Below are 113,230 nucleotides of genomic sequence, written 5' to 3' on the forward strand. Positions count from 1 at the left end.
GCGCCGCCAGCGGACCGCCACTCAGGGCGTCGGGGAACGACTGCCCGCTGGCGAGGTAGGCGACCTTCGCCTCGGTGAAGGTCGAGTTCAGCGCCACCGAGGTGGCGAACCGGTCGGCCCCCGCGAACCGCTGGGTGAGCACGCGGCTCTTTAACGCCGCTTCGAGCGGCGCCGAGATCGAGGCCGTTCCCCCGGCCAGCAGCATCGTCGTGACGCGCAGTTCGGCGATGAGCGACTCCTCGGCCGCGGTGGGTGCCGCCTGCGCCCCGTCGACGAGCACCACTGGCGACTCGAGCTGTGCCGCCACCGGTGCCGAGCTGAGAGCATCCGGGTACTGCCGCCCGGTCGCCGCGATCAGCCACGGCGATCCGGGTGCCCCGACCGTCGCGTCGGACACCAGCTTCCGCGACACCTCATATCGATCGGCCCCGTCGATCCTCACGACCGTGGCCCCGGTCGCCGCGCGGGACAACTCGAGGGCCACCGCCTCCGACACCGCCACCTCCCCACCCACGATCACGACGGTCGTCGGAGTGAGCCGCACGATCTCCCGCCGCACCACCTCGGGGAGGCCGGCTCTCGGCGTCAGCAGCAGCGGCGCCCCGTTGATGCCCGCCACCGAGGCGGCGCTGAGGGCATCGGGGAAGTTCTCGCCACTCGCGACGTAGACGGTGTCGACGTGCCGGGCGGCCATGGCCTGCGACACGGCGACGGCGCCCTCGTACCGGTCGGCGCCGCTGAGCCTCGCGGGCCGCGGCAGCCCTGCGGTCAGCGCCTCAGCAGGCTCCGCCGCACCCGCAGGCTCCGCTGCACCCGCAGGCTCCACGGCACCCGCAGGCTCCGTGGTACCCGCGGGCTCCACTGCACCCGCAGGCTCCGCCGCACCTGCAGACTCCACGGCACCCGCAGGCTCCACGGCACCCGCAGGCTCCACCGCACTTGCAGCGGCGGTCGCCCTGCTCGGGGGTTGAGCCTGTGCCGCCGTCGGCATCACGACACTTCCGAGCACGGCGAGCGACAGCAGCAGTGCTACGGGGTTTCGACGGAACATGGCTGGCTCGATTCAGGTCTGAGTGCCCCCACCCTGACGCACCCGAGCCACACCCCGGCATGAGCAGTTACTGCTCACCGACACCCGACCGACGCTCAGGATTCAAGCGCGACGATCACGAGCACGCCACCGGCGCTGAGATGTCGAGAGCGAGCCCCAGCATGTGGCCGACTCTCGGCGTCGCCGGCTGGCGTGTGACCGACGCTCAGGCATCGCGTGCAAGCACGCGGGACCGACGATCAGGCGTCGAGTGGGAGCTCGAGCACGAAGTCGTCGTGCAGCTCGTCGCCCACGAGGAACCGCTTCTCGCCGACCTTCGCGAACCCGCTCTTCTCGTAGAAGCGGATGGCGCGGGAGTTCTGCTGGTTGACTCCCAGCCATACCCCGGCCGCGCCCGACTTGCGAGCCTCGGCGATCGATGCCTCCATCAGCGCGCGGGACACCCCTTGCCCGTGGAACTGCGCCCGCACGTAGCACTTGCTGATCTCGACGGTGGGGCGTCGCGTGACGACCGCGGCGACCCCCGCATCGGACGGCTCACCGGCGACGAGCATGGTGTACCCGGCGATCTGATTGTCGACGTCGCCGAGCAGTATCGTGTGGGCCCCGCTCGCAAGGTACCCGGCGAACCGCGCCTCGGACAGGTTCTCGGCTACGAACGCCGCGATGGCCTCGGACGACGTCGTCGGCGGACACGCCAGCTCGAACGTCTCGGCGGCGACGGCAGCGACGATCCCCACATCCTCCGGACGCGCTCGCCGAACCCTGACCGCCATGCCCCCAACCTACCCGGGTGCCTGCCTCCCGCCTCCCCCAACACGACGACACCTCAAAACCCCGAAGACCGAGGAAGCCTGAACTCCCCCGGCCTTCCCACCCCGCCTCAGTCCAGAGCGCAGGGAGTCAGGGTGTCGAGGGCGGGGCCCACCGCCTTGAGACCGCCGAGGATCGTCACGTCGACCGGCGCGAGGCGGCCGATCTCGAAGTAGACCTCAGGGCTGAGACACTCCGGCGTGGTGACGTAGAGCGGGTTGCTGCTGACACCAGCCGGCACACCCCCGGACAGCGCGTCGGGGAAGGTAGCGCCGCTGGCGATGAAGACGCGCGAGGCCGACTTGAAGACATCGTGATTCACGATCGCTCCGGTCGCGTAGCGGTCGGCACCGGCCAGACGCTCGGCCGCGAACCGGGTCGTGATGTCTTTCAGAAGCGCGTCGGACACGGTCAACGGCCCGCCCACGATCGTCGCCTCCCTCACTCCGAAGTTGTCGAGGGTACCGATCTCCGCCGATGAGAGCGTGGCGGCCCGACCGTTGACGAGCATGACCGGAGAGCCGTCTGTGAACGCGGCAGGCGTAGCGGTGAGCGCGTCGGGGAAATCGGTACCCGTCGCCAGGAAGATCGAGGACGTCTTGGGCATGCCGAACCGCGCGTCGGAAATCAGCGCCCGGGAGACCTCGTAGCGGTCGGCTCCTCCGATGCGGGTGACCTCGGCTCCCGAGCCGGACCGGAGTGCACGCTCGACGGCAGCGGACACGGCGTTGACCCCTCCGACGATCACCACGTCCTTCACCTTCAGCCGCTTCAACTCGTCGATCAGTCCGTTCGGCAGCGCTCCGCTGGGCGTGAGCAGCAGGGGCGCATGGTGCTGAGCGCCGACACTGCCGGCCGAAAGGGCGTCGGCGAACCGCTCGCCCGTGACCACATACGCGAGGTCGGCGGTGGGAAAGGCCGCCGCGGACAGGGCGATGGCCTGCGCGTAGCGATCGGCGCCCCCTATGCGGTTCACCTTCGGTGCCTGCTGCACCGTGATGGCGCAGTTCACCTCGGATGTGACGATCGCGCCAGTGGGGTCAGTGACGGTGAGCTGCAGGCGGAAGCGGTAGCGCCCTACGGCGCTCGGTTCTCCGAAGAGCACGGTACCGAGCGCGTTGAGCTGCACACCGGGAGGAAAGGCCCCTGCGGTTCGAGTGACGATACCGCCCGCTGTCGCCTCAAGCGGCTCGATCGGGAATCCCTGGGCGGCCACCGTCTGGGGGCAGCCGGCCGCGGCCAGTGTCACCGTGGCCGAGGCCGGAGCAGCGGCGGCCACACCTCCGGCCGCCGCGAGCAGCCCGGCGACGACAGTCGCCAGTACCGCCTTCCTCGCGTCGGTGAACCGGCGCGGTTGGATCGCTCGGGCGGTTCGGGCCGTTCGGATGGGACGGGTGAGACGGGTCGGGACAGACATGGGAAGCACCTTCGTAGGGAGCACGCGACCTTCGCGTTCCCTCGATGATGCGCCCGGCCGGCCCCGGATCCGTATGAGTAGTTCCTACCTACGCACAAAGGGCCCGCCGTGAGGCGGGCCCCTCTGGTAGGTGTGCTGCGGCGGTCGTCAGCCGTCGAGGCTGCAGGGCTTCAGGGTGTCGAGGTCGGCCCCGAGGGCGTTGAGGCCGCCCAGGATGAAGACCTTCTCCGGCGCGAGGCGGCCGATCTCCCGGTAGAGCTGCGAGCTGACGCAGCTCTGGGTCACGTAGAGCGGGTTGTGGGTGAGACCGGCCACGACACCGCCGCTGAGCGCGTCGGGGAAGGCAGAGCCGCTGGCCAGGAACATCGCGCGGGCCGTGGGGAACGACAGCGAGTTCGTGCGGATGCCGGTGTCGTAGCGGTCGCCTCCGGCGAAGCGCGTCACGGCCAGGGTCTTGGCGAGGCTCGTCTCGAGCGCGGCGCTGACGGACAGCGGGCCGCCCGAGATAACGGCCTCCTTCGCGCCGAGGCCGGTGACCACCGCCGTCTCCGCAGCGGACAGGGACGTCGACGCCCCGTTCACCAGAAGGACCGGCGCACCGGCGACGGCTGCGGGCGGCGACGCGGTGAGCGCATCGGGGAAGTTCGTTCCTGTGGCGATGTGGACGCGGTCGGACGACTTGATGCCGAAGACCGGATGCGTGATGAGGTTGCGCGACACCTCGAAGCGGTCGGCTCCGCCCACGCGGGTGATCGTGGCGGTCGAGGCGGCGTCGATCTGAGCGACCACCGCGTCGCTGATGGCCAGGGGGCCACCGACCACGACGACGTTCTTCGGGGCCACCTTCACGATCTCGGCGAGCACCTCGGCCGGCATCGAGGACGCCGTCGTGAGCAGCAGCGGGGCCTTGTCGGCGGCGGCGACGGCCGTCGCGCTCAGCGCATCGGGGAACTTCTCGCCGCTGGCGACGAAGACCGTGTCGGCGCTCTCGAAGAACGCCTCGGCGACGGCCACCGTCTGGGCGAAGCGATCGGCCCCGGCGATGCGCACGACCTTCGGCGCTGTCCGCACCTCGATCGTGCACGTCTTGTCGGTGGACATCGGAGCGCCGTCGGGACTGGCTGCGACTCCGTGAAGAGTGAACGTGGTCGTTCCGACCGAAGCGGGCTTGCCGGTGATGAAGGATCCTTCGGGCCCGTGACTCAGGAGGAGCCCGGCCGGCAGCGCCCCGACCGACACCGTCACGGTGACGCTGGATTCCGCGATGCGCGGGGTGTCGACTTCGTAGTCGACCACGCCCACCGAAGCGGGGCAGCCGACCACGGGCGGCTTCACCAGTTCACCGGCAGACGCGCTGCCAGCGGCTCCGGATGCGAGCAGGCCGAGAACGGCCGCAGTGGACAGGGCGGTGAGAATGGCGGGGCGCGCCAGGGCAGGATGAGTCGTCATGGGGGTCTTCCGGGATCGCAGGAATGGGTCAGGCGATCTTGACGCGAGAAGGACCTCGGGTGTTATGAGCAATCTCTACTCACCGGCAGACGCAGAAGCTCCGCGGCAAACGCAGAAAGGGCCCGCCGTGAGGCGGGCCCTTCCAGGAATGCAGCGACCTAGATCGCGTTGACGTCGAGCGGGATGCCCGGGCCGAAGGTCGTCGAGACGGCGCCCTTCTGGATGTAGCGGCCCTTCGAGGAGCTCGGCTTCAGACGAACGACCTCTTCGAGCGCCGCGGCGATGTTCTCGTCGAGCTGCTCGGGGGTGAACGCGGCCTTGCCGACGACGAAGTGCACGTTGGCGTGCTTGTCGACGCGGAACTCGATCTTTCCACCCTTGATCTCGTTGACGGCCTTCGCGACGTCGGGCGTCACGGTGCCGGTCTTCGGGTTGGGCATGAGGCCACGCGGGCCGAGCACCTTACCGAGACGACCGACCTTGCCCATGAGCTCGGGGGTCGAGACGGCGGAGTCGAACGAGGTGTAGCCGCCGGCCACCTTCTCGATCAGCTCGTCGCCACCGACCTCGTCGGCGCCCGCGGCGATCGCGGCCTCAGCGGCCGGACCCGTCGCGAACACGATGACGCGGGCGGTCTTGCCGGTGCCGTGGGGCAGGATGACGGTGCCGCGCACCATCTGGTCCGCCTTGCGGGGGTCGACGCCGAGCTTCAGCGCGACCTCGACGGTGCTGTCGAACTTCGACGAACCCGTCTCGCGGGCCAGGTTCACGGCCTCGCTGGGGGTGTAGTACTTGCCGGCCTCGATCTTCTCGGCCGCGGCCCGGTAGGCCTTTGACTTCTGTGCCATTTCCCGCCTCCTCCTTATGCCTCGACCGTGATGCCCATGGAACGGGCGGTGCCGGCGATGATCTTCTCTGCCGCTTCGACGTCGTTCGCGTTCAGGTCGGCCTGCTTCTGCTCGGCGATCTGACGCACCTGCTCACGGGTGAGCTTCGCGACCTTGACGGTGTGCGGGGTGGAGGAGCCCTTGGCGACTCCGGCCGCCTTCTTGATGAGCTCCGCCGCCGGCGGGGTCTTCAGGATGAAGGTGAACGAGCGGTCTTCGTAGACCGTGATCTCGACGGGGATGACGTTGCCGCGCTGCGACTCGGTCGCCGCGTTGTACGCCTTGCAGAACTCCATGATGTTCACGCCGTGCTGACCCAGCGCCGGCCCGATGGGCGGTGCGGGGTTGGCGGCGCCGGCGTTGATCTGAAGCTTGATCAGACCTGTGACCTTCTTCTTCGGTGCCATTTCTTCTCTTCTCTGTCGAGCCGCCTGGCAGGCGGCGCTCCCACCACGGGCCTTCTGCCCGCAGTGGTGGTTCCGGATGCCCGTGAGGGCAACCTCGAAATCTTAGCCGATCAGCCTGAGAGGCTCTACAGCTTCGTGACCTGGTCGAACGAGAGCTCGACCGGGGTCTCGCGCTCGAACAGGGAGACGAGCACGGTGAGCTTGCCGCTCTCGGGCTTGATCTCGCTGATCGAACCGGGAAGGCCGGCGAACGAGCCCTCCTTGATGGTGATGGTCTCGCCGATCTCGAAGTCGACCTCGGCCGGGATGGAACGGCTGACGGCCTTGCCGCCCTTGCCACCGGCGCTCTTCGCGGCCGGCACGTCCTTGACCTCGACGAGGCTCTTCAGCATGTTGAAGGCCTCCTCGAAGCGCAGTGGCGTCGGGTTGTGCGAGTTGCCGACGAAGCCGGTGACGCCCGGCGTGTGACGCACGACGGACCAGCTGTCCTCGTTCAGGAACATGCGCACCAGCACGTAGCCGGGGATGCGCACGCGGGTGACCAGCTTGCGCTGGCCGTTCTTGATCTCGACGACGTCCTCCATCGGGACCTCGACCTGGAAGACGAAGTCCTCCATGCCCATCGAGGTCTTGCGGCTCTCGATGTTCGACTTCACGCGCTTCTCGAAGCCCGCGTAGGAGTGGATGACGTACCACTTGCCCGGCAGCGAGCGCAGCTCGGCACGGAAGGCCTCGTACGGGTCGACCTCGGTCTCGTCGTCCGAAGCCTCATCGTCGGAAGCGGAAGCCGAGTCGGACGACGCAGGCGCAGAAGCGACAGCGGCCAGAGCCACCTCACCCTCCACGTCCTCGCCCTCGATGGGATCCCCGGCCTCGTCGGCCTCGGAGTCCTCCAGCACGTCGAGCACCGCGGCGGCCTCGTCGAAGGAGTCGATGTTCAGTGCGTCGTCGACCACCGCATCGGCTTCAGGGTCGGCCGGCGCGTCGATCGCCTCGAGGAGGGCATCGAGGTCGGCCGGGACTCCGGCTTCTTCGGGCTTTGAGTCTGTCACGGGTGACGGTTCCACTTCTTGTCGATGAGGCCGACGGCGACGAGCGCACAGCCGGCACGGGCATCCGGAGTTCTTAGGCCGGGTCTCCGAAGACGATGATCGCCAGCCAGCCGAACAGCTGGTCGAGGCCGACCACGATCGCCATCATGATGACCACGAAGACCAGCACGACGAGCGTGTAGTTCAGCAGCTCGCGCCGGGTCGGCGTGACGACCTTCTTCAGTTCGGTGAGAACCTGCTTGATGAACAGGATGATGCGGGCGAAGGGGTTGCGTCGAGCAGCCCGCTCCTTCTTGGCGTTCTCGACGACGTCCTCGGAGGGCTCGTCGATTACTTTTCGTGCCACCGTTTCACCTTTGTTTCATTTTTCTCGACGACAGCAACAACCCTCGTCGAGCCGGTGCAGGGCGGACAGGACTCGAACCTGCAACCTGCGGTTTTGGAGACCGCTGCTCTACCAATTGAGCCACCGCCCTAAGTGTCGAAGTGCGTCGGCTTCGCTACGCTGGCCCCGAGGCCACCTGGGTGACCTCGAAAAAAGGCATAGAAAAGCTTGGCAGATTTCGACTACCGACAGTAAGTGTAGGTCAGATCGAGCGGCCATGCAAAGGCGAGCGGACGGGGCACGCATGCACGGCAACGCATTCAGAATCGGCTTCGTGGCGACCCTGGGCGGGCTGATGGCGATCGCGGTCGGCTTCGCGTTCACTCAGCTCTCGACGGTGGTGATCTGCATCGTCGGCGCGCTGTTCCTCGCGCTCGGCCTCGATCCGCTGGTGCGCTGGCTGACCCGTCGGGGCATCCCGCGGGGTCTGTCCATCCTGATCGTCTTCGTGCTGGTGATTGCGTTCGCGGCCACCGTGTTCCTCCTCGTCATCCCGGCGGTCGTCGACCAGGTCGTCGAACTGGTGCAGAACCTGCCCGGTGCGATCGCCGCGGTGACGAAGGAGCCCTGGTTCATCAGGGTGTTCGGCGACACCGCCGGCAGCCAGCAGCTCGAGAAGGACCTCGCCTCCTACCTCTCCGACCCGGTGAACCTGCTGTCGCTCGGCGGCGGGGTGCTGAAGGTCGGCACCGCCGTCGCCAACGGCATCTCGGGGGGCATCCTCGTGGTGGTGCTCACCCTGTTCTTCCTGGGCTCGCTCGACGCCGTGAAGAACAGCTTCTATGTGCTCGTCCCGATGTCGACCCGGGCCTCGGTGGTCGACATCACCGATCAGATCGTCGTGTCGATCGGCAGGTACGTCAGCGGTCAGGTGCTGCTGGCCGGCACCAACGGCCTGTTCGGTTTCGTCGCGATGGTGCTGGCGGGTGTGCCCTACGCCGGTGCGCTGGCGGTCGTGGCGTTCCTGCTAGCGCTGATCCCGCTGGTCGGCACCGTGATCAGCGCGGTGCTCGTCACCTTCGTGGCACTCACCGTCTCGCCGGCCACCGCGCTGGTCATCGGCATCTACTTCCTGGTCTACATGCAGGTCGAGGCCTACGTGCTGAGCCCGCGGGTGATGAACAAGGCGGTGGATGTTCCGGGCATCCTCGTGGTGATCGGCGCTCTGGTGGGGGGAACGCTGCTCGGGATCCTCGGGGCGCTGATCGCCGTGCCGGTCGTCGCGTCGGTGCTGATCGTGGTGAAGCAGGTCGTCGTGCCGCGCCAGGCGTTGAAGTAGCGGGAGGCGGGGGCGGGGTCGTCGCGCCGGGGACGCGCGGCACGAGCATCCGCTCGCCGGCCGTGTACTGAGGATGTGTCGGCGGATAGGCTGATGCCGTGACACGCATCTCGAACCGCATCGCATCCATCGCCGAATCGGCGACCCTCAAGGTCGACGCCAAGGCGAAGAGCCTCCAGGCCGCCGGCCGGCCCGTGATCAGCTACGCCGCCGGCGAGCCCGACTTCCCGACGCCCGAGCACATCGTCGAGGCGGCCGCGGCGGCGGTGCGCGATCCGAAGAACCACCGCTACACCCCCGCGGCCGGCCTGCCCGAGCTGCGCGAGGCGATCGCCGAGAAGACCCTCCGCGACAGCGGCCTCGAGGTCTCGCCGTCGCAGGTCATCGTCACCAACGGTGGCAAGCAGGCCGTCTACGAGGCGTTCGCCACCCTGCTCGACCCGGGCGACGAGGTGCTCGTGCCGACCCCGTTCTGGACCACCTACCCCGAAGCGATCGCCCTCGCCGGCGGCGTGCCCGTCGAGGTGTTCGCGGGCAGCTCGCAGAACTACCTCGTCACCGTCGAGCAGCTCGAGGCCGCGCGCACCCCGCGCACGAAGGTGCTGCTTTTCGTCTCGCCCTCGAACCCCACCGGCGCCGTCTACTCCCCCGCGCAGACGAAGGAGATCGGCGAGTGGGCCGAGGCCAACGGTCTCTGGGTGATCAGCGACGAGATCTACCAGAACCTGGTCTACGACGGTGTCACCGCGTCGTCGATCGTGGCCGAGGTGCCCGCGCTCGCCGACCGCACGCTTCTGGTCAACGGTGTGGCGAAGACCTACGCGATGACCGGATGGCGGGTCGGGTGGATGGTCGGCCCCGCCGACGCCGTCAAGGCCGCCGGCAACCTGCAGTCGCACCTGTCGTCGAACGTGGCGAACATCTCGCAGCGCGCGGCGATCGCCGCCCTCACCGGCCCGCAGGACGCCGTCAAGACGATGCGCACCACCTACGAGCGCAGGCGTCGCACGATCGTCGATGCGCTCAACGAGATCCCGGGCGTGATCACGCCGATGCCGCAGGGCGCGTTCTACGTGTACCCCGACGTGTCGGGGCTGCTCGGGCGCGAGTGGGGCGGCGTGACGCCGACGAGCTCGCTGGAGCTGGCCGACCTGATCCTGTCGCAGGTCGAGGTCGCGACCGTTCCCGGTGAGGCGTTCGGGCCGAGCGGGTTCCTGCGGCTGTCGTACGCGCTCGGGGACGAGGCGCTGGTGGAGGGCGTGACTCGGCTGCAGAGGCTGTTCGGCTGATCAGCTGATCGGCTGATCGGTTGATCGTCTGACCGGCGTCATCCGCCTCTGGCTCAGTGTCGGGGGTCGGATGTAGAGTTTCGCTCATGAAGTATCGAGCGATCCTCAGGGCGGCCGTGCTTGGCGTGCTTGCGCTCGTTCTGGTTGCGCCGGCCGCCTCTGCTCTGGGTGCTCCGCTCGATCTCATCGTGACCACGGCGCCTCCGCCCGGGAGTGTGCTCGTGGCCTCTTCGTCGGGTGCACTTGTCGCGGGGCCTGTCACACTGGGCGGCACCGCGACGCACGACGCCTCCGTCTCCGTCGCCGCATCCTCGGGTGGGGACGCGCTCTGCACGACCACCGCGCTGGCCGACGGGAGCTGGACCTGCTCTCTCGGCTCGGCGCCCGATCTGGTCGGGCCCGTCGCGGTCTCGAGCGCGGGCGAGACGGTGCTGCTCGACTTCTCGGTGCTCGGGCCGCCGGCGCTCCGCACCGATCCTCCGGGCACGGTCGTGTCTAGTGTCACGGCCGACGAGGCTAGTCAGCCCGTCTCGGGCACCGGGGCGCCCGGGGCGATCGTTTCGGTGGTGATCTCCGACGTCGACGGGGCGGGCGACGGATGCTCGGCCGCCGTCGCGGCGGACGGCAGCTGGTCGTGCACCGTGCCCGCGCCACCCCCGGGGGCGGGGCCGTACTCGGTGGGGGTGTCGCAGGCGTACCCGTGGGCTCCGGGGGTGGTCGTCGAGGGCGACGGCGCGGCGTACGACTACGAGGCGCCGGGGGTCGTGGGGCCCGGGGTGGGGTCGGGGGACGGGTCGGGTGATCCGGGGGGAGGTGAGCCTGGGGCGGGCGGGCCTGGTGACGGCGGGGCTGAGCCGCCTGATGGGGGAGGTGTGCCCGGCGGTTCGGGCGGCGGCGCTGGCGCGGGCGGCGGTGTTCCTGATGTCGGGGGCAGTGGCACTCCATCTCAGACGCCGGAGGTGGTGCTCGATGCGTCGGAGTCCTCTCCGCCTGGCGGCGACACCGACGAGTCCGTCAGCCCGATCGACGTGGCGGCGATCGAATCCGGGGCCGAGTCTACGAAATCGGACCCACAGTCAGGCACACTGGCCACGCCAGTGCCACACGAACGGTCTGAGGCGAGCGGCACCCCAGGCACCGGGAACAACTCGGACGCCGGAGACGCGGCGGAGACGGATGGCAGCACCGAGGCGGGCGATGATTTTCTCGCCGGGGCACCGGCGCTCGGCGGGGGTGGCGTCTCGGCGTTCAGCGGGAGTCTTCGCACGGTCGGGGAAGTCGCGTCGATCGGGGTGGTCGGGGTCGTTCAGCTGGGGCTGCTGGTCGCGGGGATGCTGCTGCTCGTGATGGTGCCGGGCGGCATCCTCGAGTCGACGGTGCACGACAACTGGCCGCGGATCGAGCGGGCCTGGCCCATCACCTGGTTCTCCGCGCTGCGGGAGCGCCGCCGGAGCCACGCGGGTTCGCGCGCCTCGGTCTCGGCCTGGGTCTGGGCCGGCGGCACGATCGCGGTCGGCGCGGTGGCGTCGGTGTTCGTCGCGCCCGGATCCGAGGGTGGGGCCTGGCCCGAGCTGCTCGCATTGCTGGGATCGTTCGCGATCGCACTGTCAGTGGCCAACGCCGTTCCGTTGGCGGCGACGAGCGGGTACGCGTGGGCTCGCCTGCGGCGGCGGGCACGCCTGCTGGTGCGCCCGTCGACGCTGCTGCTGACCGCCGGCACCGTGCTGCTGTCGAGGGCGGCGGGCCTGGAGCCGGGGTTCGTGTTCGGGGCGTCGATCGGGCTGGTGTTCGCGATCGCGCTCGAACGCGCATCCGGAGCCCGCGCCGTCGTGGTGGGCACCCTCGCCTCGCTGCTGCTCGGCCTCGGCACGTGGACGGCCGCGAGCGCTCTGCGGAGCTCCCCCGGTGCCGGCGCCGGGGACGCACTCCTGCTCGACACCCTGACCGCGATCACCGTCTGCACCCTGAGCGGGCCCGTCGTGGCGCTCCTCCCGCTGCGCTTCCTCGACGGCCATCGCCTGTTCGCCGTCTCGCGCGGCGCGTGGGCCGGCCTCTACGCCGTTTCGCTCGCGGCCTTCGCGGTCGTGCTGCTGCCGCTGGCCGACGCCTGGTCGTCGGTCACGACCGACCTCGGCTGGTGGCTCGCCTGCCTGGCGGCGTCCTCGGCGATCACGGCGGCGGTCTGGCTCTACTTCCGGTACGTCCCCGCGCCCCGCCATCTCACGCAGCCGACAGCGGCGTCCGAGGATGCCGCGCCCCTCCCGTCCCGGTCGGCACGCACTTCGGCTCGATCTCCCGCCGACTGACCCGCCGCCCGGTCGCGTCGACGGGCCAGAGCAAGTGGACCACTGGGCCGCCGCGGCGGTGTGGCGGTGTGGAGCGGGTCTGTGGAGGCCGAGAGCCCGGGGCCCGCCGCGGCAGGGCGCGGGTCAGCGGAGGCGGAGAGCGACGGGGCCGCCACAGCAGCAGGGCGCGGGTCGCTGGAGGCGGATGGCCACAGTGCCGCCGCGGCGGCGGGCGCGGGTTAGCGGACGCAGAAAGCTACGGGGCCGCGGCGGTAGGGCGCGGGTCAGTGGAGGAGGTGGGCCAAGGCGCCGCCGCGGCGGTGGGCGTGGTCAGCGGAGGAGGCGGGCCACCTCGCGGGCGAGGGGTGGGCGGAGGAAGTGGTCGCTGCGCGGGACCTCGTGCAGGGTCACGTGGTGCATGGTGGCGAGCGCCTCGAGGGCCGCCGGCACGATGACCTGGTCGCGGGAACCCCAGACGACATCGATCGGCACCGCCACCTGGGCGATGTCGGTGGTTGTGGTCTGCGACTCGATGCAGTTCTGCATCGTCTTCGAGAAGGCCTCCCAGGCGCGGTCGTCGACGGCGGTGGCGACCCCGGGCATCCACCGCGAGAGCCGGCCGGCGTTGCCCACGATCGTGAGGCGGTTGTCGCGCACGAAGCGGTAGAACCAGAGGTAGCCGCCGACACGCATCCGGTGCCCGAGGGCGTCGATGTAGCGACGGTGCCCGTAGATGGGCGGCGCCACGAGCACGAGGTGGGACACCTCGCGACGGTGCACCGCGGCGTAGCGGCTGCCGATGAGCGCGCCCAGGCTGTGGCCGATGAGCGTGTAGCGGCGGCGCAGACGCAGCGAGCGCAGGGTGCGGTGCAGCGCCTGCACATGCTCGTCGAGGGTGAACGAGCTGCCGGCCGGCGCGTGCGAGCCGCCGAACCCGAGCACGTCGATCGCGATCACCCGGTAGAGCGGCGACAGCAGCGGCACCAGCTGCCGCCAGCTCGCCGACGACGACGCGATGCCGTGCAGCAGCACGACCACCGGACCCTCACCGACGTCGACCGCCACGTTCAGCAACGGCGCCTCCTGCGTGCGCCGCACCCGCTCCAGCATGCTCATCCCGACTCCCCTGGGTCCATAGTCGAGAATACATCAGCTATGGAAACCAGGGGAAGAGTTCAGCCCGGTGGGCGCGGCCTCTGGTGCTCGTCACCCCCTGGCCCCCACGATGGAGCCATGACCCTCTCCCCCGCCGTGCGCGTGCAAGAGCTGCGCAAGAGCTACGGACATTTCACCGCCGTCGACGGCGTCAGCTTCGAGATCGAGCGCGGCGAGACCTTCGCCCTGCTCGGGCCGAACGGAGCGGGCAAGAGCACGACCGTCGAGATCCTCGAGGGCTACCGCGAGCGCAGCGGGGGCGAGGTCGAGGTGCTCGGCGCCGATCCCCGGCACGCGACCCTCGAGTGGAAGGCGCGCATCGGCATCGTGCTGCAGCAGACCGGGGAGAGCGGCAACGTCACCGTGCGCGAGCAGCTGACGCACTTCGCCGCGCTGTACCCGAACCCGCGCCCGGTCGACGAGGTGCTGTCGGCCGTCGGCCTCGACGACAAGGCGAAGACGCGCATCAAGGCGCTGTCCGGCGGGCAGCGGCGGCGGGTGGATGTGGCGCTCGGCGTGATCGGGCGGCCCGAGCTGCTCTTCCTCGACGAGCCGACCACGGGCTTCGACCCCGAGGCGCGGCGGCAGTTCTGGGAGCTCATCCGCTCGCTCTCGCGAGAGGGCACGACCATCGTGCTCACAACCCACTACCTCGACGAGGCCGCACAGCTCAGCGATCGCGCCGCGGTCATCGCGGGCGGGCGGCTGATCGACATCGGCCCCGTCGGCGAGCTCGGCACAGCGGATGCGCGTGTGCCCATCGTGCGGTGGCGCGACTCCGGCGGCCCGCGTCAGGAGCGCACCACGGAGCCCGGCCGGTTCGTCGCCGACCTCGTGGCGCGGGAGGGCGAGGTGGCGGAGCTCGAGGTGATCCGCCCGTCGCTCGAGGACATCTACCTCGGCCTCGTCGAGGCCGCGGAGACCGCGGCCGGGGAGACTCGGGGGCCCGCAGGGAAGCCCGACGATCCCATCGACGCCATCTCCACGAAGGGAGCCCGCTCATGAGCGCCGCCACCTCCACCGCGCCGGCCGCCCGCCCGGCCCGGTTCGGGCTGGGGCGCACCCTGCGGCTCGGGGCCGCGCGGGTCGTGTACGAGACGCGGGTGTACTTCCGGGCCGGCGACACGGTGTTCTTCACCTTCCTGTTCCCGGTGGTGCTGCTCGGGATCTTCTCGGTGGCGTTCCAGGGGATGGGCAACGTCGGGGCGAACCCCGACGGGAGCGGCGGCATCAGTCAGGCGTCGTACTACCTGCCCGGGATGATCGCGGCGGGCATCCTGCTCAGCGGCATGCAGAACCTCGGCGTCGACATCGCGATGGAACGCGGCGACGGAACACTCAAGCGCCTGGCCGGCACCCCGCTTCCGGTGATGTCGTACTTCATCGGGAAGATGGGGCAGGTTCTGGTGACGTCGGTGGCGCAGGTGATCATCCTGATGCTGCTCGCGAAGCTCGCCTTCGGGGTCGAGCTGCCGAGCGAGCCGGAGAAGTGGCTGACGTTCCTGTGGGTCTACCTGCTGGGGATCGTGACGGCCGCGGTGCTCGGCATCGCGATCTCGCGGCTGCCGCGCAGTGGGAAGAGCGCGGCGGCGGTGATCATCCCGCCGCTGCTGATCCTGCAGTTCATCTCGGGGGTGTACCTGTCGTTCAGCCTGCTGCCGGAGTGGCTGCAGACGGTGGCGAGCGTGTTCCCGCTGAAGTGGATCGCGCAGGGGATGCGCGCGGCGCTGCTGCCCGACTCGTTCGCCTCGGCGGAGGCGGGCGGCACGTGGGACCTCGCGGGCGTGGCGATCGTGCTCGGCATCTGGCTCGTGGTGGGGCTCGTGGTCTGCCGCCTCACGTTCCGCTGGATCCGCAAGGACAGCTGACCCACCGACGCGCCGACCATCTGGCCGCGTGGCTCGTCACCCGTGGCCGCCGACCGCCCGGCCGGCCGGCCGCGCAGCTGGCCCGCCGACGCCGCGGCCGCCCGGCCGCACGGCAGGCCGGCGGCCTGGCGGCCCTACGCGTTCTCCTTGCGGAACGTCCGCGTGCCCACCCACAGCCCCGCGGCGAACAGCACCAGCGTCCACAGCACACCCCAGAACACCGTGATCGTGAAGAAGTCACCAGTGAACAGCTCGCGGATGGCGTTCACAATGTACTTCGTCGGGATGAAGTCGCTGACGATCTGCAGCCACTGCGGCCCGATCGTCATCGGCAGCAGGATGCCCGACAGCAGCAGCACCGGCAGGGCGACGCTGTTGATCAGCGGGGCCATGACGTCCTCGCTCTTCGTGGTGAGCGCCAGCGCGTTCGACGCGGCGGCGCAGGCGGCGCCCAGCAGCACTGTGAGCAGCAGCCCGAGGAACATGCCGGCGATCGACCCCGTCAGCCCGAAGAAGAACGCCAGCCCGATGAGCACGGCGCCCTGCACGACCAGCTGCAGCACGTCGCGCAGGATGCGCCCGAGCAGCAGCGCGGTGCGGCTGGCGGGCGTCACCCGCTCCGCCTCGATCACACCCGCCCGCCACTCGGCGATCAGGCCGAAACCGGCGAACAGGGCGCCGAAGAGGCCGAGCTGCACGAGCAGGCCGGGCACGAACAGCGTGTACGCGTTCTGCGCTCCGAGCTGCCCGGCGATGGGCTCGAGCAGCGGGCCGAAGAGCACGAGGTAGAGGATCGGCTGGATCAGCCCGATGATCACCCACGCGGGATTGCGCAGCGCCAGCCGCAGCTGCCGCCGGAACACGATGAAGGTCTCGCGCCAGAACATCAGGCGTCCTCTCGGAGGGATCGGCCGGTGAGGGTGAGGAATACGTCGTCGAGGGTCGGCCGCCGCACCTCGAGCGACTCCAGCGCGATGCCCGCGGCGTCGAGCGAGCGGATGAGCCCGGCCACCTCGTGGCCGGCGCCCCGCACGCGCGCGCTGACCGTGGCGCCGGAGACGGTGAGGTCGTCGTCGGCCACGCGCGACAGCACGGTGGCCGCCTCGCCGGAGCGCGACGCGTCGGCGAGCACCAGCTCGACGAGGTCTCCCGAGACCTGCCGCTTCAGGGCATCGGGGGTGTCGCTCGCGACGATGGTGCCGTGGTCGATCACGAGGATGCGGTCGCAGAGCGCGTCGGCCTCGTCGAGGTAGTGCGTGGTGAGGAAGATGGTGGCGCCGCGGCGGGAGCGGAGGTCGCTGATGTGCGTCCAGAGATTGGCGCGCGCCTGCGGGTCGAGGCCGGTGGTGGGCTCGTCGAGGAACACCAGCGTCGGGTCGTGCACGAGGCCCATCGCGATGTCGAGGCGACGGCGCTGGCCGCCCGACATCGCCTTGGGCTCGCGCGTCCACAGCCCGTCGAGGTCGAGCTGCTCGAACAGCTCCCGGCCGCGAGCGGTGGCCTGCGCCTTGCTGATGCCGTAGAGCATGCCATGGTCGACGATCTCCTCGCCGGCCCGCGCCTCGGGCGACGTCGACCCGCTCTGCGAGACGTAGCCGATGCTGCGCCGCACCTTCTGCGACTCGGTCACGACGTCGTAGCCGGCCACCGTGGCCGTGCCCGCCGTGGGCGTGAGCAGGGTGGTGAGCATGCGGAGCGTGGTGGTCTTGCCCGCCCCGTTCGGCCCGAGGAAGCCGACGATCTCCCCCTCGTCGACGTCGATGTCGACGCCCGCGACGGCCTTCACCTCGACCTTCTCGGCCCCCTTTCCGCGCCCCGCGAAGGTGCGCGCGAGACCTCGCGCGTGAATCATCGGCTCTCCCTGCATCTATGTGAACGGCGTACACATTGCCCTAGTGCGGGCCGACACGCAAGGCCCGGGCGAGAACCCGTGCTGAGAAGGGCGGATGTGCACACCGGCCTCACCCCTCCAGCAGCCGCTTCAGCGTCAGCAGATCAGCCGCGATCGCCTCCGCGTCGGCCGCCAGATCGGCATCCGTCACCCCGGGCCGCCGGAACAGCGTGAACACGACCTCGCTGCCCAGGTCGTTCGCGAGCACCCGCAGCGGGTTGTGCACCGTCTCGCCCGCCTCGGGCACCACGTCGTGGTCGAGCACCCCCGCCTCGACGGGCCCCGTGAAGCGGATCTCGATGGTTCCCCCGTCGAGGTCGGCGAACCACCGCTCCCCCTCCGACCGCAGCCCCGAGCCGAGCCCCGCCGCCCACAGCGGCAGGTTCGCGGGGTCGCCCGCGAACGCCGCCACATCGGCGGGCGAACGGTCGATCGAGACGGAGAGGTGCGTGGCGGGCCAGGTCATGCTCAGACCCTAGAGCGCACCGCCGACATCGGGAGGAAGGCCTCAGAACCCCACGTACACCGGCTCCGGCTGCAGCTGCACCCCGAACTCCGCGAGCACGCGCTGCTGCACGAACCGCGCGAGCTCGGCGACGTCGGACGCCCGCCCCGCCGCCCCGGCCCGGTTCACCAGCGCCAGCGTGTGCTTCGACGAGATCGCCGCTGTCGACCCGGGCAGCGCGAAACCCCGCCGGATGCCCGAGTGCTCGATCAGCCACGCCGCACTGAGCTTCACGTGGTACTCGGCCGGAGCCGGCCCGCGCGAGTACACCCCGGTGCCGGCGTCGGCCCCGTCCTGCGCGAGCGCCGCGGGATCGAGCGGGACCACCACGTCGGGCGCCTCCGGCTCGACCTGCCACCGGGGCGCCGACGACGGCAGCGACCGCGCGGCCCGCTCCGTGACGATCGGGTTGGTGAAGAACGACCCGGCACTCACCGAGTCGGGGTCGGCGGGGTCGAGCACCATCCCTTTGGAGGACCGCAGCCGGAGCACCGTGTCGCGCACCTGCTGCAGCGGCATCCGCTCGCCCACCTCGACGCCGAGCGCCGTCGCGAGCTGCCCGTAGGCTACGGGCGAGCTGAGCCTGGAGGAAGCGGACGAAGAAGAAGACGGCGCCCCCAGCGCGAACGTCACCGACAGCACCACCCCCCGCAGCCCCCGCTTGAACACCGAGGTACGGTACCCGAGCCCGAGCTCGGCCACGGGCATCCGCCTGACCACCCCGGCCGAGACGTCGTAGAAGTCGAGCGACTCGATCGACGCCCCCACCTCCTGGCCGTAGGCGCCGATGTTCTGGATGGGCGCCGCCCCGGTCGACCCCGGGATGCCCGAGAGCGCCTCGATGCCGCTGAAGCCCTCGGCCACCGTATGGGCGACGAGCTCGTCCCACGGATGCCCGGCCTGCACCCGCAGCCGCACCGACCCCGCGGGCGCCGGAAGCTGCACGATGCCGCGGGTGGCTACCCGCACGACCGTCCCGTCGAAGCCCTCGTCGGAGACCAGCACGTTGGAGCCGCCCCCGAGCACCAGCCACTCGTCGTCGGGGTCGAGCCCCTCAGCGAGCGCGAGCAGCTCGGGTTCGGTGCTCGCGGTCTCGAGAGCAGCCGCGGAGCCGCCGACCTGCAGGGTGGTGAAGCGCGCCAGGGTCATGGCAGGGTGACGCTCACCTGCGCCTTGCCGAGCACCGTCTGTCCGTCGACGGTGACGGTCAGGTCGATGCGGGCGGTGCCGGCCTCCTCGTCGAGGGTGCCGATCTTCGCGACGACCTCGATCTGCGCGCCGGAGGAGGGGTCGACGACCACGGGGCGCGTGAAGCGCACCTGGTAGGCGCCGACGCGGGCCGGGTCGCCGACCCAGTCGACGACGGGCTGCACCGCGAGCCCCATGGTGAGCATGCCGTGCGCGAGCACACCCGGCAGCCCGACCTCGGCGGCCACGTCGTCGCGGTAGTGGATGGCGTTGAAGTCACCCGAGGCGCCCGCGTACCGCACGAGCGACTCGCGGGTGATGGGGTACGTGGCGCGAGCGACCTCGTCGCCCTTCTCGTAGCGGTGCACGATCTCGGCGCTCATGCGTCTCCCCTCACCACGAGGGTGGAGACCGCGGTGACCACGTGCTCCCCCGCCGCGTCCTGGATGGTGGTCTCGGCCACGACCATGGCGTTGCCGCCCAGCGTCTTGACGCTCGTGACCTGCAGCTGCGCGGTCAGCTCGTCGCCCGCGACGATGGGGCGGGCGTAGTCGAAGCGCTGCTCGCCGTGCACCACGTGGGTGAGCTCGATGCCGGCGTCCTCCTCGGCGAGCAGCTGCGCGAGCGTGAGCTCCTGCACCACGATCGCGAAGGTCGGCGGCGCGACGACGTCGGCGTAGCCCGCCGTCTGCGCAGCCTCGACGCTGAAGTTGAGGGGGTTCGTCGAGAAGACGGCGCGGGCGAACTCGCGCACCTTCTCACGGCCCACCAGGTACGACGCGGTCACGGGGAACGCGCGCTCGGTCAGGGCTGGGTTCACTGGCACACGCCCAGTCTACGGGCGGGGCGCTCGGCGGGCCGGGTAGGGCGGCGCGGGGCCGGGCGGGGCGCTCTGTCGTCCGGCCAAGCGCGGGCGGGCATCCGGATGCTCGTGCCGCAGGCCGCCCGGCACACCTCGCCGACTCCACTACAGTCGGGATGTGCGACTCGGAGTGCTCGATGTGGGATCCAACACCGTCCACCTGATCGTCGTGGACGCGCATCCGGGTGCCCGCCCCGTGCCGCAGGCCTCGCACAAGTCGGTGCTGCGGCTCATGCGCTACCTCGAACCCGACGGCTCGATCAGCGGCGAGGGTGTGGAGGCCATCGTCGCCGCCATCGCCTCGGCCATGGAGGTCGCGCGCCGCGAGGGCATCGAGGAGCTGCTGCCGATGGCGACCTCAGCCCTGCGCGAGGCGCGGAACGGCGAGGAGGTGCTGGCGCGCATCCAGGCCGCCACCGGTGTCGCGCTGCGGGTGCTCAGCGGGGAGGACGAGGGGCGGCTGACCTTCCTCGCCATCCGGCGCTGGTACGGCTGGTCGTCGGGCAACATCCTGCTCTTCGACATCGGCGGCGGGTCGCTCGAGATCGCGGCCGGCAGCGACGAGTACCCCGAGGTCGCGGTGTCGCTGCCGCTCGGGGCCGGGCGCACGACCGTGCAGTTCTTCCCCGCCGACCCGCCGACGCCGTCGCAGATGCTCGAGCTGCGGGCGCACTCGCGTCAGGTGATGAGGGCGGATGCTCTGCCCCTCTTCGCCGGACAGCCCGCCTTCGACCACGTCGTCGGCTCGTCGAAGACGATCCGCTCGCTCGCACGCCTCGCGGGCTCGACCCGCGCCGGAGCGACCGGCGACATCGTCACACTTCGGCGCTCCGAGCTGAAGGACTGGATCCCGCGCCTCGGCCAGCTCCCCGCGGAGGCCCGCCAGGCGCTGCCCGGGATCACACCCGACCGCACCTTCCAGATCGTGGCCGGAGCCATCGTGCTGCACTCGGTGATGAAGCTCTACGACGTCGACGAGCTCGAGGTCTCCCCCTGGGCGCTCCGCGAGGGCATCCTGCTCCGCTACCTCGACGGCCTCGGCGCGTAGATCGAGTTTCCCCTTTCCGCCCTAAAACAGCGTTTTTGGGGCGGAAAGGGGCAACTCGATCAGGGGTGCGTCAGCGGGAGACCGCCCAGAGGGCCACTGCGCTGGCCGCGGCCACGTTGAGGGAGTCGATGCCGTGCAGCATCGGGATCTGCACCACCGTGTCGGCCGCCGTGAGAGCCTCGGGCGTGAGGCCCTCGCCCTCCGCGCCGAGCACGACGGCCACCCGCTCGGGCACCGCGCGCTCGAAGTCCCGCAGGCTCACCGCGTCGGGCGTCAGCGCGAGCGCCGCGATGTGGAACCCGAGCCCGTGCAGCTGGGGCCCCAGCGTGCTCCACTCCCCCGCGCGCGTCCACGGCACCTGTAGCACGGTGCCCATGCTCACGCGGATCGCGCGCCGGTAGAACGGATCCGAGCAGCGCGGCGACACCAGCACCGCATCGGCGCCGATCGCCCCCGCCGAGCGGAAGATCGCGCCCACGTTCGTCGGGTCGACGACGTTCTCGATCACGACGACGCAGCGCGCATCCGCCAGCAGGGCCGCCGGCTCGGGCAGCGGCGGCCTCGCCATCGACGCGACGAGGCCGCGATGCAGCAGGTAGCCGGTGAGCTCGGCGAGCAGTTCGCCGGGGCCCACGAAGACGGGGGTGTCCGGATGCCCGGCGGCGGCCAGCGCGGCCACGGCCTCCTCGGCGCTGCCGCCGAGCGCGAGCACCGAGCGCGGCACATGCCCGGCGGCGAGCGCCCGCTCCAGAATTAGCAGCGACTCGGCGAGGTACAGTCCGTGCTCGCGACCGCGCTGGTCGCGGCGGGAGTTCTTCAGGGCGACGTCGGTGGTGTGGGCGTAGTCGGTGAGGCGGGGGTCGGCGAGGTCGGCTACGGGGACGACGGGCATGGAGGGGAGTCTAGAGGGGGACGGGGCCGGTCGCGGCGGGCGTCAGCCCCGGCGCGGCCGGCCGGCGCGGCGCGTTCAGCGGCCGCGCCAGACGTCGGAGGCCGAGCAGGACGGCTGCGCCGAGGAGTGCGCCCAGAGTGTTCGTGATCACGTCGTTGACGTCGGCCGTTCGACCGAGATCGGTGACGTACTGCGTCACCTCGATGGTCAGCGTGCTCGCCAGCGCCACCAGCAGCACGGTGCCGAACCGCGCTCCCGCGAGCACCATCAGCATCCCGAGCGGCAGGAACACGAAGGTGTTCAGCACCGCGTCGATCGCGCTGGCCGGGCCGTCGAACTGCAGGGGAAGCAGGTTCAGGCGCACGCCGAGTCCCGTGCCGGGGCGGAGCGTCATGAATCCGACCGCCGCCGCCCAGACCAGCGTCAGCAGCACCACGGGCAGCGGCCGCACCGGCGCCGGGACCACCGCCCGCACCAGCGCCACGATGGTCAGCGTCGCGAGCACCGCGGCGAAGAGCAGGTTGAGGGCGAGGCCGAACATGCGCCCACCCTGCCAGGGGTGCCGCAGAGCATCCTGAGCACCCCCTGACGGAACGCCGGGCAGCGTGCGCCTGCGGCGCAGTGCCAGGGTGGGCACATGCCCGTCATCGAATCGCGCCTGGTCGTGCCCGTCAGCCCCGAGGTCGCCTTCGCCGTGTCGCAGACGACGGGTGAGATCCGGATGCGCTGGGACACGTTCATCCGACGGCAGCACCTGCTCGACGGCGCGACGACGCCGGCCAAGGGCGTGCGCACCTTCACCGAGCAGCGCTTCGGGCTGCGGATGATCAGCGAGTACGTCTCGTACAACCCGCCCTCGAACGTCGGCATGCGGATGACGAAGGGCTCCTGGTTCTTCGAACGGCTCGCCGGCGGCTGGCGCTTCTCGGCCGTCGACGGCGACCCGGGCAGCACCCTCGCCATCTGGCGCTACAACTTCACCTGCCGCCCCCGCCTGATCGCGCCGATCGCCGAACGCATCGGCGCGGTGCTGCTGCAACGCGACATCGACCGCCGCCTCCGCGGCTTCGCCCGCGGCTGCGCCGACCCCGTGGTGCTCGCCCACGTCGGCGCGTAGAGCCGAGCAGACGGCCCGCGCCCGGATACGGAAAAACCCCCAAGATGGCGAGATCTTGGGGGTTTTCGTAGCGGGAGCGGGACTTGAACCCGCGACCCCACGATTATGAGCCGTGTGCTCTAACCAACTGAGCTACCCCGCCGCGGCTTCCGGAGAACCAGCCTCCGGGAAGCGGAGCCCCCTGTGGGAATCGGACCCACTACCTCTTCCTTACCAAGGAAGTGCTCTACCAATGAGCTAAGGGGGCGCGCAATGCAGCCCGGAACCCCGGGCGCTTTTGGCACCAGTAGAGAATAGCATCCCCGCGGGCCAGGTTTCGCCGCGCGTCGTCGAGGGCCTGCGGCAGCGCTCGGCGGGCCCGATCATGCACCCGCCGGGGCTCGTGTGCAAACGGTTCCAGCCGGATCGGCCCAACGGTTAGAGTTCTCCCCATGACTATCGAGACCTCGCCCGAGCCCGGCGCCACCGCTGCCGACGAGCCGGAAATCGAGACCACGACCGCCCTCGTCGGAACGGGGGGTGAATGGTGGCGATCGGCCGTGATCTACCAGATCTACCCGCGCTCCTTCGCCGACTCCGACGGCGACGGCATCGGCGACCTGCCCGGCATCACCGCCCGCCTCGACTCGCTGGCCGCGCTCGGCGTCGACGCCGTGTGGCTGTCCCCGTTCATGACCTCGCCCCAGCACGACGCCGGCTACGACGTCGCCGACTACTGCGACGTCGACCCCATCTTCGGCACCCTCGCCGACTTCGACCGGATGCTCGGCCGAGCGCACGAGCTCGGCATCCGCGTCATCGTCGACCTGGTGCCCAACCACACCTCCTGGAACCACGTCTGGTTCAGGGAGGCCCTCGCCTCCCCCGAGGGAAGCCCGGAGCGCGCGCGCTACATGTTCCGCGACGGCAAGGGCCCGAACGGCGACGAGGCCCCCAACAACTGGGAATCGGTGTTCGGCGGGCCCGCCTGGGAGCGCATCACGAACCCCGACGGCACCCCCGGCCAGTGGTACCTGCACCTGTTCGACCGCAGCCAGCCCGACCTCGACTGGGACAACCCGTGGGTACGGCAGCAGTTCCTCGACATCCTGCGGTTCTGGCTCGACCGCGGGGTCGACGGCTTCCGCGTCGACGTCGCGCACGGCCTGATCAAGGAGGCCGGGCTGCCCGACTACACCCCGCCCGAGGGCGGCGGCAGCATGGGCGGCGGGGTCGTGGGTCTCGAGCCCGAGATCCTCGCCGACGCCTCGCTCGACCCGGCGACCCCGCCCTACTGGGCGCAGGACGGTGTGCACGAGATCTACCGCAGCTGGCACGACGTGCTCGAGGAGTACGAGGGCGACCGCGTGCTCTGCGCCGAGGCCTGGGTGGAGCCGCTCACCAAGCTCGCGCGCTGGGTGCGTCCCGACGAGATGCAGCAGGCCTTCAACTTCACCTACCTCGAGGCCGGCTGGTCGGCCGCGCAGCTGCGCAGCGTGATCGACACCTCGATCTCGGCGTTCGCCACCGTCGGCGCGCCCTCGACGTGGGTGCTGTCGAACCACGACGTGGTGCGCCACGCCACCCGGCTCGCGCTCACGGCCGAGAACCCACAGGGCGACGGCCTCGGGCCCAACTCCCCCGGGCTCCCCGACCGGGCCGCCGGTCTCCGCCGCGCGCGGGCCGCGACCGCCGTGATGCTCGCGCTGCCCGGCAGCGCCTACGTCTACCAGGGCGAGGAGCTCGGGCTGCCCGAGGTCATCGACCTGCCCGACGACGCCCGGCAGGATCCGACCTGGTTCCGCACGCACGGCGCCCGCTTCGGCCGCGACGGCTGCCGGGTGCCGATCCCGTGGCAGGCCGGGGCGACCACCTACGGCTTCGGGCCCGAGGGCTCGACCGCGAGCTGGCTGCCGCAGCCCGGCGACTGGGACTCGTACGCCCGCGACCAGCAGGAGGGCGTGCCCGGGTCGACCCTGACGCTCTACACCGCGCTCCTCGCGCTGCGGTCGCAGTACGCGCTCGGCACCGGCACGCTCGAGTGGCTGCCGGGGTACGGGCCCGACGTGATCGCATTCCGCAACAACGGGGTCGTCGTCATCGCGAACGCGGGCACGACGCCGGTCGAGCTCCCGGCCGAGGCGCCGGGGCAGGTGCTGGCGTCGAGCGAGGCTCTCGGCGAGGCGGCGCTGGCGCCCGACACGGCCGTCTGGCTGGTGGGGTAAGTGCGTTGTGCGGTGGTGGCGTTTCGGCGCCACCACCGCCGCGTGACGCGGGCGGCGCCTCGGCATCGGGCGGCACCCTGGGCGTGTGGCGGGCATCCACCACCACCCGCGGCGAGGGTGCCACCACCCGCCGCGTGACGCAGACGGCGCCTCGGCATCGGGCGGCACCCTGGGCGTGTGGCGGGCATCCACCACCACCCGCGGTGAGGGTGCGGGCGCGCATCCGTCGCCCTGGGGAGTGGCCCGCATCTGTCGCCGTCGCCCAGGGTGCGGGTGCGCATCCGTCACCCCGACCGGTGCGGGTCAGGCGTTGTGCTGCGTGAGCCAGGCGAAGGGGTCGACCGGGGTGACACCGTCGAGGCGGATCTCGAGGTGCAGGTGCGCCCCCGTCGACGTGCCCGTGTTGCCGACGCGGCCGACGGTCTGACCGACCTTCACGAGCTGGCCTTCGGTGACGGCGGCGGACCCGGGCAGCAGGTGACCGTAGGTGCTCGAGACCGCCTGCCCGTCGACGACGTGATCGATGACGACGTAGACGCCGAGGCCGCCGCCATCGCTCGGCACGACCGTGCGCACCACGCCGTCGGCCACCGACTGGATGCTCGTGCCCTGGCCGGGCGTGAAGTCCACACCCTTGTGGTCGGTGCTGCCGATGCCGCCGGGTGACTCACGGGGGCCGAAACCGTCGCTGATCGGCACGCCCACCGGGAACGGCCACTGCACGGGGCGGTTCGGGTTGTTCGTGAAGGTGTCGGCGACGCGCATGCCCGCGGCGCGCAGGGCGGCGACGTCACGCACCCCGTAACCGTCGCGGGTGACGCCGACGCCGGCCAGCTCGGCGCTCGTCGTGAGCTGCTGCGCGGCGAGGGCGGGGTCGATCGGGGCGACGTCGGCGAGCAGCTGCTGCGCGGGAACGCCGCCCGCCGCGTGCAGGGCCGAGGCGGGCATCGTGGTGGCGACGGCGATGCCGGCGGCGAAGAGCAGGGCGGCGACGCTGAAGGCGCCCTTGGCGAAGCCAGTGCCCGGGCGGCCGGTGTCGTCTCCGTCGGACGTGCCGGTGCTGCGTCGACGACGCCGGCGGCCGGCCGAGGCGGCGGAGGCGGTGCGCGAGTCGGCGCCGCTCGGCGTCTCGGGCGCGGGCTGCGGCTCAGCCTTGGTCCCGGGCTGTTCGCCCGCGGGCGGTGCGGCGGGTCGGCGCTCGCCCGACCTCGCCCGGCGAGACCCGGCGGTCGAGCCGGTCGATCGGGCGGCTCCGTGGGTTCCGGATGCGCCGCTGCTGGTGCTCTCACTGCCGTCCGCCACGGCGCGGAGCGTGCGTCGCGAAACGGCCTTCGTGACGGGGGCGATCGTGGGCACGGCAGCGGTCTCGGGGCCGGATCCGCCCTCATGGGTCCCGACCTCGATGTCCACCGCGATGGACGGCGCCGCACGTCCGGCCGACGCCGCCTGATCGGCCTTCTCGGCCTGCTTGGCCTGCTCGGCCTGATGGGCCTGCTCGGCCTGCTCGGCTTCCACTGTCGCCGGGATCTCGACGGTCGTCGGCACGCTGACGCGCGCCCGGCGTCCGGTGGCGGGGCGCTCGATGCTGTCCGAGAATGCCGAGGCCGCCCGGCGCCCGCTACCGGCAGCACGCTGGGGAGTGGCGGCCGGCGGAGCAGGCAGCAGCTCGGTGCTCGCGGCCACCACTCCGGTCGGTTCGCCGGGCGCGTCCGGCGCAGCGGCGACGGTGTCCCGGCCGGCGGCGGGGTTCGGTGGGGTGGGGTGGGTGACGACCGGGATGGACTCGGTCGCGGGTGCCCCGTCGCCGGTGGCCGGTCCGGAGGCTCGGCGGGCGCGGCGGGGTCCGCCGCCGTCGGGGCGCGATGCCCGCGTCGGCTCGTCGGTCGGTGCCGTCGACGCGCGGCGTCCGCGCCGGACGGACGGCGGGGTCGGCGAAACGCCCGCGTCGGTCGCCCGGGTGACGACGGGGAGCGACGTCGTCTCGACCGTGATGTCGACCACCACGGGACGGTCGGCGTCGGCGGTGACGACCTCGGAGCTCGCCCGGCGGGCCTCGCGGCGGGTGCGCGGTGGGGTCGCGCCGTCGGGGAGGGCCGGACCCGGCTCACCGTCGGCAGCGGAAGGCACCGGTGGGCGGAGCGACCGGCGTGACGGGAAGGAGCGACCGGGGTCGGCGGATCCTGTGGTCGCCGGGTCGCCGCCGCCGCGGGTAGGCGTGGGTGTGCGGGCGGATCCGGCGGACGGGTCGTCATCCGGGCTGGGGTTCGTGCGTGCCAAAGTTCGGTGTCTCCGGGTGGGCGGGAGGGAGGGGTCTCGTCGGGTCGAGAAGATCCGTCAAGGGTAACGAGCGGTCATGTGAAACACCATTGAGCCCCTGCACCGCGCACGGCGAGACCCGCACACCGCCCGGCCAGACCACCCCGCTCGGCCAGACCTGCGCTGCTCCCTACTCGAGCGGCAGACCCGCGTCGCGGTGCAGCGAGAGCAGCAGCGGCTCGAGCGCCTCGAGCAGCGCCGGCGACCCCGCGAGGGTCATCACGGTCGACTCCGCGGCGTCGCCGAAGCCGCCGACGCGGGCGCCGGCCTCGCGGGCGATGAGGGCGGCGGCCGCGTGGTCCCACGGGTTCAGCCCGCGCTCGGCGTAGGCGTCGAGGCGACCGGCGGCGACCGAGCAGAGGTCGAGGGCGGCCGATCCGGCGCGGCGGATGTCACGCACCTTCTCGACCAGCCCCGTGATGAAGCGGCCCTGCTTCACCCGGGTCTCGGCGCTGTAGGAGAAGCCCGTGCCGACCAGGGCGCGGGCCAGGTCGACGTCGGTGTTGACGGCGAGGCGGCGGGCAGGCGCATCCGGAGCCTGCACGAGGTCGAGGAACGCGCCGCCGCCGGCCGTCGCCGAGAAGACCTCGCCGAGCACGGGGTTGACGACGATGCCGGCGAGAGCGGTCCAGCGGGCGGCGTCGGCGACACCGTCGGAGACCTGCACGGCCGCGATGCTGACGGCGTAGGCGGGGATGTCGTAGAGGTAGTTGACCGTGCCGTCGATGGGGTCGACGACCCAGACGACGCCCGAGGTGCCGGGCGTGGGGGTACCGGCCGACTCCTCGCCGAGGAAGCCGTCGTCGGGGCGGGCGGCGGCGAGCCGGGCGCGGATGAGGTCTTCGGACTCGCGGTCGGCGAAGGTGACGACGTCGGCGATCGACGACTTGGTGGCGGCGACCTCGACGCCCTCGGCGCGGCGGCGGCGCACGAGCTCACCGGCCTCGAGGGCGATCTCGCGGGCGATCGCCAGCAGCTCGGCCGGATCGGCGACGAAGGAGGCGGGAGAAGTGGCGGTCATCGCAGTGCTCCGTGTTCTGGTGGCGAGTGAGGGATTCGAACCCCCGAATGCTGAGCAGTCTGATTTACAGTCAGATCCCTTTGGCCGCTTGGGTAACTCGCCAGGCGCACCCGACCACGTTCATCACACAACCGAAGGCGCTGATCAAGGATACCCAGCAAGCCGCGTTCGGCGAAATCGGGGCGGATGCGCGGCCTCAGCCCGCGCTACCGAGCGCGTCGGCGGCCTCTGTCGCGTAGCGGTTCGCGTGGTCGAGCACCTCGTCGAGGTAGGCCGGGGACTCGTTGTAGCCCGCGATCGCGGCGCGCCAGCCGGCCTCGGTGCCGAGGTCGCCGGGAGCGTCGGACGCGTCGGAAGACCCCGACGAGCCCGACGGAGCGCCCCCACCCCGCCCCGCCGAGAAGCACAGGTACTCGGCCGCCGACAGCGACGCGTCGTCGACGTTGTTGATGTCGGGCACCCCGTCCCCGTTCGCCTCGGTCGCCCACGCCGCCCAGGTCGCGGGCACGAACTGCATCGGCCCCACCGCCCTGTCCCACTCGGTGTCGCCGTCGACGGCCCCCGCGTCGGTGTCGGGGATCTCCTGGAACCCGTCGCCGTCGAGCGGCACCCCGATGATCGGCGCGCTGGTCACCCCGCTGTCGAGGATGCTCCCGCCGAAGATCGTGCCGTGGTGCGACTCGACCCAGCCGATGCCGGCGAGGGTGTTCCAGCCGAGCCGGCACTCGGGCCGCACCTCGTTGCTCGCGATCGCCGCACCGGCGTAACCCTGCAGCGCCCGCCGCGGGATGCCCGTCGCCGCGGCCACCGTGTCGAGCCACGCGGGGTCGGGCAGCTCGGCGGTCGGGGTTCCGTCGCGGTAGCTGCCGGCTCCGGATGCCCGCACCTCCGCCTGGGCCGCGTACGTCGCCCCGGGGTCGACGGCCGCGCCGCCCGAACCGCCGCCCGAGCATCCGCTCATCGCCCCGCCCACCACCACCACCACCACCACCGCGGTCGCCGCCACCACCGCGCGGACGACGGACCGGACTCGAAGGCGCATGCCCCCACTCAACCAGACGCCCCTGACAGTCGCGCCTCAGACGACCTCGATCGAGAGCCCTCCGGCCGCGGCTGCCAGGCGACGGTCGTACGTCCAGAACGCGTCGCAGACGTGGAACTGCGCGGTGGCGAGGTGGATGGCATCGATGGTCGAGAAGCCGTGGGCGGCCCTGAGCGCTGCGGCATCGCGGTAGACCGCCGGTTCGATCTCGAGCATCGTCATGCCGGCGATCAGCTGCTCGTAGCGGCGGGCGAGCAGGGTGTCACCTCGGCGGAGCGGTGCGACCCGGCACTCCATCGCGACCAGAGGGCTGACGGCGACAGGCGCGGACGCCTCGGCGAATCGCTGCCTGACCGCCTCGCCTCGCTCGCCCTGGTCTTCGAGAAGGTGGACGAGCACGGTCGAGTCGGCGAAGATCATCAGTCTTCGCGCCCGGCGAGGATCTCGGCGATGGTCTCGTCGATCTCCTCCGGAGTCTTCTGCTGCGAGTCGGGCAGCGGGTTCTCGCGCAGCCAGGCGACGATCTCCTTGCCGCTCCAGAACTTCTCGGCCTCTGGCTCGATGGGCACGAGCCGCGCCACGGGCCGCCCCCGGCGCGAGATCTCGATCTCCTCACCGGCCTCGACGCGGCTGATCAGCCTCGACAGGTTGTTGCGGGTGTACAGCACGTCATGTCGCTCCATGGTCATCTCCCACCTGGCTAGCAACTCTAGCCAGGTCGAGGCATCGTCACAATGGCCGGGCGGCGTAAAATGAGCGGCATGGCAGATTCATCGTTTGACGTGGTCAGCAAGGTCGACAAGATGGAGGCGGACAACGCCCTCAACCAGGCTCAGAAAGAGGTCGCCCAGCGCTACGACTTCAAGAACATCGGCGCCTCCATCGAGTGGAGCGGCGAGAAGGTGCTGATGAAGGCCAACTCCGAGGAGCGCGTCAAGGCGATCCTCGAGGTGTTCGAGTCGAAGCTCATCAAGCGCGGCATCTCGCTGCGCTCGCTCGACGCCGGCGAGCCCTTTGCGAGCGGCAAGGAGTACCGCCTCGAGGCCTCCATGAAGGAGGGCATCGCGCAGGACGACGCGAAGAAGATCAACAAGCTGATCCGCGACGAGGCTCCGAAGAGCGTCAAGTCGCAGATCCAGGGCGACGAGCTCCGCGTGAGCTCCAAGAGCCGCGACGACCTGCAGGCCACCATGGCGCTGCTCAAGGGCGCCGACCTCGACGTGGCGCTGCAGTTCATCAACTTCCGGTGAGCGGCGCGGGTGACGGGCGAGCGGATGCACGGGCATCCGTCGCCCCCTCGGAACCCACGGGCGTGCCGGGCGTCGACGTGCCCGACCGCCGCGGCCGCACCGGGCTGCACCTCACCGGGCGCGAGCTGACGGGCAACCCGCGCGTGCGGGTGCGCGACGTGCGGCTGCTCAGCTCGAACTGGTACGTCACCCGCACCACCCAGATCGAGTTCCAGCACCGCGACGGGCACTGGTCGGTGGAGGAGCGCGAGACGTACGACCGGGGCAACGGCGCCACGATCCTGCTGTTCGACGCGGTGCGGCGCACGGTGCTGCTGATCAGGCAGTTCCGGTACCCGGCCTACGTGAACGGGCATCCCGACGGCATGCTGCTCGAGCTGCCCGCGGGGCTGCTCGACGAGGACGACCCCGAGACCGCCATCCGCCGCGAGGCCCGCGAGGAGACCGGGTACGCGATCGGCGAGGTCACCCGCGTCTTCGACGCCTACATGAGCCCGGGGTCGATCACCGAGAAGCTGTTCTTCTTCGCCGCCTCCTACGACGCCGCCGACCGGGCGGATGCGGGCGGCGGGCTCGCCGACGAGGGCGAGGACATCGAGCTGGTCGAGCTGGGCATCGACGAGGCGCTCGGGCGCATCGGCGACGACATCGTCGACGCGAAGACGATCATGCTGCTGCAGTGGGCGGCGCTCAGCGGGCCGTTCGCGCGCTGACGCCGGTGGCTCGCGCGCGCCAGACGCCCGCCGAGCCCGCGAGAGGCTCGGCCGGCGCCACGAGTGCACGAAGCGTCACGGCAGCAGCCGCGCCATGACCCGCACCGCCTCTCCGAAGCGCGACGGGTCGGGCCCCGAGTAGTTCAGCCGCACGAAGGTCCCCGTCGGCTCCGCCGGGAACCACTCCTCGCCGGGCGAGATCAGCACCCCCGCCGCCGCGCAGGCCGCCACGAACGGCGCCGACTCCACCCCGGGCGGCAGCTGCAGCCAGAGGTTGAGCCCGCCGCGCGGCAGAGCGGTGAGCGTGCCCGCCGGCAGCAGCTCGGTCACGAGGGACGCCAGGGCGTCGCGGCGGCGGCGGAGCTGGTCGCGCATCCGATGCAGGTGCGACTGCCACCCGGGCGAGGTGACGACCTCGAGCGCCGCCGTCTGCAGCACGCCGCTGACGTACAGGCCGTCGACCACGCGGTCGGTGTGGATGCGCGACCGCGCGGGCCCGCGGGCGACCACGGCGGCGACTCGGATGCTCGGCGACACGCTCTTCGTCAGCGACCGCACGGCGACGACGTGCCCGTCGGGGTCCGACGCCGCGAGCGGACGCACGGGGGCGTCGAGGGCGAAGTCGTGCGCCCAGTCGTCCTCGACGAGGAACGCGCCGTTGGTGCGCACGACGTCGAGGATCGCGCGGGCCGACGCCTTGGACCAGGTCGACCCGGTGGGGTTGGCGAAGTGCGGCATCGCGTAGAACAGCCGGGCGCGGGTGCGCTCGAAGGCCTCGGCGAGCACCACCGGGTCGACCGCGTCGCCGTCGCGCGGCACCGGCACCACGACGAGCCCGGCCTGACGGGCGGCGGCGATCGCGCCCCAGTAGCCGGGCGACTCCATCACGATCGCGTCGCCGGGGCGGCCGAGCGCGCGGAAGACCGACGACAGCGCGCTCTGGCCGCCGGGCATCACGAGCACGTCGGCCGCGGTGGGCGCCGAACCGTCGATGGGGGCCGAGGACGCCAGGTCGGTCGCGAACCACGCGCGCAGCTCGGGCAGGCCGGCGGCAGGCGGACGGTCGATCGCCGCGCGGGCACGGGCCGCGCGGGCGAGCGCGGTCTGCACCGCACGCACCGGCAGCAGGTCGTCGACCGGGTAGCCGCTGTGAAGCGCGATCACGTCGTCTCCCGGGGTCTGCAGCGTCGAGCCGACGAAGCCGCCGTCGGCTCGGGCGGGGCCGAGCGCGGCGGTCTGCCAGGAGTGGTCGGCGCGCGGGGCGGGGCGGGCGGGGCGCACGAAGGTGCCGTCGCCGGGGCGTGACTCGACGAGGCCCTCGCGCACGAGCATCCGCACCGCCTGCTGCACGGTGACGGGGCTCGCGGCGAAGCGGGCCGTGAGCGCGCGGGTCGAGGGCAGGCGGGCGCCGGCGCGCAGGGCGCCGACCTCGGCGCGCAGGGCTGCGGCGATGCGGGCCGAACTGCTACTGTCGCTCATGAAGGCTGATGATAGCGCTACTCCCCCGCCCGTGACGCTGCTACCGGATGCGCGTTCCGCCCACCAGGCGCCGGCTGCGCCTCCGGGCCCCGCCGCCCAGGCCCCGCGCCGGGGTGGCCCGCTCTCCGCCGGGCTCGTCTGGGGCTTCGTCGGCGTGCTCGCGTTCTCGTTCACGCTCCCGTTCACCCGCGTCGCGGTGGCCGAGCTCGATCCGTTGTTCGTGGGGGCCGGGCGCGCCGTCGTCGCGGCGCTGCTCGCGGGGGCGGTGCTGCTCGTCACCCGCACGCGGCCCCCGGCGCGCCGGCTCTGGCCGCGGATCGCGGTGGTGGCGGGCGGCGTCGTAGTCGGCTTCCCGTTCCTGACGTCGTTCGCCCTGCAGAACGCGCCGGCGGCGCACGGCGCGGTGGTGATCGGGCTGCTGCCGGCCGCCACCGCGGCGGTGGCCGTGCTGCGCGGGCGGGAGCGGCCGAGCCGGGTGTTCTGGGTCGCGTCGATCGCCGGGGCGGTGGCCGTGGTGGGATTCACCGTGCTCGAGGAGGGCGGCTTCGGCGGGCTGCAGCTGAGCGACCTGCTGCTGCTCGGGGCGGTGCTCGCCGCGTCGGTCGGCTATGCGGAGGGCGGGCTGCTCGCGCGGGAGATCGGGTCGTGGCAGGTGATCTGCTGGGCGCTGGTGATCGCGGCACCGGTGCTGGCGGTGCTGACGGGGGTGTCGCTGGTCGCGCATCCGCTGCACGTCGACGACGTCGGGCCCGGGGCCTGGCTCGCCTTCGCCTACGTCAGCGCGATCAGCATGTTCCTGGGCTTCTTCGCCTGGTACCGCGGGCTCGGCATCGGGCCCATCGCATCGGTGAGCCAGATGCAGCTGGTGCAGCCGGTGCTCACGATCGCCTGGGCGGCGCTGCTGCTCGGCGAGCCGCTGACGCCGCTCACGCTGGTGGGCGCCCTGGCCGTGGTGGCGTGCGCGGCGCTGGCCGTGCGGTCCCGGGTGGGCCGAGCATCCGCCCCGCCCACGAGGTGACCGGGTGGGCCGAAGTGCCGAGCATCCGCCCCGCCCACGAGGTGACCGGGTGGGCCGAAGTGCCGAGCATCCGCCCCGCCCACGAGGTGACCGGGTGGGCCGAAGTGCCGAGCATCCGCCCCGCCCACGAGGTGACCGGGTGGGCCGAAGTGCCGAGCATCCGCCCCGCCCACGAGGTGACGGTGACGGCGACGGCCGGAGCCCCTACGCCCGCGAGATCCGCACCATCTCGTCGCGCGGCACGACCTTCACGCGCAGGCGAGGGTGCGCATCCGACGCCCCGAGCGCCAGCTCGTGCTCGTCGAGCCGGTGCCACCCGTCGAGGTCGGTGTACTCGACCCCGCGCGACGCCAGCAGCGCCGGAATGGCCTCCTCGGCGGGCTCGGCGGGCGACCACCAGTTGGCCTGGTCGCGCACGAGGTGCGACAGCGTCTCCATCGCGTCGGACTTGGTGTGGCCGATCAGGCCGACCGGTCCGCGCTTGATCCAACCGGTGGCGTAGACGCCCGGCACGATCTCGTTGTGCGCGTCGAGCACCTGGCCCTCGTGGTTCGGGATGACGCCGTGCTGCTCGTCGAACGGGATCTCGTCGAGCGGCGAGCCGAAGTACCCGACCGCACGGTAGAGCGCCTGGATCGGGATCTCGCGGATCTCGCCGGTGCCGACCACGCCGCCGGCCCCGTCAGGACGCGTGCGCTCGTAGCGGATGGCAGCCACCCGGCCGGCCCCGTCGGACTCGATCGACAGCGGCTTCGCCCAGAAGTGCAGGTGCAGCCGGCGCGAGGCCTGGCCGACCTCGCGGGTGCGCCACTGGTTCAGCACCTTGTTGATCACGAAGACCTGCTTGTTCGTCTCGATGGCGGCCTTCGACGCCTCGTCGAGCTCGAAGTCCTCGTCGTGCACGATCATGTCGACGTCGTTCATCTCGCCGAGCTCGCGCAGCTCCAGCGGGGTGAACTTCACCTGCGCCGGGCCGCGGCGGCCGAACACGTGCACGTCGGTCACGGGTGAGGCCTTGAGGCCCTCGTAGACGTTGGTCGGGATCTCGGTGACGAGCAGGTCGTCGGCGTGCTTGGCGAGGATGCGCGAGACGTCGAGCGCCACGTTGCCGTTGCCGATCACGGCGACCGACTGCGCCTCGAGCGGCCAGGTGCGGGGCACGTCGGGGTGCCCGTCGAACCAGCTCACGAAGTCGGCCGCCCCGTAGGAGCCCTCGAGGTCGATGCCGGGGATCTCGAGGGAGGCGTCGCGGATGGCGCCCGTGGAGAAGATGACGGCGTTGTAGTGCTTCTTCAGGTCGTCGAGCGTGATGTCGACGCCGTAGCGCACGTTGCCGAAGAAGCGGATGACACCCGAGTCGAGCACCTCGCGGAGCGCATTGATGATGCCCTTGATGCGCGGGTGGTCGGGGGCGACGCCGTAGCGCACGAGGCCGTAGGGGGCGGGCAGCTGCTCGAACAGGTCGATCGAGACGTCGAAGTGACGCTCGGCCTTCACGAGGAGGTCGGCGGCGTAGATGCCGGCGGGGCCGGCGCCGACGATGGCCAAACGGAGCTTGGTCACGGTGGGGTTCCTATCGGTGGTCGGGCGGCGGGGCCGGCCGGGTGTGCAGGTGTGTCAGGTCGAGACGGATGCTCGCAGCTCAGCTCGTGCGCTCGACGACGGTCTCGGCGAACCGCACGAGGGTCTTCTTCACGGTGCCGGAGGGCAGCGGGTCGAGCGCCTCGATGGCCTCGCGGGCGTAGCGTCGGGCTTCGTCGACGGTGCGCCGGGTGACCGGATGCTCGCGCAGCAGCCGGATCGCCTCGTCAGAGTCGTCGGGCGCGGCGCTGGCGAGCTCGTCGGGCTGGATGCGCGCCAGCAGCGCGGCGGCCTCGGCATCGGACGCGGCGAGCTGCCGCAGGTAGAGCACCGGCAGAGTGGCGACCCCGGCCCGGATGTCGGTGCCCGGCGTCTTGCCCGTGTCGTCGGCCGACGGGGCGATGTCGAGCACGTCGTCGACGAGCTGGAAGGCAATGCCGACCTTCTCGCCGAACACCCGCACCGGCTCCTCGAAGGCGCTGGGCGCGTTGGAGAAGATGATGCCGAGCTGGGCCGAGGCCGCGATCAGCGAGCCCGTCTTGTCGGCGAGCACCGCGATGTAGTGCTCGACCTGGTCCTCGCCGTCGGCGGGGCCGATGGTCTCCTTGAGCTGGCCGAGGCACAGGCGCTCGAAGGTGTCGGCCTGCAGTCGGATGGCCCGCTCGCCGAGCAGGGCGAGCAGGGCGCTGGCCCGCGCGAAGAGCAGGTCGCCGGTGAGGATGGCGATGGAGTTGCCCCAGACGTACTGGGCGCTCGGCACCCCGCGGCGCTGGTCGGCGTCGTCCATCACGTCGTCGTGGTAGAGCGAGGCGAGGTGGGTGAGCTCGATCGAGGCGGCGGCCGTGATGACCTCGTCGGTGATGCCGTCGCCGAGCTGGGCGGTGAGGAACGCCAGGATGGGGCGCACGCGCTTTCCGCCCGCGTCGAGCAGATACCGCGAGACCACGTCGACCAGGCCGCCCGAGAAGTGCGTCTCGGAGCCCAGGCGCACCTCGAGCGTCTCGATGGCCTCTTCGATCACGCGCGCGGTGCGACGGTCTTCGCCTGTGGAGAAGAGTCGATCGGCGAGCGAGAGCGGGGTCGACCGGCCGGTGGCGCGGCGAAGACTGGAGGTCACGGACACAGCCTACTTATTTCCGGGTAGCGGCTTGGTGCCGCGGTGCAGCGCGACGATGCCCGCGCTGAGGTCGCGGTACCGCACGTCGACGAAGCCCGTCTCGCGCAGCCAGCCCGCGAGCGTCTTCTGGTCGGGCCAGTTGGCGATCGACTCGAAGAGGTAGTCGTAGGCGGCGTCGTTCGACGAGACCGCCTTGGCGACGGCGGGCATCACGTTCTTCAGGTACCAGTAGTAGGCGCCGCGCAGCGGCTTCACCGGGCGCGAGAACTCGCAGACGACGATGCGACCGCCGGGGGCCGTGACCCGGTACAGCTCGGCGAGCGCCACCCTCGGGTCGACGATGTTGCGCAGCCCGAAGGAGATGGTGACGGCGTCGAAGGAGTCGTCTTCGAACGGCAGGTCCATGCCGTCGGCCACGACGAAGTCGATGTTCGGAACGCCGGCCTGCCTGCGCTTTCCGACCTCGATCATGCCCGGCGAGAAGTCGGCGGCGGTCACGTGGGCACCGCTCGCGGCCAGCGAGGCACTGGAGGTGCCGGTGCCGGCGGCGAGGTCGAGGATGCGCTCACCCGGCCGCGGGTTGACGGCCCGGGTGGTCGCCACCCGCCAGAGGGCCGCGTTGCCGACCGAGAGCACGGTGTTGCTGCGGTCGTACCCGGCCGCGACCTGGTCGAACATGGCGGAGACCTGCTCGGGTCGCTTGGTGAGGTCTGCCTTAGTCACGCTCCCAGTCTAGATTCAGTTGGCTGTGAGCGACCGCCGAGCGGGCAATTGCCAGTTGTACTGTTGAAGCGTGAGCGATTCCGCACCCCCGACCGTTCCGCGCCTGGTCGTCGAGACCCACCCGGTCGACGACGTCAAGCTGCTCATCCCCCTGATCGACCCTCGTCATCCGCTCGTCTGGCTGCGCAAGGGCCAGGGCATGGCCGGCATCGGCGAGGCGCTGCGCCTCGAGTTCGGCGGGGCGGGGCGGATGCTCGACGCCTGCGCCGCGTGGAAGGACGTCGTGGCGGCCGCACGGGTCACCGACCCCGTGAAGCTGCCCGGGTCGGGGCTGATCGCGTTCGGCACCTTCGCCTTCGCCGACGACTCCGCCGCCACCAGCACCCTGATCGTGCCGCGGGTGATCATCGGCAAGCGCGAGGGCCGGTTCTGGGTCACGAAAGTGCGCGTCGAGGGCTCCGACGAGCCGATGCCCACCGCGATCTCCCGGCCCCTCGGCCCGGAGTACCGCCTGACGCTGCTGCCGGGCGAGGTCTCGGCCGACGGCTTCCGCGCCTCGGTCGACGCCGCCGTCGACCGCATCAGCGCGCAGGAGCTCGACAAGGTCGTGCTCGCCCGCGACCTCGTGGGGCACCTGCCGGCCGGAGCCGACCTGCGCCGCCCCCTCACCGACCTCGCCCTCGGCTACCCCGACTGCTGGACCTACGCGGTCGACGGCTTCGTCGGCTCGAGCCCCGAGACACTGGTTCGCGTCTCCCACGGCACCGTCAGCGCCCGCGTGCTCGCCGGCACCACGGCCAGAGGGGCGGATGCACAGGCCGACCACGATCAGGCGGTGGCCCTCGCGACCTCCCCCAAAGACCTCGACGAGCACGGCTTCGCGGTCACCAGCGTGCTCGCGGCCCTGCGTCCGCACAGCCGCAGCCTCACCACGAGCGAGGTGCCGTTCACGCTGAAGCTGCCGAACCTCTGGCATCTGGCGAGCGACGTGGAGGGCGTGCTCTCCGACGGCTCGACCTCGCTCGACCTGATCGCGGCGCTGCACCCCACCGCCGCCGTGGCCGGTACGCCGACCGAGACCGCGCTGCGGGTCATCCGCGAGCTGGAGCCCTTCGATCGCGGCCGTTACGCCGGCCCGGTGGGCTGGGTCGGTGCCGACGGCGACGGCGAGTGGGCCGTGGCGCTGCGCTCGGCGCAGGTCGACGAGGCGGGCGACATCACCGCTTACGCCGGGTGCGGCATCGTGGCCGACTCGGATGCGGAGCGGGAGTACCTCGAGACGAAGATGAAGTTCCGCCCGATCGTCGAGGCCTTCGGTTAGACCATCGTCACGGCGAGCGCCGCGGAGGCGGGGCTGTAGACGACCCGGCCCTGGAAGTCGGCCGGGGTCACGACGACCGAACCGGTGGTCGATCCCTCGTCGATCGTGACACCCGTGACGGCGAAGGTGCCGATGGACGCCGCCGTCCCGGTGCCCGGTGTCCAGGAGACGGCTGCCGACTCCGGTCCCGTGACACCGGCGGAGTAGGACAGCTGCACATCGGGGAGCAGCGAGCCGCGGGTGCTGATCGATCCGGTCAGCGCGGGAAGCGTGCGGCTCGTCACGGTCACGCCATCGCTCGACCAGGTGATGCTCCCGGTGTCCTGACCGCCTGTCTGGACGGTGACCACCAGAGTGCCGGCGCCGAGCCCGGCCGCCGTGGCGGTGACGACGCCGGTCGCCGAACCGACGGGGCAGCGGAGCCGCAGAGCGAAGGCGCCGTCGGTGACGTCGACCTCGGACGGTCCGCCGAACCCCGCCGGGTAGACGAGGGCGACCCGCGAGGCGCCCGGCGCGGTTCCGGAGGCGGTGAAGGCCTGCGCGCCCGACGGAGCGAGGACCACCGGCCGGGAGAAGGCGATCTCGTCGCCTGAGGCGGCCTGGGCCGGCGTCGCAACGGCCAGGGCGATGACGGGAACCGACCAGGCGGCAACTCCCACCACGGTTCGACGACTGATCTCCGAGGGCATACCCGACGGTAACCCGCCCCGTCATCCCGCGGAGGCGCGGGCCTCCACCCCCTTGTGGTGCCCCTCGTCCGGGGCAGCCCGCAAAAGTTTTTCGCACCGAGACCAATCCGGCTTCGAGGCGCTTCCGAAGACCCCTTGAAGGCACGGACCGCTGAAAACCAAGGTCAGCGCCCGTTTTTTCCCATTCCTCAAAGGAGAACAGTCATGCGTATCACCAAGCGTTCCTCGCTCGCCGCACTCGCGATCGCCGCCGTCGCCACCCTCGGCCTCGCCGGTTGTTCGGGCGGCTCGAGCACCACCGCCACCACCGACGAGACCAGCGCCCCGTCGTCCGCCGCGTCCACCCCGTCGCCCTCCATGGAGTCGATGGACCCCGCAGCGAACCTGGTCGGCTCCGGCTGCGCCGCCTACGCCGAGGCCGTTCCGGACGGCGCCGGCTCGGTCGAGGGCATGTCGCTCGACCCCGTGGCCACCGCCGCGTCGAACAACCCGCTCCTCAAGACCCTCACCGCCGCGGTGTCGGGTGGAGTGAACCCCGACGTCAACCTGGTCGATACGCTCAACAGCGGTGAGTTCACCGTCTTCGCCCCCGTCGACGACGCGTTCGCCAAGATCGACGCCGCGACCCTCGACTCGCTGAAGACCCCCGAGGGTGCCGCGACGCTGACCTCGATCCTCACGTACCACGTGATCCCCGGCCAGCTCACCCCTGACGAGATCATCGGAACCCACAAGACCGTCCAGGGTGGCGAGGTCACCGTGGCCGGCAGCGGCGACGCGCTGACCGTCAACGGCTCGACCAACGTCATCTGCGGTGGCGTCCAGACCGCCAACGCGACCGTGTACCTGATCGACTCGGTGCTGATGCCCCCCATGTAATCCCCTCTTCGGATACGCCGGATGCCCGGTCGCCTCGTGCGGCCGGGCATCCGGCGTTCCTGCGTGCGGCGCGGGGGCGGGCATCCGGATGCCCGACCGCCCTCGTAGGGTGGGAGCACCATGATCTCCGCCACGCTCGGCCTGCTCGGCGCCATCGTCTACGGCGGTGCCGACTTCCTCGGCGGCCTCGCGGCTCGCCGGCTGGGTGCCGTGCGGGTGACCGCGCTCTCGGCCGTCGCCGGCCTCGCCCTGATCGCGCTGGCGCTGCCGCTGGTCGGCGGGGCGTTCTCGGCCGACGCGGTGCGACTGGGCATCCTGTCGGGGGTGACCGGGGCGATCGCGCTCTCGCTGCTGTACGGCTGCCTCGCGATCGGGCCGATGAGCATCCTGTCGCCGCTGACCGCCGTGGTCTCGGCGCTGGTGCCGTTCTCGGTGGGGCTGATCGCCGGCGAGCGGCTGTCGGTACTCGGCTGGATCGCGATCGGGATCGCGCTGGTGGCGGTGGTGCTCGTGGGCTTCGTGCCCGAGAAGGGGGCGGCGCGGCCACGGGTGCTCGGGCTCGCGATGGCGGTGGGGGCCGGGGCGATGATCGGGCTGTTCCTCGTGATCATCGACCGCACGCCCGACGACTCGGGGGTGGTGCCACTGCTGCTGAACCGCGCGACGAGTGCGGTGATCATGGTGGGGGCGGCGGTGGTGCTCGTGGTCGGGGCGCGGGTGCGGGGTGCGCGCCGGGGCGCCGTTCGGCCGCGCGACAGGGATGCGCAGGCGCGGCTGCCCGGGTGGGCCGAGCGGGCGGTGCTGCTGGCGATCGCGTGCGGGGTCGTCGACGCGATCGCCAACGTGCTGCTGCTGCTCGCGCTGCGGGCCGGGGAGCTGACGGTGGTGTCGGTGCTGACGGCGCTCTATCCGGCCGGGACGGTGGTGCTGGCCGCGGTGTTGCTGCGGGAGCGGGTGGCGCCGGTGCAGGTGGTGGGGCTGGTGCTGGCGTTCGTGGCGGCGGGGATGCTCGCACTGGCCTGAGGCGGCACGGGTGCCGCGGATGCGCGGGCGGCGCCGGTGCACGGGCGGCACGGGCATCCCGGACGTTAGAGTTCGAGGGTGAGCGAGGCGAGCGGTGACCCCGCAGGCGACGAACGGCGGCCGCGGGCCGTGTACGGCGTCGGAAGCGACCCCGACGTGCGGTTCAGCCTCGCGAACGAGCGCACGGCCCTCGCCTGGGTTCGCACCGGGCTGTCGCTCGTCGCCGGCGGGGTGGCGCTGACCACTCTGGCGTCGTTCGCCGACCTGCCCTGGGTGATCGACCTCATCGCGCTGATCGCGTGTCTCGCCGGAGGCGCCCTCGCGGTCTCGGCCCTGTTCTCCTGGCGCCGGGCCGAGCGGGCGCTGCGCCTCGACCTGCCGCTGCCCGCTCCGGCCGCCCTGCCGTGGCTCGTGATCGGGGTCGCAGTGCTCGCACTGGTGCTCGCCGGCTACGCCGTGCTCGAGCTGGCGGGCGATCTGTGATGGCCCGCGACCCCGGCCTCCAGCCCGAACGCACCGCTCTGTCGTGGCAGCGCACCGCCCTGTCGACCGCTCTGGTCTCGCTGCTGCTGGCGTTCGCCTGTCTGAAAGGCGGCTTCCCGATCGGCACCGCCGTCGCCGGTCTCGTCGCGGTGGGCGCCGTGGTGGTGCTGTTCGGCTCCCGCGGTCGCGCGGCCCGCCGCGAGGGCGTCTCGCCCTGGACGCCGCTCACCCGCATCTCGCTGCTGATCGGCGCCACCGCGGTGCTCGGCGGGGTGCTGGCGCTGCTGATCCTGTTCTGAGGACGGGACGCCGGCGAGGGCCATGTCAGCCGATGCGCGAGATCTGCACCGAGATCGTGTCGACGTCGCCGCCCTCGGGCAGCGCCGCCACCGCGTCGGCGACCACGGCGTAGACGTCGCGGCAGGTCGCGGCGGCGGGGCGCTCCTCGCTGACGGCGATCTTCACGGTGACGCTGAGCCCGGCCGCGCCGCGCGAGACGGCGATCGGCGACGACGGCGTGAGAGGCACGGGCTTCACCAGCGGGAGCCCGGCGCCGAGGCCGGTGCGCAGGGCGCTGGCGGCATCCGCCACCACCGCCGCCACCACCGGGCGGGCGTCGTAGGTCTGCAGCACGCCGGGCACGCCGAGCACCGCGATCGCGAGGCTGCGCGCGAGCTCGTCGTCGGCTGAAGGCACGACCGGCTCGCCGGCGGCCGTGGTGACGTCGTCGTCGGTCATCGTGCGCTCCCGTCTCCGTCGCCGGGCGCGATCCCGTCGCCGTCGCCGGGCGCGATCCCGTCGCCGTCGGCCGGCGCCAGGCCGTCCCCGTCGACCGGCGCCTGGCGGCGCAGGTGCACGTCGGTGACCGTCACGTCGATCGACTCCACCGTGAGCTCCGTGTGCTCGAGCAGCGTGTGGGCGATCGCCGCGCGCAGCGCCTCCGCGCGATCGGGGATGTTCTCGCCCCAGAAAACGCTCGCCTCCACGCGCACCCGCACGGGCGCGCCGGGCTGCTCGACGTCGCCGTCGAGCACGCAGCGCCCGATCAGCACGCCGTCGACCGAGTCGCCCGCCGCCCGCACCAGCCCGAGCACGGCCGCCTCGGTCACGGTGAGCCTGGCGCGCGGCGACGGGTGCGTCAGCGGGATCGACCGCCCCGACCGCACCTCCCGCTGCACGTTGGCCAGGATGCTCTCGACCCAGCCCGAGGCCAGCGGATTCTCGGCCGCCTCGGCCTCGAGGTCGACGAGCGACCCGGCCGCATCCCGCACCCGAAGCAGGGCGGCCCAGGCGAGCTGGTTCTCGGCGCTCGCCTCGATCAGCTCGGCCGGGGGCTGCTCGCCGCGGTCGAGGTAGTCGCCGTAGACGTCGAGGATGTCGTCGTGGCGGTCGTCGCCCGTGATGTCGGTCATCGCCACTCCTCCATCTCTCTGATCAGTGTCTTGCGCGCCCGGGCCAGCAGTCCTCGCACGGTCGACGGCGGAACGCCGAGCTCCTCGGAGATCTCCTCGTAGGAGAAGCCTCCTACCTCCTTCATCACCCAGCACTGCTTCTGCGCCTCGGGCAGCCGGTCGAGGGCACCCTTCAGCTGCTCGCGCTGCGACTGCGCCTCGGCCTGCTTCTCGGGGCCCTGCTCCGGCGGGGTCTCGTCGTCCCAGTCGAGCAGCGGGCGGTCGTCGTGCCGGGCCCGGATGCGGTCGATCGCCTTGCGGTTGACGATGCGCATCAGCCACGACTTCACCACCGACAGGTCGTCGAGCGTCGGCAGCTTCTTCCACGCCGTGATGAACGTCTCCTGCACGACGTCGTCGACCTCGGAGTTCGAGCCGAGCACCCGGGCCGCGTAGGCCCGCATCAGCGGACCGTGCCGCCGCACCAGCACCTCGAACGCCCGCAGGTCGCCGTCGGCCGCGCGACCGGCGAGGATGCGGTCGGACGCCTCGGCGAGCGTCCGTCCTCCGTGGTCGTGGCAGGGGCCGTGGTCGTGGCAGGGCCGTGGTCGTGGCAGGGGCTCGGCGCCCACTGACGACTATTCCACATCGGGGCACGAGAGAGCGGATGCTCGTGCCGCACCCGACCCACCACCGAGGTAAGTGCACCCTAAGCTGGACGCGGAGGTGCCATGAGGAACACGAGCACGCGACTGCTGCTGAGCTGCGCCGCGATCGGCGTGGTGGGCGGGATCGTCTTCATCGTCAACTCCTATCTCGGCGGCACGCTGAACGCGGTGGCGCCGATGCTCTACGGCCTCACCCTCGGGGTGTACTTCGTTCCGGGAGCCCTCGCCCAGCGGCTCTTCCGGCGCGGCGGTGTGGCCCTGCTCGTGGCCGTGCTCTCGGGGCTCGTGGCCGCGGCGTTCAACCCGCTCGGCTTCGGCGCCGCCCTCATCTCGGTGGGGATCGGCGCTCTGCAGGAGCTGCCGTTCCTCGTGACGCGCTACCGGCGCTGGGGTGTCGGCGTCTTCGTCGTGGGCGCGGTGCTCTCGGGAGCGGTGCTTGCAGCGGGCATGTACCGCCTCGTCGGAGCCCGCGACCTCGACCCGGCGGGCGCCCTGGTGCTCGTGGCGGGCTCGCTGCTCTCGCCCGTGGTCTTCACCCTGCTCGCCCTGGCGCTGGCCCGCCCACTGGCGGCCACCGGAGTGACCCGCGGCCTGGCCCCGCGCCGCTGACCCGCGCCGACCCGCGCGCTATTGCGCGAGGAGCAGAGGGGCGTCGGTGACCGGGACGTCGACGTGCATGTGGGTGCAGGAGTCGTCGAACTCGGTCCAGTTGGTGAGATTCACCTTGACCCCGGCGGAGGCGCGGCAGCCGGCCTGACCGACGCGGGCGCCGACCGGCATGACCGGGTCGAGGATGCTGATGAGCTTGAGCGTTCCCGCATCCGCCCCGTTGAGGCTCTTGTTGTCGAGGAGGTAGAAGTCGACAGCGTGGCCGCCGCCGTCGATGTAGTGCGAGGAGCTGGTGCCCGCGCCCTCGATCTGGCCGGTGCACTTGCGGTTGATGTCGCTGACGCCGACCTGGTCGAAGTTGCGAACCGCGATGGCGATGATCTCGAGGATGCGGTAGTCGACACCGCAGTCGGGCACCGTGACGCCCTGGGCGATCCAGCGGATCTCCTTCATGTGGTCGGGCACCGATCCCACGAGCTTGCCGGAGTCCATCGCGTCGACGAGCTCCTGAGCGAGCGAACGCCCGACGAGCATCTGGGCGCTGGAGTAGCCGGCGGCCTGCAGCTCACCGGCGTCGGAGACCGAGTAGCCGTCGCGGTCGACGACCTCGGCGGTCGAGCCGTTCGCGGTGATCAGCTGCTGGGTCTCGGCGGTCGACTTGGCCGACAGGCTGAGATTGACCAGGTTCGAGTCGACCGGGCTCGCCGAGACGGTGGTGGGGATGGCCGTGACGGCGGTCATGCCGACGACGAAGGCCATGGCGATGGCCGAGAGCCCGGCCTTGGCCCAGCCGCGGCGACGAGCGGATGCGCTGCGTGCGCGCGAGGGCCGGGTGACCGAAGGGCGCGGCTCGGCGACGCGACGGCCCGCACCGCGGCCCGTGGCGACGGCGCGGCCGGTGGAGCCGCGGCGGTTCGACGCACCCTTCGCGGGCACGGCGGCCTCGCGGGCGGCACGGCGGGAGACGACGGCGATGGGGCCGGTGGTGACGAGCGCGGCCGCGGCCGCGAGCTCCTCGAGCCCGGCGCGGTCGGCGGACGCGTCGACGCGACCCGCACCGACCGGGACCGGAACGACGACGGCGATCGAGCCGGTCGCCACGATCTCGGTGCGCGGGGCCTCGGCGGCACGGCGGGCCCGGCGGGAGGCGGGGGCGTGCAGCGGCACCTCGGCGCCGTCGACATCGGAGGAATCGGCGGTGGTCAGCCGGCTAACCGGCTCGAGGGCCAGTTCGACGTCGGGTTCGAGCGCTCCGGAGCCGAGGGGCGCGACCTCGAGGTCGGCGATCTCGGCGTCGCGCAGCTCGGCCTCGCGGCGCTCGTCGGCGGACGGGGCCGCTTCACGACGCTCCGACGCCTCGAGCGCGCGGCGGCTGCGGCGCGAGGTCAGGGCTTCAGGCACGACGGGCACACTCGCCTCGACCGCGGCGGGCGCGATCGCCTGCTGCTCGAGCTCGCGCAGCTGACGCCGGGTGAGAGGAGGGGTCTGATCGTTCCCAGAGGTCGCGGTGGTCGGCGCAGAAGCGCGTGGACGCGAGTCGGGATTCGGCAAACGTGAGGTCTTTCGGATGGAGCGGGAGGCGATGCGGCTTCGGGGCCGTCACGACCAGGGCTAGTCCACGATAGCGTCCGCAGCTGGAAAAACCCAGAGCGACCGGCATCCCCGACCTAGGCTGGGGTCGTGACCGTCCCCGCGCTCGAGCTCCGCGGCGTGCGCATTCGGCACGAGGGCGCCCAGCGCTTCACCCCCGACGGGGTCGATCTCCTCGTTCATCCGGGCGAGTCGGTGCTCGTGCTCGGCCCCTCGGGGAGCGGCAAGTCGACGCTCGCGCTCGCACTGAACGGGCTCGTGCCGCAGGAGGTGCCGGCCGAGCTGCAGGGCACCGTGCGCGTGCGCGGCCGTTCGACCGCGGGCACTCCGGTTGCCCGGTTGAGCGAGCACGTGGCGATGGTCTTCCAGGACCCCGACGCCCAGATCGTGACCGCCACCGTGCTCGACGAGGTCTGCTTCGGCCCCGAGAACCTGCTCGTGCCGGTCGACGAAGTGCTCGAGCGGGCCGAGTACGCCCTTCGCCGAGTGGGACTCTGGGAGCGGCGGCACGAGAACCCCGACCAGCTCTCGGGCGGCGGACGGCAGCGTCTCGCCATCGCCTGCGCGCTCGCGCTGCGCTCCCCCGTGATCGTGCTCGACGAGCCGACGGCCAACCTCGATCCGCGGGGTGCGGACGAGGTCTACGCGGTGCTCGGGGAGCTCGGCGCCGACCGCACCCTCGTGCTGATCGAGCACGCGCTCGACGCGGCCCTCGACGTCGTCGATCGCGTGGTGGTGCTCGACCGCTCCGGCCGCCTCGCCCACGACGGCCCCGTCGAGCTGCTGCGCGAGCGCGCCGACGAACTGCTCGCCCTCGGCGTCTGGCTGCCGAGCGCCCTGCTCGCCGGCCTGCGCCTGCGCGACCGGGGTTTCCCGGTGCCCGAGGCCCCGCTTACGCCGGCCGCCCTCACGACGCTCCTCGATTCGCTCCCGGCCCCGGCTGCGGCGAAGGCGACGGGCGCGTCGGCGACGGTGACTCCGGATGCCCACCCGGCCGCCCCTCGTCCCGGGTCGTCGCCCGCGCCGCCCGCCCGCGTCGCGGTCTCCGCCCGTGGCCTCTCGGTCTCGCGCGGCCGAACCCGGGTGCTGCACGCCCTCGACCTGGACGTGACCGCCGGCTCCTTCACCGCCGTCGTCGGCGTGAACGGCGCCGGCAAGACGACCCTGCTGCAGGCGCTCGCGGGGGTGGCGCCGCCGCCGCGCGGCACGGTCGACGTACTCGGCCTCGACCCCGCCCGGGCCGACGCCCGCCGCCTCGCCCGCACCATCGGGTTCGTCTTCCAGAACCCCGAGCACCAGTTCATCCGCAGCACGGTCGCCGACGAGCTGGCGCACACCCTCGAGCTGCAGCGTCTCCCCCGACCGGCGATCGACGAGCAGGTCGAGCGGATGCTCGTACGCTTCGGTCTCGTCGAGCAGCGCGCCGTGCATCCGTTCCTCCTCTCCGGCGGCCAGAAGCGACGGCTGTCGGTCGGAACCGCCCTGCTCGCCGGAGCCCCCGTGCTCGCGCTCGACGAGCCCACCTTCGGGCAGGACCGCGCCCGCGCGCGCGAGCTGCTCGACCTGCTCTCGGAGCTCAACCGCGGCGGGACCACCGTGCTCGCGGTCACCCACGACCTGCAGCTCGTGGCCGACCACGCCTCGCACGTGCTCGTGCTCGAGGGCGGCCGCGTCGCCGCCCACGGCCCGACCGCCGAGGTGCTGGCCTCCGACGCGCTCGAGACGGCGGGGCTCACCGCTTCCCCGCTGACGCGTGCGTTCCGCGCCGCGGCCGACCCCGCGTGGCACGGCGTCACCCGCCTCGCCGACCTCGATGCGCTGCACCCCTCCGACGCATGACGACAGCGCCCGGCCCCGACCCCTTCGCCGCCGCTCCCCCGCCGCGCGGCCGTTTCCTGCACGCCCTGAACCCCCTCGCGAAGATCGCCGGCCCGCTGCCCGCGATCGTCGCGGTGCTGTTCGCACACACCTGGGCACTGCCGGCGCTCCTGGCGACGGGGTCCCTGATCCTCGTGCTCGTGGGCGCCCGGCTCTCCGGTCGCGCCCTGCTCGGGCTGCTCGTCGTGCTCCCGCTCGCCACCGCCGTGCTGACGCTCAGCTTCGCCTTCTGGAGCGACGGCGGCCGAGCATCCGCCACCCCGCTGCTCGTCGAGCTGGGGCCGGTGCGGCTGCACGAGGGCGCTCTGCTCGCGGGCGGGGCGACCGCGCTCCGGCTGGCCGCGATCCTGCTGCTGTCGCTCGTCGGCGGACTGAGCACCACCGGCCCCGACCTCGCGCGCTCGCTCGTGCAACAGCTGCGGGTACCGTACCGGGTCGGTTACACGGCGCTGGCCGCCTACCGCTTCGTCCCGCGCTTCGGGCACGAGCTCGACGTCATCCGGCAGGCCCACCGGGTGCGCGGGATGGCGCCGGGCCGCGGACCGCTCCCCGCCCTCCGGCGCCGAGCGGGCTACCTCGTCCCGCTCCTCGCGGGCGCCCTCCGGCACGCCGAGCGCGTCGCCCTCGCCATGGACTCGCGCGCCTTCGGCGCCCACCCCACCCGCACCGAGCGCCACCTCGTCCCGTGGCGCCGCCGGGACACCGTCTTCGTGCTGCTCGCGTGGCTCGCGACGGCCCTGGCGATCGCCCTGGCGATCGCCCCCGCCGACCTCATTGCGCAAAAGGTGTGATGTATGATCTACTGAAATCGCTCGCCGTCCGGCAGCGCAAGTCGTCAACGACGTCGACCAGAAAAGGACATGGCTCATGGTTCAGACCCCCGAGCACACGCACTCCCCCCGCCGCCGGTTCCGTTCGCTCGCGCTCCTCTCCGGCGCCGCCGCCATCGCCCTGCTGGCCGCCGGATGCGCCGGCGGCTCCTCCTCGGCCTCGAACGGCGAGTTCGGCTTCCCCGAGACCGAGCAGCAGGCTGACAGCACCATCACGGTCTGGGTCGACAACACCCGCGTCGCCGCCGCCGACGCCTTCAAGGCAGCCAATCCCGACGTGCCGATCGACGTCGTGACGTACGATGGCAGCGCTAACGGCAGCAACAGCTTCCAGACGAAGATCCAGCTGTTCGACAAGGCGAAGAAGGGGTGGCCCGACGTGGTCTGGTCGACGCAGACGAACGACGCGGCCTGGGCGAGCCAGTCCACCCCCGGGTCGCAGCCGTTCGCGGCCCAGCTCGACGGCGGCCTCGTCGAGTCCGACCTGATCAGCGGATTCTCGGCCGGAGCCCTCGACCCCTGCACGATCGACGGCAAGGTGTACTGCCTCCGCAACGACCTCGCGCAGAACGTGCTCTGGTACGACAAGACCCTGTTCGACCAGTTCGGCTACACGATCCCCACCACGTGGGAGGAGTACCAGGAGCTCGGCGAGAAGGTCGCGACCGAGCATCCGGGGTACATCATCGGCGCCGCCGGTGACGCGTGGACCCCCGAGATCTACATGTGGGCCTCGAAGTGCCAGGCGGGCGACGTGACCGCCGTGCGCGAGATCACCGTCGACACCACGAGCGAGGAGTGCCAGCGGATGGCCGACCTGCTCGACACCTCGATCGGCAACGGCTCGATCACCACCGAGAGCGTGTTCAGCCCCTCGTTCGTGCAGAAGTACGCCGGCAAGGTGCTCGCGATGCCCGGCCCGGTCTGGTACTCGGGAGCCATCTTCAACAGCCCCGACTCGCTCAACGTGCCCGCCGGCCAGATCGGCGCCGCGACCCCGCTCACCTGGGACGGCGAGGACGTCGTGACCGGCAACGTCGGTGGCGGCACCTGGTACATCTCCAGCCACTCGGCCAACCTCGACGCGGCCAAGAAGTTCGTCGAATTCGTCGCGACCAGCGACGAGTACCAAGTCGAGCTCAACCCCGGTCTGCCGGCCTTCGCCGCCGCCGGTGAGAAGTGGGTGGCCAAGCAGTCCGAGAGCGGCTACTTCGCCGGCGACCTGAGCGCCCTCACCGACTCGGCCTCCCTCGTCTGGTCGGGCTGGGGCTCGCCGACCTTCAGCCAGGAGGCCGTCTGGGCCAAGACGGTGACCCCGGTGATCACCTCGGGGGGCACCATCTCCGACACCCTCGAGGAGTGGGGTCAGGCCATCAAGGACCAGGCCCAGGTCAACGGCTACAAGGTCGGCTGATGACCGCCACCGTTCCGGACGTCGAGGCGACCATCGCGGCGGGGGTCACCCCCCACCTCGGCCGGTCGCCTCGGCGGTCGGGCCGCGCATCCGTTCGGCGGAGCCCGGTGAAGAACCGCATGGGCTACGTGTTCGTGTCGGGGTACACGGTGCTCATGCTGGTGTTCGGCGTCTTCCCGGCGCTGTACGCCCTGGTGCTCTCGGTCACCACGATCGACGGCTCGTTCGCGGGCTTCGACAACTTCGCGAAGGTGCTGGGCGACTACCGGTTCCTGCCGGCCGTCGGCCACGTGGCCGTCTACCTCGCGATCTGGCTGGTCAGCCTGCTCGTGCTGGTGGTGCTGCTCGCCCTCATCGTGCACGCGATCCGCATCCGCTGGCTCTCGACCGCGTCGCGCTTCGTCTTCTACATCCCGGGCGCCCTCGCCGGCGCCTCGAGCGTGATGCTCTGGCTGTTCGTGCTCGACCCCTCGGTCAGCCCCGTGGGGCCGCTGCTGGAGGCCTTCGGCTTCGAGTCGTTCGTGCAGACGATCAACCCGGCGAACCTGCCGGTGGTCTTCACCGTGATCGCCTTCTGGACGGGGGCGGGCGGCTGGATCGTCATCATGTACGGCGCGCTCAACAACATCCCCGAGGAGGTGATGGAGGCGGCGAAGATCGACGGGGCCAACGCCGTGCAGACGGCGGTGCGCATCCAGCTGCCGATGATGCGGAAGTGGATCGCCTACATGGGCATCATGTCGCTGGCCGCCGGCACCCAGCTCTTCGTGGAGCCGCAGCTGCTCTCGCAGGCCTCGAACGCCGTGGTCGCCAACGACTACTCGCTGAACCAGCTCGCCTACCTCTACGCGTTCCAGCAGAACGATTTCAACGGCTCGGCCGCGATCTCGATCCTCCTGCTCGTGATCGCCCTCGCGCTCTCCGCATTCTTCGTCGCCCGCGGCGGACTCTTCGAGAAGGACTGACGATGACCGCGCTCTCGACCGCCCCCGGCCACGTCGCCGACCGTGCCGCCGCCCGTCCGGCCCGGCGCTCCCCCGCCCTCCGCGGCACTCCCGGCCAGTGGTCGGGCCGCTTCGTCGTCGCCCTCGTGCTGCTGGCCTTCGGGCTGTTCTTCGCCATCCCGATCGTCTGGCTGCTGCTGGCCACCACGAAGTCGCCGACCGACCTGATCCAGAACAACCCGTTCTCGTTCGGCTCGCTCGACGGGTTCGCCGTGAACTGGAACGCGCTGTTCGCTTTCCAGGACGGCGCCGTCGTCGGCTGGCTCGGCAACTCGGCGCTCTACTCGGTGCTGGCGCTCGTCATCACGCTCGTGGTGAGTGTGCCGGCCGGCTACGCACTGGCGCTGACCGAGTTCCGGCTGCGCCGGGCGCTGCTCGTGACGACGCTCGTGGTGATGCTCATCCCGAACACGGCGCTCGTGCTGCCCGTCTTCCTGGAGCTGAACTCGGTGGGGCTGATCGGCTCGCCGCTCGCCGTCATCCTGCCGTTCTCGTTCTTCCCGTTCGGCGTGTATCTCACGTACATCTACTTCAACACGAGCATCCCGCGTGACCTGCTGGCCGCCGCGCGCATCGACGGCTGCACCGAGTTCGGGGTCTTCACGCGCATCGCGCTGCCGCTCGCGACCCCCGTGGTGGCGCTCGTGGCGTTCTTCAGCTTCGTGCAGAACTGGAACAACTATTTCCTGCCCTTCGTGATGCTGCCGGCCAGCGACCAGTACCCGATGCAGGTCGGGCTCACCTCGCTGCTCGCCTCCACGCCCGCCTTCAACCCCTCCTCGGCGGGGGCCGCGTCGGTGCAGCTGCCGACGCTCGCGCTCGCCACGATCATGTCGGTGCTGCCGGTGCTCATCGTGTTCCTGTTCTCGCAGCGCTTCCTCGTCTCGGGGATGACCGCGGGCGGCACGAAGGAGTAGCGGATGGCCGGCCCTCGGCGGCTCGTGGATGCGCACGCGCACGTCTGGCGGCGGTCGACTCCCGGGCTCGAATGGCTCGCCGAGGTGCCGGAGGTGGACGGGGACCGCACCCTCGAGGGGCTGCGGGAGGCAACACCCGCGGTCGTCGACGGGTTCGTGCTGGTGCAGGCGGTGAACCTGGCCGAGGAGTCGGTGTGGCTGCTGGAGCAGGCATCCGGTGCTGCCGAGGTGGTCGCGGTCGTCGGATGGGTCGACCTCGCCGCACGCGACACGGCCGGGCAGCTCGCGGCACTCGCGGCGTCGCCGGGCGGGGAGCGGCTGGCGGGCATCCGTCACCTGGCGCACCTCGAGGCCGACCCCGAATGGCTCGTGCGGGAGGACGTCTCGCGCGGGCTCTCCGCCGTGCAGCGCGCCGATCTTGCCTTCGACCTGGTGCTGCGGCCGTGGCAGCTCGAGACGGCGACGCAGGTGGCGGATGCGCATCCCGAGCTGCTGTTCGTGCTGGATCACCTCGGGCAGCCTCCCACCGACGCCGACGCGCTCGTGGTCTGGGAACGCGACGTGCGCTCGCTCGCTCGGCGGTCGAACGTGGTCGCGAAGGTGTCTGGGGTGGCCTCGCGTGCTGAGCCGGAGGCGGAACGGGCACGCCTCGACCGGCTGCTCGGGGTGGCGTTGGAGGCCTTCGGCCCCCGCCGGCTGATGGTGGGGACGGACTGGCCGCTGGTCGATCTCGCCGACGGTGCGTCCGCCTGGGTGGAGAGCTATCTCGCGGCGACCGCCGGGCTCTCGGCCGAGGAGCGGCGGTGGATCGACAGGGACACGGCGCTCGCGAGCTACGGGCGGGGCGCCTCGACGTGAGGCCGGCTGCGCTCAGGCTTTGAGGAAGACGTCGTCGAGCGTCACGGTGCGGAGCCCCCGCTCGGCCACGAGGGCCGTCAGCTGCGGGAAGACGTTCGTGACCGGCAGGTAGTTGAGGTGCCCGATCACGATGTGCTGGGGCAGGAACCACTGGGTCGCGAAGTCCACGACCTGCTGCTCGGTGATGAGCCCGGAGTCGGAGAGCGAGCCGTACCAGAGCACCGGGCAGGTGTAGCCGATGCTCGCCGCGAGGGCGTCGGTGCGCGCATCCCGGTAGCCGTAGGGCGGGCGGTAGTAGGGGCGCGCGTCGACGCCGTAGGTGCTGAGGATGAAGTCGTGGTTCTTCTGCAGCTGCGCGACGACCTGGGAGTCGGAGAGGCTCGTGAGGTCGACGTGGTCGAAGGTGTGGTTGCCGAGCTGCACCTGGCCCGAGGCGACGAGGGGGCGCAGGAGGTCGGCGTTGGCGGTCCAGCCGTCGTAGCAGCCGTTGAGGAAGAAGGTCAGGCGGGTTCCGGTGGCGGCCGCGAACTCGGTGTAGAGCCGGATGACGTCGGCGTTCGAGCCGTCGTCGACCGTCCAGGCGAGCAGGGCGCCGTCGCCCGGGAGGCCGGTGATGGCGCCCGACGGGAGGGGCAGCTTCTGGATGGCAGGTTCGGCGACCGGTTCGGGCGTGGGGGTGGGCGTTGGGGTGGGCTCGGGCTCGGCGGCGACGGGCTGGGCGGTGGCCGTCGGGGCGGGGGTGGAGGTGGGGGGCGTGCCCGGGGTGCGCGTCGCGGCTCCGGTGGACCCGGCGCCGGCCGCGAGCGGCGGCTGGGCGGCACCCGTGAGCGCGACGATGCCCGAGACCCCGGCGACGGCGCCCACCCCGAGCACCCCGAGGAACACGCGTCGGTCGATGGCGCCGGTCGTCGCCGTCGGGGCCCGGTGCGGGGGGCGGCCGAGCGCATGGCGCGGAGCCGGGGCGCCCCCGCGCCACTGCCCGTGCCTGCCGGCCACCCGCGCCTCCCTGATCGACGCCGGTCGATCAGTCGAACGGCACGGTACCGAAGCCTAGAAAGGGCGGGTCGCCGGCCGCTACCACTCGTTCGGGGTACGGGCGGCTCCGGTCTCAGTCTCGCCCGCGCACCGGCAGGCGGCGGCGGCTCCACGAGCCGTCGATGTGCGCCCGCATCGCCCGCTCGGCCGCATCGGGAGCGCCGGACGCGATGGCGTCGAGCACGGCGGTGTGCTCGTCGAGGGTCAGCTCGAAGGCGTGCTCGGGGTCGCGGCCGTGGTAGCGACTGCTCTCCAGCGCGCGGTCGAAGAGCGTGCGGGCGAGGCTCGAGGCGAGCCGCGACTTCGACAGACGCATCACCAGGTGGTGGAAGTCGATGTCGGCCTGCCGGAACGCGGGAGCGTCGTCGATGACGTCCTTCATGTGCTGCAGCGACGCCCGCAGCTGCTCGATCGCGTCGGCGTCAGCCACCCGGGCCGCGTCGGCCGCCATCGTCGACTCGAGGCCCGAGCGCACGCTGCTCAGCTCGTCGAGGATGCCCAGGGCGTCGTCGTGCTCGATCATCGCGGTCAGCACCACCGGGTCGAGCAGGTTCCACTCCGAGGTCGGATTGACCTGCGTGCCCCGTCCCTGGGCGACGGTCACCAGGCCCTTCTCCTCGAGCCGCTTGACCGACTCGCGGATGACCGTGCGGCTCACGCCGAACTGCGCCGTCAGCGGCCCCTCGGGCGGCAGCAGGTCCCCGGGCTTGAGTGCGCCTGTAACGATCACGTCGACGAGCTGCTGCACGACGGCCACCCCGAGCCGGGCGGCGGGGGCGCGCACCCCGACGGTGGGCAGCACAGGCGCGACGGCGGTGTCGGCAGCGGCGGAGTCGATGCTCATGCCCCGATTCTAGGTGCGAGCATCCGCCACTCGTCATACGTCTGTCGGGTTGCCCTTTGCGTCTGTCGGGTTGCCTCTCGGCAAAACATATGATGTATGCTGTTCACACGCTCTCGCAGGAGGCGTCGTGCGGTTCACCGGAGAAAAGCAGGACACGATGAGAATCACAGGCTTCACGAGTCTGACCACCGTGCACGACTGGGGCCGCCCCGTCGGTGACGTCAACGGCGTGGTGGCCGGTGGCGTCACCGAGGTGCCCCTGCTGCTGCTCCACACCGACGGCGGCCTCACCGGCATCGGCCTCGGGGCGCACACCGACATCGCGCGCGTCTTCCCGGCGATCGAGAACGAAGACCCTCGGGCGGTCGTCGCCCTCTACGACCGGATGCTCGCCCACGTCTTCAAGACGGGCCATGCCGGCGCCACCTTCGGCACGATCGGCGCTGTCGACATGGCCCTGTGGGACCTCAAAGCGAAGATGGCGGGCGAGCCGCTCTGGCGCACGCTCGGCGCTCGCGACCGCTTCGTGCCGGGATACGCGTCCGGCCTGGACATCGCGCTCGGCGACGACGAGCTCGTCGCCCTGTACTCCCGCTACGCCGACCGGGGCTTCGCCAGCGCGAAACTCAAGGGCGGGCGCGACAGCGACACCGACGTGGCGCGTCTGCGGGCCGTCGCCGACACGCTGCGCCGCAACTCCCCCCGCCCCGCGCTGATGCTCGACGCGAACGAGTCGTGGAACGTCAAGCAGGCCGTGCGCTACATCGCCGAGGTCGAGGCGCAGGTTCCGCTGACCTGGATCGAGGAGCCGGTGCGCCGCTGGGACGCCGCCGGCAACGCCGCCGTGAGCCGCGCCGTCAAGGCCGCGGTCGCGACCGGCGAGAACCTCGTGGGCCTGGAGCAGTACGGGCCGCTGCTCGACGCACGCGGCGTCGACGTGGTGCAGGCCGGGATGGTCTGGGGCATCACGCACTTCCTGCGGGTCGCGGCGATCGCCCATGCGCGGGACCTTCCAGTGAGCCCGGTGGCGTACAACGCGAACCCGATCGCGCACGCCGCGGCCGCTGTGCCGAACCACTTCACAACCGAAGTGCAAGACCTCGGGATGCCCGTCGGGCTGACGGTCGATCAGACGATCGACGACGGGGGGATCCGACTCGGGGACGAGCCTGGGCTGGGGATCACGCTCGACGAGGCGGCCATCGCGGCGATCGGCGGGGTGGAGGGGTGGCGCATTCCGGCCGGGCCCCACGTGCGGCCGGCACGGGCGGGACTGCGTCTCGTCCCGGAGGCCTGAGAGCCAGAAGATACGAGCATTCATCAGGCGTTTCTGATAGAATCTCAGTATGCTTCCCGCCGATCTCCCCACCGTGAGCGACGTCGCGTTGCTCGAGGAGATCGCGGCTAGCGAGGCCCAGTTGCGGGTGGTCCAGGCGTGGGTGATCCGGCTTGCCGGCGAGGCGGGGGTGCGGTCGCGGCCCGAGCTCGGTGACGAGGGGCTGAGCCGGTCGCAGAACTTCACCTCGCCGGTCGCGCTGCTCGCGAACGTCACCGGCGCATCGGCGAAAGAGTGCAAGGCCCGGCTCGAATTGGGGAAGCGGCTGCGGGGCGAAGTGCTGCTCGGTGGCGGCGAGGGGCCGGCGCCGTTCCCCCTGGTCTCTGAGGCGCTCGACTCGGGCGACCTGCCCATCGAGGCGGCCACCACGATCGTCAAGCGCTGCACCGAACTCGCCGACCGCGGATGCGCGCCCGACGTCGTCGCCGGCGCCGAAGAGACCCTGGTCGACAAGACCCTCTCCTGCCACTTCTCGGCCGATGAGACCGCGAGAATGGCGATCCACCTCCGGGACGTGCTCGACCCCGACGGCGCCGAACCTCGGGACGAGGTGCACCAGCAACTCCGCTTCCTCACCATCGGTCAATCGCCGGACGGGATGATCCGCGGGAAGTTCGCCCTCATGCCCGAGCAGGGCGGCATCTGGATGTCGAGCCTGCAAGCGATGCAGAGCCCCCGCGTGAGCGGCCCGCGCTTCATGGAGGAGGGCGACTACGTCACCGCCGACGATCGCACCTCGGCGCAGAAGAACGCCGACACCATCACCGAACTCATCGCCCGCGCGGCCGGAGCCGAGGACATGCCCCGGATCAACGGGGCCACCACCACCCTGAACGTGCACGTGACGCTCGCCGATCTCGAGGCCGGGCGCGGGGTCGGATACATCGACGGGCTCGACGAACCCGTCCCCGCATCGACCGTGGCGCAGCTGCGGTGCAGCTCACCCATGGCAGTGACGCTGTTCGGTGACCGGGGCGAGGTGCTGTTCCACGGCAAGACGAAGCGGCTGTTCACCGCAGCGCAGAACCGGGCACTCGCCGCCAGGGACGGCGGATGCGTGTGGCCCAACTGCGACCGCCCGCCCTCGTACTGCGAGACGCACCACGTCGACGAATGGGTTTCGGATGATCATCCGCCGGGGAGGACCGATATCGACAACGGGGTTCTGCTGTGCCATTTCCACCACTCCCACCTGCACAAAGCGGACTGGAAACTGGTCATGCAGGGCGGAGTACCGCATCTGATCCCACCCCGGTGGAATGACCCCGAACAGGCCCCCATCCCGACCACACGCCGACGCACCATCACGCGCCCGGCTGCGTGACAACGCGCCCACCTACACAACCCGGCCACGGCAACCGAGGGCAAGCGCGAAGCGCGCGGCAGCCCCTCAAGGCGGGACGATAGGCGCCGGCCGCCGACGGGCTGCCGCGCGCTCCGCGCTTGCCCTCGATGATCATGGCTGGGTCATCGAGGCTCCGCATTGCGCGGGGGCGGAAGAGGTCCGTCGGTTGGAGAACGCGGTCGGTTCGGACCCCCGCGTGATGCTGCTAGAGCCGCGGGCGCGAGGGGAGCGAGACGATCAGGACGGCGGCGATGACGAGGGCCGCGGCGATCGGGGTGGTCCAGTCGACGCCGTGGCCGGCGCCCGGGGCGATCAGGTCGATGGCGATGGAGCCGAGGAGCTGGCCCGAGATGGAGCACAGGCCGAGCAGCAGGACGCCGGTGCTGCGCACGGCGGTCGCCAGTCCGAAGATGAAGGTGACACCGAGCGGTCCGCCGAGGTAGAGCCACCATTCGGGCGGGAAGGAGGTCGGCAGCCCGCCGACCATCAGCGCGTGCACGAGAGCGATCACCACGAGCAGCGCGGTGCCGGCGATGAAGTTGAACAGCGTCGAGCTCACGGCCGAGCCGGCCGCAGCGGCCACCCGACCGTTCGCCGCCTGCTGCACCGCCTGGGCGATACCCGCGGCGAAGGGCAGGAGCAGCAGCCAGAACGGGATGGCCGGATCGATGTGCGCGGCGACCGACCACACGACAACCCCGAACGCGATGCCCGCACCGAGCACGCGGCGGAGGGTGAGGTAGCGTCGGCCGCCCGGTCCGATGCCGACCCGGTCGACGACGAGGCCGCTCACGGTCTGGCCGCCGATGAAGGCGACGGTGAACAGCGAGACACCCACCAGGGCGGACGCCAGGCCCTGCGTCAGCACGAAGATGCCGCCCCCGACGCCGGCGAAGAGCATCCAGAACGGAAGCCGGCCGCCGCGCACCTCGCCGACCGCGCGACGCGCGCCCACCCGGGCCGACGGCATCACGGCCACGATCGCCAGCACGATGAGCAGGCCGACCCCGAAGCTGATCGCCGCGCCGGAGTACGGGTCGCCGAGGCGGCGGCCGAACTCGCCGTTGATGCGCGACTGGGTCGCCATCAGCACCCCGCACACGACGGCGACGCCGACCGCCACCCCGAGGGGCAGACGGCCGGCGTGCGGCGGTGGGGCGAGGGTCACGCGGCGACTAGCGGGGCGCGACCGGGGTGTCGGCGGCGAGCTCGCCGAGCAGGGCGTCGCCGGGGAAGGCGTCGACCATCTCGGCCTCGATCTCGGCGCGGTCGAGAAGCTCGTCCATGCGGCGGCGACGGGCGCGCGGGATCAGGGTGACCACGGTGCCCTTCTTGCCGGCGCGGCCGGTGCGGCCGGCGCGGTGCAGGTACGTCTTGTACTCGTCGGGCGCGTCGGCCTGGATGACCAGGTCGATGTCGTCGACGTGGATGCCGCGGGCCGCCACGTCGGTCGCCACGAGCACGTTGACCCGCCCGCTGGTGAGCTGCTGCAGGTTGCGCGTGCGGCGCGACTGGTTGAGGTCGCCGTGGAGGCTCGTGGCGGGGAAGCCGGCGTCCTCAAGCTGCTCGGCGAGCATCTCGGCGTAGGCACGGGTGCGCGAGAAGATCAGCGTCTTGCCCTCGCGGTCGGCCAGCTGACGGATGATCTCGCTCTTGTCGCGGCTCTCGACGACGAGCACGCGGTGATCGATGGTGCTCGACGCCTGGTCCTCGCCGGCGACCTCGTGCACGCTCGGGTTCACGAGGAACTCCTCGACCAGGGTGGCGACACCCTTGTCGAGGGTGGCGGAGAAGAGCAGCTTCTGGCCGCCGTCCTTGGTGTGACGCAGGATGCGCTGCACGGGCTCGAGGAAGCCCAGGTCGCACATGTGGTCGGCCTCGTCGAGCACGGTGATCGTGACCTCGCTGAGGTCGAGTCGACGCTGCTCGATCAGGTCCTCGATGCGGCCGGGGGTGCCGATGATGATGTCGACGCCGCGCTGCAGCGCACCCACCTGGCGCGCCTGGGGCACACCGCCGTAGATCTGGGTGGTGAAGAGGCCGACGGCGCGGGCGATGGGCTGCACGGTGCGGTCGATCTGCAGGGCCAGCTCGCGGGTGGGGGCCAGGATGAGCGCCCGGGGCTTGCGGCCCGGCTTGCGGTTCGCGCCGCCGCCGTTCTCCATCAGGCGCTCGACGAGCGGGGCGCCGAAGGCGATGGTCTTGCCGGAGCCGGTGCGGCCTCGGCCGAGCACGTCGCGACCCTCGAGCACCACGGGGATGGTGGCCGCCTGGATCGGGAACGGGCTCTCGGCGCCGAGCTCCTTGAGCACGCGGGTGATGTTGCCACCGATGCCGAGGTCGGCGAAGGTCACGCCGTCGACGTCTCCGGCGAGGGTGGCCTGCGCCTCGAGGCGCTCGAGCACGACGTCGTCGACCTGGTTGAAGGCCGGCTTGGTGTCGCGGTTCGGGTAGAAGTCGCTGCCGCGCTCATTGCTACGGGCGGGGCGGGTGTCGCGGTCGAAGGACCGCTTCGGGCGGTCGTCGAAGCTGCGCGCCGGGCGCTCGTTGTACGCGGGGCGCTCGGTGCGGGCCGGACGGTCATCGCGGTCGAACGAGCGCTTGGGGCGATCGTCGAAGCTCCGGGCCGGGCGGTCGTTGTACGCGGGGCGCTCGGTGCGGGCCGGGCGGTCGTTGTACGCGGGGCGCTCGGTGCGCGCCGGGCGGTCGTCGCGGTCGAACGAGCGCTTGGGACGGTCGTCGAAGCTGCGCGCCGGGCGCTCGGTGCGGTCGAAGGAACGCTTCGGGCGCTCTTCCCACGTCCGCTTCGGAGCGTCCTCGCGGGCCTTGACGGCCTCGGCACGGCGCTCCTCGTTGCGGGCGTCGTTCCACTTCTGGCGGTCAGTGCGCTGCGGCACGCGACGCTCGTCACGGTCGTAGGAGGGGCGCTCCTCGCGGTTGTACGCCGGGCGCTCGTCGCGACCGTACGAGGGGCGCTCGCTGCGGCCGGTTCCGGTGCCGGACTTGTTGAAGCCGTTCTCGCGGCTCGGGCGCTGGTTGCCACCGCGCTCAGGACGGTCACCGTACGAAGGACGCTCGGACCGCTCACCGCGTTTGTGTCCACCGCGCTCAGGGCGGTCGCCGTAAGCGGGGCGGTCGCCGTAAGCGGGGCGCTCCCCGCGCGAGCTCGGGGCGGCGCCGCGGGCGCTGCGGTCGTCGGCGTTCCAGCGCTGCTTGCGCGGCGCCGTCTCGTCGGCGGCCTTAAAGCCGCGGTGACCGGGGCTGCGGCTGCCGGCCTTGGGGCCACCCTTGCCGGGCGTGCGGGGCTCGTAGTTCTTGGCGGGCTTGAAGCCGCCGGACTTGTTGGATTTGGGCATGATTCTTCCTGGGTTATCTCGAAATGCGCACACCTCAACACCGAACGTGTTGGCAGTGCTAACTAGATCCCCGGGAGTAGCGGGGGCCGTGTCGTACGCGACATTCACCAGTGACCAGCGCATCCATGCACTGACTGGGAAACCGGCCCACCAGACTTACAAACCCAACCGCGGAAAATCCCACGGTGTCCAGAGCCGACCAACCGACACTACACGATCGGCCGACCCCTGTCGAGCGCCGAAAGCGACCGACGCCCGACCGCCTCAGATGTCGGTGACGACCGTGCGCGTCAGCACCGGCGGGGCCGCCAGCAGCGACCCCAGGTCGGACACACCCTCGGGCGTCGACCGCCACTCGCGGTACGCGTCGTCGGCCTCCATCGACTCCCACTTCTCGACCACGATGAAGTGCTCGCGGTCGTCGGCGTCGACCGCGACCTCGACGCCGAGGCTGCCCTCGCGGGCGCGGGTGGCGGCGAGCACCGAGTGGATCACCTCGGGCGCGGATTCGAGCAGGTCGGGCTTGATGCGGAGGTCGAGCAGCGAGATCACGGTCATGCGCCCACAGTACGCCCGCCCGCCGACACCGCCCGCCGGCCGCCCCCACCGCCCACCACCCCTCCCCACCTTGCCCCGTTCGCAAGAACCGCCGATCTTTCCGCCAAGCCGCCCGGAATGAGCATCCGGATTCTGACATCGTGACGAAGGTGACCCCGAACGACCGCCCGAACGACCGCCCGAACGACCGCATCACCCTCCGCTTCCTGGCCGCCCCGCAGGACGCGGCCGCCGACGGCCGAACGGTCGCCGCCGGCCGCGTGCTCGAGTGGATCGACAAGGCCGGCTACGCCTGCGCCGTCGGCTGGAGCGGCGCCTACTGCGTCACCGCCTACGTCGGCAACGTGCACTTCACCCGCCGCGTGCAGCCGGGCGAGCTGATCGAGGCGCGGGCGCGCATCATCCACACGGGCCGCACGAGCATGCAGGTGCTCGTGCAGATCGGGTCGGCGGATGCCCGGAGCCGCCGCTTCACCCCCGCCACCCACTGCCTGCTCGTCTTCGTCGCGGTCGACGCGGCCGGCGCACCGCAGCCGGTGCCGAGCTGGGTGCCGAGCGACGACGACGAGCGGATGCTCCACGAACGCGCCGCCGAGCGGCTCGCCCCGAGGCGTGCCATCCGCGACGCGATGCTCGCCCAGGACTTCACCGCCGAGGGCACCACCCCACGCACCGTGTTCCGCTTCCTCTCCGCGCCGCAGGACGCGAACTTCGGCGGCAACGCTCACGGAGGAACCGTGCTGCGCTGGATCGACGAGGCGGCCTACGCCTGCGCCGCCTCGTGGACCTCGGAGCAGGCGGTCGCGGTGTACTCGGGCGGCATCCACTTCTTCAGCCCGATCCGCATCGGCGACCTCGTGGAGGTGGAGGCACGGCTGATCCACACCGGCGGGCGGAGCCTGCACATCGCCGTGCACGTGCGGGCGGCGTCGCCGCGCACACCCCGGGAGTTGCGGCTGACCACGCACTGCATGACGATCTTCGTCGACCTCGGCCCCGACGGCCGGGCCAGGGCGGTCGAGCCGCTGCCGGCGCTCTCCGACGAGGATCGGCGGCTCGCGGTGCACGCCACCGAACTGGCGCGGCTGCGCGACTCGCTCGAGGCGCTGCCGGTCTGAGCGGCGGACGGCCCGGCTCGGCCAGCTAGGCCCGACTAGGCCAGCTGCGGCACGATCTCCCGCGCGATGAAGTCCAGGTGGTCGAGGTCGCTCAGGTCGAGCACCTGCAGGTACACCCGCGTGATCCCGTTCTCGCGCAGGGCGCCGAGCTTGTCGACGACCTCGGCGGCCGACCCGGCCAGCCCGTTCGTGCGCAGCTCGGCGGGCTCGCGCCCGATCGCTGCGGCCCGCGCCTGGAAGGACTCCTCGGATGCCCCGGTAGCCACCACGAGCGCCGCCGAGTAGACCAGCGAGTCGGGGTCGCGCCCGATCGACTCGCAGGCTGAGCGCACGCCCGCGATGAGCCCCGGGGTCGTGCCCGGGTCGGGGAACGGCACGTTGAACTCGGTCGCGAAGCGGGCGGCGAGCAGCGGCGTGCGCTTCGCGCCCTTGCCGCCGACGATCACCGGCACCGGCGATTGCACGGGCTTCGGCAGGGCCGGCGACTCGGTCAGCGTGTAGTGCGCGCCCTCGAACGAATACGTCGAGCCGACCGGCGTCGACCAGAGCCCGGTCACGATCTCGAGCTGCTCCTCGAGCAGGTCGAAGCGCTTCGGCGGGAACGGGATGCCGTAGGCGCGGTGCTCCTCCTCGAACCAGCCGGTGCCGAGCCCGAGCTCCGCGCGCCCGCCCGACATCTGGTCGACCTGCGCCACCTGGATCGCGAGGATGCCCGGGTACCGGTACGTCACGCTCGACACCAGCGTGCCGAGCCGGATGCGACTGGTCTCGCGGGCGAGGCCGGCCAGCGTCGTCCACGCGTCGGTGGGCCCGTAGCCGGGGTCGCCGTCGCCCATCCGGAGGTAGTGGTCGGAGCGGAAGAACGCGTCGAAGCCGAGCTCCTCCGTCGCCTGGGCGACGGCCAGCAGCTCGTCGTAGCTCGCACCCTGCTGCGGTTCGGTGAAGATCCTGAAGTCCACGCCTCCACCCTAAACGCGCATCCGCTCGCCCCCACCCCGGAAGCCCGCACCCGGGTCGCGCAAATGCACTCGGCGCGGACCCCGAAGGCGCTTTTGCGCGACCCGGAGGGGTGGAGGTGGGGGCGCGCGGGATGGGGGCGCGCGGGGTGAAGCGGGCGCGCGGGATGGGGGCGCGCGGGGTCAGGGGTGCGCGCGGGCGCGGCGCGAGCGCGGGCCCGTGGCGCGGAGGGCCCCCGCGAGGCCCGCGGTCGCGAAGACCAGCGTCGCCACGAGCACCACGCCGATCGGCAGGGTCCAGGCGCCCGTGGCGTCGTGCACCGCCCCGACGAGGGCCGGCGCCGTCGCTCCGAGCGCGTAGCCGACGCCCTGCACCATCGCCGAGAGCCGCCGGGCGTGGGTGCCGGTCAGCGAGAGCTGCACGACGAGCATGAACACGATCGTGATGCCGCCGCCCTGCGCGACGCCGCCGAGGAAGCCCCAGGCGAGCCACGCGTCCGGCGCCAGCATCAGCCCGAGCGGGAAGGTGACCCAGAGCACCGCCACCCCGACGAAGGTGCGCGGGATGCCCAGCCGCTGGGCGAGCAGCGGAACGCCGAGCGCCCCCACGACCGCGGCAATCTGGAAGATCGACGAGCTGGAACCCGCGGCGGTGGCCGAGTATCCGACCTCCTGCTGCAGGATGCTCGGGAACCATGCGGTGAGCCCGTAGTACGAGAAGGCCTGACCGGCGAAGGCCAGCGCGAGCAGCACGGCCGAGAGGTTGCGCCAGGTGCGCGGCTCGGCCGGCGCCACCGGGATGCCACGGGTGTCGACCGCGACCGTGTCGACCGCCCCGGTCTCGACCGCGGGCTTGATCGGCCCCCACTTCACGGCGGCCCGCGGGCCGACGGCCACCAGCCAGAACACGGCGGCGAGCACGACGAAGCCCGTCCACGCGAACAGCGCGCCGCGCCAGCCGAACGCGGCCGACAGCGGCACGGTGGCGAGCGAGGTGATCATCGAGCTGACGTTCATCGCCGAGGTGTACGCGCCGGTGACGATCCCGACCCGCTCGGTCGGCACGTCGCGGCGGATCAGCACCGGGATCACCACGTTCCCGATCGTGATGAAGGCGCCCATGATGATCGTGCCGGTGAAGGTCGCCTCGGCACCGCCGGCCGAGCGCACGATCGAGCCGATCCCGACCCCCAGGATGGCGACCGTGGTCGCGAGGTTCGCCCCCGCGCGGCCGATGAAGATCGACGCGAACGGCGTGACGAGGGCGAAGCAGAGCACCGGCAGGCTGGTCAGCAGCCCCGCCTGGGCCGCGTTCAGGGCGAGGTCGCCGCTGATCTCGGGCGTGATCGGGGCGACGGCCACGATGGGCCCGCGCAGGATGAACCCGATCGCCACGATCCCGGTGACGAGCAGCCACGGGAAGCCGGAGCGCACTGAACGGGTCATCCGCACCATGCTACGCGCGCTGTGCAGGGCGTCGGCCCGCGCGCGGTGGGGGCGCCGACCCGCGCGCGCGGGGCGTCGGCCCGCCCGCCAGGGCACCGGGCCGGGGCGGGCGAGCGGATGCGCGGCCCGGCGCTACGCGGAAGCCGCCCGAGTGCGCGGCGGAACGGTCCAGCCGATCGTGTCGGGTCGCCGACGCCGCGCGAGGGCCGCCTGCGACAGCGCGAGGCTGACCAGCAGCAGCACGACCATCACGACCGCCGCCGACAGCACCGTGCTCGCCGCCCCTCCCGTGAGGATGGCCTGGATACCCGCCACCGCGTAGCTCAACGGCGTGACGGCGCTGAGCGCCCGGAACGGACCCGAGAGGATCTCCACCGGGTACAGCCCGCCCGTCGACGCCAGCTGCAGGGCCAGCAGCACGAGCGAGATCACCGAGCCGATGCGCCCGAACGCGGTGCTCAGCAGCTGGTGGAAGGCGGTGAACGCCAGCGCCACGAGCAGCGAGAACGCGAGGGTGGCCGGGAACGACGACCACGCGACACCGAGGGCGAGGTGCACGAACAGCACCACGATCAGCGTCTGCGCCGCAGCGAGCCCGCCCGCGATCGCGAAGGTGCGCCGTGTCAGCCGCCCGGTCGGCACCGCCGACGCCAGCACCTGCCGCGAGAACGGCCGCAGCCAGAGGAACAGGGCGAGCGCCCCGATCCACAGCGCGGTCGGCAGCAGGATGGTCGACACGACCTGCCCGATGCTGTTCACCTGGTTCGCGGTCGACACGTCGACGGTCACGGGTGTGGCCGCGACCTTCGCGGCCGCCTCCGAGTCGCTCGGAGCCTGCGCGTTCAGCTTCGTCGCGCCCTCGCTCAGCCCGCTCGAGAGCGTCTCGGCTCCATCCCCGAGCTGCGTCGCACCACCTGCGAGCTGCTCGGCCCCCGGTACCGTCTGCGCCAGACCGGACGACAACTGCTCGACCCCGCTGGCGAGCTGCCCTGCGCCCGGCGCGGTCTGCGCGAGCCCGTCCGCCAGGGTGCCGAGACCGCCGGAGAGCTGCACGACTCCGTCGGAGGCGGCCGCCAGGTTCGGCGCGATGCTGGCGAGTCCGTCGCTCAGCTGGGTGGCGCCGGGGGCGAGCTGGCCGAGACCCTGCGAGAGCTGGGTGGCGCCGTCACGAAGGGGCTGGCTGCCGGCGGTCAGCTGAGGCCCGGCCGTGACCAGCCCGTCGATGCCGTCGGCGACCGGCGCGAGCTGAGCGGCTCCCTCGGACAGCGCCGTGCCGCCCTCAGACAGGGAGGCGAGCCCGGCGGCGAGGGAGGCCGCCGCGTCCTTCAGCTCCGCGGGCGCGGTCGGGTCGGCCGCGATGGCGTCCGACAGCTCCTGGGCGCCGCCGGCCGACTGGGTCACGCCAGCGGTGTACTGGGGCAGGGCCGCCGAGAGCTGCCGGATCCCGTCGGCCGCCGGGGCGAGCTGCCCCACACCGGCGGCGAACTGGTCGACCCCGTTCGTGTACTGATCGACACCGCCCGAGAGCTGGGTCGCACCCGTCGCGAGCCCGTTCACACCCGCCGACAGCTGCGCGGCACCGGCGGCCGACTGCGAGACCCCGTCGCTCAGCTGCGGAAGCCCCGTCGCGAGCTGGGCCGCGCCCGTCGAGGCCGTCGAGGCCCCCGTCGAGAGCTGGGTCAGCCCGTCGGCCAGTTGGGAGGCGCCCGGAACGGCCGCGGCGGCTCCGGTCGAGAGCTGCGATAGCCCGTCGGCGAGCTGGGTCGCGCCCGAGGCGAGGCCGTCGGCGCCCGTGCCGAGCTGCGAGGCGCCCGAGGCCGCGTCGGACAGGCTCGTGCCCAGCGTGCCGAAGCTCGTGTAGACGCCGTTGACGACCTGCGCCGTGATGGTCTGGCCGAAGCCCGCCTGCACCGCCGAGGCGACCGTCGAGGCGAGGATGCCCGAGAGGTAGCCGTGCGAGTCGTCGGTCTGGATGTCGATCAGCCCCGCCTTGGGGTCGGGCGTCGCGAGCGTATTGATCGTGGCCGAGAAGTCCTCGGGGATGGTAAGCACCGCGTAGTAGGTGCCGTTCTTCAGCCCCTCCTCCGCCTGCTCCGAGTTCGTCAGCTCCCAGCCGAAGCCGCTCTCACCGGGCCCTGTGAGCTCGGTGACGAGCCCGCGGCCGGCGAAGTTCACCGACTGGGTGCCGTCGGCGGCCGTCGTGGTGACGAGCTGGTCGTTGTTCACGATCGCCGCGGGCACCTGGGTGAGGTTCGTGTCGGCGTTCGAGAGCGCGCCCGCGAACAGCCCGTTGACGGCGAGCGGGGTGAGCGCCACCGCGATCGCGGCCAGCACGATCAGGGCGATGCGGGTGCGGCGCCGCGCGCGCGGCGTCGGGGCGGAGGGCGCCGAGGTGGCGGAGTGCGAGGTGCTCATCGCGAGAGTCCTTTCGCGGCCGAGGCCGGGTTCGCGGAGGCGGTGTCGAGGGAGGAGGGGGAGGGTGGCGAGCCCAGGTCGATGCGGCCGAGCATCCGGTCGCCGAGGGCCGTGCCCACACTCGAGGCGTGCGCGGCCGGTGCCGCCGAGACGCCGAGCAGCACGGTCGCACCCGGGTCGGCGATGCCGGCGACAGCCGCCACGAAGCCGGCCGACGGATGCGCGAACTCGCCGTCCCCCGCGTCGACGACCACGATCGGCGCACCGTCGGCGACGCCGAGGGCGACGGTCACGAGCGCGAGCGCGAGCGGCGACAGCTCGCCGAGGGTGCGGTGCACGTCGATCGGCACCTCGCCCGAGGCCAAGCCCGCGCCCGAGGCTGAGCCGGCCGCGGCGAGCGCCGAATTCACCCGCCCCACGAGCCGCGACGCCGCGTGCCGGTCGCGCCGGAACCACGGCGAACCCAGCGCCAGTCGCTCGTTCAGCGCGTCACCGACGCTCACGGTGGAGTCGAGCCGCCGCGAGTCGAGGTCGACCAAGGTCACCCGACGCGCGACGTCGCCGCTCTCGGAGGGCAGGCCGTGCCCGAGCACCTGCAGGCGCCCGCCGTCGGGGCTGATCCGCCCGGCGACGGCCGCGCCGACGAGGCGCCGCGCCGCCGTGTCACCCGTGACCACGGCGAGGCTGCCGGCCGGCACCGAGAAGGTGTGCGGGCCACCGGCCCCGGCGATCACGAGCTCCGACGCGTCGACGGCCGCCGACCGCGTCGACGCCCACGACGCCTCGTCGAGGTGCTCGCGGAGGCTCTCGCCCTCGACGTCGACGTTCGGCAGGATGCGGCCGAGCCACTTCGGCAGGTACCAGGCGTGCCGACCGAGCAGGGTCATCACGGCAGGGACCAGCGTCATGCGCACGAGGAACGCGTCGACGAACACGCCCACGGCGAGCGCGAGGGCGATGGCCTTGATCGGCCCCTCCCCCTCGGGCACGAATGCGAAGAAGACGAAGAACATGATCAGCGCCGCCGCCGTCACGACGCGCGCGCCGTTCTGGAAGCCGATGCGCACCGCCCGCCGGGCGTCGCCGGTCTTGACGAACTCCTCGCGCATGCCCGAGACGAGGAAGACCTCGTAGTCCATGGCGAGCCCGAACAGGATGGCCATCAGGAGGATCGGCAGGAAGCTGATGATCGGCCCCGTCGTGTGCACATTCAGCAGATCGGCGGCCACGCCGTCCTGGAACACCGCGACCGTGACGCCGAACGACGCCCCGACGGTGAGCAGGAAGCCGAGCGCCGCCTTGATCGGCACCGCGATCGAGCGGAACACCATGGCGAGCAGGATGATCGACAGCCCCACCACGAGCACCCCGAACGGCAGCAGCGCGTTCGTCAGCTGCGTCGAGACGTCGATGGCGACGGCGGTCTGGCCGCTCACCGTGATCGGCACGTCGTACTGCGACTGGATCTCGCCCTTGAGGTCGCGCAGCCGGTTCACCAGCTCCTTGGTCTCGGGCGAGTCGGGCGCGGTCGTCGGCACCACCTGGAAGATCGCGGTGTCGAGCGTCTGGTCGGGCAGGCCCTGGCCCACCGAGGCGACGCCGTCGACGGCCTCGAGGTCGGAGCGGATGCCCGCGAGGTCGTTCTGGATGTCGGTCGTCTGCGTGATGTCGGCCACCACGACGACCGTGCCGTTGCTGCCCTCGCCGAATTTGTCGGCGATGGTGTCGTAGGCGGTGCGGGTCGTCGACCCCTCGGGCTGCGACGCCGCGGTGGGCAGGTTGAGGTCGAGGCCCGCGGCCGGGATGGCCGCCGCCCCGAGCAGACCCACGACGAGCACGATGAACACGATCGGCGCCTTCATCACCAGCGCCACCCAGCGCCCGCCGAGCGACGGCTTGACGCGCTTCGCCGTGGGGGCCGTGGAGGCCGTGGGGGCCGGGGCCGGGGCGTCGCCCGAGCTGTTCGAGGCCGGTGCGGCGGATGCGCGTTCCTCCGGGTGCTCGGTAGCGGCGATCGCCCGGCGGGCCGCCCGCGATCCCGCCTTCGGCACCAGCTTGCCCCGGGCGATGCCCATGATCGCCGGGAGCAGCGTCATGGCGATGCACACCGCCGCGAGCACCGCGAACGCCGCCGCCACGCCCATCACCGACAGGAACGGGATGCCCACGACGAGCAGGCCGAGCAGCGCGATGATCACGGTCAGGCCGGCGAACACCACGGCGGCACCGGCGGTGGCGACCGAGCGCGCCGCCGACTCCTCGGGGTCCATCCCGAGCGCCAGCTGCGTGCGGTGCCGCGACAGGATGAATAGGGCGTAGTCGATGCCGACCGCCAGCCCGATCATCACCGCCAGCGTCGGCGCGGTGCTCGAGACGGTGGTGAAGGCGGCCGCGAGCGTGATGCCGCCCATGGCGACACCCACGCCGATCACGGCCGAAAGCAGCGGCAGGCCGGCGGTGAGCAGCGAACCGAAGGTGACCAGCAGCACGACGAAGGCAAACACGACGCCGAAGACCTCGGTGATGGTGAGCCCGAAACCGGTCGACTGGAAGACCTCGCCGGTGTACGAGACGCTCATGCCCTCGTCGACGAGCTTCTGGCCCGCGTCCTCCAGGGCCGTGAGCGAGGAGTCCTTCACGTCGGTGGCGGGGCCGTCGAACTGCACCTTGATGAGCGCGGTCGTGCCGTCGTCGGAGATGGCGTCGGTGGCGTACTCGGAGTACGGCGACACCACGCTCGCGACCTGGGGGAGGTCGGCGATGCCGTCGGCGACGTCGGAGAGCTCCTGCTTCACCGGGTCGGTATTGATGTTCTGACCGTCGGGCGCCGACACCACCATCGTCGCGCCGGCGCCGGCCGCCTGCGGGAAGAGGCTGTCGAGCTTGTCGATCGCCTGCTGCGACTCGGTGCCCGGGATGGTGAAGCTCTCCTGGGTCTGCCCGCCGAGGGCGAGGCCGCCGCCGAGGATCGCGCCGAGCACGAGCACCCAGCCGATCACGACGTACCAGGCGCGCCGGTAGGCGAAGCGGCCGATGCGGTAGAGCAGTGTTGCCACGGGAGGGCTCCTCGGGTCAGCGGTGCGGCGGGTTCAGGGGTGCAGCGGATGCAGGGGTGCGGTCAGCGGGACAGCGGGGTGATCAGCTCGGAGACGACGTCGACGAGGGCCTCCCTGACCTCGTCGAGATCCTCGACCTCGACGGCGCTCGGCCGCGAGGCGACCATCACGTAGGCGGCGCCGGCGAGGGCGACACCGAGACGGATGCGCATGGCCGGCGTGGGCAGGCCCGCCATGAACGACTCGCCGATGCGGTCGATCAGGCCGCGCGCCTCGTCCATCACCGGGATGTCGGACAGCGTCTGGCCTTGATTGATGACGATGTGGGCGGCCAGCCGGTTCTCCAGCAGCAGGTCGATGAACTGCACGACGACGGCGTCGCGCTCGGTGTCGGCCGTGAGCTTCTCGACGATCGAGTCGAGGAACACGGTGAGCTTCTCGACCGCCGGCGTGATGGCCGAGGTGAACAGCTGCTCCTTCGACCCGAAGTGGTAGAGCACGCTCGACTTGGAGTAGCCCGCCGCGTCGGCGATCTGCTGCAGGCTCGTGCCGGCGTAGCCGTTCTCGGCGAACATCTCCAGCGCGATGGCGCGCAGTTCTGCCCCGACGTCGTTCTGGGGGCGCGTGATGGGCTGGATCGGCACGTCGTCGAGCGTAGTCTGACCGATCGGTCAGCGCCTGGCCGATCGGTCAGATTCGCGGCCTTCTCGCAGATTGAGCGGCGGTGGGGCATCCGGAAACCGCCGGATCGCACTAGCGTCGGCGCATGAGCAATGAGCGTTTCGCCGACGAGCAGGCGGGGTACCATAAGTCGCTGAAGCCGAGACAGCTCCAGATGATCGCCATCGGTGGCGCGATCGGCACCGGTCTCTTCCTCGGCGCCGGCGGACGGCTGCACGAGGCGGGCCCGCTGCTCGTGATCGACTACGCCGTCTGCGGCTTCTTCGCCTTCCTCATCCTGCGGGCGCTCGGCGAGCTAGTGCTGCACCGGCCGTCGTCGGGCTCGTTCGTCAGCTACGCCCGCGAGTTCTACGGCGAGAAGGCCGCCTACGTCTCGGGCTGGCTCTACTTCCTGAACTGGGCGATGACGGCGATCGTGGACTCCACCGCCGTGGCCGTTTACGTGCAGTACTGGAGCCTGTTCACCGACGTGCCGCAGTGGCTGCTCGCCCTGATCGCGCTCGCGGTCGTGCTGGGCGCGAACATGATCTCGGTCAAGGTGTTCGGCGAGATGGAGTTCTGGTTCGCGCTGATCAAGGTCGCGGCTCTCGTGGCGTTCCTGATCATCGGCGTCGTGTTCCTCGCCTTCGCGTTCCCCACCGATCAGGGCGTGACGGGCATCCCGATGGTCGTCGCCGAGGGCGGACTGTTCCCCGACGGCATCAACACCCTGGTGGTGGCGGTCGTGATGATCCAGGGCGTGGTGTTCGCCTACGCGGGAGTGGAGCTCGTGGGCACGGCGGCCGGTGAGACCGCGAACCCCGAGAAGATCATGCCTCGGGCGATCAACAGCGTCGTCTTCCGCATCGCGGTCTTCTACTGCGGTTCGGTGCTGCTGCTCGCGCTGCTGCTGCCGGCGGCGAGCTACTCGGCCACCGAGAGCCCGTTCGTCACGTTCTTCTCCAGCATCGGCAATCCGACGGTGGCGGCGATCGCCGGATCGGCGATGAACTTCGTGGTGCTCACGGCCGCCCTGTCGAGCCTGAACGCCGGCCTGTACTCCACCGGGCGCATCCTGCACTCGATGTCGACGGCGGGCGCCGCCCCGCGGTTCACCGGCCGGATCAGCAAGCGCGGGGTGCCGTTCGGCGGCATCCTGCTCACCACCGCGGTGGCGCTGCTCGGCGTGGGCTTGAACTTCGTGGTGCCCGCCCAGGCCTTCGAGATCGTGTTGAACGTCTCGGCGCTCGGCATCGTGTCGAGTTGGGGCACCATCGTGCTCTGCCAGATGAAGTTCAAGAAGCTGGCCGATCAGGGGCTCTACACGAGGCCGAAGTTCCGGCTGTTCGGGGCGCCGTTCACCTCGTACCTCACGCTGGTGTTCCTCGTCTCGGTGCTCGTGCTGATGGCGTTCGACTACCCCGCGGGCACCTTCACGATCGCGTCGCTCGTGATCATCGTGCCGCTCCTGATCGTGGGCTGGTACGTGTACCGCGATCGGATCCTCGCGATCGCGAAGGAGCGGGACGGCTACACCGGCGCCTACCCGACCGTGGCGAACCGGCCGAAGGGCGACTGAGCCCCGGCCGGTCGCGGGTGGCGGCTCCCGGCCCGATCAGACGTGGTCGCGCCAGGAGTGCTTCGGCTGGAACCAGAGCATCCGCCGCGCCTTGTCGATGCCGAGCAGCGTCTCGGTGCCCGCCACCTCCCGGGTGAACGGCACCTCGGGGAAGAAGCGCTGCGCGAGCTCGGCCGACGGCGTGGTCATCACGGTGTCGGCGGCGGCGATGATGAAGGCCTCGAAACCGGTGAGGGTGCTCTCCAGCGCGAGGCGCACCGCCTGCGCGCCGTCCCGCGCGTCGATGTAGCCCCAGGAGTTCCAGGCGCGGCTCTCGGGAGCGTCCTCGAAGGCGGGGAAAGCGGCGTAGTCCTCGACGTCCATCACGTTGGAGAAGCGCAGGCCGATCAGCTTGAGGTTCGGATTCCAGCGCGTGAAGTGGCGGGCCATCTCCTCCTCCACCGCTTTGCCGAGCGAGTACGTCGTCGACGGGCGCACGGGGTACTCCTCGTCGACCGGGAAGGAGGGCGGCGGGTTCTCCAGGAACGGCAGCCCGAGCACCGTCTCGCTCGAGGCCCAGACGACGTTGTCGATTCCTGCGGCCTTCGCCGCCGCGAAGACGTTGTAGCTCGCCGGCACGTTGTTGGCGAACGTCGCCGAGTTGGGCCGGAGCCCCGGCGCCGGGATCGCGGCGAGGTGCACGAGCGCATCCACCCCGTCGTAGCGGTCGTCGACGCTGGTGAGGCACTGCAGCACCTGACCGTAGTCGGTGAGGTCGGTCTGCACGAACAGCGCCCGCGCGTCGCTGCCCGGGCGCTGGTCGAGGTTCACGACCTCGTAGCCGCTGTCGAGCAGGTGGGTGACGACGGCGCGGCCGAGCTTGCCGCTGCCTCCGGTGACGACGACTCGGGTCATGTTCTCTCCTTCGTGAGCAGACGGATGCCGGATCCAACCCTAAGCTGACCGCATGGCCGTCGTCGCATCCGTCTTCCTCGTCCTCGCCGGACTCGTCCACGTCTACATCTTCGTGCTGGAGAGCCTGCGCTGGCGGCACCCGAACACCTGGAAGATCTTCGGTGTCGCCTCGCAGGCCGACGCCGACACCACCGCGCCGCTGGCGTACAACCAGGGCTTCTACAACCTCTTCCTCGCGGTGGGGGTCGTACTCGGCGTCATCCTCTACTGGGCGGGAGCGGTTCCCGCCGGGGCGGCGATCGCGCTGTTCGCCGGGCTGTCGATGGTGCTGGCCGCGGCCGTGCTCGTCTCGACGGGCCGCCGCAACCTGCGGCCCGCGAGCATCCAGGGCGTCGCACCGCTGATCGGCGTGGTGACGCTGATCATCGCCCTCGCGGCCTAGCCCGCCGCGCCGCCGGAACCCGCCCGCCTAGGGCTTCCGCGCCCGGCTGCGGTTCGCGAGCCGCTGCTGCAGCATCACCGCCGCCACGATGATGGCGCCCTTGGCGATCGCCTGCACCGACGTCGACAGGTTGTTCTGTGTGAACACGTTCGTCAGCGTCGAGAAGATCAGCACGCCGAGCACGGTGCCCATGATCGTGCCACGCCCTCCGACGAGCAGGGTGCCGCCGACCACGACCGCTGCGATGGCGTCGAGCTCGTAAAGGGTTCCGTGCGTCGAGGTGCCGGCGGTGGTGCGGGCCAGCATCATCACGGCCGCGATGCCGGCGGTGAGCCCAGCCAGCACGTAGACGTACATGATGTGCCGCTTCACCTTGATGCCCGCGAGCCGCGCGGCCTCGAGGTTGCCGCCGATGGCGACCGTGCGGCGGCCGAAGGTGGTGCGGTTCAAGAGGAACCAGCCGGCGACCACGACGACCACGAAGATCCAGATCAGGATGGGCACCCCGATCAGGTCGCCGCGCATCGCCGAGAGGAAGCCCTGCTCCTTCACGATCTGCGTGGTGCGGTTGGCGAGCACCTCCGCGAGACCGCGGGCGGCGACGAGCATCGCGAGCGTGGCGATGAACGCCACCACGTTGCCGTAGGCGATCACGATCCCGTTGATCAGACCGGCGCCGGCGCCCACCGCGAGCGCGACGATCACCATCACGATCCAGCTGGTCGAGGTCGCGAAGTCCTGCACCCACGACAGCGTGGCGACGACGGTCGCGAGGCCCATCACCGAGCCGACCGAGAGGTCGATGCCGCCCGCCGTGATCACGAAGGTCATGCCGATGCTGATCACCCCGATGATCGAGGCGAAGCGGATGATCGTCAGCACGTTCTCGAAGCTCGCGAAGCGGTCGCCGGCCGTGACGGTGCCCACCACGAACAGCGCGAGCAGGGCGATGACGAGGCCGAGGCTGCGCCCGGCCGACCCCCCGAGCATCCGCCCGATCGCACTCGGCGTCTTGTCGGGCGGCGTCTGGCCCCCGGTCGGCGCCGGCCCGGCGAGGGTGGCGGCGGAGTTCTGCTCGCTCATGCGGCGGTTCCTTTCATCACGAGATCGAGCACGCGGTGCTCGTCGATGTCGTCGGCGTTGCTGGTGTGGATGACGCGGCCCTCGGCCACGACGAGCACCCGGTCGGACAGACCGAGCACCTCGTCGATCTCGCTCGAGATGACGACGATGGCGGTGCCCTTCTCCGCCAGGCGGCGGATCAGGGCGTAGATCTCGGCGCGGGCTCCCACGTCGACGCCGCGGGTGGGCTCGTCGAGCAGCAGGATGCGCGTGCCGTGCACGAGCCAGCGGGCGAGCAGCAGCTTCTGCTGGTTGCCGCCCGACAGGGTGCGGGCGGGGCGGTCGGGGTCGGCGGGCCGCAGCTCGAGCGCGTCGAGCTGCTCGCGGGCGACCCGGCGCTCGGCGCGCTCGTCGAGCATGCCAAGCTTCGCCCAGCGCCCGAAGCTCGCGAGAGTGACGTTGCGGTAGACCGGCTCGTCGAGGATGAGCCCCTGGCTCTTGCGCTCCTCGGGCGAGAGCCCCATGCCCGCGTGCACCCCGGCACGCACCGACCCGGGCGGCAGGCGGCGCCCGTCGACCTCGACGGTGCCGGCGGTCGCCTTGCGCGCCCCGTACAGCGTCTCGACGATCTCGGATCGGCCGGAACCGACGAGGCCGGCGAGCCCCACGATCTCGCCGGCCCGCACCTCGAAGCTCACGTCGGAGAAGACTCCCGCGAGCCCGAGCCCCTGCACCGACAGCACTACGGGCGCCTCGGCCGGCACTCCGGGTGCCGGCGGGAAGACGTTCTCGACGGCGCGGCCGGTCATCAGGGTGATCAGCTCGGCGGTCGGCGTGGTCGCGACCGGCAGGTTCGTCGCCATGGTGCGCCCGTCCTTGATCACGGTGATGCGGTCGCCGATCTCGCGGATCTCCTCGAGCCGGTGCGAGATGTAGATCACCGCGATTCCGGCGGCGGTGAGCTCGCGCACCACGCGGAAGAGGTTCTTCACCTCCTCGGAATCGAGCACGGCCGAGGGCTCGTCCATCACGATCAGCTTGGCGTCGTGGCTGAGCGCCCGCGCCATGCTCACGATCTGCTTGTTCGCGGCCGAGAGCGAGCCGACCTCCCGCGAGGGTGAGATCTGCGGATGCCCGAGCCGGGCCATCAGGGCCGCGGCCTCCTTCGCGCTCCGGCGCCGCTCCGTCACCCCGGCCCGCGCGTGCTCGTGGCCGAGGAAGATGTTCTCGGCCACCGTCAGGCCGTCGACCACGTCGAGCTCCTGGTACATCGTCGCGATGCCGAGCTGGATGGCCGCCACGGGGTCGGCGACGGACACCGACTCGCCGTTCCAGAGGATCTCGCCGGAGTCGGGCTGGTTCACCCCCGAGAGCGTCTTGATCAGCGTGGACTTGCCCGCACCGTTCTGGCCGAGCACGCAGTGCACCTCGCCGGGGAGCACCGTCAGCTCCACGCCGTCGAGGGCCCGCACGCCGGCGAAGGCCTTTCGCAACGCCCTCACCTCGAGTAATGACGTTTCATGGTCGACTTTGATCACTTCATCAACATAACTGCTACTGTGTGGATCGTCAACGACGACTGTCCAGGAGGACGACATGCACTCAACACACAGGATCTGGCCGCGGATCGCGATGGCGTCGGGGGCGACGCTCGCATCCCTGGCACTTCTCACCGCCTGCACCGCGGGCACCCCCGACTCCGGCGGAGCGGCCGCACCGGCGGCCGACACCACGGTGGAGGACAACGCGGCCACCGGCGACACGATCACCATCGGCTTCTCGGGCCCCGCCGCCGACCACGGCTGGCTCGGCGCCATCAACACCGCGGCCATCGCCGAGGCGAAGAAGTACTCCGACGTCGACCTCGTCGTGGCCGAGGGAACCAACGACGCCAACCTGCAGATCAGCCAGGTCGAGACCTTCATCAACGACAAGGTCGACGCGATCGTGCTGCTGCCCACCGACGGCGCGGCCCTCACCGACGTGGCCATCAAGGCGATGAACGCGGGCATCCCCGTGATCAACGTCGACCGCGAGTTCTCGAGCACCTTCGCCGCCCGCACCACCGTGCTCGGCGACAACTACGGCATGGGCGTGAGCGCCGGCACCTACATCTGCGAGCAGCTCGACGGCAAGAAGGACGCGGTGATCGCCGAGATCGCCGGCATCGACAGCCTGCCGCTGACGCAGGAGCGCAGCAAGGGCTTCGCCGACGCCCTCGACGACTGCGGTCTCGACGTGTCGAACCGCGTCGCCGCCGACTTCACCGTGCAGGGCGGCGAGGCCGCGGCCTCGCAGCTGCTGTCGGCCGCGCCGAAGATCGACGCCATCTGGAACCACGACGACGACCAGGGTGTCGGCGTGCTCGCCGCTATCGACGCGGCCGGCCGCGACGAGTTCTTCATGGTCGGCGGCGCCGGCTCGGCAAACGTCATGCGCTCGATCCAGGCCGACGACACCGTACTGAAGGCGACGGTCATCTACCCGTCGACGCAGGCGGCCGACGGCATCGCGCTGGCCCGGCTGGTCGTGCAGGAGAAGGGCATGAGCGACCTCGTCGAGTCGTCGGTGCCCCGCAAGATCCAGCTGTACGCCCCGGTGGTGACCAAGGAGAACGTCGAGGTCTACCTGCCCAGCGCGTTCGAGTCGTAGGAGTCGGCGCCGTGACGGGAACATCTCCCCCGCTCCGGGTCGCCATGGTCGGCAACGGCTTCATGGGCGCGGCCCACTCCCAGGCCTGGCGCGTGGCGCCCCGGTTCTTCGACCTCCCGCTCGAGCCGCGCATGAGCGTGCTCGTGGGGCGCGACGCCGGCCGGGCGGCCGACGCCGCGGCCCGCTGGGGCTGGGCGGAGTCGTCGGACGACTGGCGGAGCGTGCTCGAGCGTGACGACGTCGACCTCGTCGACATCGTCACGCCGGGCCGCTCGCACGCCGAGATCGCGATCGCCGCGCTCGAGGCGGGCAAGCACGTGCTCTGCGAGAAGCCGCTGGCGAACACCGTCGACGAGGCCGAGGCCATGGCCGACGCCGCCGCCCGGGCCGCCTCCCGCGGGGTGTACGCCATGGTCGGCTTCACCTACCGCCGGGTGCCGGCCGCGACCCTCGCCCGTGACCTGATCGCGGCGGGGCGCATCGGCGCGGTGCGCCAGCTCAGCGTCTCGTACCTGCAGGACTGGCTGGTCGATCCGCTGGCGCCGTTCACCTGGCGGCTCGACAAGGAGCAGGCCGGCTCGGGGGCGCTCGGCGACATCGGCGCCCACGCGATCGACCTGGCGCAGTACGTCACCGGCCGGCGGCTCGTGTCGGTCAGCGGCACGCTCGAGACGCTCGTCACCGAGCGCCCCGTGCTGGCCGAGTCGCACGGGCTGAGCGGCACGGCGGGCGTCGGCACCGCGACCGTCACGGTCGACGACCGCGCCCTGTTCACCGGGCGCTTCGACGACGGCGTGCTCGGCGGGTTCGAGGCGAGCCGGTTCAGCACCGGACGCAAGAACGCGCTGCGCTTCGAGGTCTCCGGATCGCTCGGCGCCCTGTCGTTCGACCTCGAGAACCTGAACGCGCTGCAGTTCTACGACGGCACGGCCGACCCCGCCACGCGCGGGTTCTCGACCGTGCTCGTGACCGAGCCCGAGCATCCGTACATGGAGGCGTGGTGGCCGAGCGGCCACCTGATCGGGTACGAGCACGGGTTCTCGCACCAGGTGCGCGACCTCGTCGAGGCGATCGGGCGGGGCGAGCAGCCCCGGCCCTCGTTCGACGACGGCCTGCAGGTGCAGCGCGCGCTCGAAGCCGTGGAGCTCAGTTCGCAGAACGGCAGCGCCTGGACGGCACTCGCCGAGACGGAGGAGTACGCATGACCAGACCGATCACCCTGTTCACCGGCCAATGGGCCGACCTGCCGCTCGAGGAGGTCGCCCGGCTGGCGGCCTCCTGGGGCTACGACGGGCTCGAGATCGCCTGCTGGGGCGACCACCTCGACCCGTGGCGCTGGGACGAGCCGGGCTACGTCGAGGGCAAGCTCGAACTCCTCGCGCGGCACGGGCTCGAGGTGCACGCCATCTCGAACCACCTCAAGGGCCAGGCGGTGTGCGACGATCCGATCGACGCGCGCCACCGCGACATCCTTCCCGACGTCGTGTGGGGCGACGGCGAACCGGAGGGTGTGCGGCAGCGCGCGGCCGAGGAGATGACGCACACCGCCCGGCTCGCCGCCGCCCTGGGTGTGAAGACCGTCGTCGGCTTCACCGGGTCGAGCATCTGGAAGTACGTGGCGATGTTCCCGCCCGTCTCGCAGGAGCTCGTCGACGCCGGCTACCGCGACTTCGCCGAGCGGTGGAACCCGATCCTCGACGTCTTCGACGAGGTGGGGGTGCGGTTCGCCCACGAGGTGCACCCCTCGGAGATCGCGTACGACTACTGGACGACCGTGCGCACCCTGGAGGCCATCGGCCACCGGGAGGCGTTCGGCCTGAACTGGGACCCGTCGCACTTCGTCTGGCAGGAGCTCGACCCCGTGTCGTTCATCCTGGAGTTCGCCGACCGCATCTACCACGTCGATTGCAAGGACGTGAAGATGAACACCGGCAACGGGCGGAACGGGCGCCTCGGTTCCCACCTCGCCTGGGCCGACCTCCGGCGCGGCTGGGACTTCGTCTCGACCGGGCACGGCGACGTGCCCTGGGAGAAGAGCTTCCGGGCGCTCAACTCGATCGGCTACGACGGCCCCATCTCGGTGGAGTGGGAGGACGCCGGGATGGACCGGCTCGTCGGAGCACCCGAGGCCCTGGGCTTCGTGAAGAAGCTGGCCTTCGAGGCGCCGAGCGCCTCGTTCGACGCCGCCTTCAGCACCCGCTGAGGCGCGTCACGCGGAGGGGCGCCCACGCTCCCCTCCGCCCCACGACTCGCGTCGCTGGGCGGGGAGGACCTGTCAGTCCCGTTCCTCGCCCAGCGCCGCGACCATCGCGTCGATGCGCTCGATCGACAGCGCCGACTGGATGGCGAGCACCCCGGCCCCGGCGATCGCCGCGTCGGCCCCCATGCGCGACTTCGTGATCTCGAGGTGCTGCGTGGCGAAGGGCATGGCCCGCGTGTAGACCGCCTCGCGCACGCCCGCGATGAGGTGCTCCCCCGCGGCCGAGAGTGCGCCGCCGAGCACGATCGTCGACGGGTTCATCAGGCTCACGCAGGTGGTCAGCACCTCGCCGAGGTCGCGGCCCGCCTGGCGCACGGCCTGGATGGCGTCGATGTCACCCTGACGCACCAGCTCGACCACGTCGGCGCTGGTCGCGACCGGCGACCCGCCGTGCGAGAGCGCCCGCGCAACGGCCGAGCCGGAGGCGATCGCCTCGAGGCAGCCCTCGTTGCCGCAGCGGCAGTGCACGCCGGCGCCGCGAGCGACGTAGACGTGCCCCAGGTCGCCCGCAGTGCCCTGGGCTCCGCGCTGCAGCGCACCGCCCGAGATGACGCCGGCGCCGATGCCGGTGGCGATCTTCACGAAGATGAGGTCGTCGACCTCGGGCCAGGCGAGCTCGCGCTCGCCCAGCGCCATGATGTTCACGTCGTTGTCGACGAGGGCCGGCACGCCGAAGTGCGCCCCGAGCACGCCGGCCACGTCGTAGCGGTGCCAGCCGGGCATGATCGGCGGGTTCATCGGCCGGCCGGTGCTGTGCTCGACCGGGCCGGGCAGACCGACACCCACGGCGATCAGCGGGCCCACCCGGTCGCCCGCCGAGGCGACGAGCTCGGAGCCCAGGCGCATCACGCGGTCGAGCACCTCGCGCGGGCCGGCCGCGATGTCGAGGTCGACGGCCGACTCCTCGAGCACCCCGCCCGTCAGGTCGCTCACGGCGACCCGCACGTGCGAGGCCCCCACGTCGACGCCGAGCACGGAGTGCCCGATCGGATCGAGGGCGAACTGCGTCGACGGGCGGCCTCCCGTGGACACCGCGTCGCTGACGGGCTTCAGCAGCGCGAGCCGCATCAGGGCGTCGATGCGCAGGGCGACGGTGGAGCGAGCGAGCCCGGTCATGCCGGCGAGCTCCGACCTGGTGCGCGGCTGCCCGTCGCGCAGGATCTGGAACAGGTCGCTCGGGTTGGACCCCGAGGAGCCGTTCGCCGCGCGGCCGGGCAGACTTACGTCGATCATCGACACATCTTAGCTGGCGGTGGGCGCCGTCGCGCGCTCCTCCCGACGGATCCGGCGGCGCTCGCGCGTGCCCTCCACGAGGTTGTAGAACACCGGCAGCACGATCAGCGTCAGCACCGTCGACGAGACGAGCCCGCCGATCACGATGATCGCCAGCGGCTGGGAGATGAACCCGCCCTTGCCGGTGAGGCCGACGGCCATCGGCAGCAGCGCGAAGATGGTGGCGAGCGCCGTCATCAGGATGGGGCGCAGTCGTCGGCTCGCGCCCTCCACCAGGGCGTCGCGCACGCTGAGACCCCGGGTGCGGTACTGGTTCACGAGGTCGACGAGCACGATCGCGTTCGTCACCACGATGCCGACGAGCATCAGCGCGCCGATGATCGACGGCACGCCGAGCGGGATGCCCGAGATGACCTGCAGCCCGATGGCACCGGTCGCGGCGAACGGGATCGAGACCAGCAGCAGCAGCGGCTGCAGCAGGCTCTTGAAGGTCGCCACCATCACCACATAGACGATCAGGATGGCCACGAGCAGCGCGATGCCGAGCTGCGAGAAGGCGTCCTGCTGGTCGGTCACGACGCCCCCGACCTCGGCCGTCGCACCGGCGGGCAGCTCGACGTCGGCGAGCGCCTTCGTCACCTCGCCGCTGGCCGTGCCGAGGTCGTCGCTGTTCGGCGTCACCGAGACGGTCGCGGTGCGCACGCCCTTCTGAGTGGTGATGGTCGAGGGGCCGTCGACCACCGAGACGGTGGCGAGCGAGTCGAGCCGGGCCGGGCCGGCCGCCGTGGGGATGGTCAGCTCGGCGAGCTGCGCCTGCGTGGTCGGCGGGTTCTGGCTGTCGAGGTAGATCGTGTAGTTGGTGTCGTCGATCACGATCGAGCCGATGTTCGTGGGCTGCATGGCCTGCGAGACGATGCCGCCCACGGCGACCTCGCTGAGACCGGCCTGGGCCGCCTTGGCGCGGTCGACCGCCACCTGCACGAACGGGCGGGAGGCGCTGAGGTTCGACGAGACCTGCTCGACGGCGCCGAGATCGGTCATCGCGGCGACCACCGCATCGGAGGCCGTGGCCAGGTCGCCCTGGTTCGTCGCCGTGACGTCGATCGCGATGTCGGAGGAGGTGCCGAGCCCGGCCGCGGCCGAGACGCTCACCTCGCCGACGTCTGGCACGGCCTCGACCTCGCTGCGCACGGTCGACTGCAGCTTCTCCTGGTCGGCGTTCTCGTCGGTGGTGATGTTGTAGGTGATCGCGCTGTCGCCGCCGCCGGAGAACGCGTCGCGGAGGGACGACCCGCTGGAGCCGATGGTGAGCTGCACGGTCTCGACGCCGTCGATGCCCTCGAGCACCGACTCGACCTGGGTGGCCGCGGCCGACTGGGCCTCGAGGCTCGAGCCGACCGGCACGGTCTGCGTCACGGTGAGTGTGTTCTGGCCGCTGCCGCCGAGGAAGTTCGTCTTCATCAGCAGGGTGAGCGGGAGGGTGCCGAGGAGCACCACGACCGCGATCAGGATGGTGACGACGGAGTGCTTCAGCGTCCAGGCGATGATGGGGAGGTAGCGGCGCTGCAGGGCGGTGGGGGGCTCGTCCTCGAGGTCGCGGTGGTCGGTGGCGCGGGCGCGGCGGCGGAGGGGCTCGGCGGGGGCGGCCGTGGCCGTGGCGGGGGCGGCGGCATGCGCGGCGTGCCCGGCGGGAACCGGTTCGGGCTGAGCATCCGTCGTCTCGGTCACCGCGGCGGCAGCGGTCGCCCGCGCCTTCGGCGGCCGGATGAACCAGTACGCCAGCACCGGCACGATCGTGAGCGCGACCAGCAGCGACGCCAGCAGCGCGATCGTCACCGTGAGCGCGAACGGCCGGAACAGCTCACCCGTGGTGTCGCCCACGAAGGCGAGCGGCAGGAACACCGCGACCGTCGTGATGGTCGACGCGGTGATCGCGCCGGCCACCTCGCGCACGGCGTCGACGATCAGACCGGCCCGGGCGATGCCCGACTCCCGCGGCCCGAGCTCGGAGCCCGCGAGCGAGCCGAGGTGCCGCTTGATGTTCTCGATCACCACGATGGAGTCGTCGACCACGCGACCGATCGCGATCGTCAGCGCACCGAGGGTGATGATGTTGAGCGTGTAGCCCGAGGCCTGCAGCCCGATGAAGGTGATCAGCACCGAGGTCGGGATGCTGATCGCGGTCACCAGCGTCGAGCGGATCGACAGCAGGAAGACGAACACCACGAGCACCGCGAAGACGAGCCCGAGCAGCCCCTCGGTCGCCAGCGACTCGATCGACTCCTGGATGAACGGCGCCTGGTCGAACACGATCGTGAAGGTCGCACCCGGCAGGTCGGACTCGAGCTGCGGCAGCAGGTCGCGCACGCCCTGCGAGACCTCGACCGTGTTGGCGCTCGGCAGCTTGGTCACCGAGATCGTCAGCGCGTCCTGCCCGTTCACCCGCGAGATCGACGTCACCGGGTCCTCGACGAGGGCGACGGTCGCGACCTCGCCGATCGTGATCGGGCTGCCGTCGGCGTCGAGCCCGGGCAGCGGGAGGTTCGCGACGTCGTCGGTGCTGGCGAGCTTCGAGCCCGACTGCACGGCGTAGCTCTGGCCGTTCTCGGTCAGCGTCCCGGCCGGGATGAGGCGCCCGTTCGCGTCGACGGCGTCGGTGATGGCGGTGGAGGTGAGCCCCCGTGCGGCCAGCGCCCCCGTGTCGGGCGTGATGGTCACGCGCTGGCCGATCTGGCCGAGCACCTGCGCCTCGCGCACGCCCTCCACGTCCTCGAGCGCGGGCACCGCGGTGGTCTCGAGCTGCTGCGCGAGCGCCTTGGCGTCGTCGCCCGAGACGGCGATCGAGATGATCGGCAGGTCGTCGATGCTGCCGCTCAGCACCTGCGGGTCGAGGTCGGCCGGCAGGGTCGACTTGATGCGGTTGATCGCCTGGGTCATCTTCTGCTCGGCCGTGGCGAGGTCGGTGCCGTAGGTGAAGGTCGCCGAGATGATGCTGAGGTTCGTGCTGGAGGTGGCGCTCGAGGTCTCGAGGCCCTCCACCCCCGCGATCGCGGTCTCGATCGGTGTCGAGACGTCGTCGTTCACCACCTCGGGGCTCGCGCCCGGGTAGGTGGTCAGCACCGCGAGCTGCGGGAACTGGATGCTCGGGATGAGCTCCTGCTTGAGGCTCGTCAGTGCCAGCCCGCCGAACACCGCGACGACGATCGTGACGAGCGCGATGAGCGCTCGGTTCTTCATGCTGAGCACAGCGAGGAAATGCACGTGGGGGTCTCTCTCGGAGGGATCCGTCGCCCGGCAGATGCCTAGGCTCCTTAACTATCCCACCTACAGCCAGCCCTTGCGTTTGAAGATCTTGTACAGCAGGAACCCGAGGGCCAGCATCAGCGCCAGCGCGAAGGGGTAGCCGAGCAGCCAGTGCAGTTCGGGCATGTACTCGAAGTTCATGCCGTAGATGGTGCCGACGAGCGTCGGGGTGAACAGGATGGCCGCCCAGGACGAGATCTTCTTGATCTCGTTGTTCTGGTCCTGCCCCACCAGGGTGGCGTGCGTCATCAGCGCGTTCTGCAGCAGCTGCCGGAACGAGTCGACCCGGTCGGTGATGCGCAGCACGTGGTCGTGCACGTCGCGGAAGTCGTCCCGCAGCTCCTCGTCGGCGGCGCCGAGCCCGTCGCGCAGGTTCTCGAGCACGTCGATCAGCGGATGCACGGCCCGCTGCAGCGCCATGACCTCCCGCGAGAGCTCGTAGATGCGCCGCGACACCTCCTGGTCGCCGTTGAACAGCTGGTCCTCGATTTCGTCGATGTCGTTCTCGACGCCGGCGACCACGGGAGCGTACTCGTCCACCACCTGGTCGAGCACCGCGTAGAGGGCGGCGAGCGGGCCCTTCGCGAGCAGCTCGGGGTCGGCCTCCATGCGCCGGCGTACCTCGGCGAGGTCGGGCGCCTCGGCGTGCCGCACCGAGATCAGGAAGTCGGCGCCGAGGAACAGGTGCACCTCGCCGAATTCCACCCGCTCGTCGGCGTCGAGGTAGCGGGCCGGCCGCAGCGCGAAGAAGGTCGCAGTGCCGTACTTCTCCATCTTCGCGCGCTGGTGCCCGGCCAGGGCGTCCTCGACGGCGAGCGCCGGCAGGTCGAACTCGCGCGCGACCGCGTCGAGCTCCTCGGCGGTGGGCCGGTAGAGGCCGATCCAGGCGAAGCCGTGCCGCGCCCGCAGCACCTCGAAGGTCTCGTCGAGCGACTCGGGGTCGGCGGTGCGGCGGCCGCCGACGTAGACCGCGTTGTCGACGATCACGACACGGCCCGGATCAGCGCGAGCACGATCTCGGCGGAGCGCTCGGCGGTGAGCGCGGTGTTGTCGACGTGGTCGGTGGGGGCGTCGTCGGTGGCGAGGTCGGAGATGCCGCGCACCGAGGCGAAGCCGAGCCCGTTCGAGTAGCTGACCTGCGCGATGGCGGAGGACTCCATGTCGACGGCCGCGGCGTCCGGGAAGCCGGCGCGGGCGATCGCGGCGCGGTCGGCGGTGACGAAGGAGTAGCTCGACACGATGGGGCCGGTGCGCAGGGCCCAGCCGGCGCCGGCGTCGGGGGCGAGCGCGGCGACGGCGGCGAGCATCCGCTCATCGGCGTCGTAGACCGCGGGCATGCCGGGCACCTGGCCGAGGCGGTAGCCGAACACCCGCGCGTCGGCGTCGATGTTGATGTACGCGCTGCCGACCACCACGTCTCCGGCGGCCACCCCGGCGCCGAGACCGCCCGCGGTTCCCGCCGAGAGAACGAGCGGATGCCCGCCCCCCGCCTCGCGCGCCCGCACGATCGCCGTGGTGAGCGCCGACGCGGCGTTGACGAACCCGATGCCGCTGTGCACGAGCAGCACCGGGAGGCCGTCGAGCACGACGTGGCGCAGCACGGCCTGCCCGACCCGCTCGCCCTCGCCGGCCGGCCCCTCGGCCCTGGCGAGGAACGGTGCCGCCTCGTCGGCCATGGCGACCTGCACGATCGCGAGGGGGGCTCTGCTGCTCTGCGTCTCCATCCGAGTGACGCTACCAGCGCATCCGCCCCTCGCCGCCTACTCGGGCGAAGCGGACAGCTCGGGCGGGTCGGGCAGGAAGCGGTAGCCCATGCCCGCCTCGGTGACGAGGTAGCGGGGGCGGGCCGGGACGGGTTCGAGCTTCTTGCGCAGCTGGCCGAGGTAGAGGCGCAGGTAGCCCGTCTCCTTGACGCGGTGGGTGCCCCAGACCTCGGTGAGCAGCTCCTGGTGCGTGACGAGCCGGCCCGGGTTCCGCACGAGCAGCTCGAGCAGCTTCCACTCGGTCGGGGTCAGGCGCACCGGGCTGCGATCGTCGTCGTGGGTCACCTGGTGCGCCGCGAGGTCGACGGTCACCCCGCCGAAGGTCACCACCGGTTCCCCGCCCGCCGGCCCCGGGGCGCTGCGGCGGGTGAGGGCCCGGATGCGCGCCAGCAGCTCGTCCATTGCGAACGGCTTGGTGACGTAGTCGTCGGCGCCGGCGTCGAGGGCGTCGACCTTGTCGGCCGAGCCGGAGCGGCCCGAGACCACGAGGATCGGCACCGCCGACCAGCCGCGCACCGCCTCGATCACCTCGATGCCGTCGAGCCGCGGCATCCCGAGGTCGAGCATGATCAGGTCGGGCGAGCTCTGCGCGGCCGCCGCGATCGCCTCGGCGCCATCGGCCGCCGTCTGGATCTCGTAGCCCTGCGAGCCGAGCGTGATGCGCAGCGCCCGCAGGATCTGCGGGTCGTCGTCGGCGATCAGGATCTTCATTCGGGCGCCTCCTGCGCATCGTCGGTGCGGGCCACGGGCAGCGACACCACCATCGTCAGTCCTCCGCCGGGGGTGTCCTCGGCCTCGAGCGAGCCGCCCATGCCCTCGGCGAAGCCCTTCGACAGGGCGAGGCCGAGGCCCAGCCCGGTCGCGTTGTCGAGGTCGCCGAGCCGCTGGAACGGCACGAACACCTCGCTGCGCCGATCTGCCGGGATGCCCGGGCCGCGGTCGACCACGCGCAGCTCCACCCGCCCCGCGAACGCGCTGGCCGACACCACCACCCGCTCCCCCGCGGGCGAGAAGCGCAGCGCGTTCGAGAGCAGGTTCACCAGCACCCGCTCGAGCAGCACCGGATCGGCGTCGAAGGCCGGGAGGGCGGGCGGCAGCTCGAGCTCGAGCTGCTCGGGGCCGGCGCCCAGCTCGTCGAGCACCCCGGGCAGCACGTCGGCGAGCTCGACGGGGGCGAGCGAGACCCCGAGCACCCCGGCCTCGACGCGGCTCACGTCGAGCAGGTCGGTGAGCAGGCGGGTGAGGGATGCGAGGCTCTCCTCGGCCGTGGTGAGGAGCTCGTCGCGGTCGGCGGCGGGGAGCTCGGAGCGGAGGCCGGTGACGGCGGCGGTCGCGCTCGCGAGGGGGCGGCGCAGGTCGTGGCCGACGGCCGCGAGCAGGGCGGAGCGCACGCGGTCGGCGGCCGCGAGCGGGGCCAGGCCGCTGGCGGTCTCGGCCAGGCCCTGGTGCTCGAGCGCGGCGGCGAGCTGCGCCACGATCACCGCGAGGAGACGGCGGTCGGCGGCGGAGAGGGGGCGGCCGTGCAGCTCGAGCTCCGCGGGATCGGCGGGCGGCCCGCCGGGCGCGGAGTCGGCGGCGGACACCGGGACCCGCAGCACGGCCTCGGCGGCGGCGCCGGTGCGGGCGGCTTCCTCGGCGGCGGTGTCGCGCGGCGCCGGTCGCGCATCCGTCGCACCCGGCGACTCGTCGGCGTAGAGCACCTGACCCGAGCGCACCAGCCGCACCGCGCTCAGCCCGAAGGCCTCTCGGGTGACGGTCACGAGGGCCTGCAGCGCGTCCTGCCCGCGCAGCACGCTGCCGGCCACGGTGGCGAGCAGCTCCGACTCGGCGGCCGAACGGCGGGCGGCGCGGGCGCGGCGGGCGGCTCGGTCGACCACGAGCGACACGAGCACCGCGATCACCACGTAGAGGCCGAGCGCGAGGGCGTGCAGCGGGTCGGCGATCGTCACGCTGTAGAGCGGCGCGACGAAGAAGTAGTCGAGCGTCAGCCCCGAGAGCACGGCCGAGAACAGCGCGGGCCCGAGGCCGCCGATCAGCGCCGCGATCACGACGAGCAGCTGGTACGCGAGCACCTCGGTGGTGATCGACTCGTCGCTCCGCACGGCCGAGAGCAGCCAGGTCAGGAGCGGCCCGGCCACGACCGCGAAGGCGAAGCCCGCGACCCGCCGGCGCACCGTCAGCGATCCACGGGTGCCGGGCAGCCGGCGCCGCCCGCCGGCCGCCGCGTGCGTGACGATGTGCACGTCGATGTCGCCCGACTCGCGGATGACCGTCGCCCCGATGCCCGGCCCGGTGACCAGCGCGGCGAGACGGCTGCGCCGCGACGCGCCGAGCACGAGCTGCGTGGCGTTCGAGGCACGGGCGAACCCCACGAGCGCCCCCGGCACGTCGTCGTCGACGAGCTGGTGGAAGCTGCCCCCGAGCGACTCGACGAGCGAGCGCTGGCGGGCGAGGGCCTCGGGGTTCCGCTCCCGCAGCCCGTCGGGGGCGCTGACGTGCACCGCGAGCAGGCGGCCACCGGCCGAGCGGGCCGCGATGCGGGCGCCGCGGCGCAGCAGGGTCTCGCCCTCGGGGCCGCCGGTCAGGGCGACGACGACCCGCTCCCTGGCCTCCCAGGCGGCGCCGATCCCCTTGGCCTCGCGGTAGCGCTGCAGGGCGGAGTCGACCTCGTCGGCGAGCCAGAGCAGCGCCAGCTCGCGGAGCGCCGTGAGGTTGCCGAGGCGGAAGAAGTTGGACAGGGCGGCGTCCACGCGGGCGGCGGGGTATACCCGCCCGGCGGCGAGTCGCTCGCGGAGCGCGTCGGGGGCCAGGTCGATCAGCTCGACCTGGTCGGCGTCGCGCAGCACCGCATCCGGAACCGTCTCGTGCTGCGGCACGCCGGTGATCTGCTGCACCACGTCGTTCAGCGACTCGACGTGCTGGATGTTCACCGTCGAGATGACGTCGATGCCGGCGTCGCGGAGCGCCTCGACGTCGCGCCAGCGCTTCTCGTGGGCGAGGCCGGGCGCGTTCGTGTGCGCGAGCTCGTCGACCAGGGCGACCTCGGGGGCGCGCGCCAGCACCGCCTCGAGGTCGAGCTCGCCGAGGCCGAGGCCGCGGTGCTCGACGCCCCGCCGCGGCACGATCTCGAAGCCCTCGGCGGCGGCCTCGGTGGCGGCGCGCCCGTGCGACTCGACCACGGCGATCACGACGTCGCGGCCCTCGTCGGCGAGCCGCCGGCCCTCCTCGAGCATGGCGACGGTCTTGCCCACGCCGGGTGCGGCCCCCAGCAGCACCCGCAGCGCACCCCGCCCCACGGGCATCCACTCCTCCGCCGCCCGCCGCTCGGCCGACCATCTGCCCTAGAGCGTATTCGCCCGCCCGCCCCCCGTCGACACCCGCCCGTCTCGATCGCCCTCGTCGCGCACGCCGCCTAGGCTGAGGGCATGCGGATGCGCGCCGGCACCACCCTCACGACCGCCCTGCTCGCGCTGGCCCTCGCCGGCTGCACCGCCGCCCCGGTCACCGTGTCACCCGCCCCGCCGCCGCCCGCAGCCGACGCGGCCGATGTCAGCGACACCCCGACCCCGTCGGCCCCGGTGACGGTCGATCTCCCGGCCACGGTGCCGGCCCCCGAACTGGCTCGGGAGACGGTGGGATCGGACGCCCCCGGCACCGACGCGCAGTTCGGGGAGCTGGTGACCGCACTGTTGCTCGCGTACCCCGCGCAGTACATCGAGGGCGAGTGGCGGGCCGACGAGGTGCCGCACGCGCGGGTCGTGCTACTCGGCCCGGTGACCGGGGAGCTGCGGCAGCTGCTCGAGGCCGCACCGCTCGCCGTCGAGGTGGTGACGACGGCCGGGCCGTCGCTCGAGGAGTCGAATGCGGCGATCGGGCGGGTGGTCGAGCTGGTGAAGACGCACGATGCGGGGATGTCGCTGTCGGGCGGATACGAGCAGCTCGAGCAGCGGTACTCGATCGACTACACCGCGGCCACGCCGATCGATGGGGCGCTGGTGTCGGATGCGCTCGGCGGGGCCGCGGTGAGGCTGAGCTGGCTCGGCACCGAGCCGGCCGTCGGGACCGGGGCCCAGGCCGAGGCGCTCTGACCGCAGCGCCGGGCGACCCGCGCCCCTAGCGCACCGTTGCGGGCCCGCCCGAGGCACCGCCGTGGGAGTGCCCGTTGCTGCCGCCCGAGCCCGGCTCCTCGGTGAACTGCAGGCCGCCCGAGCCGTTCGAGGAGGTCGTGAGGATGTCGAGCCACTCCCGGTTGATCGACGGCACACGCCCGCCCGCGAATTTGAAGTAGAGCGGGATGGACGCGTCGAGCCAGATGCTCGAGCGCCCGTCGCCGATCGCCGGGTCGTCCTTCCACGAGAAGAAGAAGCTCTCCTTGCGGCGGAGTTTCGCGGCGATCACGATCTGCAGATGGGTGAGAGTGCGGTCGTCGAACTCGATCTCGATGCCCGACGTGCCGTACAGCAGCTTGCCCATTGCCAGATTCCTCCCGCGCGCGTTGGTATGAGTCCATTAACGCACGGCGAGCCGCCCGGTGTGCGACGGGCTAGGGTTGCGATCACCAGATGAGATGAGGGCTCTTCGTGTTAAGGAAGAAATCGCCGCGCACCCCCGAGACGGCGGCGCTCCAGCCGGGTTCCGACCTCGAGGTGGAGGGCAGCGACAGCGTGCCCGGCGTGCGCATCAACGCATTCCGCATCGGCCTCGTCGGCGGCCTCGGTGTGCTGCTCTCGCTCGTGATCGGCGCCGCCGTCACGCAGCTCAGCACGGTGCTGATCTACATCGGCGTCGCCCTCTTCCTCGCCCTCGGCCTCGACCCGCTGGTCTCGTGGCTCGAGCGCCGCATGCCGCGGCCGCTCGCCATCGTCATCGTCTTCGCCGCCGTGATCGGCCTGTTCGCCGGGCTGCTGTTCGCCGTCATCCCGCTCGTGGTCGACCAGGCCGGCAACCTGTTCCGGCAGTTCCCGCAGCTCGTCACCGACTTCGAGCAGAGCGACTTCGTCGCCACCGTGCAGACCAACCTCGGCGACTTCGTCGACATCAACAAGGCCGTGCAGACCGCGACCGACTTCGTGCAGGACCCGAACAACCTGCTCGCCCTGGGCGGCGGCCTGCTCGCGGTCGGCACCGGCATCGCGAGCGGCCTCACCGGCTCGGTCATCGTGCTGATCCTCACCCTGTACTTCCTCGCGTCGCTGCGCAGCATGAAGAAGGTCACCTACCGCTTCGTGCCGGCCAACAAGCGGGCCTCCTTCGCCTCGCTCACCGAGGACGTGACGGGCGCCGTTGGCCGCTACGTCGTGGGGCAGATCGGCCTCGCCTCGATCAACGGCATCCTGAGCCTGATCTTCCTGACGATCATCGGCGCCCCGCTGCCGGTGCTGTTCGCCTTCGTCGCCTTCCTCGCCTCGCTCATCCCGCTCGTCGGCACGCTCAGCGGCTCGCTCATCATCGTGCTGGTCTGCCTGTTCGCCTCCCCGGTCACGGCGCTGGTCGCCCTGATCTACTACCTGATCTACATGCAGGTCGAGGCCTACTTCCTCAGCCCCCGCATCATGAACCGCGCGGTCTCGGTGCCCGGCTCGATCGTCGTGATCGCGGCGGTCGCCGGCGGCACGCTCGGCTCGGTGCTGGGCGCGCTCGTCGCGATCCCGGTCGCGGCGTCGGCCATCATCATCGTGCAGAAGGTCGTCTTCCCGAAGCAGGACGCGAAGGTCTGACCGTCGCCCGCGAGTTCGCCGAGCACGGGGTGCGGATGTCGGGGGCCCGGCGTACGGTCGCTCTGGTCAGCGACGAAAGGATTCGTAAATGACCAGCACCATCGAACGCACTGTCGAGGCACCCGCCGACGGCGGAGCCAAGACCACCCGACGCCAGAACGCCGAGAAGGGTTTCACGGCCTCGAAGCAGCTCACCGACAACCTCCAGAAGGTGCTCGTCGACCTGATCGAGCTGCACCTGCAGGGCAAGCAGGCGCACTGGAACGTGGTCGGCAAGAACTTCCGCGACCTGCACCTCCAGCTCGACGAGATCATCGACGCCGCCCGCGAGTTCTCCGACGTCGTCGCCGAGCGCCTGCGCGCGCTGCACGCCTCGCCCGACGGCCGGAGCGACACCGTGGCGGCCACCACGACGCTGCCCGAGTACCCGAACGGCGAGGTCGACACGGCCGAGACGGTCGACCTCATCACGCAGCGCCTCGAGGCCACCGTGGGCACCATGCGCGAGGTGCACGACGAGGTCGACGACGAAGACCCGACGAGTGCCGACATCCTGCACGCGATCATCGACAAGCTCGAGCAGTACGCGTGGATGGTCTCGGCCGAGAACCGCAAGCCGAACCGCGCGAAGAAGTAGCAACGGCGCGAACGACGAAGGCCCCCGCCCGACCAGGGTGGGGGCCTTCGTCGTGAGAGCACGACGCGGGCTCAGTGCTGCGGCTGCGCCCCGGGATGCGTGCGCTCGAGCCCCGCACCCTCCACGTCGACGTTCGGCAGCGGCCGGTCGAGCCAGCGCGGCAGCCACCAGGCCGAGCGGCCGAGCAGGTGCATCAGCGCCGGCATCAGCAGCATGCGCACCACGAAGGCGTCGAGCAGCACGCCGAAGGCCAGCCCGAATCCGATCGAGCGGATGATCGTCGACTCCGAGAAGATGAAGCCGCCGAACACCGCGATCATGATCAGGGCCGCCGCGACCACGACCGAGCGCCCGGCCTGGAAGCCCTGCGCGACGGCGAGCCGCGCATCCGCCCCGTGCACGTACGCCTCACGCATGCCCGACGCGAGGAAGAGCTGGTAGTCCATCGCCAGCCCGAACAGGATCCCCACGAGGATGACCGGCAGGAAGCTCAGGATCGGCCCCGTGCTGTGCAGCCCGATCAGCTCGGCGCCCCAGCCGAACTGGAACACCGACACGATCAACCCGTAGGTCGCGAACAGCGACAGCACGAACCCGCCGGTCGCGATCACCGGCACGAGCAGCGAGCGGAACACCAGCACCATGATCAGGAGCGACAGCCCCACGACCACCACGAGGTAGAGCGGCAGCACCGCGCTGAGCCCCTCCGAGATGTCGATGTTCGTGGCCGCCTGGCCCGCCACGCCCAGGGTCATCGCGCCCGCTGCGGCGTCGCTCGTGACCGGCGGCAGGTTCCGGATGCTCTGCACGAGCTGTTCGGTGGAGACGCTGTTGGGCCCCTCCGCCGGCAGCACCTGGAACGCCAGCAGCGTCCCGTCGTCCGACGAAGCGATCGGCGCCACCGCCTCGACGTCGCTCTGCTCGCCGAGCACCCGGGCGACCGCGAGCTGCGCGTCGGTGAGCGCGTCCTCCGACACGCCCTGCTCGAGGGTGGCGGTGACGAGGAGCGGCCCGTTCGCGCCCTCGCCGAACTCCTCGTCGACGATCTGGAAGGCCCGGGCGCTGGTGGAGCCCTCGGGCTCGGTCGACCCGTCGGGCAGGCCGAGCCGCATCGACAGCGCCGGGATGGCGACGACCAGCAGCGCGACGACGGTCACGAGCACCGTCGTGACGGCGCGCACGGTCGACATCGGGCGGGCGGGCTTCAGCGCCTTCTGCCGGCCGATCGTCGCCCGGGCCTTCCGGCGCAGCAGCCGCTCACCGAGCAGGCCGAGGATGGCCGGTGCGAGCGTGACGGCGATCAGCACGGCGACCGCCACGCAGACGGCTCCGACGGTGCCCATCAGGCCGAGGAAGGGGATGCCCGTGACGTTCAGCGCCAGCAGGGCGACGATCACGGTCGAGCCGGCGAACACGACGGCGGTGCCGGAGGTGCCGGTGGCGAGCCCGATCGACTCCCGCACCGGCACACCGGCGAGCACCTGCTTGCGGTGCCGGTTCACGATGAACAGGGAGTAGTCGATGCCGACCGCGAGGCCGAGCATCACTCCGAGCACCGGGGTGACCGAGGCCATGTCGATCGCGCCCGAGAGCGAGAGCGAGGCGGTGACGCCCACGCCGACACCCACGAGCGCGGTGACGATGGGCAGGGCCGCGGCGAGGAGCGATCCCAGCATGACAATCAGCACCACGGCGGCGAAGACGAGGCCCACCGCCTCGCCGACGCCGAAGATCTGCGGCACGCCCTGGGCGATGTCCGTGCCGAAGGCCACGGTCGTGCCCGGCACGGGCGAGTCGTCGAAGTGGTCGATCACACCCTGCTTGACCTCCTCCGAGAGCTCGAGGCGGGGATCGGTGAAGGAGACGTTCACGATCGCGGTCGAGCCGTCCTCCGAGACGACGCCGATGCCGTTCGAGAGCTCGAGCAGCTCGGCGCCGGTCGAGAGCTGCGCGGCCCCCGACTCGAGCTCGGTGCGCGAGGCGTCGAGCTGGGCTTGCTGGGCGTCGAGCGGGGCGAGCTGCTCGGGCCCGGCTCCGGCGGCCACCGCCTGGTCGCGCGCGGCGGTCAGCTGCTGCTGCCCGGCGTCGAGCTGCGCCCGCCCCTCGGTCAGCCGGGCCTCGGCGGTCGAGAGCCGGATGCCCTGATCCTGCTGCTGCTTCTGGGCGTCGAACGGGTCGATCACGGCGGCGACCCCGTCGAGCTCGGCGGCCGAGGCGGCGAGCTCGGCGATCGACTGCCGCTGCGCATCCGTGAAGGCCTCACCGTCGTCGGTCTGGTAGACCACCGTGCCCGTGCCGCCAGCGGTGTCGGGGAGCTTCTCGGCGAGCTGCTCGGTGACGGCGCCGGAGGCCGTGCCCGGTATGTCGAAGCTGTTCGTGAGCGTGCCGCCGAAGGCGAGGAACGCCCCGACCGAGAGGCCGAGCAGCACCACCCAGGTGATGACGACCCCCCACGCGCGACGCGCGGCGAACGATCCGAGCCGGAACAGCGATGACGCCATGAGCGATCTCCCTCGAGACGGGTCGCCGGCGGATCGGCGCGCCGTCGGACTTTGAGCATACGCTACGTCTCGTCTAGCTTCTGTCAGTATCCTGAGCGGATGACCGAGCACCGCAGCGGACCCGTGCGCAGCGCGGCGGCGCGTGAGGCGATCCTCGCGGCCACCGCCCGGCTGCTCGTCGACGAGGGCTGGGACCGCCTCACGATCGAGGGCATCGCGCGCGACGCCGGGGTCGGCAAGCAGACCATCTACCGGTGGTGGCCCTCGAAGGGCGCGCTGGTGGCCGAGTGCCTGCTCGACGGCCGCTTCTTCCCGGTCGAGCCCGTCGTGCGCGACACGGGCGACCTGCGGCGGGACCTGCGCGAGTGGCTCACCCCCGTGCTGCACTTCCTGAACAGCCCCACCGGCCGTTCGCTGGTGAACTCTCTGGTGGCCGCCGCCACCGGGGAGGCCGGGGTGGGGGCGCATCTCAGCGAGGCGTTCGGCGCCGACCGCCTGCTGGCCGACCGGCTGCGCGCCGCCGTGGGAGCGGGCGAGCTGCCCCCCGACGCCCCGGTCGACGAGCTGGGGAACGCCGTGCTCGGCTTGCTCATCTTCGAGGTGCTGAGCAAGGACGAGATCGACGTGACCGCCTTCCTGCGCCTGGTGGAGTACCTGCTCGGCCCCCGCAGGACGAGCGCCGGCTAGCGCGGCCGGCGTCGGCTGGCGCCGGCTGGCGTCGCCTAGGCCGAGTCCCGCCAGACGATCGTGGTCTCGAGGAAGCTGCCCTCGGCCTCGACCGAGCGGCCCTCGAGCTGCGCCAGCACCAACTCGGCTGCCCGCCGGCCGAGCAGGTCGGCCGGCTGGTGCACCGTCGACAGCGGCGGCTGCGTGCGCCGGGCCCAGGCGCTGTCATCGAAGCCGACCACGCCGATGTCGCCGGGGGCGCTCAGCCCCACGTCGCGCATCGCGTCGAGGGCGCCCGCCGCGATCGCGTCCGACGAGGCGAACACGCCGTCGACGCGGTCGTCGTGGGTGAGCAGCTCCCGCATCCCGGCGATGCCGCTGGAGTGCGCGAACAGCGGCACCTCCACGACGAGCCGTGGGTCGAAGCGGTCGCCCAGCGCATCCGTGAACCCCGCCAGCCTGTCCTGACCCGAGTCGCGGTCGAGGCCGGCGGCGATCATGCCGATGCGCTGCCGCCCGGTCGCCATCAGCCGCTCGGTGACGGCCCGGGCGGCGCTGCGGTTGTCGATGCCCACGTAGGGCACGCCCTCGATGTCCATCGGATGCCCGACGAACGCCGCGGGCAGCCCCGACCGCGCCACGGCGAGACCGATGGGGTCGTTCTCGCGGGCCGAGATGATCACGACGCCGTCGACGTAGCCGCCGGTGAGGTAGGAGGCGACGCGGACGCCGTCGCGGTCGGAGTCGACGACGAGCGACACGAGCTGGTAGTCGGCCTCGGAGAGCACGGCGTTGATGCCGAGGAGGATGCTGCCGATGTTGGGGTCTTCGAGGAAGAGCGAGTGCGGCTCGTGCACGATCAGGCCGATGGCGCCGGACTGCCGGGTGACGAGGTTGCGGGCGGCGGCGTTCCGCACGTAGCCCACCTCGGCGACGGCCGCCTCGACGGCGGTACGCGCCGCGTCGGAGACGTACGTCTCCCCGTTCAGGACGCGGGAGACCGTGCCCCGCGAGACGCCGGCCACCCGGGCGACATCGTTGATGGTCGCCCGCTGCACGGGCCGTCTGGGCGGCATGCGACCACCCTATAGCGGTCGGGACGCGCATCCGGAGTTGACAGCGACAGGGTGCCTGCTTATTCTGGGAGCGTTCCCAGACTCTCGACGAGGAGTTGTCGGCGCCACATCTGGGAGCGTTCACAGAAACGCTCCCCGAGGCCGTCCCCCTCCCGAGACGACGGGCCCGACGAATGAGGAGCACCCGCACCGTGACGACCACCCCCGTGTCCGCGCTGATCGATCCGCAGCACCCGCGGTTCACCTACGGCGCCGACTACAACCCCGAGCAGTGGGGCCCCGAGGTCTGGCGCGAGGACGTGCGGCTGATGCGCGAGGCCGGGGTCAACCTGGTCGCGATCAACATCTTCGGCTGGGCCCAGCTCGAGCCGCTGCCCGGGCAGTACGACTTCAGTCGCCTCGACGCCGTGCTCGAGCTGCTGCACGAGAACGGCATCTCGGTGAACCTCGGCACGGGCACCGCCTCGCCGCCGCCGTGGCTCGCGGCCGAGCATCCGGAGACCCTGCCCGTCATGGTCGACGGAACCGTGCGGTACCCGGGCGGCCGTCAGGCCTTCTGCCCGAGCTCGCCGGTCTTCCGCGAGCGCTCGCTGGCCCTCGTCGAGCGGGTCGCCGAGCGCTACGGAAGCCACCCCGCCGTGAAGCTGTGGCACGTCTCGAACGAGATCGGCTGCCACAACGCGCTCTGCTACTGCGACGTCTCGGCCGCCGCCTTCCGACGCTGGCTCGAGGCGCGCCACGGCACGCTCGACGCCCTCAACGCCGCGTGGGGCACCGCCTTCTGGAGCCAGCACTACGCCTCCTGGGAGCACATCCAGACGCCGCGGCTCACCGTCTCGACCGGCAACCCCGGCCAGGCCGTCGACTTCAGCCGGTTCAGCTCCGACGAGCTGCTCGGCCAGTACCGGGCCGAGGCCGAGGTCATCCGCCGGCACAGCAGCATCCCGGTCACCACCAACTTCATGGTCGCCGCGCACATCAGGAACCAGGACTACTGGCAGTGGGCCGGCGACATGGATCTGATCGCCAACGACCACTACCTCGACCACCGCCTGGCCGACCCGCTGACCGAGCTCGCCTTCGCGGCCGACACCACCCGTGGTCTCGCGGGTGGCGCCCCGTGGCTGCTGATGGAGCAGGCGACGAGTGCCGTGAACTGGCAGCCGCACAACATCGCCAAGGAGCCCGGCCAGCTGCTGCGCGACACGATGATGCACGTGGCCCGCGGCGCCGACGGCGTGAGCTTCTTCCAGTGGCGCGCCTCGGTGCAGGGCAGCGAGCGCTTCCACTCCGCGATGCTGCCGCACGCCGGTACCGAGTCGAAGCTCTGGCGCGAGAGCGTCGAACTCGGCGCCACGCTCGATCGGCTGCAGCCCGTCGCCGGCTCGCGGGTCGTCGCGAGCGTCGCCCTCGTGTTCGGCTGGGAGCCCTGGTGGATCACCGACCTCGACTCCCACCCCAGCACCGAGGTGCGCTACCTCGAGCAGGTGCACCGCGCCTACGCGGCCCTGCGCTCGCACGGCGTGACCGTCGACATCGTGCGCCCGGGCGCCGACCTCTCCGCCTACGCCCTCGTGGTGGTGCCCGCCCTGCACAGCGTGGCGGATGCGGTCGCCGACGGATTCGCCCGCTACACCGCCGCGGGCGGCCACCTCGTCGTCACCTTCTTCAGCGGCATCACCGACGGCGACGACCGCGTGCGAACCGGCGGCTACCCCGGAGCCCTGCGCGACGTGCTCGGCATCAGCACCGAGGAGTTCTTCCCGCTGCACGCCGGCGAGAGCGTCGACCTCGACGACGGGTCGTCGGCCACGATCTGGACCGAGCTGCTGCACCCCCGCGGCGCGGAGGTCCTGGCCTCCTACCTCGACGGGCCGCTGCCCGGCGTCGCCGCCGTGACGCGCCACCGCCACGGGGACGGCACCGCCTGGTACCTCGCCACGAACCTCGACGCCTCCTCGCTCGCGCGCCACCTCGGCCGTGCCCTCGGCGAGGCGGGCGTGGAGCGCCCGCTGCCCGACGCGCATCCCGACCTCGAGGTGATCGAGCGACGCGGCGAGACCGGCCGCTTCCTGTTCGTGTTCAACACGGGCGGCGCGTCGCTCACCCTCGACCTGACCGGCCGCGACCTCGTCGCCGGCACCGCCGACACCACGCACCTGATCGCCCCCGGCGGCGTGGCCGTGCTGCAGCTCCGGCCCGAACTCGCCGACTCCGCCCCGTCCACCTCCCACGACCCGTCCACCTCCCACGAAAGGAGGGTCGCGCTGTGACCGCTCCCTCGATCGCGACCGCCGCGCCCGCCCGGGGCACGAGCCCGATCGCGAAGAAGCCCCGGCTGCGCGTGCCGCACGCGCGCTCCGTGCTGATCTTCCTGCTGCCGTTCGGCGTGCTGTTCGCGCTGTTCTACCTGCTGCCCATCGGCTACGCCGTCTACCAGTCGCTGCTCGTCGTCGAGCGCGACGGCACCTTCGGCCCTCCGGTGGAGGTGTTCGGCGGACTCACCCAGTACATCGCCGTGTTCCAGAACGAGGCGTTCTGGTCGTCGGTGGGCCGCGTGCTGGCCTTCGGCATCGTGCAGGTGCCGGTGATGCTCGGCGTGGCGCTGGTGCTCGCGCTGCTGCTGGACTCCCCGCTGGTGAAGGGCAAGAAGTTCTTCCGGCTGGCCTACTTCGTGCCGTACGCGGTGCCCGGTGTCATCGCCGCGATCATGTGGGGCTACCTCTACTCGCCGAACCTCTCGCCGTTCTCGGCTCTGACGAGCGAGGTCTCGTTCCTCTCGCCCGACTTCGTGCTGTGGTCGATCGCGAACGTCGTGACCTGGGTCTACGTGGGCTACAACATGCTCATCATCTACAGCTCGCTGCTGTCGATCCCGGGTGAGATCTACGAGGCCGCGAAGCTCGACGGCGCGAGCCAGCTGCAGATCGCGCTGCGCATCAAGATCCCGCTCGTGGTGCCGGCCATCACGCTGACCGCGATCTTCTCCATCATCGGCACGCTGCAGCTGCTCGCCGAGCCGCAGGTGTTCCGCAGCTTCACCTCCTCGGTGTCGAGCACCTTCACCCCCAACATGGCGGTCTACGCCACCTCGGCCGTGCCGAACGTGAACCTCGCGGCCGCCATGTCGGTGGTGCTGGCCCTCGCCACCTTCGCGATGTCGTTCGCGTTCCTCAAGTTCACCCAGCGGAAGGCCGAGAAATGAGCGCGACCCTGAGCGCCCCCGCCCGTCGTGGCGACGAGGACGGCACCCCCGACGCCTCGCGATCGGGCCGCAAGCCGCGTGCTCCGCGCGAGAAGCTGATGTCGCGCACCGCCGCGATGATCGTGATGGTCGTCTCGTGCTTCTACTTCCTGCTGCCGGTGTGGTGGCTGTTCGTCTCGTCGACGAAGAGCCGCGAGCAGTTCGGCTCCACCAACGGCTTCCTGCTCGCCGACTTCAACCTGTTCCAGAACATCGGCGACCTGTTCGCCTACAACGACGGCATCTACCTGCGCTGGATGCTCAACAGCGTGCTCTACGCCGGAGCCGGCGCCCTGATCGGCACCCTCATCTCAGCGATGGCGGGCTACGCCCTGGCGAAGTACCGCTTCCCCGGCCGGGAGCTCGTGTTCAACGTGGTGCTCGGCGGAGTGCTCGTGCCGGCCACCGCCCTGGCGCTGCCGCTGTTCCTGATCTTCAGCCAGGTCGGCGCGACCAACACCTTCTGGTCGGTCTTCCTGCCGAGCCTCGTCAACCCGTTCGGCGTCTACCTCGCCCGCATCTATGCCTCAGCGAGCGTGCCCGACGAGCTGCTGGAGGCCTCGCGCCTGGACGGCTCGGGGGAGGTGCGCACCTTCTTCACCATCGCCCGCAAGCTCATGACGCCGGCTCTCGTGACGATCTTCCTGTTCCAGTTCGTCGCGATCTGGAACAACTTCTTCCTGCCGCTGATCATGCTGCGCGACGAGTCGCTGTTCCCGGTGACCCTCGGCCTCTACACCTGGAACTCGCAGGTCAACCAGATCCCCGAGATCCGCACCTACGTCATCATCGGCGCCTTCGTCTCGATCATCCCGCTGGTCATCGCCTTCCTCAGCCTGCAGCGCTTCTGGCAGAGCGGCCTCGGCTCGGGCAGCGTCAAGTAACCGACTTCCCTCCCTGCATCACCACCCCACCCCACAGAAAGAGAAACCATGATCCGCAAGAACAGCATGCGCATCGCCGCGCTCGGTGTGCTCAGCGCCTTGGCGCTCACCGGCTGCGCGTCCAACAGCGGCAGCGGCAGCAGCTCGGCCGCCGCCGACTGCGCTCCCGCCGACGGGAAGGTGGAGCTGAGCTTCACCTCCTGGATCCCCGGCATCGACAAGGTCGTCGACCTCTGGAACGAGAAGAACCCCGACATCCAGGTCACCGTGCAGACCGGCCCGAACGGCAACGGCGGCACGTACAAGAACTTCTTCAACCAGCTCGAGGCCGGCAACGCGCCCGACCTCGGCCAGATCGAGTACGACGCCCTGCCGAACTTCCGCGTGCAGGACGGCCTCGAGAACATCGCGGCCTGCGACGGCGTGCTCGACTCGAAGGACCAGTTCATCGACTGGACCTGGAACCAGGTCACCTTCGGCGAGGACGACGCCGTCTACGCCGTGCCGCAGGACACCGGCCCCATGGCGATGTACTACCGCAAGGACCTGTTCGAAAAGGCCGGCATCCCCGTGCCCACCACCTGGGAGGAGTACGCGGCGGCCGCCGAGACGATCCGCGCCCAGGGCGGCTACATCACCAACTTCCCGCAGAACGACGTGAACTGGTTCGCCGGTCTCGTCTGGCAGGCCGGCGGTCAGTGGTTCAGCAACACCGACGACGCCTGGAAGGTGACCCTCGACTCCCCCGAGTCGACCAAGGTCGCCGACTACTGGCAGGGACTGATCGGCGACGGCCTCGTCTCGAAGGTGCCCGCCTGGACCGACGAGTGGAACAACGCCTACAACACCGGCTCCGACTGGACCTGGATCTCGGCCGTCTGGGGTGCCAACAGCATCTCGACCGGCGCCCCCGACACCTCGGGCAACTGGGCCGTCGCGCCCATGCCGCAGTGGAACGCCGGCGAGAACGCCGCGGGCAACTGGGGTGGATCCTCGACCGCCGTCCTGAAGGGCAGCAAGCACCCCTACGAGGCCTCGAAGTTCGCCCTGTGGCTGAACACCGACCCCGAGGCGCTGACCGCGCTGAACCAGGAGGCCAATCTCTACCCCGCCACGAAGGACGGCCTGACGCTCCCCGTGCTGGCTGACGGCGTGCCGTTCTACGGCGACCAGGCCATCTACGACGTCTTCGCCGACGCGTCGGGTGAGGTGAACCCCGACTTCACCTGGGGCCCCACCATGACCCAGACCTACGCCGACGTCGCCGACGGCTTCGGTGGCGTGCTCGGCGGCTCCGGCACCCTCACCGAGGCGCTGGAGACCGGTCAGGAGAAGACGATCTCCGCACTCGAGGCGCAGAGCATCCCCGTCGCGAAGTGACCTCTGCCCTCCATCACCTCCGTGCCGCGGGCTCCAGCATCGTGCTGGACGCCCGCGGCACGGGCGTGCCCTCCCTGCTGCACTGGGGCGCCGACCTGGGCGCCCTCTCCCCCGCCGAGCTCGAGTCGTTCGCCGACTCGCTCGTGCCGGCCGTGGGCCCGAGCTCGATCGACGAGCCGGCCCGGCCCACCCTTCTCCCGATGGCGGTCGACGGATGCTCGTCCCGCCCCGGTCTCGCAGGCTTCGGCCTGGGCGGCGAGCCCGCTGCGGCGGCCGCACCCGCTGCAACCGCTGCACCCGCTGCACCCGCTGCACCCGCTGCACCCGCATCGTCCGCCGCGGCGGCCGCCCACGCTCCGGCCGCGCTGCGCCTGGATGCCTTCGAACTCCTCGGCCCCGCCGCGGTGCGCATCGTGCTCGTGCCCCGCGGTGCCGTCGGGCATCCGCTGCGGGTGGAGCTCGACCTCGAGCTGACCCCGCACGGCGTGCTGCAGAGCCGCGCCGCCGTGCAGAACCTCGGCGCGACCCCGTTCGCGCTCGACACCCTCGAACTCGCGCTGCCGCTGCCCGGCCGCGCCCGCGAGCTGCTCGACTTCACCGGACGCTGGCCGCGCGAACGGCAGCCCCAGCGCCGCGCCATCGAGCACGGCACGTGGCTTCGCGAGAGCCGGCACGGCCGGCCCGGGCACGACGACGCCTTCCTGCTGGTGGCCGGCACGCCCGGCTTCGGCTTCCGCTCGGGCGAGGTCTGGGCCGTGCACCTGGCCTGGTCGGGCGACAAGCGGCTGTTCGCCGAGGCCTCGGCCACCGGGCGGCAGGCGCTCGGCGGCGGCGAGCTGCTGGCCCCCGGCGAGATCGTGCTGGCCCCGGGCGAGCGCTACCGCTCCCCGGCGCTCGTCGCGGCGCACTCCGTCGACGGCCTCGACGGGCTCACCGCGAGGCTGCACGGGTACGCCCGCGCCCAGTCGCCCACCGGCCCCGAACCGCGCAAGGTGATGCTCAATACCTGGGAGGCCGTCTACTTCGACCACGACCTCGAGCGCCTCGAGGCCCTGGCCGACGCGGCCGCCTCGGTGGGGGTCGAGCGCTTCGTGCTCGACGACGGCTGGATGCTCGGCCGCACCGACGACCGTCGCGCCCTCGGCGACTGGGTCGTCGACCCCGAGAAGTGGCCCGCCGGGCTGCACCCGCTGATCGACCACGTGACGACCCTCGGCATGGACTTCGGGCTCTGGGTCGAGCCCGAGATGGTCAGCCTCGACTCCGAGGTCGCCCGCGCGCATCCGGAGTGGGTGGTGGGGCTCGAACCCGACGCCGACCCGCCCGTCTCGTGGCGCTGGCAGCACGTGCTCGACCTCGCGAACCCCGAGGCGTTCGAGCACGTGCTCGGGCAGCTCGTGGCGCTGCTGCGGGAGTACCCGATCGCCTACCTCAAGTGGGACCAGAACCGCGACCTGCTCGGTGGCTCGGCCCATCGGCAGACGGCGGCGACGTACCGGCTGATGGACGTGCTGCGCGAGCGCTTCCCGGGCCTCGAGATCGAGTCCTGCTCCTCGGGCGGAGGCCGCGTCGACCTCGGCGTGATGGCGCGCACCGACCGCGTCTGGCCGAGCGACACCAACGACCCGCTGGAGCGGCAGGGCATCCAGCGCTTCACCTCGCTGGTGGTGCCGCCGGAGTACTTCGGCGCCCATCTCGGGGCCGCGACCGCGCACACCACGGGGCGCACGCACGCGCTGTCGTTCCGGCTGGCGACCGCGCTCTTCGGCCACGCCGGCATCGAGTGGGACCTGACGCGCGCGACCGCCGACGAGCTGGCGGCCGTGGCCGAGTGGATCGAGCTGTACAAGGCCTCGCGCGAGATGCTGCGCTCCGGCACGACGGTGCGGGCCGACGGCCCCGACCCGGCGCTCTGGACGCACGGCGTCGTCGCCGCCGACCGCTCGGACGCGCTGTTCGCGGTGGTGACCGTCGCGGCCACGCGCCAGGCGGTTCCGGCGCCGGTGACGCTGCCGGGGCTCGACGATTCGCGCCGCTACCGGGTCGAGCCGGTGCTGCTCGGCGGCGGTCCGCGGGTGATCCAGGATGCTCCGCCGCCCTGGTGGGCCGAGGGCGGCGTCACGGCCGGCGGCCGGCAGCTCGCGATCGTGGGGCTGCCGATGCCGCTGCTCGCGCCGGAGCAGTCGCTCGTGCTGCGGGTGACGAGCGCCTAGACCACCTCGGCGTAGAGATCGCTCGGCGCGTAGCGCGGGGCTCGGGAGACCGAGCCCCAGGCCGCGCGCAGCGCCTGCACGCCGCGCTCGATGTCGCCCGGGCGGTGGATGATCGGCACCCGCAGGAAGCGCTCGAAGGCCCCGTCGATCCCGAAGCGCGGGCCGGCCGTGATGAGCAGCCCCTCCGCGCGGGCCGCGAGCGCCAGCTGCGAGCTGACAGGGGCGCCGAGGTTGACCCAGGCGGCGAGGCCGCCGTCGACGGGCGGCACCTGCCAGGTGGGGAAGTGCTGGGCGAGCATCCGCAGCAGGGTGTCGCGGCCCTCACGCAGCTGCGCCGAGCGCCCGGCGAGCACCTGGTCGAAGTCGCGCAGCAGCTCGGCGACGATCAGCTGCTCGAGCACGGGCGTGCCGAGGTCGCCCGCGAACCGCACGCCCGCCAGCTTGCGGATGATCGCCGGCTCGGCCCGCACCCAGCCCACCCGGAGCCCCGCCCAGACCGTCTTGCCGACCGAGCCGATGAGCACGGCCGAGGCGGCGGTGGCGGCGTCGCCGTAGGCCGCGAACGGGAGGTACGACCCCGGCCGGTCGATGTCGAGCTCGGCGGTGGTCTCGTCGACGAGCACGAGCGTGCCCTGCCGGGTGGCGTCGGCCAGCACCTTCGAGCGCAGCTCGGCCGGCATCGACTCGCCGGTGGGGTTGTGGAAGTCGGGCATCAGGTAGGCCAGCGTCGGGCTGGTGCGGGCGAAGGCCTGTTCGAGCCCGGGCGCGTCCCAGCCGTGCAGGCCGTCGGGGGCCGCTCCGCTGCCGCGCGCGGCGACCGACACGGGAACGAAGCGGGCCCCCGCCGCGCGCAGCGCCTCGTAGGCGTGCGGGTAGCTCGGCAGCTCCACCACGGTGCGGTCGCCGCGCGAGAGCAGGGTGCGGGCGAGCAGCGAGATCGCGTGCTGGGCGCCGATGGTGATCATCACCTGCTCGACGCTCGTGGGCAGACCCCGCGCGGTGTAGCGGTCGGCGACCGCCTGCCGCAGGGTCATCGCGCCGAACGGGTCGATGCCCGTGCCGCCGAGCTCGCGCGCGAACTCGTCCATCACCCGCAGGGTGGCCCCGTGCAGCGCCGGGTGCGCCGGAGCCGTGGCCTTCGAGAAGTCGATCAGGTCGCCCGGCTCGTCGGCACCGGCCACGGGCGTGCGGCTCGGCAGGCGGGTGACGCTGCCCGACCCCCGCAGGCTGGAGGTGTAGCCGGCGTCGCGGAGTTCGCGGTACGCACCCGAGACCATCGTGCGGCTGACGCCGAGCGCCTGGGCGAGGTCGCGTTCGGCCGGCAGCCGGGTGCCGGTGGCGATGCGGCCGTCGAGCACGAGCAGCCGGATGCGGTCGAACAGCGCGAGGTACGACGGACCGGTCGAGGTGCCACGCCAGTCGCCCAGCAGCTGGATGAGGCCACGGGTGCCAATTCTCGGATCTGTCATGTTACCACTTTAGATCGATTGGCATTCGTGGTCCAGACCAATCCTGCGATTGGATCGGACTATGACCTACCGCGTGCTCCGCCTCCTCGTCGGCCTGATGCTCTACGGCTTCGCCGAGGCCCTGATGATCCGGGGTGCCGTCGGCATCGACCCGTGGACCGTGTTCGCCCAAGGGCTCTCGCGCAGCACCGGACTGTCGATCGGTCTTCTCACCAACCTGATCGGGCTCGCGGTGCTGCTCGCCTGGATCCCGCTGCGGCAGCGGCCGGGGCTCGGCACCGTGCTGAACGTGCTGCTGCTCGGCCCGTTCATGGAGCTCGGGCTGTGGCTCCTGCCCGTTCCGGGCTCGCTTCCGCTGCAGGTGCTCTCGTTCGCCGCCGGGCTGCTGCTGCTCGCGGTGGCGAGCGGCGTCTACATCGGGGCGAGGCTGGGGCCCGGCCCGCGCGACGGCCTGATGACGGGGCTGCACGCCCGGCTGGGCTGGCCGATCTGGCTCGGTCGCACGCTCGTGGAGGCGACGGTGCTCGGCGCCGGGTGGCTGCTCGGCGGCGACGTCGGGTTCGGCACGCTCGCGTTCGCGCTGCTGATCGGGCCGCTCTGCGGGGTGACGCTGCCGCTGCTCGCGGGGCGGCCGCGCATCCGGCCGATCAGCCCTTCGACGCCTTCGCCTGCTTCGCCTCCGCCTTCGCGGCCCGCTTCGTCTCGCGCACCAGCGTGAGCGAATCGGCGTCGACGATGTCGGCGACCGAGCGGTGCGAGCCCTCCTCGCCGTAGGGCCCCGCGGCCTCGCGCCAGCCCTCGGGGGTCACCCCGTACTGCTTGCCGAGCAGCGCCACGAAGATGCGGGCCTTCTGCGCCCCGTAGCCGGGCAGCGCCTCGAGCCGCTTCAGCAGGGTCTTCCCGTCGGGCACGTCCGTCCAGAGCGCCGCCGCGTCGCCGTTCCAGTCGTCGACGAGGGCCGCGGCGAGCGCCTGCACCCGCCCGGCCATCGAGCCGGGGTAGCGATGCACGGCGGGGGTCTCGCGGAAGACCTCGACCAGGGCATCCGGATCGTAGGACGCGAGATTCGTCGCGGTGAACGTGCCGTCGATGCGGTCGCGGATCTTCTTCGGCCCCTCGAAGGCCGCCTCCATGGCGATCTGCTGGTCGAGCAGCATGCCCACGAGCAGGGCGAGCGGGTCGGTCGAGAGCAGCTCGTCGGCGGCGGCGTCTCCGGTGATGTGCAGTGCGGGGCTCATGCCTCCATCATGACGGCCCGGCCGGCAGGCTGCGAGCCGTCGTCGGCGGAACGCCCTAGGGTCGGAGCATGCTCTCCACCGCGGTCGCCGTGCCGGCCGGCCTGACGATCCGCCGCACGGTCGAGAGCGACTGGCGCGAGGTGCGGCGGCTCCGGCTCGAGATGCTCGAGGACACGCCTCTCGCCTACCTCGAGACGCTCGCGCACGCCCGTCGACGCGGCGAGGCCGAGTGGCGCGCCAAGGCCCGTGAGGGGTCGTCGCGCCGGGCGATCACGGTTGTCGCCGAGACCCCCGAGGGGCGTTTCGTGGCCACGATGATCTCGTCGGTGCCGCCCGGAGCATCCGGGGCCTACCTCTTCGGTGTCTACGTGGCCCCCTCGCACCGCGGTGCCGCCGGGGTGACGGATGCTCTGCTCACCCGCATCGAGGACTGGGCCCTCGGGCGCGGCGACACCCTCACCCTCGAGGTGCATGAGGACAACGCCCGCGCCATCGCCGCGTACCGGAAGCGGGGGTTCGTGGAGACGGGGGTCACGGTGCCGTATCCGCTCGATCCGAGTCGGCGGGAGCTCGAGATGCGCAAGGAGCTGCGGTCGTGAGCGGCGGTCGCGCCTACGGCGAGGTGCTCGTCGGGCCCACCGCGCCGCCCGAGCTGCACGTCATGACGTACAACCTGCGGCGCCCCGTCGCGCACGTCATGCCGCACAGCCCCGACCGCTGGGAGACACGGCGGCCGTTCCTGGCGGCCCTGCTCGCGGCGGAGCGTCCGAGCATCCTGGGTACGCAGGAGGCCATGCCGCAGACGGCCGGCTTCGTACGCCACAGCCTGGGCCGGCATTACCGCTCGGTCGGCCACGGTCGCTCGGCGAACGGACGCGGCGAGGGCTGCCCGCTGTTCTACGACACCGAGCGGCTCGAGCGGCTCGACTGGACCCAGCGGGCGCTCTCGCCCACCCCCGAGGTGCCGGGGTCGACCGGCTGGGGCAACCGGGTGCCGCGCATCCTGGTGGCGGCGACCTTCCGCGACCGGGCGACGTCGGTGCGGTTCCTCGTGGTCAACACGCACTTCGATCACCTCTCCCGCCGCGCCCGGGTGCTCGCGGCGGGCTCCGTGCGGGCGTTCGTGGCCTCGCGCGGCCTGCCCGCGATCGTGACCGGCGACCTCAACAGCGGCGAGGCGACGACTCCGCTGCAGGAGCTGCTGCGCGACGGCGGGCTGCTCGACGCCTACTCGATCGCGTCGTCGCGGCTGACGCCGGAGTGGGGCAGCTTCCCGAACTACGGCACGCCGCGCCTGGACCGCAAGCGGATCGACTGGATCGCCACCACACCCGACATCGAGGTGGTCGAGGCCGGCATCAACCCGCACCGGTACGCGGGCGGCTTCGGCTCCGACCACCTGCCGGTGCAGGCCGTGCTGCGGATGCCCGTGCCCGCCGCCCCGTGATCCAGAACTTCCTCCGCCCGCCCCACGGCGCCGCCGAGTGGGCCGCCGACGCGGTGCGGGTGCTCGCGCTGCTCAGCGTCGTCGCGGCGTTCGTCTGGTGGGAACCGACGGACGCCGGGGTGCTGGCGCTGGTGTTCCCGGGGGTGGTGCTGCCTCGCTTCGTGGGCGTGCATCCGCTCTTCGACATCGGGTACGGGGTCGTGCTGCTCGTCGCCGCCTGGAGCAACGTGTTCGACCTGTACACGCGCATCTGGTGGTGGGACATCGCGGTGCATCTCGTCGCCACCGGGGTCGTGGCGGTGCTGGCGTTCTTACTGGTCGCACGGCTGGGGCTCGTCGCTTTGTCGCCTGGCGCCCGCGTGGTGCTGTGCGCGGCGTTCGGGCTGGCGGCGAGCGCGCTGTGGGAGATGGTGGAGTGGCTCGGGAAGACCTTCGTCAGCTCGTCGATCTTCGTGACGTACGACGACACGATCGGGGACATGGCTGTGGGTGGGGTGGGGGCGCTGGGGGCGGGCGTGGTGCTGGCGGTTCTGTCGGCTCGTGGGTCGGCGCGTCGGCCGGCTCGCCCGTCGGTTGAAACTAAACATTCATGAATGTATAGTTAGGGATCTCACCCGGAGGTCTCCATGTCTGTCGTCACGCCCGCGCGCACCTCGTCGTCGCGGCGCTGGATCCTGCTCGCCGTCGTCTCGGCCGGGCTGCTGCTCATCACCATCGACAACTCGGTGCTGTACACGGCCCTGCCCACGCTCACCCGCGAGCTCGGCGCGACCGGTTCGGAGAGCCTGTGGGTCGTCAACGCCTACCCCCTCGTGATGGCCGGCCTGCTGCTCGGCGCCGGCACGCTCGGCGACCGGGTGGGGCACCGGCGGCTGTTCCTGATCGGGCTCGTCGTCTTCGGCCTCGCATCTCTGCTCGCCGCGTTCTCGCCCGCCGCCGCCGTGCTGATCGCCGCCCGCGCCCTGCTCGCCGTCGGTGCGGCGGCGATGATGCCCGCCACGCTCGCGCTCATCCGCCTCGGCTTCTCCGACGTGCGGGAGCGCAACCTCGCGATCGGCATCTGGGGCAGCGTCGCGGTCGTCGGCGCCGCTGCCGGGCCGATCCTCGGCGGGCTGCTGCTGGAGTGGTTCTGGTGGGGGTCGGTGTTCCTGATCAACGTGCCGATCGTGGTCGCGGCGCTCGTGGCGACCCCCTTCGTGGCGCCGCACACGCCGGGCGACCGCAGCCGGCCGTGGGACCTGGCGTCATCCGTGCTCGCCATGCTCGGGCTGTCGGGGGTCGTCGTGGCGCTCAAGGAGGTGACGAAGGCGGGGCCGTCGTGGCTCGTCGTCGGCGTGGCCCTCGTCGTCGGGGTCGTCGGGCTGGGGCTGTTCGTGCGCCGGCAGCGACGGCTGCCCTACCCGCTGCTCGACCTGTCGCTGTTCAGGCGGCCCGCGCTGTCGGCGGGCGTTCTCGCCGCCGGGGTGGCCCTGTTCGCCATCGCCGGCGCGGAGCTCGTGACGGCGCAGCGCTTCCAGACCGTGGAGCAGTTCAGCCCGCTGTCGGCGGGGCTCGTCGTGGCGTCGCTCGCGCTGGGCTCGCTGCCGAGCGCACTGGCGGCCGGGGCGCTGCTGCACCGGGTCGGGCCGCGTCCGCTGATCGCGGGCGGGCTGGGGCTCGCCGCGATCGGCGCGGCCGCCACGCCGGTGCTGCTGAACCTCGGATGGGGCGGGGTCGTGGCCGGGCTCGCCGTCGCGGGCGTGGGGCTCGGGTTCGTGATGGCGTCGGCGTCGGCCGCGATCATCGGGAGCGCGCCCGCCCACCGCGCGGGCATGGCGTCGTCGGTGGAGGAGGTGTCGTACGAGCTGGGCGGGCTGGTGGCGATCGCGGTGCTCGGGGGGTTGATCACGTCGACGTATGCGCCGTCGGCGGGTCCCGCGGCAGATTCCGCGGCGGATCCCGCGTTCACCACGGTGCTGCTCGTGATCGCTGCGGTACTGGCGCTGAGCTCGCTCGCCACGGCGCGCCTGCTGCGGCACACACCGGCGTCGGCACTGTCCGGGCACTGAGCCCCGGCGTTCCGGCGCCTCGGGCGGGCCGGGCATCCTGAACCCACCCCGCACCCGTCTACCCTGGAGGGACCATGCGCCCGAACAACCGCACCGCGATCTTGGACGCCGCCGTGCGGGTCGTCACCCGCGACGGCCTGCGCGGCCTGACCCTCGAGGCCACCGCCGAGGAGGCCGGCCTCACCCGCGGCGGCATGATGTACCACTTCCGCGACCGCGGCGCCCTCGTGCACGCGCTCAACGAGCACCTCGCCCGCGAGTGGGACGCCCGCCTCGAGGCCGCCGCCGGCAAACCCGCCGAGGCCTGCACGCCGAACGAGCGCGCCGTCGCCTACACGGTCGTCACCGCATCGGAGGAGACGAACCCGGCGGAGCTCGCCCTGCTGCTCGAGGCGTCGAAGAGCCCGACCGACTCGGCCCTCTGGGACGAGGTCCAACGCCGCTGGACCCCCACCCCGGCCGAGGCGGAGGCGGACCCGGCGGCGCTCGACCGCTTCGTCCTGCGCCTGGCGGCGGACGGCCTCTGGGCCTACGACGCCCTCAGCGGCGACCCCCTCCCGCCCGCCCTCCGCCACCGCCTCGCGGCCCGCATCACGACCCTCCTCGCCGACCCACCCTGGCATACCTGAGCATTCCTCTGCTACTCTTCTCCGATGAAACGTCATCATCGGATCGCGACGGCCTCGGCACTCCTCTCGGCAGTCGCCATCGCCGCGCCGGTGGCGGCGGCACCGACATGGGCGTCAAACGTGCAAGTGGACCACTTCGTCGTCACCGACGCGCCGTTCGGTGTCAGCAACGGTGTCGCGTTCGACTCGGAGTCGGGCCGGTTGCTCGCGACCGAACGCGAGACCGACAGCGTCGTCGTCATCGACGCGACGACGGAACGCGTGATCCGCACGGTCGACGTCGGCATTAACAGCGTGAAGGACTGGCCGCAGGCGATCGGCATAGACGAGGCCGGCCGCCGGGCCTACGTCCTGAATTCTCAGTCCGACTCGGTCTCCGTAATCGACCTGACCTCGTTCACGGTCGTTCGGGAGATCGCACATGACGTTGTTCGCGGCATCGGTGACTCGCCGGGCTCGATCGCGTTCGATCGCACGCGCCACCTGGCTTACGTCACGAATTTCGGGAACGGACCGGGTCAAGGGTCGGTCTCCGTCATCGACACCATGACCATGACGGTCGTGACCGTGATCCCACACGATTCGGCCAGCGGGATCGGCAGCGGGGTGCGGGACATCGCGGTCGACGAGACCCTGCATCGCGCCTTCGCGGCCAATGGGCAGGACGGCACGGTCTCAGTCATCGACACCACCACGAACACCGTGATGAAAGTCATTCCGAAAGGACCGACGTCGATTCCCACGCCGCCCCATTCGATCGCCGTCGACCAGGAACGACATCGTGCATTCGTCGCCAACACCATCGACGGCACCATCTCGGTCATCGACACCTCGACCCTGACCGTCGAGACCGTGCTGCACGACGTCATCTCAGCGGAACCGGGGGATCTCGTCGTCGACCCCGTCGGAGATCAGCTCTGGGTCACCTCGAATATGCCCGGCAACTCCGGGGAGGCCTCAGCGATCGATCTGCGGTCTTTGAAGGTGCTCGCCCGGGTCGGCGTCACCGCGGCGACCCGATCGATCACGATCGATGCCGACGACCGGCGGGCCTTCGCGGTCCATGGCACCCGGCTCGGATCTGTCTGGGATTTGGATACGACGGCGGCGGTGTCGCGGCGGAGTGGGACGGATCGGTTCGGGACGTCGGCGGCGCTGTCGGCGTCGGAGTTCGCAGTCGGGGTGGGGGTCGTGTACGTGACCTCGGGGGAGAACTTCCCGGACGCGCTGTCGGCCTCGGCGGCGGCAGGACGGTGGCAGGGCCCGGTGCTGCTCGCGACGCGGGACGGGATCCCGCCGGCGGTGGGGGTCGAGCTCGCTCGACTGAAGCCCAAGAGGATCGTGGTGGTCGGCGGCACCAGCGCCATCGGCGCCGAGGTCGAGCGACAGCTCGGCACGTACGGCCCGGTGACACGCTTAGCGGGGGCCGATCGGTTCGAGGTGTCGGCGGCGGTGTCGAAAGATGCTTTCAAGGACGGCGCCGCCATCGTCACGATCGCGTCGGGCGAGAACTTTCCCGATGCGCTGTCGGGGGGAGCGGTGGCCGGGCATGACGGTGGGCCGCTGCTGCTCGTGCGGCGGGACGGCATCCCCGCCGCGATCAAGACGGAGCTGGCGCGGTTCAAGCCTGACAAGATCCGAGTGCTCGGGGGCGTCAACGCCGTCGGGGAGGCGGTGGCGGCGGAGCTGGCGACGATCGCGCCCGTCGTCCGCAGCAGTGGGGCCGACCGGTTCGCGACGTCGGCCGCCGCGTCCGCCGACGCCTTCCCCGCGAACACCGATGTCGTCTACGTCGCCGCGGGAACGGCCTTCCCCGATGCGCTCTCCGGGGGCCCGGTCGCCGCACCGCACCTCGCCCCTGTGCTGCTCGTGCGACCCGACGCGATCCCGTCGGCGATCGACACCGAGCT

102 protein-coding genes and 4 tRNA genes (2 of these 106 cut by a window edge) are annotated in these 113,230 nt (G+C 71.7%); 47 read left to right on the forward strand and 59 right to left on the reverse strand.

Going from position 1 to position 113,230, the window contains the following annotated elements:
* From NVV95_RS04780 to NVV95_RS04820, 9 genes are all read right to left on the reverse strand, one after another.
* Positions 1–826, reverse strand: the 5' portion of a protein-coding gene (locus NVV95_RS04780; protein WP_259485400.1) for a cell wall-binding repeat-containing protein. Its footprint begins 152 nt before the window's first position; 826 of the gene's 978 nt are visible here — the first part of the coding sequence; it begins with the start codon at positions 824–826; its stop codon lies beyond the left edge, outside the window.
* A gap of 464 nt (positions 827–1,290) precedes the next feature.
* Positions 1,291–1,827 (reverse strand): GNAT family N-acetyltransferase, encoded by a 537-nt coding sequence (locus NVV95_RS04785; RefSeq protein WP_259485401.1) that lies wholly within the window; start codon positions 1,825–1,827, stop codon positions 1,291–1,293.
* Positions 1,828–1,934: 107 nt separating this feature from the next.
* Positions 1,935–3,281, reverse strand: a complete 1,347-nt coding sequence (locus NVV95_RS04790) for a cell wall-binding repeat-containing protein (protein WP_259485402.1) — start codon at positions 3,279–3,281, stop codon at positions 1,935–1,937.
* A gap of 147 nt (positions 3,282–3,428) precedes the next feature.
* Positions 3,429–4,730, reverse strand: coding sequence for a cell wall-binding repeat-containing protein (locus tag NVV95_RS04795; RefSeq protein WP_259485403.1), 1,302 nt, complete (start codon positions 4,728–4,730; stop codon positions 3,429–3,431).
* Positions 4,731–4,888: 158 nt separating this feature from the next.
* Entirely contained in the window at positions 4,889–5,578 is a 690-nt protein-coding gene (gene rplA, locus NVV95_RS04800) for a 50S ribosomal protein L1 (protein WP_259485404.1), read from the reverse strand.
* A 14-nt stretch (positions 5,579–5,592) separates the two neighbouring features.
* Positions 5,593–6,024: a 50S ribosomal protein L11 gene (rplK, locus tag NVV95_RS04805; RefSeq protein ID WP_171705948.1), complete on the reverse strand. Its 432-nt coding sequence runs from the start codon at positions 6,022–6,024 to the stop codon at positions 5,593–5,595.
* 125 nt (positions 6,025–6,149) lie between these two features.
* Entirely contained in the window at positions 6,150–7,091 is a 942-nt protein-coding gene (gene nusG, locus NVV95_RS04810) for a transcription termination/antitermination protein NusG (protein WP_375163782.1), read from the reverse strand.
* A gap of 58 nt (positions 7,092–7,149) precedes the next feature.
* Positions 7,150–7,422 carry a preprotein translocase subunit SecE gene (gene secE, locus NVV95_RS04815; protein ID WP_259485406.1) on the reverse strand — a complete coding sequence of 91 codons (273 nt, stop codon included), beginning with the start codon at positions 7,420–7,422 and terminating at the stop codon, positions 7,150–7,152.
* Positions 7,423–7,479: 57 nt separating this feature from the next.
* A tRNA-Trp gene (locus NVV95_RS04820) sits at positions 7,480–7,552 on the reverse strand.
* A 153-nt stretch (positions 7,553–7,705) separates the two neighbouring features.
* On the opposite strand from NVV95_RS04820, the gene NVV95_RS04825 reads away from it, so the two are divergent.
* The 3 genes from NVV95_RS04825 (at position 7,706) to NVV95_RS04835 (ending at position 12,335) form a co-directional block, all read left to right on the forward strand.
* Positions 7,706–8,740, forward strand: a complete 1,035-nt coding sequence (locus NVV95_RS04825; RefSeq protein WP_259485407.1) for an AI-2E family transporter — start codon at positions 7,706–7,708, stop codon at positions 8,738–8,740.
* A 98-nt stretch (positions 8,741–8,838) separates the two neighbouring features.
* Positions 8,839–10,029, forward strand: a complete 1,191-nt coding sequence (locus NVV95_RS04830) for a pyridoxal phosphate-dependent aminotransferase (RefSeq protein ID WP_259485408.1) — start codon at positions 8,839–8,841, stop codon at positions 10,027–10,029.
* An 86-nt stretch (positions 10,030–10,115) separates the two neighbouring features.
* Positions 10,116–12,335, forward strand: a complete 2,220-nt coding sequence (locus NVV95_RS04835; RefSeq protein ID WP_259485409.1) for a hypothetical protein — start codon at positions 10,116–10,118, stop codon at positions 12,333–12,335.
* A gap of 309 nt (positions 12,336–12,644) precedes the next feature.
* On the opposite strand, the gene NVV95_RS04840 is transcribed toward NVV95_RS04835, so the two are convergent.
* Complete coding sequence (locus NVV95_RS04840; RefSeq protein WP_259485410.1) at positions 12,645–13,430, reverse strand: alpha/beta fold hydrolase; 786 nt, start codon at positions 13,428–13,430, stop codon at positions 12,645–12,647.
* Positions 13,431–13,547: 117 nt separating this feature from the next.
* Here NVV95_RS04840 and NVV95_RS04845 point away from each other — a divergent pair, with 117 nt between their 5' ends.
* On the forward strand, positions 13,548–14,474 hold the full coding sequence (locus NVV95_RS04845; protein ID WP_259485411.1) for an ABC transporter ATP-binding protein: 927 nt from the start codon (positions 13,548–13,550) through the stop codon (positions 14,472–14,474).
* A complete protein-coding gene (locus tag NVV95_RS04850) occupies positions 14,471–15,337 on the forward strand; it encodes an ABC transporter permease (protein WP_259485412.1) in 867 nt (288 codons plus the stop codon). The genes NVV95_RS04845 and NVV95_RS04850 overlap by 4 nt, the downstream gene beginning before the upstream one ends.
* A 134-nt stretch (positions 15,338–15,471) precedes the next feature.
* On the opposite strand, the gene NVV95_RS04855 is transcribed toward NVV95_RS04850, so the two are convergent.
* The 6 genes from NVV95_RS04855 to NVV95_RS04880 form a co-directional block, all read right to left on the reverse strand.
* A complete protein-coding gene (locus tag NVV95_RS04855) occupies positions 15,472–16,224 on the reverse strand; it encodes an ABC transporter permease (protein WP_259485413.1) in 753 nt (250 codons plus the stop codon).
* Positions 16,224–17,189, reverse strand: coding sequence for an ATP-binding cassette domain-containing protein (locus tag NVV95_RS04860; RefSeq protein WP_259485414.1), 966 nt, complete (start codon positions 17,187–17,189; stop codon positions 16,224–16,226). Before NVV95_RS04860 ends, NVV95_RS04855 begins: the two co-directional genes overlap by 1 nt.
* Before the next feature lie 109 nt (positions 17,190–17,298).
* Positions 17,299–17,694 carry an SRPBCC family protein gene (locus NVV95_RS04865; RefSeq protein WP_259485415.1) on the reverse strand — a complete coding sequence of 132 codons (396 nt, stop codon included), beginning with the start codon at positions 17,692–17,694 and terminating at the stop codon, positions 17,299–17,301.
* A gap of 42 nt (positions 17,695–17,736) precedes the next feature.
* A complete protein-coding gene (locus tag NVV95_RS04870) occupies positions 17,737–18,882 on the reverse strand; it encodes a UDP-N-acetylmuramate dehydrogenase (protein ID WP_259485416.1) in 1,146 nt (381 codons plus the stop codon).
* On the reverse strand, positions 18,879–19,304 hold the full coding sequence (locus NVV95_RS04875) for a MaoC family dehydratase (RefSeq protein WP_259485417.1): 426 nt from the start codon (positions 19,302–19,304) through the stop codon (positions 18,879–18,881). Before NVV95_RS04875 ends, NVV95_RS04870 begins: the two co-directional genes overlap by 4 nt.
* Positions 19,301–19,747, reverse strand: coding sequence for a MaoC family dehydratase N-terminal domain-containing protein (locus NVV95_RS04880; RefSeq protein ID WP_259485418.1), 447 nt, complete (start codon positions 19,745–19,747; stop codon positions 19,301–19,303). Before NVV95_RS04880 ends, NVV95_RS04875 begins: the two co-directional genes overlap by 4 nt.
* Before the next feature lie 154 nt (positions 19,748–19,901).
* Between NVV95_RS04880 and NVV95_RS04885 the strand changes: the two genes are divergently transcribed.
* The gene (locus tag NVV95_RS04885; protein WP_259485419.1) at positions 19,902–20,831 is read left to right on the forward strand and encodes a Ppx/GppA phosphatase family protein; all 930 of its coding nucleotides are present in this window, start codon (positions 19,902–19,904) and stop codon (positions 20,829–20,831) included.
* A 70-nt stretch (positions 20,832–20,901) separates the two neighbouring features.
* Here NVV95_RS04885 and NVV95_RS04890 read toward each other — a convergent pair whose 3' ends face one another.
* Positions 20,902–21,723 carry a TrmH family RNA methyltransferase gene (locus NVV95_RS04890; protein WP_259485420.1) on the reverse strand — a complete coding sequence of 274 codons (822 nt, stop codon included), beginning with the start codon at positions 21,721–21,723 and terminating at the stop codon, positions 20,902–20,904.
* A gap of 10 nt (positions 21,724–21,733) precedes the next feature.
* On the reverse strand, positions 21,734–22,360 hold the full coding sequence (locus NVV95_RS04895; RefSeq protein ID WP_259485421.1) for a VanZ family protein: 627 nt from the start codon (positions 22,358–22,360) through the stop codon (positions 21,734–21,736).
* Here NVV95_RS04895 and NVV95_RS04900 point away from each other — a divergent pair, their 5' ends adjacent.
* Positions 22,361–22,840: an SRPBCC family protein gene (locus NVV95_RS04900; RefSeq protein ID WP_259485422.1), complete on the forward strand. Its 480-nt coding sequence runs from the start codon at positions 22,361–22,363 to the stop codon at positions 22,838–22,840.
* A 68-nt stretch (positions 22,841–22,908) separates the two neighbouring features.
* Here NVV95_RS04900 and NVV95_RS04905 read toward each other — a convergent pair.
* Positions 22,909–22,982, reverse strand: a tRNA-Met gene (locus NVV95_RS04905).
* 33 nt (positions 22,983–23,015) lie between these two features.
* A tRNA-Thr gene (locus tag NVV95_RS04910) sits at positions 23,016–23,087 on the reverse strand.
* Positions 23,088–23,271: 184 nt separating this feature from the next.
* Here NVV95_RS04910 and NVV95_RS04915 point away from each other — a divergent pair.
* Entirely contained in the window at positions 23,272–25,044 is a 1,773-nt protein-coding gene (locus tag NVV95_RS04915) for a glycoside hydrolase family 13 protein (RefSeq protein ID WP_259485423.1), read from the forward strand.
* 303 nt (positions 25,045–25,347) lie between these two features.
* On the opposite strand, the gene NVV95_RS04920 is transcribed toward NVV95_RS04915, so the two are convergent.
* The 6 genes from NVV95_RS04920 to NVV95_RS04945 all read right to left on the reverse strand — a co-directional run bounded on the left by NVV95_RS04920 (position 25,348) and on the right by NVV95_RS04945 (position 30,106).
* Positions 25,348–27,321 (reverse strand): M23 family metallopeptidase, encoded by a 1,974-nt coding sequence (locus NVV95_RS04920; protein WP_259485424.1) that lies wholly within the window; start codon positions 27,319–27,321, stop codon positions 25,348–25,350.
* Positions 27,322–27,490: 169 nt separating this feature from the next.
* The gene (locus NVV95_RS04925; protein WP_259485425.1) at positions 27,491–28,381 is read right to left on the reverse strand and encodes an inositol monophosphatase family protein; all 891 of its coding nucleotides are present in this window, start codon (positions 28,379–28,381) and stop codon (positions 27,491–27,493) included.
* Between the two features lie 17 nt (positions 28,382–28,398).
* Positions 28,399–28,483 (reverse strand) — tRNA-Tyr (locus tag NVV95_RS04930).
* Between the two features lie 94 nt (positions 28,484–28,577).
* On the reverse strand, positions 28,578–29,423 hold the full coding sequence (locus NVV95_RS04935; protein WP_259485426.1) for a lytic murein transglycosylase: 846 nt from the start codon (positions 29,421–29,423) through the stop codon (positions 28,578–28,580).
* 36 nt (positions 29,424–29,459) lie between these two features.
* Complete coding sequence (locus tag NVV95_RS04940) at positions 29,460–29,843, reverse strand: type II toxin-antitoxin system VapC family toxin (protein ID WP_259485427.1); 384 nt, start codon at positions 29,841–29,843, stop codon at positions 29,460–29,462.
* Complete coding sequence (locus NVV95_RS04945) at positions 29,843–30,106, reverse strand: type II toxin-antitoxin system Phd/YefM family antitoxin (RefSeq protein ID WP_259485428.1); 264 nt, start codon at positions 30,104–30,106, stop codon at positions 29,843–29,845. Before NVV95_RS04945 ends, NVV95_RS04940 begins: the two co-directional genes overlap by 1 nt.
* 78 nt (positions 30,107–30,184) lie before the next feature.
* Between NVV95_RS04945 and NVV95_RS04950 the strand changes: the two genes are divergently transcribed.
* Both NVV95_RS04950 and NVV95_RS04955 read left to right on the forward strand, forming a co-directional pair.
* On the forward strand, positions 30,185–30,673 hold the full coding sequence (locus tag NVV95_RS04950; RefSeq protein ID WP_370545119.1) for a YajQ family cyclic di-GMP-binding protein: 489 nt from the start codon (positions 30,185–30,187) through the stop codon (positions 30,671–30,673).
* Complete coding sequence (locus NVV95_RS04955) at positions 30,670–31,386, forward strand: NUDIX domain-containing protein (RefSeq protein ID WP_310796048.1); 717 nt, start codon at positions 30,670–30,672, stop codon at positions 31,384–31,386. Before NVV95_RS04950 ends, NVV95_RS04955 begins: the two co-directional genes overlap by 4 nt.
* 75 nt (positions 31,387–31,461) lie before the next feature.
* On the opposite strand, the gene NVV95_RS04960 is transcribed toward NVV95_RS04955, so the two are convergent.
* Positions 31,462–32,865, reverse strand: a complete 1,404-nt coding sequence (locus NVV95_RS04960) for an aminotransferase-like domain-containing protein (protein WP_259485429.1) — start codon at positions 32,863–32,865, stop codon at positions 31,462–31,464.
* Between NVV95_RS04960 and NVV95_RS04965 the strand changes: the two genes are divergently transcribed.
* On the forward strand, positions 32,864–33,883 hold the full coding sequence (locus tag NVV95_RS04965; protein ID WP_259485430.1) for a DMT family transporter: 1,020 nt from the start codon (positions 32,864–32,866) through the stop codon (positions 33,881–33,883). The genes NVV95_RS04960 and NVV95_RS04965 overlap by 2 nt on opposite strands.
* A gap of 204 nt (positions 33,884–34,087) precedes the next feature.
* Here the strand turns inward: NVV95_RS04965 and NVV95_RS04970 are convergent, their stop codons facing one another.
* From NVV95_RS04970 to NVV95_RS04980, 3 genes are all read right to left on the reverse strand, one after another.
* Positions 34,088–35,446: an FAD-dependent oxidoreductase gene (locus NVV95_RS04970; protein WP_259485431.1), complete on the reverse strand. Its 1,359-nt coding sequence runs from the start codon at positions 35,444–35,446 to the stop codon at positions 34,088–34,090.
* Positions 35,447–35,525: 79 nt separating this feature from the next.
* On the reverse strand, positions 35,526–36,581 hold the full coding sequence (locus NVV95_RS04975) for a polyprenyl synthetase family protein (protein ID WP_375163783.1): 1,056 nt from the start codon (positions 36,579–36,581) through the stop codon (positions 35,526–35,528).
* A 9-nt stretch (positions 36,582–36,590) separates the two neighbouring features.
* A complete protein-coding gene (locus NVV95_RS04980) occupies positions 36,591–37,304 on the reverse strand; it encodes a class I SAM-dependent methyltransferase (RefSeq protein ID WP_259485433.1) in 714 nt (237 codons plus the stop codon).
* Positions 37,305–37,374: 70 nt separating this feature from the next.
* Here NVV95_RS04980 and NVV95_RS04985 point away from each other — a divergent pair, with 70 nt between their 5' ends.
* Positions 37,375–38,625 (forward strand): isochorismate synthase, encoded by a 1,251-nt coding sequence (locus NVV95_RS04985; protein WP_259485434.1) that lies wholly within the window; start codon positions 37,375–37,377, stop codon positions 38,623–38,625.
* On the opposite strand, the gene NVV95_RS04990 is transcribed toward NVV95_RS04985, so the two are convergent.
* Positions 38,622–39,314, reverse strand: a complete 693-nt coding sequence (locus NVV95_RS04990; protein WP_259485435.1) for a hypothetical protein — start codon at positions 39,312–39,314, stop codon at positions 38,622–38,624. The two genes, NVV95_RS04985 and NVV95_RS04990, sit on opposite strands and share 4 nt — an antisense overlap.
* Positions 39,315–39,518: 204 nt before the next feature.
* Between NVV95_RS04990 and NVV95_RS04995 the strand changes: the two genes are divergently transcribed.
* The 4 genes from NVV95_RS04995 to NVV95_RS05010 all read left to right on the forward strand — a co-directional run bounded on the left by NVV95_RS04995 (position 39,519) and on the right by NVV95_RS05010 (position 41,998).
* A complete protein-coding gene (locus NVV95_RS04995) occupies positions 39,519–40,193 on the forward strand; it encodes a fasciclin domain-containing protein (protein ID WP_259485436.1) in 675 nt (224 codons plus the stop codon).
* A 120-nt stretch (positions 40,194–40,313) separates the two neighbouring features.
* On the forward strand, positions 40,314–41,216 hold the full coding sequence (locus NVV95_RS05000) for an EamA family transporter (protein ID WP_259485437.1): 903 nt from the start codon (positions 40,314–40,316) through the stop codon (positions 41,214–41,216).
* Positions 41,217–41,294: 78 nt separating this feature from the next.
* Positions 41,295–41,699: a YidH family protein gene (locus NVV95_RS05005; RefSeq protein ID WP_259485438.1), complete on the forward strand. Its 405-nt coding sequence runs from the start codon at positions 41,295–41,297 to the stop codon at positions 41,697–41,699.
* Entirely contained in the window at positions 41,699–41,998 is a 300-nt protein-coding gene (locus NVV95_RS05010; protein ID WP_259485439.1) for a DUF202 domain-containing protein, read from the forward strand. Before NVV95_RS05005 ends, NVV95_RS05010 begins: the two co-directional genes overlap by 1 nt.
* A 25-nt stretch (positions 41,999–42,023) precedes the next feature.
* On the opposite strand, the gene NVV95_RS05015 is transcribed toward NVV95_RS05010, so the two are convergent.
* From NVV95_RS05015 to NVV95_RS05025, 3 genes are read right to left on the reverse strand one after another with little or no spacing between them, the layout of a single operon-like run.
* A complete protein-coding gene (locus NVV95_RS05015) occupies positions 42,024–42,437 on the reverse strand; it encodes a hypothetical protein (RefSeq protein WP_259485440.1) in 414 nt (137 codons plus the stop codon).
* Positions 42,434–43,111 (reverse strand): Asp23/Gls24 family envelope stress response protein, encoded by a 678-nt coding sequence (locus tag NVV95_RS05020; RefSeq protein WP_259485441.1) that lies wholly within the window; start codon positions 43,109–43,111, stop codon positions 42,434–42,436. Before NVV95_RS05020 ends, NVV95_RS05015 begins: the two co-directional genes overlap by 4 nt.
* The gene (locus NVV95_RS05025; protein ID WP_259485841.1) at positions 43,108–43,626 is read right to left on the reverse strand and encodes an RNA polymerase sigma factor; all 519 of its coding nucleotides are present in this window, start codon (positions 43,624–43,626) and stop codon (positions 43,108–43,110) included. The genes NVV95_RS05020 and NVV95_RS05025 overlap by 4 nt, the downstream gene beginning before the upstream one ends.
* 195 nt (positions 43,627–43,821) lie before the next feature.
* Between NVV95_RS05025 and NVV95_RS05030 the strand changes: the two genes are divergently transcribed.
* Positions 43,822–44,367 (forward strand): ECF transporter S component, encoded by a 546-nt coding sequence (locus NVV95_RS05030; RefSeq protein WP_259485442.1) that lies wholly within the window; start codon positions 43,822–43,824, stop codon positions 44,365–44,367.
* A gap of 18 nt (positions 44,368–44,385) precedes the next feature.
* On the opposite strand, the gene NVV95_RS05035 is transcribed toward NVV95_RS05030, so the two are convergent.
* Positions 44,386–45,768, reverse strand: coding sequence for a hypothetical protein (locus NVV95_RS05035; protein ID WP_259485443.1), 1,383 nt, complete (start codon positions 45,766–45,768; stop codon positions 44,386–44,388).
* Between the two features lie 279 nt (positions 45,769–46,047).
* On the opposite strand from NVV95_RS05035, the gene NVV95_RS05040 reads away from it, so the two are divergent.
* From NVV95_RS05040 to NVV95_RS05065, 6 genes are all read left to right on the forward strand, one after another.
* Positions 46,048–47,796 carry an ABC transporter ATP-binding protein gene (locus tag NVV95_RS05040; RefSeq protein ID WP_259485444.1) on the forward strand — a complete coding sequence of 583 codons (1,749 nt, stop codon included), beginning with the start codon at positions 46,048–46,050 and terminating at the stop codon, positions 47,794–47,796.
* On the forward strand, positions 47,793–48,626 hold the full coding sequence (locus NVV95_RS05045; protein WP_259485445.1) for an energy-coupling factor transporter transmembrane component T family protein: 834 nt from the start codon (positions 47,793–47,795) through the stop codon (positions 48,624–48,626). Before NVV95_RS05040 ends, NVV95_RS05045 begins: the two co-directional genes overlap by 4 nt.
* Before the next feature lie 76 nt (positions 48,627–48,702).
* Positions 48,703–50,079, forward strand: coding sequence for an ABC transporter substrate-binding protein (locus tag NVV95_RS05050; protein ID WP_259485446.1), 1,377 nt, complete (start codon positions 48,703–48,705; stop codon positions 50,077–50,079).
* Positions 50,079–51,044, forward strand: coding sequence for a carbohydrate ABC transporter permease (locus NVV95_RS05055; protein ID WP_259485447.1), 966 nt, complete (start codon positions 50,079–50,081; stop codon positions 51,042–51,044). Before NVV95_RS05050 ends, NVV95_RS05055 begins: the two co-directional genes overlap by 1 nt.
* A 2-nt stretch (positions 51,045–51,046) precedes the next feature.
* Complete coding sequence (locus tag NVV95_RS05060; RefSeq protein ID WP_259485448.1) at positions 51,047–52,000, forward strand: carbohydrate ABC transporter permease; 954 nt, start codon at positions 51,047–51,049, stop codon at positions 51,998–52,000.
* Positions 52,001–52,003: 3 nt separating this feature from the next.
* Entirely contained in the window at positions 52,004–52,858 is an 855-nt protein-coding gene (locus tag NVV95_RS05065; protein ID WP_259485449.1) for an amidohydrolase family protein, read from the forward strand.
* 12 nt (positions 52,859–52,870) lie between these two features.
* Here the strand turns inward: NVV95_RS05065 and NVV95_RS05070 are convergent, their stop codons facing one another.
* Positions 52,871–53,854 (reverse strand): polysaccharide deacetylase family protein, encoded by a 984-nt coding sequence (locus NVV95_RS05070; RefSeq protein WP_259485450.1) that lies wholly within the window; start codon positions 53,852–53,854, stop codon positions 52,871–52,873.
* A gap of 112 nt (positions 53,855–53,966) precedes the next feature.
* A complete protein-coding gene (locus NVV95_RS05075; protein ID WP_259485451.1) occupies positions 53,967–54,737 on the reverse strand; it encodes a FadR/GntR family transcriptional regulator in 771 nt (256 codons plus the stop codon).
* Positions 54,738–54,894: 157 nt separating this feature from the next.
* Here NVV95_RS05075 and NVV95_RS05080 point away from each other — a divergent pair, with 157 nt between their 5' ends.
* Together NVV95_RS05080 and NVV95_RS05085 are read left to right on the forward strand one after the other, a co-directional pair.
* A complete protein-coding gene (locus NVV95_RS05080) occupies positions 54,895–56,034 on the forward strand; it encodes a mandelate racemase/muconate lactonizing enzyme family protein (RefSeq protein ID WP_259485452.1) in 1,140 nt (379 codons plus the stop codon).
* 49 nt (positions 56,035–56,083) lie between these two features.
* Positions 56,084–57,397, forward strand: a complete 1,314-nt coding sequence (locus tag NVV95_RS05085; protein ID WP_259485453.1) for an HNH endonuclease signature motif containing protein — start codon at positions 56,084–56,086, stop codon at positions 57,395–57,397.
* 226 nt (positions 57,398–57,623) lie between these two features.
* Here the strand turns inward: NVV95_RS05085 and NVV95_RS05090 are convergent, their stop codons facing one another.
* From NVV95_RS05090 to NVV95_RS05100, 3 genes are all read right to left on the reverse strand, one after another.
* On the reverse strand, positions 57,624–58,586 hold the full coding sequence (locus NVV95_RS05090; protein WP_259485454.1) for a DMT family transporter: 963 nt from the start codon (positions 58,584–58,586) through the stop codon (positions 57,624–57,626).
* Between the two features lie 7 nt (positions 58,587–58,593).
* Positions 58,594–60,774 (reverse strand): DEAD/DEAH box helicase, encoded by a 2,181-nt coding sequence (locus tag NVV95_RS05095; RefSeq protein ID WP_259485455.1) that lies wholly within the window; start codon positions 60,772–60,774, stop codon positions 58,594–58,596.
* A gap of 264 nt (positions 60,775–61,038) precedes the next feature.
* Entirely contained in the window at positions 61,039–61,332 is a 294-nt protein-coding gene (locus tag NVV95_RS05100) for a putative quinol monooxygenase (RefSeq protein WP_259485456.1), read from the reverse strand.
* Positions 61,333–61,472: 140 nt separating this feature from the next.
* On the opposite strand from NVV95_RS05100, the gene NVV95_RS05105 reads away from it, so the two are divergent.
* Positions 61,473–62,450 carry an acyl-CoA thioesterase gene (locus NVV95_RS05105; RefSeq protein WP_259485457.1) on the forward strand — a complete coding sequence of 326 codons (978 nt, stop codon included), beginning with the start codon at positions 61,473–61,475 and terminating at the stop codon, positions 62,448–62,450.
* A 35-nt stretch (positions 62,451–62,485) separates the two neighbouring features.
* Here NVV95_RS05105 and NVV95_RS05110 read toward each other — a convergent pair whose 3' ends face one another.
* The 5 genes from NVV95_RS05110 to NVV95_RS05130 all read right to left on the reverse strand — a co-directional run bounded on the left by NVV95_RS05110 (position 62,486) and on the right by NVV95_RS05130 (position 70,967).
* The gene (locus tag NVV95_RS05110) at positions 62,486–63,409 is read right to left on the reverse strand and encodes an LLM class F420-dependent oxidoreductase (protein ID WP_259485458.1); all 924 of its coding nucleotides are present in this window, start codon (positions 63,407–63,409) and stop codon (positions 62,486–62,488) included.
* A gap of 180 nt (positions 63,410–63,589) precedes the next feature.
* Positions 63,590–64,852 carry an MFS transporter gene (locus NVV95_RS05115; protein WP_259485459.1) on the reverse strand — a complete coding sequence of 421 codons (1,263 nt, stop codon included), beginning with the start codon at positions 64,850–64,852 and terminating at the stop codon, positions 63,590–63,592.
* A gap of 132 nt (positions 64,853–64,984) precedes the next feature.
* Positions 64,985–67,267 carry a YhgE/Pip domain-containing protein gene (locus tag NVV95_RS05120; protein ID WP_259485460.1) on the reverse strand — a complete coding sequence of 761 codons (2,283 nt, stop codon included), beginning with the start codon at positions 67,265–67,267 and terminating at the stop codon, positions 64,985–64,987.
* Positions 67,264–70,323 carry an MMPL family transporter gene (locus NVV95_RS05125; protein WP_259485461.1) on the reverse strand — a complete coding sequence of 1,020 codons (3,060 nt, stop codon included), beginning with the start codon at positions 70,321–70,323 and terminating at the stop codon, positions 67,264–67,266. The genes NVV95_RS05120 and NVV95_RS05125 overlap by 4 nt, the downstream gene beginning before the upstream one ends.
* A 62-nt stretch (positions 70,324–70,385) precedes the next feature.
* Positions 70,386–70,967: a TetR/AcrR family transcriptional regulator gene (locus NVV95_RS05130; protein ID WP_259485462.1), complete on the reverse strand. Its 582-nt coding sequence runs from the start codon at positions 70,965–70,967 to the stop codon at positions 70,386–70,388.
* A gap of 122 nt (positions 70,968–71,089) precedes the next feature.
* Between NVV95_RS05130 and NVV95_RS05135 the strand changes: the two genes are divergently transcribed.
* Positions 71,090–72,562: an amino acid permease gene (locus tag NVV95_RS05135; protein WP_259485463.1), complete on the forward strand. Its 1,473-nt coding sequence runs from the start codon at positions 71,090–71,092 to the stop codon at positions 72,560–72,562.
* Positions 72,563–72,598: 36 nt separating this feature from the next.
* On the opposite strand, the gene NVV95_RS05140 is transcribed toward NVV95_RS05135, so the two are convergent.
* Positions 72,599–73,456: an NAD-dependent epimerase/dehydratase family protein gene (locus NVV95_RS05140; protein WP_259485464.1), complete on the reverse strand. Its 858-nt coding sequence runs from the start codon at positions 73,454–73,456 to the stop codon at positions 72,599–72,601.
* A 52-nt stretch (positions 73,457–73,508) separates the two neighbouring features.
* On the opposite strand from NVV95_RS05140, the gene NVV95_RS05145 reads away from it, so the two are divergent.
* On the forward strand, positions 73,509–73,898 hold the full coding sequence (locus NVV95_RS05145; protein WP_259485465.1) for a DUF1304 domain-containing protein: 390 nt from the start codon (positions 73,509–73,511) through the stop codon (positions 73,896–73,898).
* 27 nt (positions 73,899–73,925) lie between these two features.
* On the opposite strand, the gene NVV95_RS05150 is transcribed toward NVV95_RS05145, so the two are convergent.
* On the reverse strand, positions 73,926–74,981 hold the full coding sequence (locus NVV95_RS05150; protein WP_375163784.1) for an ABC transporter permease: 1,056 nt from the start codon (positions 74,979–74,981) through the stop codon (positions 73,926–73,928).
* Entirely contained in the window at positions 74,978–76,453 is a 1,476-nt protein-coding gene (locus tag NVV95_RS05155) for a sugar ABC transporter ATP-binding protein (RefSeq protein ID WP_259485466.1), read from the reverse strand. The genes NVV95_RS05150 and NVV95_RS05155 overlap by 4 nt, the downstream gene beginning before the upstream one ends.
* 103 nt (positions 76,454–76,556) lie before the next feature.
* Between NVV95_RS05155 and NVV95_RS05160 the strand changes: the two genes are divergently transcribed.
* Genes NVV95_RS05160 through NVV95_RS05170 form a run of 3 tightly spaced genes read left to right on the forward strand, consistent with a single transcriptional unit; the run spans position 76,557 to position 79,815 of the window.
* Positions 76,557–77,612: a substrate-binding domain-containing protein gene (locus tag NVV95_RS05160; protein ID WP_259485467.1), complete on the forward strand. Its 1,056-nt coding sequence runs from the start codon at positions 76,557–76,559 to the stop codon at positions 77,610–77,612.
* Between the two features lie 44 nt (positions 77,613–77,656).
* The gene (locus tag NVV95_RS05165; RefSeq protein WP_259485843.1) at positions 77,657–78,817 is read left to right on the forward strand and encodes a Gfo/Idh/MocA family protein; all 1,161 of its coding nucleotides are present in this window, start codon (positions 77,657–77,659) and stop codon (positions 78,815–78,817) included.
* A complete protein-coding gene (locus NVV95_RS05170) occupies positions 78,814–79,815 on the forward strand; it encodes a sugar phosphate isomerase/epimerase family protein (RefSeq protein WP_259485468.1) in 1,002 nt (333 codons plus the stop codon). Before NVV95_RS05165 ends, NVV95_RS05170 begins: the two co-directional genes overlap by 4 nt.
* Positions 79,816–79,887: 72 nt before the next feature.
* Here the strand turns inward: NVV95_RS05170 and NVV95_RS05175 are convergent, their stop codons facing one another.
* The 6 genes from NVV95_RS05175 to NVV95_RS05200 form a co-directional block, all read right to left on the reverse strand.
* Entirely contained in the window at positions 79,888–81,105 is a 1,218-nt protein-coding gene (locus NVV95_RS05175; RefSeq protein ID WP_259485470.1) for an ROK family protein, read from the reverse strand.
* Positions 81,106–81,114: 9 nt separating this feature from the next.
* On the reverse strand, positions 81,115–84,366 hold the full coding sequence (locus tag NVV95_RS05180; RefSeq protein ID WP_259485471.1) for an efflux RND transporter permease subunit: 3,252 nt from the start codon (positions 84,364–84,366) through the stop codon (positions 81,115–81,117).
* A 63-nt stretch (positions 84,367–84,429) separates the two neighbouring features.
* The gene (gene corA / locus NVV95_RS05185) at positions 84,430–85,395 is read right to left on the reverse strand and encodes a magnesium/cobalt transporter CorA (protein WP_259485472.1); all 966 of its coding nucleotides are present in this window, start codon (positions 85,393–85,395) and stop codon (positions 84,430–84,432) included.
* Positions 85,392–86,132 carry a 5'-methylthioadenosine/S-adenosylhomocysteine nucleosidase gene (mtnN, locus tag NVV95_RS05190; protein WP_259485473.1) on the reverse strand — a complete coding sequence of 247 codons (741 nt, stop codon included), beginning with the start codon at positions 86,130–86,132 and terminating at the stop codon, positions 85,392–85,394. The genes corA and mtnN overlap by 4 nt, the downstream gene beginning before the upstream one ends.
* Positions 86,133–86,168: 36 nt before the next feature.
* Positions 86,169–86,882: a response regulator gene (locus tag NVV95_RS05195; RefSeq protein WP_259485475.1), complete on the reverse strand. Its 714-nt coding sequence runs from the start codon at positions 86,880–86,882 to the stop codon at positions 86,169–86,171.
* The gene (locus NVV95_RS05200; protein ID WP_375163788.1) at positions 86,879–89,467 is read right to left on the reverse strand and encodes a DUF4118 domain-containing protein; all 2,589 of its coding nucleotides are present in this window, start codon (positions 89,465–89,467) and stop codon (positions 86,879–86,881) included. Before NVV95_RS05200 ends, NVV95_RS05195 begins: the two co-directional genes overlap by 4 nt.
* Before the next feature lie 129 nt (positions 89,468–89,596).
* Here NVV95_RS05200 and NVV95_RS05205 point away from each other — a divergent pair, with 129 nt between their 5' ends.
* Positions 89,597–90,259 (forward strand): hypothetical protein, encoded by a 663-nt coding sequence (locus tag NVV95_RS05205; protein ID WP_259485477.1) that lies wholly within the window; start codon positions 89,597–89,599, stop codon positions 90,257–90,259.
* Positions 90,260–90,284: 25 nt separating this feature from the next.
* Here the strand turns inward: NVV95_RS05205 and NVV95_RS05210 are convergent, their stop codons facing one another.
* A complete protein-coding gene (locus tag NVV95_RS05210) occupies positions 90,285–90,644 on the reverse strand; it encodes a DUF7882 family protein (protein WP_259485478.1) in 360 nt (119 codons plus the stop codon).
* A gap of 107 nt (positions 90,645–90,751) precedes the next feature.
* On the opposite strand from NVV95_RS05210, the gene NVV95_RS05215 reads away from it, so the two are divergent.
* Both NVV95_RS05215 and NVV95_RS05220 read left to right on the forward strand, forming a co-directional pair.
* Complete coding sequence (locus NVV95_RS05215) at positions 90,752–91,888, forward strand: AI-2E family transporter (protein WP_259485479.1); 1,137 nt, start codon at positions 90,752–90,754, stop codon at positions 91,886–91,888.
* An 88-nt stretch (positions 91,889–91,976) separates the two neighbouring features.
* Entirely contained in the window at positions 91,977–92,525 is a 549-nt protein-coding gene (locus tag NVV95_RS05220; RefSeq protein ID WP_259485480.1) for a Dps family protein, read from the forward strand.
* Positions 92,526–92,596: 71 nt separating this feature from the next.
* Here the strand turns inward: NVV95_RS05220 and NVV95_RS05225 are convergent, their stop codons facing one another.
* Entirely contained in the window at positions 92,597–95,026 is a 2,430-nt protein-coding gene (locus NVV95_RS05225) for an MMPL family transporter (RefSeq protein ID WP_259485481.1), read from the reverse strand.
* 99 nt (positions 95,027–95,125) lie between these two features.
* Between NVV95_RS05225 and NVV95_RS05230 the strand changes: the two genes are divergently transcribed.
* On the forward strand, positions 95,126–95,713 hold the full coding sequence (locus tag NVV95_RS05230) for a TetR/AcrR family transcriptional regulator (protein ID WP_259485482.1): 588 nt from the start codon (positions 95,126–95,128) through the stop codon (positions 95,711–95,713).
* 35 nt (positions 95,714–95,748) lie between these two features.
* Here NVV95_RS05230 and NVV95_RS05235 read toward each other — a convergent pair whose 3' ends face one another.
* Positions 95,749–96,768, reverse strand: coding sequence for a LacI family DNA-binding transcriptional regulator (locus NVV95_RS05235; RefSeq protein WP_259485483.1), 1,020 nt, complete (start codon positions 96,766–96,768; stop codon positions 95,749–95,751).
* A gap of 191 nt (positions 96,769–96,959) precedes the next feature.
* On the opposite strand from NVV95_RS05235, the gene NVV95_RS05240 reads away from it, so the two are divergent.
* Genes NVV95_RS05240 through NVV95_RS05260 form a run of 5 tightly spaced genes read left to right on the forward strand, consistent with a single transcriptional unit; the run spans position 96,960 to position 104,489 of the window.
* Complete coding sequence (locus NVV95_RS05240) at positions 96,960–99,041, forward strand: beta-galactosidase (protein WP_259485484.1); 2,082 nt, start codon at positions 96,960–96,962, stop codon at positions 99,039–99,041.
* A gap of 47 nt (positions 99,042–99,088) precedes the next feature.
* Positions 99,089–99,973: a carbohydrate ABC transporter permease gene (locus tag NVV95_RS05245; protein ID WP_259485844.1), complete on the forward strand. Its 885-nt coding sequence runs from the start codon at positions 99,089–99,091 to the stop codon at positions 99,971–99,973.
* Entirely contained in the window at positions 99,970–100,896 is a 927-nt protein-coding gene (locus NVV95_RS05250; protein ID WP_375163785.1) for a carbohydrate ABC transporter permease, read from the forward strand. Before NVV95_RS05245 ends, NVV95_RS05250 begins: the two co-directional genes overlap by 4 nt.
* Positions 100,897–100,944: 48 nt before the next feature.
* The gene (locus NVV95_RS05255; RefSeq protein ID WP_259485486.1) at positions 100,945–102,276 is read left to right on the forward strand and encodes an ABC transporter substrate-binding protein; all 1,332 of its coding nucleotides are present in this window, start codon (positions 100,945–100,947) and stop codon (positions 102,274–102,276) included.
* Positions 102,273–104,489: an alpha-galactosidase gene (locus tag NVV95_RS05260; RefSeq protein ID WP_259485487.1), complete on the forward strand. Its 2,217-nt coding sequence runs from the start codon at positions 102,273–102,275 to the stop codon at positions 104,487–104,489. Before NVV95_RS05255 ends, NVV95_RS05260 begins: the two co-directional genes overlap by 4 nt.
* On the opposite strand, the gene yczR is transcribed toward NVV95_RS05260, so the two are convergent.
* The gene (gene yczR, locus NVV95_RS05265) at positions 104,486–105,958 is read right to left on the reverse strand and encodes a MocR-like transcription factor YczR (protein ID WP_259485488.1); all 1,473 of its coding nucleotides are present in this window, start codon (positions 105,956–105,958) and stop codon (positions 104,486–104,488) included. The genes NVV95_RS05260 and yczR overlap by 4 nt on opposite strands.
* A gap of 61 nt (positions 105,959–106,019) precedes the next feature.
* On the opposite strand from yczR, the gene yczE reads away from it, so the two are divergent.
* Positions 106,020–106,676 (forward strand): membrane protein YczE, encoded by a 657-nt coding sequence (yczE, locus tag NVV95_RS05270; protein WP_259485489.1) that lies wholly within the window; start codon positions 106,020–106,022, stop codon positions 106,674–106,676.
* Here the strand turns inward: yczE and NVV95_RS05275 are convergent.
* A complete protein-coding gene (locus tag NVV95_RS05275; RefSeq protein WP_259485490.1) occupies positions 106,606–107,196 on the reverse strand; it encodes an HhH-GPD-type base excision DNA repair protein in 591 nt (196 codons plus the stop codon). The genes yczE and NVV95_RS05275 overlap by 71 nt on opposite strands.
* Positions 107,197–107,264: 68 nt before the next feature.
* Here NVV95_RS05275 and NVV95_RS05280 point away from each other — a divergent pair, with 68 nt between their 5' ends.
* From NVV95_RS05280 to NVV95_RS05305, 6 genes are all read left to right on the forward strand, one after another.
* Complete coding sequence (locus NVV95_RS05280; protein ID WP_259485491.1) at positions 107,265–107,795, forward strand: GNAT family N-acetyltransferase; 531 nt, start codon at positions 107,265–107,267, stop codon at positions 107,793–107,795.
* A complete protein-coding gene (locus tag NVV95_RS05285) occupies positions 107,792–108,643 on the forward strand; it encodes an endonuclease/exonuclease/phosphatase family protein (RefSeq protein ID WP_259485492.1) in 852 nt (283 codons plus the stop codon). The genes NVV95_RS05280 and NVV95_RS05285 overlap by 4 nt, the downstream gene beginning before the upstream one ends.
* Entirely contained in the window at positions 108,640–109,236 is a 597-nt protein-coding gene (locus NVV95_RS05290) for a DUF2238 domain-containing protein (RefSeq protein ID WP_259485493.1), read from the forward strand. Before NVV95_RS05285 ends, NVV95_RS05290 begins: the two co-directional genes overlap by 4 nt.
* 33 nt (positions 109,237–109,269) lie before the next feature.
* Positions 109,270–110,691, forward strand: coding sequence for an MFS transporter (locus NVV95_RS05295; RefSeq protein WP_259485494.1), 1,422 nt, complete (start codon positions 109,270–109,272; stop codon positions 110,689–110,691).
* A gap of 74 nt (positions 110,692–110,765) precedes the next feature.
* On the forward strand, positions 110,766–111,320 hold the full coding sequence (locus NVV95_RS05300; protein ID WP_259485495.1) for a TetR/AcrR family transcriptional regulator: 555 nt from the start codon (positions 110,766–110,768) through the stop codon (positions 111,318–111,320).
* Between the two features lie 24 nt (positions 111,321–111,344).
* Positions 111,345–113,230 carry the 5' portion of a cell wall-binding repeat-containing protein gene (locus NVV95_RS05305; RefSeq protein WP_259485496.1) on the forward strand. 97 nt of this gene lie beyond the right edge of the window, so 1,886 of the gene's 1,983 nt are visible here — the first part of the coding sequence; its start codon is at positions 111,345–111,347; its stop codon lies off the right edge, out of view.

It is taken from the genome of Herbiconiux gentiana (assembly GCF_024978135.1).
Classification (GTDB): domain Bacteria; phylum Actinomycetota; class Actinomycetes; order Actinomycetales; family Microbacteriaceae; genus Herbiconiux; species Herbiconiux gentiana.

Coding starts and splice junctions, on each gene's coding strand:
- NVV95_RS04835 (WP_259485409.1), top strand. CDS start 10,116: ATGAAGTATCGAGCGATCCTCAGGGCGGCCGTGCTTGGCGTGCTTGCG.
- NVV95_RS05235 (WP_259485483.1), bottom strand. CDS start 96,768: ATGCCGCCCAGACGGCCCGTGCAGCGGGCGACCATCAACGATGTCGCC.
- NVV95_RS04855 (WP_259485413.1), bottom strand. CDS start 16,224: ATGTTCTGGCGCGAGACCTTCATCGTGTTCCGGCGGCAGCTGCGGCTG.
- NVV95_RS05275 (WP_259485490.1), bottom strand. CDS start 107,196: ATGAGCCCCGCACTGCACATCACCGGAGACGCCGCCGCCGACGAGCTG.
- NVV95_RS05060 (WP_259485448.1), top strand. CDS start 51,047: ATGACCGCGCTCTCGACCGCCCCCGGCCACGTCGCCGACCGTGCCGCC.
- NVV95_RS04870 (WP_259485416.1), bottom strand. CDS start 18,882: ATGACCCTGGCGCGCTTCACCACCCTGCAGGTCGGCGGCTCCGCGGCT.
- NVV95_RS04945 (WP_259485428.1), bottom strand. CDS start 30,106: ATGGAGCGACATGACGTGCTGTACACCCGCAACAACCTGTCGAGGCTG.
- NVV95_RS04960 (WP_259485429.1), bottom strand. CDS start 32,865: ATGAGCGACAGTAGCAGTTCGGCCCGCATCGCCGCAGCCCTGCGCGCC.
- NVV95_RS05145 (WP_259485465.1), top strand. CDS start 73,509: ATGGCCGTCGTCGCATCCGTCTTCCTCGTCCTCGCCGGACTCGTCCAC.
- rplA (WP_259485404.1), bottom strand. CDS start 5,578: ATGGCACAGAAGTCAAAGGCCTACCGGGCCGCGGCCGAGAAGATCGAG.
- NVV95_RS05165 (WP_259485843.1), top strand. CDS start 77,657: ATGGTCGGCAACGGCTTCATGGGCGCGGCCCACTCCCAGGCCTGGCGC.
- NVV95_RS04935 (WP_259485426.1), bottom strand. CDS start 29,423: ATGCGCCTTCGAGTCCGGTCCGTCGTCCGCGCGGTGGTGGCGGCGACC.
- NVV95_RS04900 (WP_259485422.1), top strand. CDS start 22,361: ATGCCCGTCATCGAATCGCGCCTGGTCGTGCCCGTCAGCCCCGAGGTC.
- NVV95_RS05230 (WP_259485482.1), top strand. CDS start 95,126: ATGACCGAGCACCGCAGCGGACCCGTGCGCAGCGCGGCGGCGCGTGAG.
- mtnN (WP_259485473.1), bottom strand. CDS start 86,132: ATGGAGACGCAGAGCAGCAGAGCCCCCCTCGCGATCGTGCAGGTCGCC.
- NVV95_RS05140 (WP_259485464.1), bottom strand. CDS start 73,456: ATGACCCGAGTCGTCGTCACCGGAGGCAGCGGCAAGCTCGGCCGCGCC.
- NVV95_RS04865 (WP_259485415.1), bottom strand. CDS start 17,694: ATGACCTGGCCCGCCACGCACCTCTCCGTCTCGATCGACCGTTCGCCC.
- NVV95_RS05255 (WP_259485486.1), top strand. CDS start 100,945: ATGATCCGCAAGAACAGCATGCGCATCGCCGCGCTCGGTGTGCTCAGC.
- NVV95_RS05085 (WP_259485453.1), top strand. CDS start 56,084: ATGCTTCCCGCCGATCTCCCCACCGTGAGCGACGTCGCGTTGCTCGAG.
- yczE (WP_259485489.1), top strand. CDS start 106,020: ATGACCTACCGCGTGCTCCGCCTCCTCGTCGGCCTGATGCTCTACGGC.
- NVV95_RS04840 (WP_259485410.1), bottom strand. CDS start 13,430: ATGAGCATGCTGGAGCGGGTGCGGCGCACGCAGGAGGCGCCGTTGCTG.
- NVV95_RS04925 (WP_259485425.1), bottom strand. CDS start 28,381: ATGACCGCCACTTCTCCCGCCTCCTTCGTCGCCGATCCGGCCGAGCTG.
- NVV95_RS05300 (WP_259485495.1), top strand. CDS start 110,766: ATGCGCCCGAACAACCGCACCGCGATCTTGGACGCCGCCGTGCGGGTC.
- NVV95_RS05055 (WP_259485447.1), top strand. CDS start 50,079: ATGACCGCCACCGTTCCGGACGTCGAGGCGACCATCGCGGCGGGGGTC.
- NVV95_RS04965 (WP_259485430.1), top strand. CDS start 32,864: ATGAAGGCTGATGATAGCGCTACTCCCCCGCCCGTGACGCTGCTACCG.
- NVV95_RS05045 (WP_259485445.1), top strand. CDS start 47,793: ATGACGACAGCGCCCGGCCCCGACCCCTTCGCCGCCGCTCCCCCGCCG.
- NVV95_RS04915 (WP_259485423.1), top strand. CDS start 23,272: ATGACTATCGAGACCTCGCCCGAGCCCGGCGCCACCGCTGCCGACGAG.
- NVV95_RS05015 (WP_259485440.1), bottom strand. CDS start 42,437: ATGACCGACGACGACGTCACCACGGCCGCCGGCGAGCCGGTCGTGCCT.
- NVV95_RS04995 (WP_259485436.1), top strand. CDS start 39,519: ATGCGTATCACCAAGCGTTCCTCGCTCGCCGCACTCGCGATCGCCGCC.
- NVV95_RS05075 (WP_259485451.1), bottom strand. CDS start 54,737: ATGAGCATCGACTCCGCCGCTGCCGACACCGCCGTCGCGCCTGTGCTG.
- NVV95_RS05250 (WP_375163785.1), top strand. CDS start 99,970: ATGAGCGCGACCCTGAGCGCCCCCGCCCGTCGTGGCGACGAGGACGGC.
- NVV95_RS04825 (WP_259485407.1), top strand. CDS start 7,706: ATGCACGGCAACGCATTCAGAATCGGCTTCGTGGCGACCCTGGGCGGG.
- NVV95_RS04875 (WP_259485417.1), bottom strand. CDS start 19,304: ATGAGCGCCGAGATCGTGCACCGCTACGAGAAGGGCGACGAGGTCGCT.
- NVV95_RS04850 (WP_259485412.1), top strand. CDS start 14,471: ATGAGCGCCGCCACCTCCACCGCGCCGGCCGCCCGCCCGGCCCGGTTC.
- NVV95_RS05010 (WP_259485439.1), top strand. CDS start 41,699: ATGGCCCGCGACCCCGGCCTCCAGCCCGAACGCACCGCTCTGTCGTGG.
- NVV95_RS04795 (WP_259485403.1), bottom strand. CDS start 4,730: ATGACGACTCATCCTGCCCTGGCGCGCCCCGCCATTCTCACCGCCCTG.
- NVV95_RS04785 (WP_259485401.1), bottom strand. CDS start 1,827: ATGGCGGTCAGGGTTCGGCGAGCGCGTCCGGAGGATGTGGGGATCGTC.
- NVV95_RS04940 (WP_259485427.1), bottom strand. CDS start 29,843: ATGATCTTCGCCGACTCGACCGTGCTCGTCCACCTTCTCGAAGACCAG.
- NVV95_RS05100 (WP_259485456.1), bottom strand. CDS start 61,332: ATGACCGTGATCTCGCTGCTCGACCTCCGCATCAAGCCCGACCTGCTC.
- NVV95_RS05065 (WP_259485449.1), top strand. CDS start 52,004: ATGGCCGGCCCTCGGCGGCTCGTGGATGCGCACGCGCACGTCTGGCGG.
- NVV95_RS05020 (WP_259485441.1), bottom strand. CDS start 43,111: ATGACCGACATCACGGGCGACGACCGCCACGACGACATCCTCGACGTC.
- NVV95_RS04950 (WP_370545119.1), top strand. CDS start 30,185: ATGGCAGATTCATCGTTTGACGTGGTCAGCAAGGTCGACAAGATGGAG.
- NVV95_RS05175 (WP_259485470.1), bottom strand. CDS start 81,105: ATGATCGACGTAAGTCTGCCCGGCCGCGCGGCGAACGGCTCCTCGGGG.
- NVV95_RS05050 (WP_259485446.1), top strand. CDS start 48,703: ATGGTTCAGACCCCCGAGCACACGCACTCCCCCCGCCGCCGGTTCCGT.
- NVV95_RS04790 (WP_259485402.1), bottom strand. CDS start 3,281: ATGTCTGTCCCGACCCGTCTCACCCGTCCCATCCGAACGGCCCGAACC.
- NVV95_RS04890 (WP_259485420.1), bottom strand. CDS start 21,723: ATGCCCGTCGTCCCCGTAGCCGACCTCGCCGACCCCCGCCTCACCGAC.
- NVV95_RS04990 (WP_259485435.1), bottom strand. CDS start 39,314: ATGCCCTCGGAGATCAGTCGTCGAACCGTGGTGGGAGTTGCCGCCTGG.
- NVV95_RS05030 (WP_259485442.1), top strand. CDS start 43,822: ATGAGGAACACGAGCACGCGACTGCTGCTGAGCTGCGCCGCGATCGGC.
- NVV95_RS05170 (WP_259485468.1), top strand. CDS start 78,814: ATGACCAGACCGATCACCCTGTTCACCGGCCAATGGGCCGACCTGCCG.
- NVV95_RS04845 (WP_259485411.1), top strand. CDS start 13,548: ATGACCCTCTCCCCCGCCGTGCGCGTGCAAGAGCTGCGCAAGAGCTAC.
- NVV95_RS05095 (WP_259485455.1), bottom strand. CDS start 60,774: ATGCCCAAATCCAACAAGTCCGGCGGCTTCAAGCCCGCCAAGAACTAC.
- NVV95_RS05295 (WP_259485494.1), top strand. CDS start 109,270: ATGTCTGTCGTCACGCCCGCGCGCACCTCGTCGTCGCGGCGCTGGATC.
- NVV95_RS05150 (WP_375163784.1), bottom strand. CDS start 74,981: ATGAGCGAGCAGAACTCCGCCGCCACCCTCGCCGGGCCGGCGCCGACC.
- NVV95_RS05220 (WP_259485480.1), top strand. CDS start 91,977: ATGACCAGCACCATCGAACGCACTGTCGAGGCACCCGCCGACGGCGGA.
- NVV95_RS05160 (WP_259485467.1), top strand. CDS start 76,557: ATGCACTCAACACACAGGATCTGGCCGCGGATCGCGATGGCGTCGGGG.
- NVV95_RS05135 (WP_259485463.1), top strand. CDS start 71,090: ATGAGCAATGAGCGTTTCGCCGACGAGCAGGCGGGGTACCATAAGTCG.
- NVV95_RS05210 (WP_259485478.1), bottom strand. CDS start 90,644: ATGGGCAAGCTGCTGTACGGCACGTCGGGCATCGAGATCGAGTTCGAC.
- rplK (WP_171705948.1), bottom strand. CDS start 6,024: ATGGCACCGAAGAAGAAGGTCACAGGTCTGATCAAGCTTCAGATCAAC.
- yczR (WP_259485488.1), bottom strand. CDS start 105,958: ATGACAGATCCGAGAATTGGCACCCGTGGCCTCATCCAGCTGCTGGGC.
- NVV95_RS05115 (WP_259485459.1), bottom strand. CDS start 64,852: ATGACCCGTTCAGTGCGCTCCGGCTTCCCGTGGCTGCTCGTCACCGGG.
- NVV95_RS04860 (WP_259485414.1), bottom strand. CDS start 17,189: ATGATTCACGCGCGAGGTCTCGCGCGCACCTTCGCGGGGCGCGGAAAG.
- NVV95_RS05195 (WP_259485475.1), bottom strand. CDS start 86,882: ATGAAGATCCTGATCGCCGACGACGACCCGCAGATCCTGCGGGCGCTG.
- NVV95_RS05080 (WP_259485452.1), top strand. CDS start 54,895: ATGAGAATCACAGGCTTCACGAGTCTGACCACCGTGCACGACTGGGGC.
- NVV95_RS05120 (WP_259485460.1), bottom strand. CDS start 67,267: ATGAGCACCTCGCACTCCGCCACCTCGGCGCCCTCCGCCCCGACGCCG.
- NVV95_RS05000 (WP_259485437.1), top strand. CDS start 40,314: ATGATCTCCGCCACGCTCGGCCTGCTCGGCGCCATCGTCTACGGCGGT.
- NVV95_RS05205 (WP_259485477.1), top strand. CDS start 89,597: ATGCGGATGCGCGCCGGCACCACCCTCACGACCGCCCTGCTCGCGCTG.
- NVV95_RS05225 (WP_259485481.1), bottom strand. CDS start 95,026: ATGGCGTCATCGCTGTTCCGGCTCGGATCGTTCGCCGCGCGTCGCGCG.
- NVV95_RS05280 (WP_259485491.1), top strand. CDS start 107,265: ATGCTCTCCACCGCGGTCGCCGTGCCGGCCGGCCTGACGATCCGCCGC.